The organism is Flavobacterium lindanitolerans, from assembly GCF_002846575.1.
GTDB lineage: Bacteria > Bacteroidota > Bacteroidia > Flavobacteriales > Flavobacteriaceae > Flavobacterium > Flavobacterium lindanitolerans.
This window is the reverse complement of the sequence record NZ_PJND01000007.1, coordinates 1,268,773-1,384,115: the sequence shown is the minus strand read 5'-3', so window position 1 is coordinate 1,384,115 and position 115,343 is coordinate 1,268,773. Positions and strand designations below refer to the sequence as shown.

Annotated in this window: 98 protein-coding genes and 6 tRNA genes (2 of these 104 only partly in view); 38 read left to right on the top strand and 66 right to left on the bottom strand. The window is 38.2% G+C overall.

Annotated elements, in window-relative coordinates; genetic code table 11:
* From rpoB to B0G92_RS06005, 19 genes are all read right to left on the bottom strand, one after another.
* On the bottom strand, positions 1–2,869 hold the 5' portion of the coding sequence (gene rpoB / locus B0G92_RS06095; protein ID WP_056069315.1) for a DNA-directed RNA polymerase subunit beta. The gene continues 944 nt to the left of window position 1, outside the view; 2,869 of the gene's 3,813 nt are visible here — the first part of the coding sequence; the start codon lies at positions 2,867–2,869; its stop codon lies off the left edge, out of view.
* A 266-nt stretch (positions 2,870–3,135) separates the two neighbouring features.
* On the bottom strand, positions 3,136–3,507 hold the full coding sequence (gene rplL / locus B0G92_RS06090; protein ID WP_056069312.1) for a 50S ribosomal protein L7/L12: 372 nt from the start codon (positions 3,505–3,507) through the stop codon (positions 3,136–3,138).
* Positions 3,508–3,559: 52 nt separating this feature from the next.
* Entirely contained in the window at positions 3,560–4,060 is a 501-nt protein-coding gene (rplJ, locus tag B0G92_RS06085) for a 50S ribosomal protein L10 (RefSeq protein ID WP_056069310.1), read from the bottom strand.
* 22 nt (positions 4,061–4,082) lie between these two features.
* Positions 4,083–4,772 (bottom strand): 50S ribosomal protein L1, encoded by a 690-nt coding sequence (gene rplA / locus B0G92_RS06080; RefSeq protein ID WP_056069306.1) that lies wholly within the window; start codon positions 4,770–4,772, stop codon positions 4,083–4,085.
* A gap of 8 nt (positions 4,773–4,780) precedes the next feature.
* A complete protein-coding gene (rplK, locus tag B0G92_RS06075) occupies positions 4,781–5,221 on the bottom strand; it encodes a 50S ribosomal protein L11 (protein ID WP_056069304.1) in 441 nt (146 codons plus the stop codon).
* Between the two features lie 68 nt (positions 5,222–5,289).
* Complete coding sequence (gene nusG / locus B0G92_RS06070) at positions 5,290–5,841, bottom strand: transcription termination/antitermination protein NusG (protein ID WP_056069301.1); 552 nt, start codon at positions 5,839–5,841, stop codon at positions 5,290–5,292.
* Between the two features lie 9 nt (positions 5,842–5,850).
* Positions 5,851–6,048 (bottom strand): preprotein translocase subunit SecE, encoded by a 198-nt coding sequence (gene secE, locus B0G92_RS06065; RefSeq protein WP_056069298.1) that lies wholly within the window; start codon positions 6,046–6,048, stop codon positions 5,851–5,853.
* Positions 6,049–6,063: 15 nt separating this feature from the next.
* Positions 6,064–6,134, bottom strand: a tRNA-Trp gene (locus B0G92_RS06060).
* Between the two features lie 60 nt (positions 6,135–6,194).
* Entirely contained in the window at positions 6,195–7,388 is a 1,194-nt protein-coding gene (tuf, locus tag B0G92_RS06055; protein WP_056069295.1) for an elongation factor Tu, read from the bottom strand.
* A gap of 54 nt (positions 7,389–7,442) precedes the next feature.
* A tRNA-Thr gene (locus B0G92_RS06050) sits at positions 7,443–7,514 on the bottom strand.
* Between the two features lie 86 nt (positions 7,515–7,600).
* Positions 7,601–7,681: transfer RNA gene (locus B0G92_RS06045), tRNA-Tyr, on the bottom strand.
* Between the two features lie 34 nt (positions 7,682–7,715).
* Positions 7,716–7,789 (bottom strand) — tRNA-Thr (locus B0G92_RS06040).
* A gap of 91 nt (positions 7,790–7,880) precedes the next feature.
* A complete protein-coding gene (hpf, locus tag B0G92_RS06035; protein ID WP_056069292.1) occupies positions 7,881–8,183 on the bottom strand; it encodes a ribosome hibernation-promoting factor, HPF/YfiA family in 303 nt (100 codons plus the stop codon).
* A gap of 35 nt (positions 8,184–8,218) precedes the next feature.
* On the bottom strand, positions 8,219–9,115 hold the full coding sequence (locus B0G92_RS06030) for a tyrosine-type recombinase/integrase (RefSeq protein WP_101471440.1): 897 nt from the start codon (positions 9,113–9,115) through the stop codon (positions 8,219–8,221).
* Positions 9,116–9,184: 69 nt separating this feature from the next.
* Entirely contained in the window at positions 9,185–9,379 is a 195-nt protein-coding gene (gene rpsU, locus B0G92_RS06025) for a 30S ribosomal protein S21 (protein ID WP_056071364.1), read from the bottom strand.
* A gap of 74 nt (positions 9,380–9,453) precedes the next feature.
* Entirely contained in the window at positions 9,454–10,623 is a 1,170-nt protein-coding gene (locus B0G92_RS06020) for an acyl-CoA dehydrogenase family protein (protein ID WP_056069287.1), read from the bottom strand.
* 33 nt (positions 10,624–10,656) lie between these two features.
* Positions 10,657–11,526 (bottom strand): ComEA family DNA-binding protein, encoded by an 870-nt coding sequence (locus tag B0G92_RS06015; protein WP_101471439.1) that lies wholly within the window; start codon positions 11,524–11,526, stop codon positions 10,657–10,659.
* A gap of 50 nt (positions 11,527–11,576) precedes the next feature.
* Positions 11,577–11,804, bottom strand: coding sequence for a hypothetical protein (locus tag B0G92_RS06010; RefSeq protein ID WP_056071361.1), 228 nt, complete (start codon positions 11,802–11,804; stop codon positions 11,577–11,579).
* A 53-nt stretch (positions 11,805–11,857) separates the two neighbouring features.
* Complete coding sequence (locus tag B0G92_RS06005) at positions 11,858–13,126, bottom strand: DUF2851 family protein (RefSeq protein ID WP_101471438.1); 1,269 nt, start codon at positions 13,124–13,126, stop codon at positions 11,858–11,860.
* Positions 13,127–13,240: 114 nt separating this feature from the next.
* On the opposite strand from B0G92_RS06005, the gene B0G92_RS06000 reads away from it, so the two are divergent.
* Positions 13,241–14,911: a GLPGLI family protein gene (locus B0G92_RS06000; RefSeq protein WP_101471437.1), complete on the top strand. Its 1,671-nt coding sequence runs from the start codon at positions 13,241–13,243 to the stop codon at positions 14,909–14,911.
* Positions 14,912–14,973: 62 nt separating this feature from the next.
* Here B0G92_RS06000 and B0G92_RS05995 read toward each other — a convergent pair whose 3' ends face one another.
* The 6 genes from B0G92_RS05995 to B0G92_RS05970 form a co-directional block, all read right to left on the bottom strand.
* On the bottom strand, positions 14,974–16,335 hold the full coding sequence (locus B0G92_RS05995) for a pyridoxal-phosphate dependent enzyme (protein WP_056069274.1): 1,362 nt from the start codon (positions 16,333–16,335) through the stop codon (positions 14,974–14,976).
* Between the two features lie 103 nt (positions 16,336–16,438).
* Complete coding sequence (locus tag B0G92_RS05990) at positions 16,439–18,409, bottom strand: putative porin (RefSeq protein WP_101471436.1); 1,971 nt, start codon at positions 18,407–18,409, stop codon at positions 16,439–16,441.
* A gap of 95 nt (positions 18,410–18,504) precedes the next feature.
* The gene (locus B0G92_RS05985; RefSeq protein ID WP_180326404.1) at positions 18,505–20,199 is read right to left on the bottom strand and encodes a S8 family serine peptidase; all 1,695 of its coding nucleotides are present in this window, start codon (positions 20,197–20,199) and stop codon (positions 18,505–18,507) included.
* Positions 20,200–20,548: 349 nt separating this feature from the next.
* Complete coding sequence (locus B0G92_RS05980) at positions 20,549–21,346, bottom strand: hypothetical protein (RefSeq protein WP_101471434.1); 798 nt, start codon at positions 21,344–21,346, stop codon at positions 20,549–20,551.
* Positions 21,347–21,355: 9 nt separating this feature from the next.
* Positions 21,356–22,846, bottom strand: coding sequence for a RagB/SusD family nutrient uptake outer membrane protein (locus B0G92_RS05975; protein ID WP_101471433.1), 1,491 nt, complete (start codon positions 22,844–22,846; stop codon positions 21,356–21,358).
* Between the two features lie 12 nt (positions 22,847–22,858).
* On the bottom strand, positions 22,859–25,903 hold the full coding sequence (locus B0G92_RS05970; protein WP_101471432.1) for a SusC/RagA family TonB-linked outer membrane protein: 3,045 nt from the start codon (positions 25,901–25,903) through the stop codon (positions 22,859–22,861).
* Between the two features lie 200 nt (positions 25,904–26,103).
* Between B0G92_RS05970 and B0G92_RS05965 the strand changes: the two genes are divergently transcribed.
* Complete coding sequence (locus B0G92_RS05965; RefSeq protein ID WP_101471431.1) at positions 26,104–26,703, top strand: ribonuclease HII; 600 nt, start codon at positions 26,104–26,106, stop codon at positions 26,701–26,703.
* On the opposite strand, the gene lipB is transcribed toward B0G92_RS05965, so the two are convergent.
* A complete protein-coding gene (lipB, locus tag B0G92_RS05960) occupies positions 26,700–27,419 on the bottom strand; it encodes a lipoyl(octanoyl) transferase LipB (protein WP_101471430.1) in 720 nt (239 codons plus the stop codon). The genes B0G92_RS05965 and lipB overlap by 4 nt on opposite strands.
* Positions 27,420–27,661: 242 nt before the next feature.
* Here lipB and B0G92_RS05955 point away from each other — a divergent pair, with 242 nt between their 5' ends.
* The 5 genes from B0G92_RS05955 to B0G92_RS05935 all read left to right on the top strand — a co-directional run bounded on the left by B0G92_RS05955 (position 27,662) and on the right by B0G92_RS05935 (position 31,745).
* Positions 27,662–28,414: a GEVED domain-containing protein gene (locus B0G92_RS05955; RefSeq protein ID WP_101471429.1), complete on the top strand. Its 753-nt coding sequence runs from the start codon at positions 27,662–27,664 to the stop codon at positions 28,412–28,414.
* A 128-nt stretch (positions 28,415–28,542) separates the two neighbouring features.
* Positions 28,543–30,246, top strand: a complete 1,704-nt coding sequence (gene lysS, locus B0G92_RS05950; RefSeq protein WP_101471428.1) for a lysine--tRNA ligase — start codon at positions 28,543–28,545, stop codon at positions 30,244–30,246.
* Between the two features lie 195 nt (positions 30,247–30,441).
* Positions 30,442–30,771 carry a hypothetical protein gene (locus B0G92_RS05945; RefSeq protein WP_101471427.1) on the top strand — a complete coding sequence of 110 codons (330 nt, stop codon included), beginning with the start codon at positions 30,442–30,444 and terminating at the stop codon, positions 30,769–30,771.
* A 151-nt stretch (positions 30,772–30,922) separates the two neighbouring features.
* Positions 30,923–31,342, top strand: coding sequence for a hypothetical protein (locus tag B0G92_RS05940; protein WP_101471426.1), 420 nt, complete (start codon positions 30,923–30,925; stop codon positions 31,340–31,342).
* Positions 31,343–31,424: 82 nt separating this feature from the next.
* Entirely contained in the window at positions 31,425–31,745 is a 321-nt protein-coding gene (locus B0G92_RS05935; protein ID WP_101471425.1) for a hypothetical protein, read from the top strand.
* Positions 31,746–31,796: 51 nt separating this feature from the next.
* Here B0G92_RS05935 and hemL read toward each other — a convergent pair whose 3' ends face one another.
* From hemL to B0G92_RS05915, 4 genes are read right to left on the bottom strand one after another with little or no spacing between them, the layout of a single operon-like run.
* Positions 31,797–33,083 carry a glutamate-1-semialdehyde 2,1-aminomutase gene (hemL, locus tag B0G92_RS05930; RefSeq protein ID WP_101471424.1) on the bottom strand — a complete coding sequence of 429 codons (1,287 nt, stop codon included), beginning with the start codon at positions 33,081–33,083 and terminating at the stop codon, positions 31,797–31,799.
* 55 nt (positions 33,084–33,138) lie between these two features.
* Positions 33,139–34,014 (bottom strand): glucosaminidase domain-containing protein, encoded by an 876-nt coding sequence (locus B0G92_RS05925; protein WP_101471423.1) that lies wholly within the window; start codon positions 34,012–34,014, stop codon positions 33,139–33,141.
* Entirely contained in the window at positions 34,007–34,909 is a 903-nt protein-coding gene (locus B0G92_RS05920) for a 1-aminocyclopropane-1-carboxylate deaminase/D-cysteine desulfhydrase (protein ID WP_101471422.1), read from the bottom strand. The genes B0G92_RS05925 and B0G92_RS05920 overlap by 8 nt, the downstream gene beginning before the upstream one ends.
* 22 nt (positions 34,910–34,931) lie before the next feature.
* On the bottom strand, positions 34,932–35,258 hold the full coding sequence (locus B0G92_RS05915) for a hypothetical protein (RefSeq protein WP_101471421.1): 327 nt from the start codon (positions 35,256–35,258) through the stop codon (positions 34,932–34,934).
* 28 nt (positions 35,259–35,286) lie between these two features.
* On the opposite strand from B0G92_RS05915, the gene B0G92_RS16650 reads away from it, so the two are divergent.
* The 5 genes from B0G92_RS16650 to B0G92_RS05900 all read left to right on the top strand — a co-directional run bounded on the left by B0G92_RS16650 (position 35,287) and on the right by B0G92_RS05900 (position 40,195).
* Positions 35,287–35,463, top strand: a complete 177-nt coding sequence (locus B0G92_RS16650; protein WP_162239682.1) for a C1orf53 family protein — start codon at positions 35,287–35,289, stop codon at positions 35,461–35,463.
* Positions 35,464–35,546: 83 nt separating this feature from the next.
* Positions 35,547–37,529: a urocanate hydratase gene (locus tag B0G92_RS05910; RefSeq protein ID WP_101471420.1), complete on the top strand. Its 1,983-nt coding sequence runs from the start codon at positions 35,547–35,549 to the stop codon at positions 37,527–37,529.
* A gap of 18 nt (positions 37,530–37,547) precedes the next feature.
* On the top strand, positions 37,548–37,715 hold the full coding sequence (locus B0G92_RS16645; RefSeq protein WP_180326403.1) for a hypothetical protein: 168 nt from the start codon (positions 37,548–37,550) through the stop codon (positions 37,713–37,715).
* Between the two features lie 32 nt (positions 37,716–37,747).
* Positions 37,748–38,284, top strand: coding sequence for a DUF4136 domain-containing protein (locus B0G92_RS05905; protein ID WP_101471419.1), 537 nt, complete (start codon positions 37,748–37,750; stop codon positions 38,282–38,284).
* Positions 38,285–38,437: 153 nt separating this feature from the next.
* A complete protein-coding gene (locus B0G92_RS05900; RefSeq protein ID WP_056071358.1) occupies positions 38,438–40,195 on the top strand; it encodes an aromatic amino acid hydroxylase in 1,758 nt (585 codons plus the stop codon).
* Positions 40,196–40,222: 27 nt separating this feature from the next.
* Here the strand turns inward: B0G92_RS05900 and B0G92_RS05895 are convergent, their stop codons facing one another.
* The 9 genes from B0G92_RS05895 to B0G92_RS05855 all read right to left on the bottom strand — a co-directional run bounded on the left by B0G92_RS05895 (position 40,223) and on the right by B0G92_RS05855 (position 48,310).
* On the bottom strand, positions 40,223–40,834 hold the full coding sequence (locus B0G92_RS05895) for a DUF4230 domain-containing protein (RefSeq protein WP_101471418.1): 612 nt from the start codon (positions 40,832–40,834) through the stop codon (positions 40,223–40,225).
* Between the two features lie 53 nt (positions 40,835–40,887).
* Positions 40,888–41,535: a response regulator gene (locus tag B0G92_RS05890; RefSeq protein WP_056069212.1), complete on the bottom strand. Its 648-nt coding sequence runs from the start codon at positions 41,533–41,535 to the stop codon at positions 40,888–40,890.
* 12 nt (positions 41,536–41,547) lie between these two features.
* Positions 41,548–43,488, bottom strand: a complete 1,941-nt coding sequence (locus B0G92_RS05885) for a tetratricopeptide repeat-containing sensor histidine kinase (protein WP_180326402.1) — start codon at positions 43,486–43,488, stop codon at positions 41,548–41,550.
* A gap of 230 nt (positions 43,489–43,718) precedes the next feature.
* Positions 43,719–44,222 carry a hypothetical protein gene (locus tag B0G92_RS05880; protein WP_101471416.1) on the bottom strand — a complete coding sequence of 168 codons (504 nt, stop codon included), beginning with the start codon at positions 44,220–44,222 and terminating at the stop codon, positions 43,719–43,721.
* 60 nt (positions 44,223–44,282) lie between these two features.
* Complete coding sequence (locus tag B0G92_RS05875) at positions 44,283–44,762, bottom strand: hypothetical protein (protein WP_101471415.1); 480 nt, start codon at positions 44,760–44,762, stop codon at positions 44,283–44,285.
* Positions 44,763–44,866: 104 nt separating this feature from the next.
* Entirely contained in the window at positions 44,867–45,814 is a 948-nt protein-coding gene (locus B0G92_RS05870; protein WP_101471414.1) for a GSCFA domain-containing protein, read from the bottom strand.
* Between the two features lie 152 nt (positions 45,815–45,966).
* Entirely contained in the window at positions 45,967–46,968 is a 1,002-nt protein-coding gene (locus B0G92_RS05865) for an MvdC/MvdD family ATP grasp protein (RefSeq protein WP_101471413.1), read from the bottom strand.
* A 38-nt stretch (positions 46,969–47,006) separates the two neighbouring features.
* The gene (locus tag B0G92_RS05860; RefSeq protein WP_101471412.1) at positions 47,007–47,981 is read right to left on the bottom strand and encodes an MvdC/MvdD family ATP grasp protein; all 975 of its coding nucleotides are present in this window, start codon (positions 47,979–47,981) and stop codon (positions 47,007–47,009) included.
* Positions 47,982–48,082: 101 nt separating this feature from the next.
* Entirely contained in the window at positions 48,083–48,310 is a 228-nt protein-coding gene (locus tag B0G92_RS05855; RefSeq protein ID WP_082482215.1) for a microviridin/marinostatin family tricyclic proteinase inhibitor, read from the bottom strand.
* Between the two features lie 369 nt (positions 48,311–48,679).
* Between B0G92_RS05855 and B0G92_RS05850 the strand changes: the two genes are divergently transcribed.
* The gene (locus B0G92_RS05850; protein WP_101471411.1) at positions 48,680–49,102 is read left to right on the top strand and encodes an SRPBCC family protein; all 423 of its coding nucleotides are present in this window, start codon (positions 48,680–48,682) and stop codon (positions 49,100–49,102) included.
* 28 nt (positions 49,103–49,130) lie between these two features.
* On the top strand, positions 49,131–49,547 hold the full coding sequence (locus tag B0G92_RS05845; protein WP_101471410.1) for a VOC family protein: 417 nt from the start codon (positions 49,131–49,133) through the stop codon (positions 49,545–49,547).
* A gap of 65 nt (positions 49,548–49,612) precedes the next feature.
* Here the strand turns inward: B0G92_RS05845 and alaS are convergent, their stop codons facing one another.
* On the bottom strand, positions 49,613–52,249 hold the full coding sequence (gene alaS, locus B0G92_RS05840) for an alanine--tRNA ligase (protein ID WP_101471409.1): 2,637 nt from the start codon (positions 52,247–52,249) through the stop codon (positions 49,613–49,615).
* Positions 52,250–52,445: 196 nt separating this feature from the next.
* On the opposite strand from alaS, the gene B0G92_RS05835 reads away from it, so the two are divergent.
* From B0G92_RS05835 to B0G92_RS05815, 5 genes are read left to right on the top strand one after another with little or no spacing between them, the layout of a single operon-like run.
* Entirely contained in the window at positions 52,446–53,423 is a 978-nt protein-coding gene (locus tag B0G92_RS05835; protein WP_101471408.1) for a M23 family metallopeptidase, read from the top strand.
* Entirely contained in the window at positions 53,423–53,755 is a 333-nt protein-coding gene (locus tag B0G92_RS05830; RefSeq protein WP_101471407.1) for a MerR family transcriptional regulator, read from the top strand. Before B0G92_RS05835 ends, B0G92_RS05830 begins: the two co-directional genes overlap by 1 nt.
* A gap of 55 nt (positions 53,756–53,810) precedes the next feature.
* Positions 53,811–54,398, top strand: a complete 588-nt coding sequence (locus B0G92_RS05825) for a LemA family protein (protein ID WP_101471406.1) — start codon at positions 53,811–53,813, stop codon at positions 54,396–54,398.
* A gap of 12 nt (positions 54,399–54,410) precedes the next feature.
* Positions 54,411–54,848 (top strand): TPM domain-containing protein, encoded by a 438-nt coding sequence (locus tag B0G92_RS05820; RefSeq protein WP_101471405.1) that lies wholly within the window; start codon positions 54,411–54,413, stop codon positions 54,846–54,848.
* Complete coding sequence (locus B0G92_RS05815; protein WP_101471404.1) at positions 54,849–55,643, top strand: TPM domain-containing protein; 795 nt, start codon at positions 54,849–54,851, stop codon at positions 55,641–55,643.
* A gap of 130 nt (positions 55,644–55,773) precedes the next feature.
* On the opposite strand, the gene B0G92_RS05810 is transcribed toward B0G92_RS05815, so the two are convergent.
* The 3 genes from B0G92_RS05810 to der form a co-directional block, all read right to left on the bottom strand.
* The gene (locus B0G92_RS05810) at positions 55,774–57,225 is read right to left on the bottom strand and encodes a glycoside hydrolase family 30 protein (protein WP_101471403.1); all 1,452 of its coding nucleotides are present in this window, start codon (positions 57,223–57,225) and stop codon (positions 55,774–55,776) included.
* A gap of 65 nt (positions 57,226–57,290) precedes the next feature.
* The gene (locus B0G92_RS05805) at positions 57,291–60,080 is read right to left on the bottom strand and encodes an outer membrane beta-barrel protein (RefSeq protein WP_101471402.1); all 2,790 of its coding nucleotides are present in this window, start codon (positions 60,078–60,080) and stop codon (positions 57,291–57,293) included.
* A gap of 207 nt (positions 60,081–60,287) precedes the next feature.
* Entirely contained in the window at positions 60,288–61,598 is a 1,311-nt protein-coding gene (der, locus tag B0G92_RS05800) for a ribosome biogenesis GTPase Der (RefSeq protein ID WP_101471401.1), read from the bottom strand.
* Between the two features lie 162 nt (positions 61,599–61,760).
* Here der and B0G92_RS05795 point away from each other — a divergent pair, with 162 nt between their 5' ends.
* Complete coding sequence (locus B0G92_RS05795) at positions 61,761–62,255, top strand: hypothetical protein (protein WP_101471400.1); 495 nt, start codon at positions 61,761–61,763, stop codon at positions 62,253–62,255.
* Here B0G92_RS05795 and era read toward each other — a convergent pair whose 3' ends face one another.
* The gene (gene era / locus B0G92_RS05790) at positions 62,256–63,140 is read right to left on the bottom strand and encodes a GTPase Era (protein ID WP_101471399.1); all 885 of its coding nucleotides are present in this window, start codon (positions 63,138–63,140) and stop codon (positions 62,256–62,258) included.
* A 117-nt stretch (positions 63,141–63,257) separates the two neighbouring features.
* Between era and B0G92_RS05785 the strand changes: the two genes are divergently transcribed.
* Both B0G92_RS05785 and B0G92_RS05780 read left to right on the top strand, forming a co-directional pair.
* A tRNA-Met gene (locus B0G92_RS05785) sits at positions 63,258–63,330 on the top strand.
* 55 nt (positions 63,331–63,385) lie between these two features.
* A tRNA-Met gene (locus B0G92_RS05780) sits at positions 63,386–63,458 on the top strand.
* A gap of 163 nt (positions 63,459–63,621) precedes the next feature.
* Here the strand turns inward: B0G92_RS05780 and B0G92_RS05775 are convergent.
* Both B0G92_RS05775 and B0G92_RS05770 read right to left on the bottom strand, forming a co-directional pair.
* Positions 63,622–64,812 carry a CynX/NimT family MFS transporter gene (locus B0G92_RS05775; RefSeq protein WP_101471398.1) on the bottom strand — a complete coding sequence of 397 codons (1,191 nt, stop codon included), beginning with the start codon at positions 64,810–64,812 and terminating at the stop codon, positions 63,622–63,624.
* Between the two features lie 18 nt (positions 64,813–64,830).
* The gene (locus tag B0G92_RS05770) at positions 64,831–65,976 is read right to left on the bottom strand and encodes an Atu1372/SO_1960 family protein (protein ID WP_101471397.1); all 1,146 of its coding nucleotides are present in this window, start codon (positions 65,974–65,976) and stop codon (positions 64,831–64,833) included.
* Between the two features lie 68 nt (positions 65,977–66,044).
* On the opposite strand from B0G92_RS05770, the gene B0G92_RS05765 reads away from it, so the two are divergent.
* A complete protein-coding gene (locus B0G92_RS05765; protein ID WP_101471396.1) occupies positions 66,045–66,845 on the top strand; it encodes a helix-turn-helix domain-containing protein in 801 nt (266 codons plus the stop codon).
* A 202-nt stretch (positions 66,846–67,047) separates the two neighbouring features.
* Here the strand turns inward: B0G92_RS05765 and B0G92_RS05760 are convergent, their stop codons facing one another.
* The 5 genes from B0G92_RS05760 to B0G92_RS05740 all read right to left on the bottom strand — a co-directional run bounded on the left by B0G92_RS05760 (position 67,048) and on the right by B0G92_RS05740 (position 71,536).
* Positions 67,048–67,674: a Type 1 glutamine amidotransferase-like domain-containing protein gene (locus B0G92_RS05760; protein WP_101471395.1), complete on the bottom strand. Its 627-nt coding sequence runs from the start codon at positions 67,672–67,674 to the stop codon at positions 67,048–67,050.
* Positions 67,675–67,778: 104 nt separating this feature from the next.
* Positions 67,779–67,994: a heavy-metal-associated domain-containing protein gene (locus B0G92_RS05755; protein WP_056069138.1), complete on the bottom strand. Its 216-nt coding sequence runs from the start codon at positions 67,992–67,994 to the stop codon at positions 67,779–67,781.
* Between the two features lie 24 nt (positions 67,995–68,018).
* Positions 68,019–68,267, bottom strand: a complete 249-nt coding sequence (locus B0G92_RS05750; RefSeq protein ID WP_101471394.1) for a heavy-metal-associated domain-containing protein — start codon at positions 68,265–68,267, stop codon at positions 68,019–68,021.
* Positions 68,268–68,355: 88 nt separating this feature from the next.
* Positions 68,356–70,773 carry a heavy metal translocating P-type ATPase gene (locus B0G92_RS05745; RefSeq protein ID WP_101471393.1) on the bottom strand — a complete coding sequence of 806 codons (2,418 nt, stop codon included), beginning with the start codon at positions 70,771–70,773 and terminating at the stop codon, positions 68,356–68,358.
* Between the two features lie 199 nt (positions 70,774–70,972).
* Positions 70,973–71,536 carry a helix-turn-helix domain-containing protein gene (locus B0G92_RS05740; protein WP_101471392.1) on the bottom strand — a complete coding sequence of 188 codons (564 nt, stop codon included), beginning with the start codon at positions 71,534–71,536 and terminating at the stop codon, positions 70,973–70,975.
* A gap of 497 nt (positions 71,537–72,033) precedes the next feature.
* Between B0G92_RS05740 and B0G92_RS05735 the strand changes: the two genes are divergently transcribed.
* Entirely contained in the window at positions 72,034–75,153 is a 3,120-nt protein-coding gene (locus B0G92_RS05735; protein WP_101471391.1) for a T9SS type A sorting domain-containing protein, read from the top strand.
* An 80-nt stretch (positions 75,154–75,233) separates the two neighbouring features.
* Here B0G92_RS05735 and B0G92_RS05730 read toward each other — a convergent pair whose 3' ends face one another.
* The 7 genes from B0G92_RS05730 to B0G92_RS05705 form a co-directional block, all read right to left on the bottom strand.
* On the bottom strand, positions 75,234–77,129 hold the full coding sequence (locus B0G92_RS05730; RefSeq protein WP_101471390.1) for a heavy metal translocating P-type ATPase: 1,896 nt from the start codon (positions 77,127–77,129) through the stop codon (positions 75,234–75,236).
* Positions 77,130–77,145: 16 nt separating this feature from the next.
* Positions 77,146–78,411 (bottom strand): efflux RND transporter periplasmic adaptor subunit, encoded by a 1,266-nt coding sequence (locus tag B0G92_RS05725; protein WP_101471389.1) that lies wholly within the window; start codon positions 78,409–78,411, stop codon positions 77,146–77,148.
* Between the two features lie 7 nt (positions 78,412–78,418).
* Positions 78,419–82,765, bottom strand: a complete 4,347-nt coding sequence (locus B0G92_RS05720) for a CusA/CzcA family heavy metal efflux RND transporter (protein WP_101471388.1) — start codon at positions 82,763–82,765, stop codon at positions 78,419–78,421.
* Between the two features lie 95 nt (positions 82,766–82,860).
* On the bottom strand, positions 82,861–83,187 hold the full coding sequence (locus tag B0G92_RS16595; RefSeq protein WP_143394996.1) for a DUF6660 family protein: 327 nt from the start codon (positions 83,185–83,187) through the stop codon (positions 82,861–82,863).
* 105 nt (positions 83,188–83,292) lie between these two features.
* Positions 83,293–83,676: a VOC family protein gene (locus B0G92_RS05715; RefSeq protein WP_101472039.1), complete on the bottom strand. Its 384-nt coding sequence runs from the start codon at positions 83,674–83,676 to the stop codon at positions 83,293–83,295.
* Between the two features lie 74 nt (positions 83,677–83,750).
* Positions 83,751–84,683 (bottom strand): alpha/beta hydrolase, encoded by a 933-nt coding sequence (locus B0G92_RS05710; protein WP_101471387.1) that lies wholly within the window; start codon positions 84,681–84,683, stop codon positions 83,751–83,753.
* 42 nt (positions 84,684–84,725) lie between these two features.
* A complete protein-coding gene (locus B0G92_RS05705) occupies positions 84,726–86,039 on the bottom strand; it encodes an alpha/beta fold hydrolase (protein WP_101471386.1) in 1,314 nt (437 codons plus the stop codon).
* A gap of 143 nt (positions 86,040–86,182) precedes the next feature.
* On the opposite strand from B0G92_RS05705, the gene B0G92_RS05700 reads away from it, so the two are divergent.
* From B0G92_RS05700 to B0G92_RS05690, 3 genes are all read left to right on the top strand, one after another.
* Positions 86,183–86,986, top strand: a complete 804-nt coding sequence (locus B0G92_RS05700) for an alpha/beta fold hydrolase (RefSeq protein WP_245867718.1) — start codon at positions 86,183–86,185, stop codon at positions 86,984–86,986.
* 2 nt (positions 86,987–86,988) lie between these two features.
* On the top strand, positions 86,989–87,423 hold the full coding sequence (locus tag B0G92_RS05695) for a hypothetical protein (protein WP_101471384.1): 435 nt from the start codon (positions 86,989–86,991) through the stop codon (positions 87,421–87,423).
* A gap of 207 nt (positions 87,424–87,630) precedes the next feature.
* Positions 87,631–88,077: a KTSC domain-containing protein gene (locus B0G92_RS05690; protein WP_056068432.1), complete on the top strand. Its 447-nt coding sequence runs from the start codon at positions 87,631–87,633 to the stop codon at positions 88,075–88,077.
* A 63-nt stretch (positions 88,078–88,140) separates the two neighbouring features.
* Here the strand turns inward: B0G92_RS05690 and B0G92_RS05685 are convergent, their stop codons facing one another.
* Complete coding sequence (locus tag B0G92_RS05685; protein WP_101471383.1) at positions 88,141–89,097, bottom strand: NAD-dependent epimerase/dehydratase family protein; 957 nt, start codon at positions 89,095–89,097, stop codon at positions 88,141–88,143.
* A gap of 146 nt (positions 89,098–89,243) precedes the next feature.
* Between B0G92_RS05685 and B0G92_RS05680 the strand changes: the two genes are divergently transcribed.
* From B0G92_RS05680 to B0G92_RS05670, 3 genes are read left to right on the top strand one after another with little or no spacing between them, the layout of a single operon-like run.
* Positions 89,244–89,957, top strand: coding sequence for a glycosyltransferase (locus B0G92_RS05680; RefSeq protein WP_101471382.1), 714 nt, complete (start codon positions 89,244–89,246; stop codon positions 89,955–89,957).
* Positions 89,954–90,589: a lipid-A-disaccharide synthase N-terminal domain-containing protein gene (locus B0G92_RS05675; RefSeq protein ID WP_101471381.1), complete on the top strand. Its 636-nt coding sequence runs from the start codon at positions 89,954–89,956 to the stop codon at positions 90,587–90,589. The genes B0G92_RS05680 and B0G92_RS05675 overlap by 4 nt, the downstream gene beginning before the upstream one ends.
* Complete coding sequence (locus B0G92_RS05670; protein WP_245867715.1) at positions 90,567–92,189, top strand: ArnT family glycosyltransferase; 1,623 nt, start codon at positions 90,567–90,569, stop codon at positions 92,187–92,189. The genes B0G92_RS05675 and B0G92_RS05670 overlap by 23 nt, the downstream gene beginning before the upstream one ends.
* Here the strand turns inward: B0G92_RS05670 and B0G92_RS05665 are convergent.
* From B0G92_RS05665 to B0G92_RS05650, 4 genes are read right to left on the bottom strand one after another with little or no spacing between them, the layout of a single operon-like run.
* Positions 92,171–93,571, bottom strand: coding sequence for a sensor histidine kinase (locus B0G92_RS05665; RefSeq protein ID WP_245867713.1), 1,401 nt, complete (start codon positions 93,569–93,571; stop codon positions 92,171–92,173). The two genes, B0G92_RS05670 and B0G92_RS05665, sit on opposite strands and share 19 nt — an antisense overlap.
* A 6-nt stretch (positions 93,572–93,577) precedes the next feature.
* A complete protein-coding gene (locus tag B0G92_RS05660) occupies positions 93,578–94,243 on the bottom strand; it encodes a response regulator transcription factor (RefSeq protein ID WP_101471379.1) in 666 nt (221 codons plus the stop codon).
* A gap of 27 nt (positions 94,244–94,270) precedes the next feature.
* Positions 94,271–95,152 (bottom strand): diacylglycerol/lipid kinase family protein, encoded by an 882-nt coding sequence (locus B0G92_RS05655; protein ID WP_101471378.1) that lies wholly within the window; start codon positions 95,150–95,152, stop codon positions 94,271–94,273.
* Positions 95,149–97,134: an LTA synthase family protein gene (locus B0G92_RS05650; RefSeq protein ID WP_101471377.1), complete on the bottom strand. Its 1,986-nt coding sequence runs from the start codon at positions 97,132–97,134 to the stop codon at positions 95,149–95,151. The genes B0G92_RS05655 and B0G92_RS05650 overlap by 4 nt, the downstream gene beginning before the upstream one ends.
* Before the next feature lie 135 nt (positions 97,135–97,269).
* On the opposite strand from B0G92_RS05650, the gene B0G92_RS05645 reads away from it, so the two are divergent.
* Positions 97,270–98,142 (top strand): hypothetical protein, encoded by an 873-nt coding sequence (locus tag B0G92_RS05645; protein ID WP_101471376.1) that lies wholly within the window; start codon positions 97,270–97,272, stop codon positions 98,140–98,142.
* On the opposite strand, the gene B0G92_RS05640 is transcribed toward B0G92_RS05645, so the two are convergent.
* Positions 98,125–101,790 (bottom strand): metallophosphoesterase, encoded by a 3,666-nt coding sequence (locus B0G92_RS05640; protein WP_245867711.1) that lies wholly within the window; start codon positions 101,788–101,790, stop codon positions 98,125–98,127. The genes B0G92_RS05645 and B0G92_RS05640 overlap by 18 nt on opposite strands.
* Before the next feature lie 97 nt (positions 101,791–101,887).
* On the opposite strand from B0G92_RS05640, the gene B0G92_RS05635 reads away from it, so the two are divergent.
* A complete protein-coding gene (locus tag B0G92_RS05635) occupies positions 101,888–103,072 on the top strand; it encodes a Pycsar system effector family protein (RefSeq protein WP_101471374.1) in 1,185 nt (394 codons plus the stop codon).
* Here B0G92_RS05635 and B0G92_RS05630 read toward each other — a convergent pair.
* Complete coding sequence (locus tag B0G92_RS05630) at positions 103,069–105,441, bottom strand: GAF domain-containing protein (protein ID WP_101471373.1); 2,373 nt, start codon at positions 105,439–105,441, stop codon at positions 103,069–103,071. The two genes, B0G92_RS05635 and B0G92_RS05630, sit on opposite strands and share 4 nt — an antisense overlap.
* A gap of 411 nt (positions 105,442–105,852) precedes the next feature.
* Between B0G92_RS05630 and B0G92_RS05625 the strand changes: the two genes are divergently transcribed.
* From B0G92_RS05625 to B0G92_RS05605, 5 genes are all read left to right on the top strand, one after another.
* Positions 105,853–106,914, top strand: a complete 1,062-nt coding sequence (locus B0G92_RS05625) for an efflux RND transporter periplasmic adaptor subunit (protein WP_056068409.1) — start codon at positions 105,853–105,855, stop codon at positions 106,912–106,914.
* Positions 106,915–106,920: 6 nt separating this feature from the next.
* Positions 106,921–110,010 (top strand): efflux RND transporter permease subunit, encoded by a 3,090-nt coding sequence (locus B0G92_RS05620; RefSeq protein WP_101471372.1) that lies wholly within the window; start codon positions 106,921–106,923, stop codon positions 110,008–110,010.
* Positions 109,997–111,331, top strand: coding sequence for a TolC family protein (locus B0G92_RS05615; RefSeq protein WP_371417438.1), 1,335 nt, complete (start codon positions 109,997–109,999; stop codon positions 111,329–111,331). Before B0G92_RS05620 ends, B0G92_RS05615 begins: the two co-directional genes overlap by 14 nt.
* A gap of 80 nt (positions 111,332–111,411) precedes the next feature.
* Entirely contained in the window at positions 111,412–111,894 is a 483-nt protein-coding gene (locus B0G92_RS05610; RefSeq protein ID WP_056068405.1) for a DUF1761 domain-containing protein, read from the top strand.
* 64 nt (positions 111,895–111,958) lie between these two features.
* Complete coding sequence (locus tag B0G92_RS05605; RefSeq protein WP_101471371.1) at positions 111,959–113,107, top strand: 8-amino-7-oxononanoate synthase; 1,149 nt, start codon at positions 111,959–111,961, stop codon at positions 113,105–113,107.
* Between the two features lie 338 nt (positions 113,108–113,445).
* Here B0G92_RS05605 and B0G92_RS05600 read toward each other — a convergent pair whose 3' ends face one another.
* The gene (locus tag B0G92_RS05600; RefSeq protein ID WP_101471370.1) at positions 113,446–114,321 is read right to left on the bottom strand and encodes a diacylglycerol/lipid kinase family protein; all 876 of its coding nucleotides are present in this window, start codon (positions 114,319–114,321) and stop codon (positions 113,446–113,448) included.
* 61 nt (positions 114,322–114,382) lie between these two features.
* On the opposite strand from B0G92_RS05600, the gene B0G92_RS05595 reads away from it, so the two are divergent.
* Positions 114,383–115,343, top strand: the 5' portion of a protein-coding gene (locus B0G92_RS05595; protein WP_101471369.1) for an App1 family protein phosphatidate phosphatase. The gene runs 29 nt beyond the window's last position; the window shows 961 of its 990 coding nt (coding positions 1–961); its start codon is at positions 114,383–114,385; its stop codon lies off the right edge, out of view.

Sequence of the window (115,343 nt, the reverse complement as noted above, 5' to 3'; positions counted from 1 at the left end):
CTTCACCCAAATCATTCATAACTCCTTGCGAAGTTTTTCCGTTTACGATATTGAAAAGTTTGTCAACAAGCTTGTCTTTTAATTCAACAAATTTGGTTTCAAATTCCATTTCAAGAGCAGCCAAATCATCTTTGTCTTTACCTCTCTTACGTTTATCTTTTACCGCTCTCGCGAATAATTTTTTATCAAGAACCACACCGTGTAATGAAGGAGAAGCTTTCAATGAAGCATCTTTTACATCACCAGCCTTATCACCAAAGATTGCTCTTAAAAGTTTTTCTTCCGGTGTTGGGTCTGATTCTCCTTTTGGAGTGATTTTTCCAATCAGGATGTCGCCAGGTTTTACTTCGGCTCCAATTCTGATCATACCATTTTCATCTAAATCTTTGGTAGCTTCTTCAGAAACGTTTGGAATATCGTTCGTTAATTCTTCGTTACCCAGTTTAGTATCTCTAACCTCCAATGAATAATCATCGATATGGATAGAGGTGAAAATGTCATCACGAACCACTTTTTCAGAGATTACGATTGCATCCTCGAAGTTGTACCCTTTCCAAGGCATGAACGCTACTTTAAGGTTTCTACCTAAAGCAAGTTCACCATTTTGAGTTGCATAACCTTCTGAAAGCACCTGTCCTTTAACAACTCTGTCCCCTTTTCTTACGATAGGCTTCAGGTTGATTGAAGTACTCTGGTTGGTTTTTCTGAATTTGATCAAATTATAAGTTTTTTCATCCGGGTCAAAACTTACCATTCTTTCTTCATCAGTTCTGTCATATTTAATAGTGATGATATTAGCATCAACATATTCTACTGTTCCGTCACCTTCTGCATTAATCAAAACTCTGGAATCAGACGCTACCTGTCTTTCAAGACCTGTACCCACGATTGGAGCTTCCGGTCTTAATAAAGGAACCGCCTGACGCATCATGTTTGATCCCATCAACGCACGGTTCGCATCATCATGCTCCAGGAAAGGAATCAAAGATGCAGAAATCGAAGCAATCTGGTTAGGCGCAACGTCTGTATAGTGAACAACATTTGGTTCTACAACCGGGAAATCACCTTCTTCACGCGCAATTACCTTATCGGCAGTAATCTGTCCATCATCATTCATTTCAATGTTGGCCTGAGCAATCATCTTACCTTCTTCTTCCTCAGCACTCAAATAAACCGGTTCAGAAACCAAATCTACTTTTCCATCAGTCACCTTACGGTAAGGAGTTTCGATGAATCCCATTCCGTTTACTTTTGCGTAAACCCCAAGAGAAGAAATCAAACCGATGTTTGGTCCTTCCGGTGTTTCAATCGGACATAAACGTCCGTAGTGCGTATAGTGAACGTCACGAACCTCGAAACCTGCTCTTTCTCTCGAAAGACCACCAGGTCCAAGGGCAGACAATCTTCTTTTGTGTGTAATCTCTGCCAATGGGTTTGTTTGGTCCATGAACTGAGATAACTGGTTTGTTCCAAAGAAAGAGTTGATAACTGATGATAATGTTTTGGCATTGATCAAGTCAATTGGTGTAAACACCTCGTTATCTCTAACGTTCATTCTCTCACGAATGGTTCTGGCCATACGAGCCAAACCAACACCGAATTGAGCTGAAAGCTGCTCGCCTACAGTTCTAACACGACGGTTTGACAAGTGATCGATATCATCAATCTCTGCTTTAGAGTTGATCAACTCGATCAGGTATTTAACGATAGTGATGATATCTTCTTTGGTCAAAACCTGTTTGTCCATAGGGATATCAAGATCTAATTTTTTGTTCATTCTGTAACGACCTACTTCACCTAAGTTGTAACGTTGGTCTGAGAAGAACAATTTATCAATAATGCCACGAGCTGTTTCTTCATCAGGCGGTTCTGCATTACGCAACTGACGGTAGATGTGCTCAACAGCTTCTTTTTCAGAGTTTGTAGGGTCTTTTTGCAAAGTGTTGTGGATGATAGCATAATCTCCCTGATTTGCATCTTCCTTATGCAATAAGATTGTTTTTACGTTGGCATCAATGATTTCTTCAACATTATCTTTATCGATAACTGTATCACGATCAAGGATGATTTCGTTACGCTCAATAGATACAACTTCTCCTGTATCCTCATCTACGAAATCTTCATGCCACGTATTCAAAACACGTGCAGCCAATCTTCGGCCAATGTATTTTTTAAGTCCTGTTTTTGATACCTTGATTTCTTCTGCAAGGTCAAAAATTTCAAGAATGTCTTTATCTCTTTCGAAACCAATCGCTCTGAACAGAGTTGTAACTGGTAATTTTTTCTTTCTATCGATATAAGCATACATTACGCTGTTGATATCGGTAGCAAATTCTATCCAGGAACCTTTAAAAGGAATTACTCTGGCAGAATATAATTTGGTTCCATTTGCGTGAAACGATTGTCCAAAGAAAACACCTGGTGATCTGTGTAATTGGGAAACAACAACACGTTCAGCACCATTGATAACAAATGTACCACTTGGCGTCATATAAGGAATTGTTCCAAGATATACATCCTGTACAATAGTTTCAAAATCTTCGTGCTCTGGATCTGTACAATATAGCTTTAGCCTGGCTTTTAAAGGAACGCTATAAGTAAGTCCTCTTTCTATACATTCTTGAATGGTATAACGTGGTGGATCAACAAAGTAATCTAGGAATTCCAATACAAATTGATTTCTTGTATCTGTGATTGGAAAGTTCTCCATGAAGGTATTGTAAAGCCCTTCGTTGCCTCTTTCGTCAGATTTAGTTTCCAGTTGGAAAAAATCCTTAAAAGATTTTACCTGAATATCCAGGAAATCCGGATACTGAGGAATATTTTTTGTCGAGGCAAAATTCAATCTTTCAGTCTGATTTGTTATCATCAATGGACAAAATTTTGATTAAAAAAAAGTAGTTTTTTGTGTAAAACACTGTTTAATTATACTTTTCTTTTTGTAATCAATACATCTTGAAAAATAAAACAGGGTAATCCGGTTTGATTTTTTGTCTTCGTATTGATCAAAAACTTTTTCGTATTTTAAACTATTATTATAATAAAACTTGATATAATTTTATTATACGAAAAATGGTTTAGGCCATTGGACGTCTCTGTCCAAGGCCTAAACCTAGTTATTGTAACTTAGTAAGCTTATTTAAGCTCAACTACAGCTCCAGCTTCTTCTAAAGATTTTTTAAGACCTTCAGCCTCGTCTTTAGAAACACCTTCTTTAACGTTTGCAGGAGCAGCGTCAACTAAGTCTTTAGCTTCTTTAAGACCTAAACCTGTAAGTTCTTTTACAGCTTTAACAACAGCTAATTTAGAAGCACCAGCATCTTTCAATACTACAGTGAATTCTGTTTGCTCTTCAGCAGCTGCACCAGCATCACCACCACCAGAAACTACAACAGCAGCTGCAGCTGGTTCGATACCGTACTCTTCTTTTAATATTGTTGCTAAATCGTTAACTTCTTTTACAGTCAAGTTAACTAATTGTTCTGCGAATTGTTTCAAATCTGCCATTTTTTCTATCGTTTAAATGATTTTTTAAATATAATTTATTTGTGCGTACTGATTAAGACTCAGCTCCTTCTTCGCTAGCGAATTGGTTCTTAAGAGCAGAAATAACTCTTTGAGCCGGAGACTGAAGTAATCCGATGATTTCTCCGATAACTTCTTCCTTAGATTTAAGTGAAGCAAGAGAATCTAAAAGGTTATCTCCAATGTAAATTTCATTGTTGATGAATGCCCCTTTAAAAACTGGCTTATCAGATTTTTTACGGAATTCTTTAATGATTTTTGCAGGAGCATTAGCTACGTCTGCAATGAATATAGAAGTGTTTCCTTTCAAAACTCCTGGTAGTTCACCGTAGTTGTTTTCAGAAGCTTCCATAGCTTTTTCAAGCAATGTGTTCTTAACAACTTCCAGTTTGATACCCGCTTTGAAGCAAGCTCTTCTTAAACTTGAAGTAGTTTCTGCATTTAGTCCAGAAATATCTGCTACATAAACAATATTTGTACCAGCTAACTGTGCAGTTAAATCTCCAATCGCGATTGATTTTTCTTCTCTAGTCATACTAAAAATTTTTAACTACCAATTATACCGCTTTAGGATCTAAAGCAATAGCAGGACTCATTGTTGCTGAGATGTGGATACTCTTAATGTAAGTACCTTTCGCTGCAGTTGGTTTCATTTTGATTAATGTTTGAATAATTTCATGCGCATTTTCTGAGATTTGCTCAGCACCGAAAGAAACTCTTCCGATTCCTGCATGAACGATACCAGTCTTGTCAACTTTAAAGTCGATTTTACCTGATTTTACTTCCTGAACTGCTTTTGCAACATCCATAGTAACTGTTCCTGTCTTAGGGTTTGGCATAAGACCTCTTGGCCCTAAGATTCTTCCTAATGGTCCCAGTTTACCCATTACAGCCGGCATAGTGATGATTACATCAACATCTGTCCAACCATCTTTGATTTTTTGCAAATAGTCGTCTAAACCTACGTGGTCTGCACCAGCAGCTTTAGCTTCAGCTTCTTTATCTGGAGTAACCAATGCCAAAACTCTAACATCTTTTCCAGTTCCGTGAGGCAATGTTACTACACCTCTAACCATTTGATTTGCTTTTCTTGGATCTACACCCAATTTAACAGCGATATCAACAGACTCATCAAATTTTGCAGAAGCAACTGTCTTGATTAATGCAGAAGCATCTTTCAAAGAATACAGCTTGTTTTTCTCAATTTTTGATGCAGCTTCTTTTTGTTTTTTTGTCAATTTTGCCATGTCTTTTCTTAATTAGAAGGAGCGTCTCCCGTTACAGTTATACCCATAGATCTAGCTGTTCCAGCAATCATGCTCATAGCAGACTCAATTGTGAACGCGTTCAAATCAGCCATCTTGTCCTCAGCGATAGCTCTAATCTGATCCATAGTAACTTTCGCTACTTTTTTACGATTAGGCTCTCCAGAACCAGACTTCAATTTTGCAGCCTCTAATAGTTGAATAGCAGCAGGTGGTGTTTTTACAACGAAGTCGAAAGACTTATCTTTGTAAACAGTAATTTGTACTGGTAACACTTTGCCAGGCTTATCTTGTGTTCTAGCATTAAATTGCTTACAGAACTCCATGATGTTAACCCCAGCAGCACCCAGAGCAGGTCCAACCGGTGGCGATGGATTCGCGGCACCTCCCTTAACTTGTAGTTTAACTACTTTACTAATCTCTTTAGCCATTGTTTAAAAAATTTAACGCATCATCTTGGAAGCGATAGATGCGGTTTTTACTATATGTGTAACAAAAATTATACTTTTTCAACTTGCATAAAACTCAATTCTAATGGCGTCTTTCTACCGAAAATTTTCACCATTACCTCAAGCTTACGCTTTTCTTCATTGATTTTCTCAACAGTTCCGTTGAAACCATTGAAAGGACCATCAACAACCTTAATTGTTTCTCCAACAGTAAAAGGAATAGCATGATTGTCTGTCTTAACAGCCAACTCATCTACTTTTCCTAACATCCTGTTTACCTCAGATTGTCTTAAAGGCACAGGGTCACCCCCTTTAACTTCCCCTAAGAAACCAATAACACTAGTAATAGACTTGATAATATGAGGTATTTCGCCAACAAGATTAGCCTCAATCATTACATAACCAGGAAAATAGACTTTGTCTTTGCTGATTTTTTTCCCATCTCTTACCTGCACTACTTTTTCAGTAGGTACAAGCACCTGAGAAATATAATCAGCCATTCCCAATCTGTTGATTTCAGTTTCGATATAAGCTTTGACTTTGTTTTCCTGTCCGCTTACCGCTCTGACCACATACCATTTTTTCACATTATTATCCGCCATCTCAAAAAATTAACCTTTTATCAAATTAAAGAAACCAGCTAATGCTTTTGCGAAAACAACGTCTACTCCCCATGTTGCCAAGGCGAATATTACAGAGAAAACAGCAACTACAATTGTCAAGCGCTGTACTTCTGCCCATTCCGGCCAAGTAACATTATTTTTTAATTCACCGAAAGCTTCGGTTATGTAATTAACAACTTTTGTCATTGTAATTTATTTTTGCACGGGCGGAGGGATTCGAACCCCCATCAACGGTTTTGGAGACCGCTATTCTACCCTTGAACTACGCCCGTTTATTAAAAACCAGCAGAGCAACCCAGAGGCTCTCTGCTGGCTATTTATTTAATAGATAATTAGTCTAAAATTTCAGTTACCTGACCAGCACCAACTGTTCTACCACCCTCACGGATAGCGAAACGTAAACCTACGTTCATTGCAATTGGGCTCAACAAGCTAACTTCGATAGTCAAGTTATCACCTGGCATTACCATCTCTACACCTGCTGGTAAAGCAATAACTCCTGTTACGTCAGTTGTACGTACGTAGAACTGTGGACGGTAGTTATTGTGGAATGGCGTGTGACGACCACCTTCTTCTTTTTTCAAGATATAAACCTCAGCTTTAAATTTAGCGTGTGGCTTAACTGATCCTGGCTTAATAATAACCATACCTCTTTTGATATCAGCTTTATCAATACCTCTCAACAACAAACCTACGTTATCTCCAGCTTCACCTCTGTCAAGGATTTTACGGAACATCTCAACTCCAGTAATTGTAGAAGTCAATTTGTCAGCTCCCATACCGATGATTTCAACAGCATCTCCTGTGTTTGCAACTCCAGTTTCAATACGACCTGTAGCAACAGTTCCACGACCTGTAATTGTAAATACGTCTTCAACTGGCATCAAGAATGGCTTAGCAACGTCACGAACTGGCTCTTCAATCCAGTTGTCAACAGCTTCCATCAATTCCATAATTTTAGGAACCCATGTAGCATCTCCGTTCAATCCACCCAAAGCAGAACCTTGGATAACTGGACCATTATCTCCATCATATTCGTAGAAAGACAACAAGTCTCTGATTTCCATTTCAACTAGCTCTAACAACTCAGCATCATCAACCATATCCACTTTGTTCATGAATACAACGATTCTAGGAATACCTACCTGGCGACCTAAAAGGATGTGCTCACGAGTTTGCGGCATTGGTCCGTCAGTAGCAGCTACAACCAAGATAGCACCGTCCATCTGAGCAGCACCAGTAACCATGTTCTTTACGTAATCCGCGTGACCTGGACAGTCAACGTGTGCGTAGTGACGGTTAGCAGTTTCGTACTCAACGTGTGATGTATTGATCGTAATACCTCTTTCTTTTTCTTCAGGAGCATTATCAATCTGATCGAAAGATTTTGCAGCTGTTTTAGAAAAACCAGCTTCTGCCATTACTTTAGTAATTGCAGCAGTCAATGTAGTTTTTCCGTGATCTACGTGTCCAATTGTACCTATATTTAAGTGCGGTTTGGAACGGTTAAAATTCTCCTTTGCCATTTTACTTAATTTTAATCTTAGTTATATATTAGTGTTCAAATTCTTACTTACTTGAGCCAATGACGGGATTTGAACCCGTGACCTCTTCCTTACCAAGGAAGCACTCTACCCCTGAGCTACACCGGCAGGGAATCCCGATTAGGATTTTCTGATTTAAGGTTTTTGATTTAAGACACAAATCTTAAATCCTAACCCACAAATCATTTTTTTTGTGGGGAGAGCAGGATTCGAACCTGCGAAGGTTTCCCAACGGATTTACAGTCCGTCCTCGTTGGCCGCTTGAGTATCTCCCCTAACCATTTTGTTTTCAATCTAATAAAAGAACTGAGCCGATAGAGGGACTCGAACCCACGACCTGCTGATTACAAATCAGCTGCTCTAGCCAGCTGAGCTACACCGGCAAACTCAATAAAAAAAGTCCGCTATTTCTAACGGACTGCAAATGTATATCATTTTGTTTCTTAATCAAAATATTTTTGAAAAAAAATTATATTATATATGTGTTCTTATCTTTTCTTTTCGTTTCACCAACAACCTCTCTAAAGCTTCAGACGAAAGTTCTACTCCTTCCTCAAATGTTTTACATTGTTTTTTGACAATAAACTCATCTCCGGGAACATGGATTTTTATCTCCACTATCTTATTTTCCTTATCACTCGTTTTTTCCACCTTCAAAAAAACATCTGACGAAACCACTCTGTCATAGTACTTTTCTAACTTATCCAATCTGGCCTGAATGAATGCTACAAGCTTTCCGTCAACATTAAAGTTAACTGCATGAACGTTTACCTTCATAATAATAAAATTTTACATGGTTGAACATTTTTGAATTATTTCTGATTCCGGGGATGCGCATCTCCGTAAACCTTTTTCAGCTCAGCCAAGCTGCTGTGGGTATATATTTGAGTGGATGCCAAACTGGAATGTCCTAATAATTCTTTTACTGAGTTTAAATCTGCCCCGTTATTCAGCATATGAGTCGCAAAGGTATGTCGCAAGACATGCGGACTCTTTTTTACTTTCTCCGAGACATTACTAAAGTACATATTTATTAGTCGATAAACAAGCGAATCGCTTAATTTAACTCCTTTTAACGTAAGAAAGAAAAACTCCCCGTCTTTAATCTCTTCCAGACCAGCCCTTTCAGACAAATACAAGCGTATTTGCTCCTGTATCACGGGTAACATCGGAAGAATCCTCTCTTTATTTCTTTTCCCCAAAACCTTCAGAACACCTTTCGACAAATCTACGTTGGCTACCTTAAGCCCAATCAGTTCCGCCCGACGTATTCCTGTCGTATAAAACAAATCTATAATAAGCTTGTCGCGAATTCCTTCAAAACCTTCCGGATAGACAATATAATTCAACACATTATCTAATTCTTTTTCAGAGAAAGGGATTTGTAGTTTTTTTGGCGTTTTTAACGCCTTGTGTTTCAGCAACGGACTTACCTGAATCCGCTTTATTTTCAAAAGGAATTTATAAAATGATTTCAGGGAAGAAATTTTCCTGTTAACCGACGTATTTGAGATACCGGCATCGACCAGGGAAACAATCCAGCTTCGGATCTGACTGTAATTCACATCCTCCAGACTGTCCTGATCAAAATCCTGTTTTAAAAAAGCCTCAAAATCAGACAAATCATTACTGTAGGCCGTAACCGTATGAAGGGAATATTTTTTCTCTTTTTGAAGATAATCCTTAAATGATCCTTTATTGTCAAGCATAAAAAAACCGTTAGCATCAAAGGTATTAAACTTTCATGACTAACGGTTTTATCTTGAAGAAAATTAATATTAATTTTCTAATTGATCTCTAAGGCTTTGGATGTAACCAGCTTTTTGGATTTGAGCTCTTCTGACAACAGACGGCTTTATGAAAGCCTGACGTGCTCTTAATTGACGAACTGTTCCAGTTTTATCAAATTTTCTCTTATAGCGCTTTAATGCTCTATCGATATTTTCTCCGTCTTTAATTGGTATAATTAACATAAGTATGACACCTCCTCTCATTAAGGCTGCAAACTTATAAAATAATTATGAATTAAGAATTATAAATTGGAAATTTATTTTACCGCCGGTTTATAATTCTGCTTGTCGATTATTATTTTCGATAAAATTTCTTTTAAAATTTCTGAGGTTCCTCCACCAATCGGACCTAAACGACTATCTCTTAATAAACGCGCCAGAGGATATTCTTCCATATATCCATAACCTCCTAACATTTGCAAACAGCTATAGATTGTTTCATCAGCCACTTTAGTAGATTTCAATTTAGCCATCGAGGCCTCTTTCACCACATATTCTTTTTGGTTTAGCCTGGCAACTGTGGCATAGTTAAATATTTTGCAGTGTTCCACATCTGTCGCATGTTCAACAATGGTGTGTCTTAATGCCTGAAATTTGTCTATCGTTTTTCCAAACGCCTCACGTTCCGACATATATCCTATAGTGTATTCAATGGCATATTCAGCTCTCGCATGCGCATTTATTGCCATAATCAATCGTTCGAGTGCAAAATGCTGCATAATATAAGGAAAACCTTTTCCTTCTTCTCCCATAAGATTCTCTTCGGGAATTTCAACATTATCAAATGCAATTTCGGCAGTATCTGAAGCTCTCCATCCTAATTTATCCAGTTTTGTAGTGGCTATTCCTTTCAGATTCGAATCCACCAAAAACATACTTATACCCTTATTGCCCAATTCCGGACTTGTTTTGGCTGCTACTACATAATAATCTGCATAGACACCGTTTGTGATAAAAGTTTTTGAGCCATTAATAACATATTTATTACCCTGCTTAACTGCTGTTGTACGCATTCCGGCAACATCACTTCCTCCAAAAGGCTCTGTAATACACAATGCCCCTATTTTATCTCCTGAAATACTCGTAGCTAAATAATCCTGTTTGATTCTCTCGTCGCCTTCTGCATTTAAGTGTGTCATTGCCAAATAAGCATGAGCCCACATTGCTGCTGCAAAGCCAGAAGATTTAATTTTTTGAAGCTCCTCTAAAAAGACCACAGTATAAAATAAATCCAAATTCATCCCTCCGTAAGCTTCAGGATAATTGATTCCGAAGAAACCCATTTCGCCAAATTTTTTCCAAATAAAACGCTCTATTGTTCCTGTTTTTTCCCATTTTTCAATATGCGGGACCACTTCTTTTTGTAAAAAATCTTGTAGGCTCTTTCTAAATAATTCGTGTTCTTCGGTAAAGTATGTTGAATTCATATATATAATTAAGGGTATTTTTATATCATTTTTTTAGAATTCCAAATATAAAGCAATTATTTTTATTTTTTCAACAGGAAAACCTTTAACTTTTGTTAAATCCTCAATAGTTAAAACCCCATTATTCATGCTTCTGTAAGTGACTATTTCCTTACTAACCGGATATCTAAAATACGGGAATTGAGACAGTTCTTTTACAGATGCATCATTTATTTTTATTTTTTTAATTTCCGTCAGTGATCCAACATAAAATTGCACATTTAGCTTTTCAATAACTTCCGGCGATAATCCCCATATGTCACTCATCTGCTCCATGCTGACAAAACCTCCCAGCAAATCTTTTTGCTTCAAAATCCGTTCAGACAAACCCGGTCCGATTCCATATATTTTCATCAGGTCTTCCTGGGTCGCTTTATTGATATCGATAAGTGCTATTTTCTCTTTCTTAAACGCAGGCTGTTTTTCTTGTGAAAAATCATTCTTCTTATTTTTAACCCAATCCGGAAATTTGAAATACGGAGAAATGACATTTAACAATGAATCGGAAATTTTTGTGACTGTCTGAAATTCTTGTGCAGAATTTACATATTTATTTGCCTTTCTGAATTCCAGAAGCCTGTCTATTTCAATGGTAGACATCCCTAATTTATAGCCTTTATAATCTGTAATGAAATTAGGGTTAAAAGGATACATTTCCGGTTTACTGCTTGTCTTTGCAATTTTCAGGGAATCAATTTCTGCTTGAAGAGAAAGCCACTCTTGTTTTTCAACAGAGACGTCTTCCTTAATTGTCACATCAATAAAATAAGCCGTTAACTGTATTATCAGTATAATCATGAGTAGTACAAAAATACCCATGCGTTGTTTGGAATCAAACCTGAAGAAAGATTTGTTTATTGGCATATATAAGAAATTGGTTGGCGTAGAAAAAAGAAATGGTGTAAATAAAGAATTTACAAATCAAAAACGGAACTCCGTTTTGTATAGACAAGGTCTTTTAACCTGACCAGAAAGGCAAGTGTGAGATAAACCCCAAACCAGAGACCTACAGTAAAAAAGGAAATATAGATAAAAAACAATCGGACACTGGAAGCCCTCATCCCGAGCCTGTCTGCCAAACGGGACGATACTTCAAAGCCGTGCTTTTCAAAAAAGTGCCTGATGTTTGTTATAAACGACATATGATTGGAAAGTTCAAAAGTAAGCATTTTCCATTTTTTTAATACTACTATTTTCAGTTTTTCATGAGTTCGAGCCCGATTCCACATTCCAAGCAGCGTTTCTTGTTACAATATTCATTTTTGAGCTGTAATAAGGCCTGCGTTTCATAGGCATTGTTCGCAACAATCCCAAAATCGCGGAACTTATCGATAATTATGTTTTTCTCTGCCGGAATTTCAGAAAGCAATTGTACAATCTCCTCAGAAATATCATCACCTACATAAGCAGCGTAAGCAAATTTTAGCGGCACAACAGTATTAATCAATAATAAATCAATAAAAGCATTCGTAAGCTTTTTTTCTTTTCTGCGGCTTTGTTTGTCAAACTGATAATGGTCACTCCAATAGTCCGAAGCAGACACATCAAATATTTTATAAAACTCTGCAAGCGACTTGCTTTCTATTATTTTCGAAAATAAATTTGGTTTTGAATGATACAGATTGGCCAATTGTGAAAGTCTGATCGTTGGAAAATTACTTGGGCGAAGTCTAAAAAACTGCACGGGGTCTACATATATTCTTTTCAAAATATGCTTATTTCTTAAATAATCCCATCGTCCTTTCAAATCCTGAAAATAAACATCTTCATTTTCATTATAAAGTAATCCGACTCTCCCATAAAATAAGGCTTCCAAATTTTTAACCTCAAAACTTTCCTTTCTGATTTTTTGGAAAGGAATAGAAAGCGCCATCTTTAAAAAGGTTTCTCCATTACTGTTTAATCCGAAATTTTTCGCCAAAAGGCAAAACAACAAAGCTTCCCAATCATTTAAGGTCTCTGAAAATGTATTCCATATCAATCGTGATTTTTTTTCAAGCCTTTCAAAAAACAGCCGTTCTTTCCAATTGTCCAGCACAAAACCATCAACCAGAGTAATTTGTTTTTCACAATAGATCCAGGTCTTGTCCATCATTAATGTCTGGTAATTCTCCAGCATTTTTCCAGAAACAAATTTACTCAGTTCCAAAACGGCTAGCTCCGTATTGTCTTTTCTGAAAACCTCCATATCATGTTCCCAAACAACATGAAGAATTACATTATCATAATTAGGATCAGTTTCATGGTTATGCAAATACCAGTCTGATGACTTGCGATGTATTTCAACATTTCCGGCCCATTTTTGGGCACCTATAACAATCTGGGCATTAAAAAAATCTGGCCCGGCTTTCTGAAGATAGAGCCCTGAACTGATAATAGTGAGTTTTTCACCCTGAGTAGTGTATAATTGGGCAAGATCAAACTTTTTGAACTGCCAGAGAAAATGCAGAAAATCTTCTTTCATCTGTATGGATCTTAAAATTATTATTAGGCGTGTATTACTCAAAAGATTAACTAATGTAGCAAATATTATTTAACAAACAAATCTATCTTTGCGATACTAACTATTATATGAACCATGAAACACTACTTCTTAATCATTTTTGCTTTTTTTACGATTGCTTCTACGGCTCAAAAAAACAACAAGGCCTATAAAATAACCTATTCCAGAACTTCAAACGGAAAAACAATCGAAGGCCAGGATCCTGTTTTGGTATTTTCGGATGCCAATGAATCTATCATTACTTCTGAAAACAATATTACCGGCAAAGCCGAATATCCTTTTGAAGAGACTTTTATTTCCAAAAATTCTAATGTCATTCAACTTGCACGTCTTTCTGCCTCAAGAAAAATTTTTACTGTTGACAGCTTGTCTCTGGCAAAACAAACCTTTGAAATTGGAAATGAAACCCGCACTATTTTAGGATATAAATGTAAAAAGGCAAAGACGATTATCAACTCAAATACTATTGAGCTGTGGTTTACGAATGATCTTAATATTAAAGGTGCGCCAAGCATTTTAGGACAGAAATTAGGTTTGGTACTCGAAATGAACCGTAATAACAATTACATTATTACTGCAACAAAAATTGAAAAAATCAAATCGATACCAACCAGCTTACTTACATTAAAAAGTAACTTTTCAGCTATTGACGCTTTAACCTATCGCGACCTACTGTGGAAAAGCCGATTTATTACCATTCCGGTTTTTGAAAACGAAGTCATTAATTTTTCCGATGCATCAAAATCAAACGACAGTATTCTCCGATTTGCGAACGGGACGATTATTCTGAAAAAAATAAAGTTTCCTGAAATCAAATCGGGCAGCCAGGTATTTGTTGACCTGAAAGAACAATCCAACGGAGATGCGTATGACAGGACTGGAACCGTTTTCGCCATCCCTTCCAAAGAAAAATTTTCTTTTATGGAAGGACTGAAAAATGGAGCCAAGACACTTCCTGTCTATGAGAACGGAAATGGAAAACAATATCAGGGCGTAATAAAAACAGGCGAGTTTTCGCCACTATTAGAATTAATGCGATTCTTTACTCCTTTTGGCATCAAACAGTATGGACACATACAGCTAAAAGACAAGACCTGGCACGAAAGTGTACCTTATCGTCAGGATATTTCAGAACTGTATTCTGCCTTGAGCAATCAGGAAGTTTATATAGGAACTTTTATTGGAAATTATGATAAAGGCGGGCATAAGATAAGCCTTAACATTACAATTCATGGAGAAGAGAAACAATCTCCTAAAGACAGCTTTGTATTGCCGCTTTTCAACACGACCAACATCATGGAGATGGCCGGCCAGGAATATGCAACAATGTTCAATAATGAAAAAGGACTGGTTGTAGATTTCGTTTTGGAAAAAGATGTAAAAAATGCCAAACTCCGTTATATTACAACCGGACATGGGGGATGGGAAAATGGAGATGAGTTTGTTCCAAAGAAAAACACAATTCTTTTGGATGGAAAAGAAGCATTCGGGTTTATTCCCTGGCGAATGGATTGCGGTTCTTATCGTCTTTTTAATCCGGCTTCAGGCAATTTCAACAACGGATTATCTTCGTCCGACTATAGCCGTTCCAACTGGTGTCCCGGAACAGTAACCAACCCTATGCTAATCGAATTAGGCGACCTAAAAGCAGGAAAACATACTATTCAGATAAAAATTCCTCAAGGTCCTAATGAAGGCGGCGGTTTTAGTTCCTGGAATGTTTCAGGAATCTTAATTGGTGATTAATCCATTTTTTTCAATAAAAAAAGCCTAACAAATATGTTAGGCTTTTTTTATTGTCTGAACTATTATTTTATAGAACCAATAATATCGTATTTGGTAATAATATGATGTTTCCCGTTACCCAAATCAACCAGCACAGCCTGATTGTCTTTGCTGAACAATTTAGAAACTTCTTCTATTGAAGTTCCCGATTTCACAATCGGATAAGGCTTGCCCATAACTTCCTTAATTGGTTTATCGGCTACATTTTTATCTGAAACATAGCTTTGGAATAAATCCGTTTCATCAACCGATCCTACAAAACCATTGATATCGATTACAGGAATTTGTGAAATTTTATATTTGCGCATTCTTTCAATGGCATGAGAAACTAATTCTTCTGTACGAACTACCACCAATGGTTTATCTATATGATCTTTGATTACGTCTTCCGCTTTTGTAATTTCTTCATCAAGGAATCCTCTTTCACGCATCCAGTCGTCATTAAACATTTTACCCACATAACGGCTTCCTGAATCATGGAAAAGAACCACAACGACATCCTCCGGCTTGAAATGCTCTTTTAACTGCAACACACCTTTTATAGCTGAACCGGCTGAATTACCAACGAAAATCCCTTCTTCCAAGGCAATTTTTCTTGTATAAACTGCTGCATCTTTATCGGTTACTTTTGTAAAACCATCTATTAGTGAGAAATCAACATTCTTTGGAAGGATGTCCTCACCTATACCTTCTGTGATATAGGAGTAAATTTCATTTTCATCAAAAATTCCGGTTTCATGGTATTTTTTAAATACAGAACCATAAGTATCAACACCCCAAATTTTAATATTAGGATTTTTTTCTTTCAGGAATTTTGCGACTCCGGAAATAGTTCCACCTGTCCCTACACCCACAACAAAATGCGTGATTTTTCCATCCGTCTGTTCCCAGATTTCCGGACCGGTTTGCTCATAGTGAGCTAAAGAGTTAGACGGATTGTCATATTGGTTGACATACCATGAGTTTGGCGTTTCTTCAGCCAGTCTTTTGGAAACTGAATAATAAGAACGTGGGTCGGTTGGTTCAACATCTGTCGGACATACCACAACCCGTGCTCCAACTGCACGAAGAATATCCATTTTTTCTTTGGATTGCTTGTCAGAAATTACGCAAATCAGCTTATATCCTTTTACAATAGCACCTAAAGCCAAACCCATCCCTGTATTACCGGAGGTACCTTCAATAATAGTCCCACCTGGTTTTAGTCGTCCGTCAGCTTCGGCGTCTTCAATCATCTTTACCGCCATTCTATCCTTAACCGAATTGCCGGGATTGAAGGTTTCTACTTTTGCCAAAACCAAAGCATCGACCTCTTTAGTGACTTTGTTTAGTTTTACTAAGGGCGTATTCCCTATAGTTTCTAATATATTATTTGCGTATTTCATGTATAATTCGTGATTTTTTTAAGCTACAAAGATAGGAACTACAAAATTAATTACGAATTATGAAGTATAAATTATACGTCTTCTGAGTTGCGATATAAAAATCTTAAGAGAAGAAATTCCAAACCAATCCGAAACGCACGATAAAATCACGGTATGGATAATTAGGCGCCGAATAATAATTTTTATCCATAAAACCCGAATTGAAATGCTCTGCTTTCAGATAGACTCTTGTATTGCGAATCTTAGCATTTACAAAAAAGTCAAACGTTGGAAAACCTCCTATTTCTCTTTTGGTTTGGATATAGAAGTCACCTATAACCGGATTGTAATCATTTGCATAATATTTCGAGAAATAGCTGAATGTTACACCTGTCTGTAAAAACATTGCTTTCTTGAAAACATGGGTAGAATAATAAAGCGTATTTCTTGTAACCAATTGTGGAACATTTATAATGTCATCGTCCTGGGCTACTTTTTGGTAAAGGACAGTATTGTCAAGCGCCCATTTTCTGAACTTAAATTCTTTAGACACTTTCAGCGACAAATAATTAATTGCTTTGGAGTATTGTGCCGGTTTAATTGTTAATGTGTCCTGAGAGGTACTTTCATTAAAAAAGTACAAATGATTTTTCAAGTTTGACACCTGCAAGGATGCATTTGCCCATTGCGTATTTGCATTTACGTTCAGGCTATTTATCTTTTCATTTTCAAAATTATTAGCCCAATTATAATCTATATAGCTACTTTGAAAAAGATTATATATATGATCCGGAACCTTACTCAGATTCTGGTATTGGAAATGTATATTGTTTTTCTCATCAAATTTGTAGGACAGGTTCGCATCAAGCGTAGACATTTTCTGATCGGAAATTGAGCTTGAAAATAAAAACCTTCCATTCCAATTGTTTTTTTGATAAGTATATTGCCCGCCGACCACATTAAATTCATCGGATAACAGATTTCCAATGGTATATGTTGGGCTTTCTATAATTATACGGTTATAGAAATAATTGTATCTGAAATCTTCTATAAAAAACTGGAACTGTCCTAATGTACTGTTTTCATAAGTCGCCCCAACTTTATTATACATCCTGTTATAACGGGTTTTGTCATTTATGTTACTTGATCTGTAGGAACTTCCAAATCTGGACATTCTGATTGTTCCTTGTGCCGGTGTAGTGATTGAGGTAACGATTGTTGGTTGTGTATATTCAAAAAACTTATTCTCGTAATTGAACTGGTGGTCTACATAAAGGTTGTTGGTACTTTTATTGGCGTTGATTCTAAAATGATGGTCTACAAAATAACGATTCCCTTTAAGGATTGAAGTAGCATCTAAAAAATACACATCCAGCCTTGCCCTGTTGTCAAATTCACTATCACCACCTTCAAAGTCTTCCAGATTTACAATACCTCCATTTTCTCCATTGGTGAGATCCTGGCCTGTAAAGTGTGCTTTTAAAAAATATCTTTCATTTGAGGTATTATAACTGGTCATAAACTTGAAATTCCCGTTACTTGAAAGTTGATTCACATATTTTCCAAGCGAACGCAAACCTCTGTATCCAATTGAAAAGTTTAACCTTTCAGACGTATTCAGGGTAATAAAAGCATCTATCATCTGGCCTTGTTCCATAACAGTTTTAAAATAAAGGTCTGTCATTGGCGTAGCAACATTATAGTATTTTATATCGTCTACTTCAAGATAATTAAAATGTTTTCCTGCGAATCCAAATCCCGGATAGGCTGTCGTTTTGTTATAGCCATAATCAAGCGTATTAAAAGTCTGTCCTTCGTTGGCAAAAGGGAGTAGCCCAAAATTATCCTTCCGTAGATAATTGAATTTATACTCTTTCTGTATGGTTAAGGAAGTATCAACATAGGTAGTATCATGCTGCAGAGTGATAATCTTGTACATATCAATTGTAGCAATAGTGTCATTTTTGGCAGGTTCTGTTAATTGAACCTTTTTTTCTTTGCCAGCAGCAATATTCCCTTTTGTTTGTGGGTCTTTTGTTTGCGCAAAGACAAAAAGTGGTAATAAAAATAGCGCTACATAAAAAAACTTTGCCATTCAGATACAATTTGAGCAAAGATACTTTTTTTAAGCAAAATAAAAACATAAAAAAAACCCGCTTTAAAAGCGGGTTTTGTATATACTTCAAGGATTTATTGCTTGATGAATTTTTTGGTAACTGTTTTATCTTCACTTACAAATTTTGCAAAGTAAACTCCTGATTGAAGTCTTGAAACATCAATAGAGTTTGATGACAAATCTTTACTTGAAATAACCTGTTTTCCTGTCACATCATAAATTGAAACATCAGACAAAACAATTGAATTTGTAACAGCAAAATTCAAACTGTTAGCTACAGGGTTTGGATAAATTGATATTGCGTCATCAATTTTAACCACTTCATTTGTACTCAACACTTGAGGGCCAGAAACAATTAATGAAAAGTTTTGCGAACCTCCTGTTAATGTACCTTTGTGAGTTACTACGATATTGTATGTTCCACCAGGATTGTCAACCTGTACTTTTTCATAGTTATCTCTGAAGTTATCCTGAGTTCTTGATGGTTCAGCAGATACGTTAGCCGGATCAAGCGTCCATGGAAAATAAGTAGTATTATCTGTTTTTACCACTCTTACATCCAGGTCATTTACAAGGGCTAAAGTTGGCAAATCAACAGTACCACTGTTAGCATTCCCTGCTCTGTCGGTCCACGAAATGGAAACCTGTAATGGCTCGGTACCATTTACTGTTATCGATTTAGTATATGTTTCACCATTAGTTAAAGTCAATTCATCTATTATAGTAGCACCTGTATTTTTACCTGTGATAACATTCGCCGCTCTTTCTGCATTCAATAACCCCCAACCATATTCATAATCTGGACCATCATAGAAACCCGCTTCATCAGCCGTATGCAATAGCAATCCCTTTAGGGTTGCTGCCTTCATAAAATTGTTATAAATATTATGGTAATGCTGTTGCATCAATAATGCCGCCCCTGCCACTGCCGGTGAAGCCATTGAAGTACCACTTTTAAGCCCAGAAGCAGTATCTGAAGCAACAAGCGTCGATCTAACCCCAACACCTTTAGCTACTATTTCAGGTTTTATTCTACCATCATCAGTAGGCCCCCAGCTACTAAAAGCAGACATTACAACGCTGTCTGGACCAGTATAATTGGTTACCTGATTCACAGCTCCTACAGTCAAGAAATTTTTCCCTGTTTGCATACCTCGTATCAGGTCATAACCAAATTTTTCATTTAATTGTGGCCCTACTAAAGGATCATTAACGTCATTTCTATCATTACCCGCAGCCGTAACGGCAAGATAATAAGGCGCACTAAAAGCAATTAAATCAAATTGTCTGGCTCTGTTATCATAAGCTCCAAATACCCATCTGGCATTTTGTCCTATCCAATAAGAATGGTTTGAAACCAACATTCCCACCGCAGCCTGGGTTGCCATTTCATTATAATCATTATTCCAATCGTAACTATCGGCTGAAGCATCAAAAGCAATACCTTTCAAATTTGCAGTAAGCCCTTGAGCAACAATCGTCCCTGTAACGTGTGTAGCATGATCATCAAGAGCAGCACCGTCTAATATATTTACTTTGTTGTTGGGAAATTCGACATGCGTTGTTCTCGCTCCACCTCCATCCCAAACATAGGCTTTCATTCCCTGACCCTGTACATTAAGACCTAACGAACCTCCAGAATACAATCTATTGGTACGAATAGTTGCAGAAGATCCTGCATTAGATGTTTCATAGTAAAGTACTTCTTTACCGTCTAAAACATCATATATCTCTTTCTTGGAAAACTCATCCTTTACCACCCTAGACATTTTAGGATTTTTCAGTAAAAACTCATTAATTCGTTGTTGACGCTGAAGAAATTCGGCTTGAAATTGATTTTTCAGAACCATTAGCTCTGAGACATTCGTATTCTCTATAACGCTCTTCAATTCCTCCTTGGACTGAGAAAAAATAGTACCGGAACAAAGAACACCTAGAAAAATATAAAAGTGTTTCATAATAAATTAATTTAGTAAGATAACAAAAATAAATAAAAAAAGCTAATATATAGCTTTAAATATAAAATCTTACTGAAATCAAAAACAGATTATAAAAAAAAGGCAGTTATGAATCGATTCATAACTGCCTTCTGATAGGAACAATATTTTAAATTTCAAATTATTGTTTCACAAAAACTTCTAACTGATCAGGGTAACCTACACCAGCACCGTTAATATAGAAACTAATCCAAAGTGAAATTTTGTTTGTACAAGGATCAATTTTTGAAACATTTGCAGGAGCTGTAGACATTCTTGCATAAATCCAACCTTGATATGTACCGTCATTGTAGTAAACATTTGTATTTTGCGGAGCAAAAGTAACATTGTTGTTAGCATCATAGCTAATAACAAAATTAGCATTTTCAAAATAATCTAGAATTTCTAGAGTGTTTGCCGCAGTACCCGCAATAACATCATTAGTCGAAGGACCTTCCAACCACCATGAGTTAATATTAAACGGACCAACGAAATCATTTATTACAAGTGGACAAACTTCATAAACGTTAAGAGTTATCTTCTCAGTATCTGTAGATTCTTTAGCAGAAAGACCTGACACCTGGATAACCAATTTTTTAATGGCAAAATCTACTAAGTCATTATCAGTACCTGTAATAGTAGCTATACCTTCATATGAATTTGCAGGAATAGTCAAAGTTGCAGGAACACTGTAAGTAAGCGGATTAGCATTTGTCTCTTCAGCCACAACTGTTAAGTTATAAGTTCTGGCAACATTAGATTTGTTACTGGCAACAAATTTAATATCAACTGAAGTACTAGAATTTACCGGTATCGGTAAGTTATAGGCAGCTTTTTCAAAAGCTACATACGTCAAATTCTCATTGTACGTAACTCCATCTGGATCTGAGCAACTTACGAAAGATGCAACAGAAATCAATAGGATAAAAAGTTTTTTCATAACAATAAATTAATAATTAGGATTCTGAACAATTGTAGGATTTGCAGATACTTCTGTCGTAGGGATTGGCATAGTAAATCTGTAATCACCCGCTGGCAAAGAAGTAGGAGCATTAAATGTGAAAGCATCATCTGCTAATCTATCAACACCAACATTAATTTCACCACCTATACGTTTCAAATCAAGATATCTGTGACCTTCAAAAGCAAATTCTTTTCTTCTTTCCAACAAAATGTCAGTTAAAGCAGCATTTAAACTAGCATAAGTAGGTAGTGGATTAGCACCTGAAATTCTGTTTGCTCTCAATTGCTGAACTTCTGTAGCAGCACCAAGAAGATCTGTATTTCTAGCTTTACACTCAGCAATGATTAATTTCAATTCAGAAGATCTGAACAATTTAACATCATTAATTCTTGGACCATCTGAACTACCAACATATTTACGGATTGGGAAAACAGCATTAATTTCTTCCGGTGATCCTGCTACGATGTTACCATAGATAACAGTTCTTCTGATATCTGTAGAAGTAAATGTGTTATATAACTGTCTGGATGCAAACAAAAACGGATCGATTGGACCAGTAGTACTAAAGTTAAAATAGAACAAACCTGGGATACTGTTATTGTTAATTACTCTAGATAATTTAAAGATACTTTCACCCGGGCTGGCATCTGTATACATTGCCTGGTAACCTGCTCTAGGAGTTAATGGAGTTCCTGCCAATAAAGTTGTAGCTAAACTTTGAGCTGTTGGATAATCACCTTCCAACAATGCAAGTCTACATCTGATAAAATCAACAGCAACAGGTCTTAAATAAATAACTGAATTATATGTAGCTATATCAGACGGAACAGCCGTTTCACCTGGTCTAAGCGCAAGAGCACCATTCAATAAAGCTTTAGCATCTGTTAAATCCTGTTTGATAAAATCAGTGATTTCAGCAACAGTATTTCTTGGGAAAACATCAAAAGTAGATGCTGGTACAAAATCCATTTTAATCACAGATAATCCAGAAGCATTTTTGTAATCAACAGTAAAATACTGAAATAAATCAAAGTGACACAAAGCCCTCATTGCCAATAAATTACCTTTAATATGATCAGCAGATCTTTTTTCTGCAGTAGTAAAATTTGGATACAATCTGTCATATGCTCTTAAAACTCTATTCACTCTGTTAATAGTAGCATATCTGTTAGACCACATTACAGTAGGCAAATCCGAGTTAGGTTGCATAAGGAAATTATACTCTTCAGATCCTTGTCCATTATTACTCGAACCTCTTCTCATGTTGTCTGTAAACAAGTCATTGAAAACAAGGGCATCACCTCCCCCGTCTGGTCCATAGGCAGCATAAACTCCATTCAAACCAGATCTTAAATGCCCGATAGTAACGTAAGCATCTTCTTCTAACAATTCATTATCTTGAGCGATATCATACGCATCTGAGCACGAAAAAAGCATCAAGAAAAAAATTGGTAATAATAATATCGATTTTTTCATATTCTTTTTTTTTTAAAAATTAATTGATGTTCCAAAAGTAAAGATTTTTGGAGTAGGATACTGACCTCTATCAGTAGATCTAAAGTTAGATTCAGGATCCCAACCTCTCCAAGAAGAGAAAGTAACAATATTCTCAGCCTGAATGAAGAAACCAAGACCTTTCAAGAATGTTCTGCTCAATTGGTCAGAAGTAAAGTTATAGCTAAGTTTAATGTTTCTCAATCTTAGGTAAGAAGCATCTTCTAGGTATCTATCTGTACTGTTGATATAGTCAATTTCATTATATCCTTGACCAACTCTTGGGATAGAAGTGATATCACCAGGATTTTGCCAAGCATTCAACATAGTAGTAGATCTGTTTCCTCCGTTGTTCAATGAACCAGGTGTTCCAGTTTCCAAAGTAGCTAAATCCAAGTTGTTTCTGTAGATATCAGCAACAAAACTCCATTGTGTATACAGGTTAAATCCTTTGTAAGTAATACTTGTATTGAAACCTCCTTGCCAAACTGGATATTGAGATTTTCCGGTAAATACTCTGTTAGCATCTGTAATTGTTTCTGTCAAACCACCATCAGCAGTTCTGAACAAAGGATTACCATTAGCCGGGTTAACACCTGCATATCTCACTACGTAGAAAGAACCGATTGGCTCACCTGTACCCAATGCTGTTGAACCTCCACCAAATACCAATCCATTTGTAGAAGCTGGCAATTCTTTAATTTTATTCTTGTTATAAGATCCATTACCTCCAACAGAGATATCCCAATCTTGGTTTTTGAAGATATTATAGTTCAATGTTAACTCGATACCTTTATTTTCCAAGCTTCCAGTGTTAGTACTGATACTAGAAGTTCCTTGTACTGGAGAAATTGGAGAACTTTGATAAAGTTTAGTAGTTTCTTTCTTATAAACATCTAAGCTACCGTTTAATTTATTTTGCCATATTCCGAAATCCAAACCAACGTTTGTTTGAGCAATTTCTTCCCACTGTACATTTGGATTCGCTAATTGTGTAAGAACTGTCGATGTAGTTCCGTTATAACCTGTACCGGCTCCAAAAAGCGTACGAGTTAAACTCAACACACTGTATTGTGCGTTATCAACTCTTTGGTTACCAGAAGTACCATAAGAACCTCTCAACTTCAACATATTAAATGCCGAACCTTCCATAAAACTTTCCTGATCGATATTCCATCTACCTGCAACAGACCAGAAAGTACCCCATTTGTTATCATTTGCAAATCTGAAAGAAGCATCTCTTCTTACATTCACGCTAAGACCATATTTTTCAGCATAGTCATAATCAGCTTGCCCAAAATAAGAGAATAAACCTTCCTGAACTTTAAAAGAACCAATTGTTGGGATATATGGAGGCAATGTTTGCCAAGATTCAATAGTAGTTCCAGGAACAAAAGCCGATCCAGTTCCAGTCAATCTAGGATCCAAACCTCTCTTCTGGAAGTTAAATCCATTGTAGTGAGCTTTGTAGTATTCTGTATATAAACCTACATTTAACGAGTGTTTGTCATTAAATACTTTATTATATTTCAAATAAGTAGTACTGTTAAATCTAAAATCTCTTGAAGTTGACTCATCATGAATACCACCGAATTGAGCACGGGCATCAACTTGGAAAGGCCCTAGTAAACTTAACGGATCTAAAATTTCTAAGTTATTAAAAGTTGAGTAATCAACCCCTAAGTTAATACCTGCAGTAAAATTGTCAGTTATTTTGTAATCTGCATTAAAATTAGCTAAGATTTTAAGCTCATCTTCAACATCCGTATTCATCCTAGAAGCATCCAATAATACTAAAGGAGCATTAGTTGGTGAAAGTGCAGCCACATCATTATACGGTAATTTTGTTGTTGAATCAACATAAGGTAAACCTCTGATAGCAGCCGTAAAAGGAGCAAAGAATGTTGCGTTAGAACCAGCACCATCTATACCTGTACTTCTAGAGAAGTTAACATTGATGTTTGAAGCATAAGTAAACTTTTCGTTATCTGATTTTCCGTTGAAGTTATTTCTAAAGTTAAATCTTTTAAAGTTTGTATTGATGAAGATACCATCTTGATCCATAAAACCGATAGATGTAAAGTTTCTTGAGTTTTTAGAACCCGAAGAAAATGAAATATCATGTTGTTGAGTAACACCAGTCCTGAAGAATACATCTCTCCAATTTGTATTAACCAAAGCAGCCTCAGCAATTTCAGCATCAGTCAAAGTACTTCCTAAACCGTCATTATATTTTTTCTGGAACTCTAAAATTTGTCTAGAGTTCATCACATCAATATTAAACTTTTGAAGCTCAGTAATACCATACTGTCCACGATATTTAACCTCTAAACTTTGCCCAAATTTAGCACTCTTAGTATTAATTACAATAACACCATTAGCACCTCTGTTACCATAAATAGAAGTAGCAGCCGCATCTTTTAAAACCGCAATCGATGCAATATCATTTTGGTTTATAGATCTGAATCCATCTTCATCAACAGGCATACCGTCAACAATAAACAATGGCTCTATGTTACCATTGATCGACCCAACACCTCTAAGAAGGATAGTACTATCAGCTCCAGGCTGACCACTACCAGTACCAATATTCAAACCAGCAACCATACCTTGAAGGTTTTGAATTACCGAAGCATTTGATCTTTCTTCGACTTCATCAATACTTACAAAGTTTACTGCCGCCAAACTTTTAGGTCTTTTGGTACTTGTATATCCAGTAACAATTACTTCATTAAGCATCTCGTCACCTTCTTGCATAGCCATATTTACTACGCTTGAAGCCCCAATAGTTGCCGTTGAAGTTTTATAACCTACGAAACTAAACTGCAAAACCTCACCCTGACTTGCTGAGATGGAATATTTACCATCAAAATCAGTCTGTGTTCCACGAGCTGTTCCTTTAACTACAACATTAACACCTGGCAATGGCAAGCCCTGACCATCGGTAATTGTACCAGAAATAGTTTTCTCCTGTGCGAAGGAAAACTGCATTGAAAACGCTAGTAAAAGCGCAAAAATCCATTTGAACTTAGATCTCATATTTAAATTTATTTGAGTTAGTTATCTTGCAAACTTCTTAATAATTTCTTAAATAAACAAATATTACTTCGGAATAATATTTTTATTAACGCTAAAGAAGCCTAATATTTCAGATTTATGCAGATATCCTTCATATTAGATACACAAAATTCAAAAGGTTGCGTCATTTTTTATATTTTTGCTAAAATTCCGAAATGTTAATGTTACTTAATAGTTACTCCAATTTAAACTTTGAATGCGGAACAGACGAGGCGGGACGCGGCTGTCTTGCCGGACCTGTAACTGCCGCCGCATTAATTCTGCCCGAAGATTTTCTTAATGAATTATTAAATGATTCCAAGCAATTGTCAGAAAAAAACAGAGATTTCCTGAGACCTGTTATTGAAGAAAATGCCCTATGTTATTCCGTTACCCATATTGAGCCGGGAATTATTGATGAGATAAATATCCTGAACGCCTCAATCCATGCCATGCAGGAATGCATAAAAAAGCTGAATCCCATACCTAATTATATTATAGTAGACGGCAATCGTTTCAAACCCGTAGCCAACATACCGCATAGCTGCATCATCAAAGGCGATAGTAAATATCTGAGTATCGCCGCCGCTTCTATTTTAGCAAAAACATACCGGGATGAGTACATGAATCAGATTCACGAAGAATTTCCAATGTATAATTGGAAACAAAACAAGGGCTATCCGACCAAAGAACATAGGGAAGCGATAAAGAAATACGGCACGACCAAATACCACAGGATGTCGTTCCGCTTATTGCCTGAGCAGTTAGAAATTGAATTTTAAACCATCGCAGCCTTAAAAGTAACAAACTGCGATTCGAAGAGTTCCGTGAAGTGTTTTTTTATTTTTTCTTTCACCTCTTCCATATCTATTTCTTCCTTGCCAAGCTCTACATTTAAAGACGTTACCGATTTGCCCCGGATGCCACACGGAATGATATTATCAAAATACCCCAGGTCAGCATTTACGTTAAAAGCAAAACCATGCATCGTGACCCAGCGGGAAGCACGCACTCCTAAAGCACATATTTTCCTTGCAAAAGGCGTTCCTACACCCAACCAGACACCGGTTTCCCCTTCACTCCGGGTTGCAGTAAGCCCATAATCTGCCAAAACACGAATAAAAACCTCTTCCAGAAAACGGAGGTACTTGTGAATATCTGTAAAAAAGTTTTCCAAATCTAAAATCGGGTAACCTACAATTTGACCAGGCCCATGGTAGGTAATGTCACCCCCCCTATTTATTTTATAAAAAGTAGCGCCTTTGCCCTCCAATTCTTTTTCACTCAAAAGGAGGTTATTAAAATCACCACTTTTCCCTAGTGTATACACATGCGGATGTTCCACAAAAAGAAAGTAATTTGGAGTCTGCAACCCCAACTCCTCTCTCCTGTTTCTTATTTTCAAATCAAGAATATCTTTAAAAAGGCTTTCCTGATACTCCCAGGTATCTTTATAGTCTTTCCGGCCCAAATCCAGAAGCTGAATCTCTTTATTCATAATTCAAAATTTAATTAGCACAAAGATACTAACTTAAACACCACGATTTACACAACCCGAAACACACACAAACTGAATAATAAAATCATTAAAAATTAACTATTTACATATATTAAATTAATTTTATTTAAATTTAAATTTATACATTAATAAAAAACAACCTATTAAACCGCATTATTATGAATTGGAAAACTACTTTTAAAAATCAAAAAAAACAATTTGCCTGCATTAGATTTCACAACATGAAATTTATTTTCGGCATTATTTTTTGTTCATTAGGATTTCAGGCACATTCCCAATACTGCCAGCCAGTATTAGACTGTACCGATGACGATTTAATCCTAAATGTTTCAATAGGAACATTGACCAATGCCAGCACATGTGGCAGTAACGGATATAGTAATTTTACAGCACTAGCAGCCCCTAACCTTAACATGGGATCCTCTTACCCTATTTCAGTGACCGTAGGAGACGGATGGTCTAACGAATCTGTAAGCGTATGGATTGATTATAACGGAAACAATTCTTTTGAAGCTTCCGAATTCACATACATTGGTACGGGAAGCGGCAGCGTTGTAACCGGAAACATCACAATCCCAACAACTACTACCGTCGGAAATAAAAGAATGAGAGTTCGTGTAGCGGCAGTTGGCGCAGCAGCAGCTACAGATGACCAGGCTTGTGATGAAGATTCCGAATATGGAGAAACAGAAGATTACACTGTCAATATCCAGCCTGCCTTAGGAATTGATGAAGTAAAAAACCAGAACAAACTGGTTGTATCAAACTCAAACAGCCTTTTAAACATCAACAGCTCCAATAGCTTAATAGACAGTGTTGAACTTTATGACCTTACCGGTAAACTAATTTACCATAAGACCAACATTAACAACAACACTTCCAGTTTGGACAACTCCTTCTTTGGCAATCAAATTTTAGTACTAAAAATATTGACTTCAGACCAGGTTATGCATATCAAAAAAATAGCCAACTAAACAGGCTGAAATTCTACCTTTAAAAAGGCTGCGCATTTAAATGGCAGCCTTTTTTTCATCTTTTCATTTTTTTGATTTTCTGACATACCAACTTTTAATTATCTTTGCACCCTTAAAATTAACACTATATGCAACTTTCAGAACAAGAAATCATCAGAAGAGAAAAGTTGGGCAGACTGAGAGAACTCGGCATCAACCCATATCCGGCTAATTTGTTTCCAGTGACACACACTTCGAAACAGGTCAAGGACACTTTTGAAGAAGGAAAGAAGGTGATTGTTGCAGGTCGTGTGATGAGTACACGAATTCAGGGAAAAGCTTCATTCGCATCCTTACAGGACAGCGAAGGACGCATTCAGATTTATGTAAATCGTGATGAATTATGCCCCGGCGAAGACAAAACGCTCTATAACGAAGTTTTTAAAAAATTAGTTGACTTAGGCGATTTTATAGGCGTTGAAGGAACCTTGTTCACCACACAGGTAGGCGAAAAATCAATCCTTGTGACCAATTTTTCCTTATTGAGCAAAACACTTCGTCCATTGCCATTACCAAAAATCGACGCTGAAGGCAACCTTCACGATGGTTTTACAGATCCGGAATTGCGCTACCGTCAGCGTTATGTTGACCTGGTTGTAAATCCGCAAGTAAAAGAAGTTTTCGTAAAAAGAACAAAACTGTTCAACGCCATGCGTAACTTTTTCAATACGGCAGGATACATGGAAGTAGAAACTCCCATTTTACAATCTATACCGGGAGGTGCCGCAGCAAGACCATTCATCACGCATCATAATTCTTTAGACATTCCTTTATACATGAGAATAGCTAATGAATTGTATTTAAAAAGATTAATTGTAGGCGGTTTTGACGGCGTATATGAATTTTCTAAAAACTTCAGAAACGAAGGAATGGACAGAACTCACAATCCTGAGTTTACCGCCATGGAAATTTATGTAGCCTACAAAGACTACAATTGGATGATGGAATTCACAGAAAATCTTCTGGAGCATTGCGCAGTAGCGGTAAACGGAACTCCTGAAGCAACATTTGGCGAACACAAAGTAAGCTTCAAAGCCCCATATGCGCGTGTAACGATGACCGATGCCATTAAAAAATATACAGGATTTGATATTTCCGGAAAATCAGAAAAAGAAATTTTTGAAGCCGCACGTTCTATGGGAATTGCAGTTGACGAAACTATGGGTAAAGGAAAATTAATTGATGAAATTTTTGGCGAAAAATGCGAAGGAAACTTTATCCAACCAACTTTCATTACCGATTACCCAAAAGAAATGAGCCCACTTTGCAAAGAACATCGCGACAATCCGGAACTTACGGAACGTTTTGAACTGATGGTCTGCGGAAAAGAAGTGGCGAATGCTTATTCCGAATTGAACGACCCTATCGATCAAAGAGAGCGATTCGAAGCACAATTGAAATTGTCTGAACGAGGTGACGATGAAGCCACACAGTTTATCGACTATGATTTCCTTAGAGCTTTAGAATACGGAATGCCTCCTACATCAGGATTAGGAATAGGAATGGACAGATTGATAATGTTCCTAACCAACAATGCTTCTATCCAAGAAGTACTATTCTTTCCACAGATGCGTCCTGAGAAAAAAACTGTAGAAGTTGAGCTTACAGCAGAAGAAAAAGGGATTATTGAAATCCTGAAAACTAATGAAAATGCCATGCCTTTAAACCTGTTAAAAGTCAAAGCAGATTTGAGTGGCAAAAAATGGGATGCTTCTATGAAATCGCTGGCAAAACATGCTTTAACAAAAGTATCTATTGAGGGTGAAGACAAAATAGTCCACTACATCGGATAATATGGCTTGACACAATATTCAAAAAGACTGTTCCCTTGGACAGTCTTTTTTTTTATTACCAGAATCGTAATAACTTTGAAAAGCAGCAAAACCTGTTAAAAAATTACATAACCATCAATTTTACAATTATATTTCTTTGATTTTATTTTTAAATGATTTAGATTTGGTTTCTTAAACCTAATCAAATCAGCTATTATGAAAAAAATACTTGCTATTCTTGCATTTTTCCTTGCATTCTCAATTGGAGCAAGTGCTCAAGAATCTCAAAAAGACGCTTATGCATCTGCCCAAGCGGATTTTGCTGCACTAAACGCAGTAATACCTATATCTAAGAAAATAGAAAAAGACATCAAGGAAACGCTTTATGATAAACATAAATTTTTAATCTCACGAACTGATGTGACCGCAGAACAAAAAGCTCAGCTTTCTACAGAAATTGAGACAAAATTAGCTGAGATATTATCTCCTGAACAATTCAGAAAGTTAAAAGCAAACCAACAACTCTTTAAAAAATTAACTCAATAATTTTTTTAGAATTATATACAAAAAAACCGCCCTATGGCGGTTTTTTTTTATTTTAAATACTAAATAAATACAAAAAATACAACTGGAGATTAAACCTTTCTTTCCTACTTCGGTCTTATTATCAAACTAAAAATTTAAAAAAGAAAAGATTATGAAAAAAATGTTTGTATTTGCAGTATTGATGATAGGAATGGCATCATTTGCACAAGAAAAACCAGTTGTCAAAAAAATGGACAGAGCTAAAATGGAAAGGCTAACACCGGAACAGCGTAATGAAAAGCACTTAAAAGAACTGACTACAGATCTTGGACTAAACGAATCTCAACAAAAACAAATGGCGACACTTCTTTCTGAGCAGTCAGCAAAAAGGGAAGCAAAAAAGGCGGAAAGAGAAAAAATAATGCAGGCAAAACGCACGGAAAGAAATGAAGAAATGAAAGCTTTCGACACTAAAGTTAAAGCTATTTTAACTCCGGACCAATCTAAAAAATGGGACGAAATGAAAGCTGAAAAACGTGAAAAGGCAAAAGAAAAATTTCAGGAAAGAAGAAAAAGAGCTGAAAAAAAGTAAGTAAATATTGAATATTTTTTGAAATTATCGTATTTTGGCTTCAAATTTGATATACTATTATCAAAACAAATTCATTTTAATCATGAAAAAATTTATTGCTATTCTATCGGTATTTTTTGCATTCACGATTGCTTCATTTGCCCAGACAAGTCCTGCTGATCTTGCAAAAAAAGATGTTGCTTCCTTATCCGAAACAGTAACATTAAGCGAGCAGAATAAAGCGACTTTTCTGGAACTTTTCAAAAAGAAACATGAAGCGCTATCGAAGCCAGGACTTACTGATGACAAGAAAAAAGTAATTTACAAATCGATTGATGCTAAATTGAGAGGTACTTTAAGTGCGGAACAGATGGCAAAAATCGACAGCAATCCTGAATTATTAAAACAACTGACTCAGAATTAATCTTCTGAGATTCAATAAAAAAAGGCTTTCCAATTGGAAAGCCTTTTGTATTTAGAATTGCTTCGATACTTTGTCGACAGCATTTATTGTAAAATCTAAATCTTCATAAGTCAGTGCATCTGTAATGAACCAGGTTTCATAAGCCGATGGCGCTATATAAATTCCTTCCTGTAGCAGTCCATGGAAGAATTTCTTAAAATATTCATTATCGCCTTTTGAAGCCGATTGCAAATCCGTCACCGGATTTTCATCAAAATGTACCGAAATCATTGAACCTACCCGGTTAATTGTATAAGCAATGTCATTAGCAGTTAATTTTTCTCTTATCCCTTTTTCCAGATAAGCTGTTTTTTCATCCAATCTTTTAAAAATATCGGCATCGGCATTCAAAGCTTTCAGCATTTCAAGACCTGCTGCCATTGCCAAAGGATTTCCAGACAAAGTTCCTGCCTGATATACAGGCCCGACAGGCGCCAGATAATTCATAATTTCATTTCTTGCAGCAAATGCTCCAACCGGAAGTCCACCGCCTATAACCTTCCCAAAAGTAATAATGTCTGCTTTGATACCAAAAAACTCTTGCGCTCCTCCTTTCGCAAGGCGAAACCCTGTCATTACTTCATCAAAAATCAACAGCGCACCATTTTCATCACAAAGACTTCTTAAAGCCTTTAAAAAGCCCTCATTTGGAGGAATACAACCCATATTTCCTGCTACAGGTTCAATAATTATAGCTGCAATTTCATTTTTATTAGCATTGAACAAATCAGCCACATTTTGAATATCGTTGTATCTGGCCAACAAAGTATCTTTTGCCGTTCCTTGTGTTACTCCGGGACTGTTTGGCGCTCCAAAAGTAATGGCTCCGCTACCGGCCTGGATTAAAAATGAATCGGAATGTCCGTGATAACAACCAGAGAATTTGATAATCTTATCTCTCTTTGTATAACCTCTTGCCAAACGTATGGCACTCATACAGGCCTCTGTTCCAGAATTTACAAACCGGATTTTATCAATATTCGGAACCATAGAAACTGCTAATTCCGCAATTTCTGTTTCCAAAGCAGTAGGCATACCAAAAGAAGTTCCCAACTTTGCCCTTTCAATTACAGCATTGACAACCGGATCATAGGCATGTCCTAAAATCATTGGCCCCCAGGAATTAATATAATCCACTAGTCTGTTTCCGTCTTCATCATACAGATAAGCTCCTTTAGCAGATTTTACAAAAATTGGTGTGCCACCAACAGCTTTAAACGCACGAACCGGAGAATTGACTCCTCCGGGAATTACTTTTTCAGCCTGAGCAAAAAGCTGGCTGCTTCTTTGATATAACATACTTTTAATTAACAACCCTGGCAGGATTTGGAACCCTGTCGAGGTTAAGATTAAATTATTTTACTTTTATAAATTGTCCAATCGAAATGGCATTGTCAGAAAGATTATTCAATCTTTTCAAATCGTCAACAGTAGTATTGAATTTTTTTGAAATCGAATATAAGGTATCTCCTTTTGTCACTTCATAAAAACCTTCCGTATTGCCCGGCCTCGTATTCACGGCTACCGGTTGACTTTTCTGGATAGGCGTAAACTCTACACCTAAAACCTCAGCATCATATTGATGCAAATTGTATCGTTCAATATAGCTGATTAACTTATCCGGATATTTTGGGTCTGTTGCATATCCCGCAGCTTTTAATCCTTTTGCCCAGCCCTGATAATCTCCTTTTTCTAACTTAAAAAGGCTGGCATAACGACTCCTTCCTGTCAAAAACTCTGCATGGTCCCTATACGATTCAGCCGGGTCATTATATTTCCTGAAACATTCCTGTTCGGCATCATCATCATGACGGACACTTTCTCCGGTCCATCCTGTATGGCATTTGATTCCGAAATGGTTGTTTGCTGTTTTGCTCAAAGTTCCGGAACCAGCGCCCGATTCCAAAATTCCTTGCGCCAGAATAATACTTGCAGGTATTCCATACTGTTTCATGTTTCCTTTTGCAATGTCTTTGTATTGCAAAACATAACTGTTTACCACATCGCTATATACGATTGTCTTTGAAGTTGATTCGATAACTTCTGTAGTACGACCTGAGCCAGCACCGGATTTGGTAGTTGATACTGTTTTTCCAGTGTGAGTTTTTCTTGCTGCTACCTCTCTTTTCGGCTTATAAGCCGCTTTTTTTGTCGTAGCTACCTTTGACTTTGAAGAACCGCAACTAGCCAGCGTTGCAATTGTCAATAGAAAGAAGATTTTTTTAAACATTGATATTTATTTTGGGTAATTGTTTATTCTCTAATACCGTGTTCATGCCCTGGATGCCTTGCAATCCGCCTGTGTGGATTATCAAGATTTTCGACTTGTCGGGAAAATAATTTTTCTCAATCAAATCGGCAACACCAAAGACAAGCTTTCCAGTATAAACGGGGTCTAACGGAACATTATTATCCTGATAAAAATTATTTATAAATTCAATCAGTTCTAAATTCACTTTTCCATAACCGCCGAAATGATAGTCAGCAATCAGCTCCCAATTTTCATTTGAGGCAAATTTACGAATTTCTTTTTTTAGGAAATCCCCTTTTAGCGCCGGAAATCCCAAAACTTTCTGATGCGGCAATGCCGAATTAATAATTCCCGAAATCGTGCCTCCCGTTCCCACTGCACAACAGATATAATCAAATTGCGCATCGTCAGCGGTCAGTATTTCTTCACAGCCTTTAACCGCTAACTCATTTGTTCCGCCTTCCGGAATAAGATAAAAATTACCAAACCTGCGTCTTAATTCCTCCTCAAATTCCGGACTTTGCTTATCCGAATATTGCGCCCTTGAAATGAACTCAAATTGCATGCCGTTTTCCTGAGCAAATTTCAGGGTTGGGTTGTCTTCGATTTTCTCTCTCAATTCATCACCTCTGATTACCCCAATGGTTTTAAAATTATTTTCTTTTCCTGCAAAGGCAACAGCTGCGATATGGTTCGAAAAAGCACCACCAAAAGTCAACAACACAGAATATCCATCTTCTTTAGCTTTTAGCAGGTTATATTTGAGCTTTCTATATTTATTTCCGGAAACAAACGGATGAATAAGGTCTTCCCTTTTTATGAAAACATCAACCTTGTTCGTCTTAAGAATCAATTGATTTTTTATTTCGACCATATAACATTTAGATTTAGGGGATTTATAAATACTTTCTAAAACCCCATACTTTCCTGTTTTTTATATAATCCAAATTAAATTCATTGAAATAGGCTTCTCTCTCAAAACTAATATTTCTGTAAGCCAAGTTCTTGTTTTTATATTGAATCAGCCTTAATCCATACTCTATGAAATACCATAGAAAAAAAGGAATGATTAAAAATTCCAGCTGTTGGCGGATATGAATCTTTTCATGATTGACCAATACCCTATTTTGCCTGTCTAAAGGATTTTTAAGAATGACAAACGGGAACAATGTTATGCCACGATAACCTTTAGGAATTAAATATCTGGAAACGATTAGAAACATTCATTATAAAGTTTATAAATTTGTATTTATGAATGAGCAAAATAATGAAAATAAATTAAAAGAAGGCGAAGATTTTTATTATACGCCCGAAGGTTACAAGTGCTTTACAGAAAAACACCATTTAAAAAGGGGTTACTGTTGCAAGAGCGGATGCCGGCACTGTCCTTACGGGTTCGATAAAAAAACAGGGCTGAATAAAAAATAGGTAACCTTATTATCCTGCGAAAAAACGAATTAGAATCATATATACTAACGGGCCAAAAGACAGCCCTGAAATTAACAACTAAAATGACTTTCCAAGAACAAATACAACAAGGCATTCCATCGGTTTTGCCGCAACCAAAGCCATACGAAACCGATATAAATCATGCGCCAAAAAGAAAAGAAATTCTTTCTGCTGAGGAAAAAAAATTAGCTGTCCGCAATGCCTTGCGTTATTTTGATGCGAAACATCATGAGGTTTTGGCCAAAGAATTCAGAGATGAATTGGAGACCTATGGCCGAATTTACATGTATCGTTTACGCCCGGACTACAGAATGTATGCCCGGCCGATTTCAGAATATCCGGGAAAATCAGAACAGGCAAAGGCGATTATGCTCATGATTCAAAACAACCTGGATTATGCTGTGGCGCAACATCCGCATGAATTAATTACGTATGGTGGTAATGGTGCCGTTTTTCAAAACTGGGCACAATACCTGCTAACTATGAAATACCTTTCTGAGATGACCGACGAGCAGACTTTGGTTATGTATTCCGGCCATCCGATGGGATTATTTCCATCTCACAAAGAAGCACCAAGGGTTGTTATTACTAACGGAATGGTTATTCCTAATTATTCCAAACCGGATGATTGGGAAAAATTCAATGCCCTTGGAGTTTCACAATACGGACAAATGACGGCAGGAAGTTATATGTATATTGGACCGCAAGGTATTGTTCACGGAACAACAATTACTGTTTTAAACGGATTCCGAAAAATAAAAAAATCACCTGGCGGACACCTTTTTGTCACTTCAGGATTAGGCGGAATGTCCGGAGCACAGCCAAAAGCCGGAAATATTGCGGGTTGTGTTACGGTTTGCGCAGAAGTCAATCCAAAAATCACACACATACGCCATTCACAGGGATGGATAAATGAAATCATAGAAAATATTGACGAATTGGTTCCGAGAGTAAAAAAAGCTCTGGAAAATAAAGAAGTAGTTTCTATTGCCTATTTAGGAAATGTTGTTGATGTCTGGGAGCGATTTGACCAGGAAAACCTGCATATCGATTTAGGTTCAGACCAGACTTCATTACATAATCCATGGGCTGGCGGCTACTATCCTACCGGATATACTTTTGATGAATCGAATGAACTGATGGCCAATGACCCTGAAAAATTCAAAGCCGAAGTACAGAAAACATTACGCCGACATGCAGCCGCCATCAACAAACATACAGCCAAAGGAACTTATTTCTTTGACTACGGAAATGCTTTCCTTTTGGAAGCTTCGCGTGCAGGTGCAGATGTAATGGCCGAAAACGGTATTGATTTCAAATATCCGAGCTATGTACAGGATATTATGGGTCCAATGTGCTTTGATTACGGATTTGGACCTTTCCGTTGGGTTTGTACCTCAGGAAAACCTGAAGATTTGCAAAAAACTGATGAAATAGCTTCAAAAATATTGGAAGAAATGTCCAAAACAGCTCCGGTTGAAATCCAGCAGCAAATGCAGGATAATATCCAATGGATTAAAGGCGCTCAGGAAAACAAACTGGTCGTGGGTTCACAAGCCAGAATTCTTTATGCTGATGCCGAAGGAAGAATCAGGATTGCCGAAGCTTTTAACCAGGCAATTGCCAAAGGAGAAATTGGCTATGTGGTATTAGGCCGCGACCACCACGATGTTTCCGGAACAGATTCGCCTTACAGAGAAACTTCCAACATTTATGACGGTTCCCGATTTACTGCAGATATGGCTATCCATAATGTCATTGGCGATAGTTTCAGAGGCGCAACCTGGGTTTCTATCCATAATGGCGGTGGCGTTGGCTGGGGCGAGGTTATTAACGGTGGCTTTGGTATGGTTCTTGATGGTTCAAAGGAAGCTTCCAGACGCCTGGAATCCATGCTTTTCTGGGATGTAAATAATGGGATTTCCAGAAGAAGCTGGGCCAGAAATGACGGTGCCATTTTTGCTATAAAAAGGGCAATGGAAGCACAACCGTTATTAAAGGTTACGCTTCCAAATAAGGTAGACGAAAGCCTTTTGGATTTTTAAAATTTTCATTAAGCAATCATGAAAACGCTAAACAGTATTTCATTAATGTTTATGAGCCTTGGGTTCTTTATTCTCGGGATGCTTTTTGAAAATGTACGATTAAAAATCGTTGTCCTGACAGCCGCTGCAATTTTAAGCATTGCTGCTGCAATAAAAAGTTTTCAAGAAAAGAAAAAGAACAAATAACTCATTCTCAATAAAATATTAAACAAATTGCTATGAAAACAATTAAATTATTACCCCTGCTCTTTCTTTTTGCGCTGGCATCCTGCTCATCGGTACATGTTGCTACGGATTATGACAAAAATGTTGATTTTGCCAACTACAAATCATTTGCCTTTTTCAAATCAGGCATTGATAAAGTTGAAATTTCTGACCTTGATAAAAGAAGAATACTGAACGCAATTGATGCAGAACTAACTGCCAAAGGAATAACAAAAAGCGAAAATCCGGACCTTCTGGTTAATATTTTTACCAAGTCAAGACAGCAGGTTGATGTTAACCAATTCAATGCCGGATGGGGCTATGGTTGGGGATGGGGCTGGAACCCATGGATGTGGGGCGGCAGGTCTACTACCGTTTCTACTACAACAGAAGGAACCCTATATATAGACCTGATTGATGCCCGAAAAAAAGAACTGATTTGGCAAGGTGAAGGCGTAGGCGTACTGACGCAGAACATCAACAAAAAAGATGAGCGCATCAAGGAATTTGTCAAAAAAATCCTGGAGAAATATCCTCCCGGAAAGAAATAATAATACGATTTAAAAACCGCAATTTCTTGCGGTTTTTTTATAGCCTGGTTTTCGATTATTCACAACAACAGGTGTTCGACTATTTTTTAAATTTTTTAAGACATGTTTCTGCTAAAGATTTGTAATTTTACAAAAACTACAACGTTTGAAAACATGAATGCACCTTTTGAAAGCAACCCATTAATTGACAGACTTCCTGAACATTTAAAGCAATTTATAAAACCGCAGGATTATGAAGACTATACACCTATCAATCAGGCTGTATGGCGCTATGTAATGCGTAAAAATGTGGATTATCTTTCAAAAGTAGCACACAATTCATATTTGGACGGATTGAAAAAAACAGGTTTGGAAATAGAAAACATTCCAAATATGTATGGTATGAACCGCATCCTTAAAGAAATAGGATGGGCGGCTGTAGCTGTTGACGGATTTATCCCGCCAAATGCTTTTATGGAATTCCAGGCCTACAATGTTTTGGTAATTGCTTCCGACATCCGACAATTGGAACATATTGAATATACGCCTGCTCCGGATATTATCCACGAAGGTGCCGGCCATGCTCCCATTATTGCTAATCCGGAATATGCCGAATACCTGAGAAGGTTTGGCGAAATTGGCTGCAAGGCTATCTCATCTTCCAGAGATTATGAAATGTATGAAGCCATCCGACTGCTTTCTATCCTAAAAGAGGCAGAAGGAACACCGCAGGACGAAATCGACGCTATTGAAAAAAAGGTGGACGAACTTCAAAACGATATGGGTGAATTGTCTGAAATGGCACTTATCCGAAACCTGCATTGGTGGACAGTAGAATATGGATTGATAGGCGACATCAATAATCCGAAAATTTACGGTGCCGGATTACTTTCTTCAATTGGAGAAAGCACCTGGTGTATGACCGATAATGTAAAAAAGATTCCTTATGATATTACGGCGGCTTTCCAAAGTTTTGATATTACAAAACCGCAGCCGCAACTTTTTGTTACTCCGGATTTCGCACACCTGAGTCAGGTTTTGGAAGAATTTGCCAACACTATGGCCCTACGAACCGGAGGACTTTCAGGTGTTCAAAAATTAATACAGTCAAAAGCTTTAGGCACGATTGAATTAAGTACAGGAATACAGATTTCAGGCGTATTTACCAACGTTATTGAAAGTGAAGGGAAACCTGTTTATGTACAAACCACGGGAGAAACTGCCCTATCTTACAGAGAAAAAGAACTGGTTGGACATTCTACATCCTATCATTCAGAAGGCTTTGGCAGCCCAATTGGCAAACTCAAAGGAATCAATCTGGCTATTGAGGACATGAGTCCGAGAGATTTAAAAGCATACGGTATTTATGAAGGAGAACGTGTTACGCTCGAATTCCAGGGTGATATTACCGTTACGGGAGAAATTATTACCGGCACAAGAAATATTCAGGGAAAAATTATTCTGATTAGTTTTAAAGATTGTACAGTAACCCATAACGACACCGTTCTTTTCCAACCGGAATGGGGAATATATGATATGGCTGTAGGCAAAAAAGTAATTTCCGCTTTTTCCGGACCAGCCGATGTCAGAAGTTTTAACCTGGTTAACCATGTGCCTTCAAGCAAAACTATAAAGGCCAAAAAAAGTACGGAAAGAGAAGAGCTGGAAAGCCTTTACCTGAACGTCAGAAATATGCGTGAAGGGAAGACACCGTTTATGACTATTGAAAAAACCTTTGAAATACTAAAAGAAAACCATCCTAAGGATTGGCTTTTGGCAGTAGAAATTGCCGAATTACTCGACAAGAACCATCAAACCGATTTCTTACAGGAAGTGCTTATTTATCTCGAAAAACTAAAACAAACCCGTCCTGAAATAGCACATTTAATTTCCGGTGGTTTGGAATTAATTTTTGAGAACGAAAGCGTTTAATCTATAAAAAAACAGGGAATTGATTGGCTAAAGCAACACTTTGTCAATCGATTCTTCATTTACAGTCTGCCCGTCATAGCGTAGGGTCCATCCCATTGAATTGGTCGTAATCAATATTTTGGAAAGCTCGCTAATCAGCCTGTTCTGGGCATTTGTTTTCAAAGATGATTTTTCTATTTTTTTGGCCAGATTGGCCTTTACAGACTTATTGATTTTATTGTAGTCATCGCCTGTAAAAGGATTCATACGGCTCTGATTAATATCATAAAACTTGATATCAGGATTTATTTTTATTTCTTCTTTAGGAATGTATTTGATTGTTATCGTTTTGTTTTTCTCGTCAATATCATATTTCATTTGTCTCAGGTCATAAGACACAGTCACATCTGCATTTACAATAACCAATGCCTTCTTCTCAAAAGAAATCAGGTCCATTAAATATTTTTCCTGGTCTTTATAGGTAAGCACTTCGGCAAAATGTCCTTCTGTAACAATCAACTTACCTACATTCACAATTCGTTCCTGAATAAGATTGGTGTCATATTCTATTGTGGAACGGTCATCTTTTTTGAATTCACAAAAACGAAAGGCTAAAATAACGGCTACTACTATTCCGGCTATGATGAGGATTCTTCGCATTTCTTTTTTCTATAAAGTTACAGAATTTTAATAATGTCCTGCAAAGATTTTGTCTATATCAACTTGTTGTTTTTGGCTTTTTCAATGGCTTCAATCTTGTTGTGCACCTGAAGCTTGCCATAAATATTTTCGATATGTTTTCTCACCGTGCCTGGTGAAAGAATAAGATTGTCTGCTATTACATTATAATTCAAACCTTTGCTAAGCTGTTCTAAAACTTCTATTTCTCGGGACGTGAGCTTGACTTCTTCAACGCATTTTCGTTCAAATTCTATCGGATTCCGAAGCAGTTTTAATGTTTTTAGGGCAATTGAAGGATTCATTGCCGCACCACCATTCATGGTTTCCAAAATGCCCTGACACAAATCTTTTGGATTTACTTCTTTCAGCAAATAACCGTCTGCGCCAACCTTAATGGCATTAAAAATGTTTTCATCATTATCAAAAACAGTCAGCATGATAATTTTGATATGCGGATATTTGCTTTTCACACGTTCTGTTGCTTCTATACCGTCCATTTCAGGCATTTCTATATCCATCAATATCAAATCAATATTGTGGTTGGCTTCGAGTTTTTCAAGCAACTCTTTCCCGTTAAGTGCCGTGAACCGGCATTGTAATTCGGTAAAAAAAGACAATTTCTCCAGAATGGTTTTCTGCAAAAAGTAATTATCGTCTGCTATAGCTATCTTGATGGACATGGTTTTGTTCGATTAGGCGTTGTTGGGAAGAAACAGTTTCATGGCTGTTCCCTCACCCGGTTTAGAATTAAGTTCAATTTCACCTCCAATTTCTTTGGCTCGTTTTCGGATATTATTGAGTCCGTTTCCTTCCTTATTCAGCCCGGGACTGAATCCTTTGCCGTTGTCTGTTACTTCTATGACCAGATTATCTTCATCTCCATCAATGGTTACTGCTATTTTTCCAGCTCCGGAATGTTTTATGGAATTGTTTATTGTTTCCTGAATAATCCTGTAAATATTCATTCCTTCTACAGATGTAAATGTCCTTTTACACAAACCGGCATCAGAATAAACAAATTGGAAATCAATTCCTATAGAAGAGATTTTGGCATTATCAATAAAGTTTGATATTCTTGATTTTAAATCTTCAAAGTTTATCTGGTTCATATTCATCGCCCAAATTGTATCCCGAAGTTCGTAAATAGTTTCTTTGGTAAATTCGCTGATTCCCGCCAATCGGTTTTGCAGCCTTTCGTCTTCAATCTGAAAGCCATATTTGAGATTGTCTATTGACGAAATAATAAAGGTCAGCTGTGCACCAATAGTATCGTGCAGGTCTCTTGAAATCCGAAGCCTTTGCTCCTGTAATTTATTTTGGGTTTCGATTTTTAAAAGTGCATCTTTAAGTTCATTTTCTTTTTGAAGCTGTATGTTTTTTAGTTTCTGCCTGTTGAAAAACTGCCAACCTATTAAAACGGAAAGCAACAACAGAAAAACAACCGCCAGAATCATGAGGTTTTTACGTTCAATTTTTAACTCATTCTCTGCAATTCTCGCTCTTTGTATCAGGATTTCCCTTTCCTTTTTTTCCGTTTCATACTGAGTTTCCAACTCAAAAACGGCTTTGGTTTTTTCTTCTTCAAAAAGAGCGTCCCTGCCTTTGGAATAGGCACTTGACAGTTCGTAAGCTTTTAGATAGTTTCCAATACCCGCATAAGCATTGGCGAGATTTTTTAAAGCATTGACTTCCAGAGGAAATAATTTTGCCTTTTTTATATAGCCCAAAGCTTCTTCAGAAATGCGAATACTTTCCTTAAATTTTGATTGCTTGTTCAAACTTCTGGAATAGGCATTCGAAATATTCCCTATTTCATAATCATTTTTAAATTTTTTATGCAGGTTTATGGCCTGCAAATAAAACACTTCTGACTTATCATATTCTTTCAGGCTATCGTAAGCAATTGCAATATTAGAAACCGGATAGGCCACATACCTATCATAACCCAATTTTTGATAGCCTTCTTTTGCCAGTTCCGAATAGCGTATTGATTCTCTGAACTTTTTAAAATCAATCAAAACAGAACCTATATTTCCTGAGGTAGCCGCAAAACCAAATTCTGATTTGTTTCGGGCATAGATGGCGTTAGCTTTTTTATAATAGTCTAACGATTTTTCGTATTCTTTTTGGGTTTTATAAACGATTCCGATGTTTACATAGGTCATCGCTATTTTCTCACTGTCTTTTTTCCTTTCATATATTTTCAGGGCTTTGAAATAGTTTTCCAATGCTTCCTGAAATTTTCCCTGCTGGTCCAAACAAATCCCGATATTGTTGAAAGTGTCTGCCATTCCAATCCGGTCTTTCAATTTGATACGAATATCGAGGGCTTTTTTATGGTAAAAAAGTGCCGAATCCAGTTTGCTTCGAACTTCAAAATTTAAGGCAATACTGTTATAGCTAACCGAAATAAGACTGTCGTTTTTGATTTCCTGTGAAGTTCTTAACGCTTCCCGGGCATACAAAAGTGAATTTTCGGGATTGGAACTTGACAATTCATCCGAAAGCAGAATCAGCGATTTCGCTTTGGAAACACTGCTTTTAGAATAAATCTGCTTTTTTAAACTGTTAATTTTTGTCCTATTGGCTTGACTGAAACCGGAAATAGCTCCAAACAGAAGGAAAACTGCCAAAATAAATTTAGTTTTTAAGTGCATAGTCTCAAGATATAACAGACAAAAACGATTTGGGCTCTTTAAAAATACAAAAAATCTTGCCTCATTAAAAAAGTCCTTTCCAGGCGCACAAAACTATTTTCCCACTGCGGCCTGAAAAGGACAAGTCAACAACTTTTATTGTTGTGTTAGACTGTGAATGCGGATTACTTTACAAGTCCGTATTTCCACTCTTAAATTCAAGACTTTTATTGAGCCGTCTGGATTTTAGCTTTGAATGTTCCTTCTGTAATCTCCACACTTTCTGTAGAATTTGAGACATTCTCTGGCGCAGTCGCTGAAAATGTTCCTTTTACGTAAGTATCTGTCACTTCCGTAATTTCTACCAAACCATCACCTCTAACCGAAGTAAAAGTCTTGAACTGGCCTAATGTAGCTCCTGCTTTAAGATAATTAATATATCCCGCCATCAGGTTATTGTTACCTGAAGTATAGCTTCCAACTCCGTTATAATTCATAACCTGAATCTGAATTGAGTTTCCACCATTATCGCTGCTTTGGATAACCAGAATGTTGTTTGTAATGACCGCCATCGGGTCAAAATAATTGGAATTGGAATAGTTGGCTCCATTCACTTTTGCTGTTAGCGAAAATCCTCCTGAATTTGATCCTCCACCGCTATCATCGCTACTGCATGAAAATAAGATTGTGGCCAAAAGACACATTGCTCCTAATGTTTTTAATGTTTTCATAGTTAAAAGTTTTAAGTTAGTTATTAAAATTTGTTTGATTTTAAAGGGATGCTATAGCTTTTATTTTATAATCTTCTTGGTGTCTTTTTGAAGTGAAAGTGTCAAGGCCGAAACATACATCTTAAAAGCGCTAACCATTGACTGCGGACTAAATCCTCTTTCTGTCCAGAAATAGGCGATGTAGTTAATTGAATTGTTTTTTTCGATATAATAGCTCTTTACCAGAATGATGTCTGTATTTAGCATATTCATCAATTCCAGGGCATCTTTTGGAGAAGTGCCGGCCACTAAAGAATAAGAACTGCTAAAACAAACATATCTTTTTGAAGGGTCGATATCAATAAAGACATCATACGTATCCTGCACCTTAATAAAGCCATCCTGAGTTTCCAGAACCTTGATATACGCATTTTCAAATGTTTGTTTTAAAAGTGCCGGAGTCAGATTTTCTGCCGGAACTAAATTTTGGGAGAAGGCTGTCGTTCCGAGAAAGAAAAAGAAAACGATAGCCATTTTTGAAAGTAAAGTTGTTGGTTTCATAATAAATTATTTTTTTAGGTTTAACATTCCAAAATTCCCTTTATTCCAAACAAAAAAAAATACGGCATCTGCCGTATTCTTATAAAAATGAACCTATTACTATCTCAAAACTCCATAAATGGATACTTCGATTTCAAAACCAATATCTTATTCTGAAGGTTTTCTAAAAACTTTTGGTGCTGTTCTGATTGCGGATTAAATGACCTGTGGTTCAGTCCTTTCTGAATACTGTCTATTTCCGGCATTATTGAAGAAGCATCTTCCGATATCCAGGTTTCTGCAAACCGTTTCCAGATGTAATCTATCGCCAATGAACCGGGATGAATCATGTCTTCTGCATAAAAGCGGTAATCGCGTAATTCATCCATCATAATTTCATAGCTTGGAAAATAAGAGGTGCTTTCTGTAGCATGGACTACCTCTTGAAGGCTCGAAATTAGATTGGCTTTGCTCCATTGGTTTTCCACAAAACCATCTTTGATGTGACGCACAGGAGAAACTGTAAAAATCAATTTCGTTTTCGGATTGAAAGTCAAAATGGTTCCGATAATTTCTAAAAGGCTTTCTTTAATCTGTACTACAGAAAGTAATTCTTTTTTAAACGCCGCCTGAGGCACTTTATGGCAATTTGCCACGATGGCATCCGTTTCAATTTTCCGATAAACCCAGGAGGTTCCTAAAGTGATTATAACATGCGAACTTTCCAGTAAAGCATTGTGAAAATTCCCTATACCAGAATTAAGGTTCTCCAAAAACGTTGTCTTGTCTGCAAGGCTCAACTCAGAATGTACGTCAAATGAATGCCATCTTTCGTTATGATAAAAAACATCTTTTTCTGAGAACAGTTCCTGTCGGACCGCTTTGTGTATTATTTTCTGTAACGCCAACGGATGAAATAAGATTCCGAAAGGATTGGTCGTATTCTGAAATTTAAAATAATCCAGCTTGTTTCCCATGTTTTCGGCAAAGCAGGAACCCAATGAAACAACTTTCGAAGCATAATCGATTGAATGAGAGCTTTTGGGTATTGGTACAGGCGTAGTGAATTGCATTTGTTAGAATTTTAGTTGCAAAGATAGGGAACTGGTGGATAGTTAATAGTGGATAGTTGATAGTGGATAGTGGGTAGTGGATAATGGATAGTGGATAATGGATAGTGGGAGTTTAAAAAAAGACCGGCCTTGATAAGGCCGGGATTAAGTTTTTAGAATACCGGGATGTAACGTCTGGGTGCTTCGTCAGACAAAACTTTGGCAATCTGGTTTGAAATTGCACCATCAATAAGTCGGTCGAGCCAGAAAAATTCTCCTGCCGAATTAATTTCAAGGAAATAATGTTCGTTTTCAGGAGTAACAATAATATCTACCGCACCATAGTTAATCTGGTAGATATCCATCATTTTCAATAATTTTTGTTTTATGGGTTCCGGCAAATTATAAGGTTCCCACTGGTCCAGCAGTTCAACACCTTCACGACGCCAATCAATTTTAGCGTTGTCCAGTTTTTGGGAATCAACCGCAAAGGAAAAAACAGCATCACCCACAATGGTTATTCGTAACTCTTTCTGTTTTTCCAGTTTTTCCTGGAACTGCATCGGGCAATATTGCAAGCTGTCAATCGCATCCAGATTGTCTTCGTTTATGACATTGGTAAATACAACATGTTCCACTCCTCCTCTGTCAATGGCAAAAGAGCTTTGCATTTTTGTAATTGCTCCTTTGGGATGTGAGAGTACAAATTTTTTAGCTTCGTCCGGATTGTTCGTTATGCAGGTTTCCGGAATTTTCAATCCGAGTGAAGAAGCAATTTTCATCTGTTCTTCTTTGCTGTCCAATCTTCTGTATTGGCTGAATTTGCCTATTTGGAAGCAATTCATACTTTCCAGCATTCCAAAAAGCGTGGTTCTTATTTCTCCGTGCGCTGAAGACAAATATTCCCCTTCCAAGACGCTGCTCAAACCGCTTCCCAGATTATGGCTACGTCTGTACCACAATGCTGCAATGTCATGCAAAGACTCCCTTTCACCGTTGTGGTCGAGATAGACTTTCCATTGCCCGTCTTCAAAACAACTTGTCAATCCGTAGTGCAACGGATATAAATCGACATTAAAACGTATGGCCCGGGCATTATATTTTTTTAGCTGTTGCGTAACAGTCTCTATAGATTCGTTATCGTGAGTATGTGTAATTATCAGTACTTTTTTCATAGAATTTTGGGAGTTTAATTGATTAGGGAAAGGAACCGCTACTCTAACCTCGCGACTAATTTTTCGGCTATGGTTTCCCCAATAGGATAGCTTAAATCTCTTTGCAGCATTCCCCATTCACCCTGAGGATTTACCTCCAGAAAAATATAGCGCCCGTCCTGATGGCGAATCATGTCAATAGCGCCAAAAAAGAGTCCTATCTGTTGCATCATTTTTGTAAGCGAAGTTGCAACCGGGTCTGGAAGTTTATAAGGTTCCCATTTAAAATAAATATCGGTTGCAATACGCCAGTCTGTTTTGCCACGTTCTGACTGTCCGGCATTTATTTTTCCGGCAAAAAATTCGCCATCAACATAAATTATGCGGAGTTCATAGGCCTTCGGAATCATTTCCTGAAAAATCATGGGACAGTAAATCAGGGTAGCAAGGCCGGCCAGATTAGGTTCTGTTATCTGTGTAGTAGGGAAAAAAGGTGTATTGCCCAACATACTTCGGGAAAGTGTACCATGAAGCTTGGCTATCATCTCTTTGTTGCATTCCTCATAGAAAAACGCTTTTACCTGTTCCTGATTGTTTGTAAAAAGACTTTTGGGTGTCTCAATGCCATTTTGTGCGGCAACAGATAATTGTCCGAACTTGTTATTGCTTATTTCATGGTCTTTTGCCATTGGATTAAACCAGGGAACATCACGTAGCGATTCAAAAAAGATATTTTGCATGGTGTAATATTCCTGAAGATAGATTTCTTTAAAATCATCATCGAGTTCGTCAGGAGCTTCTGCCTGCCAAAGTTTTCGGTACCAAACAGCTTCCACTGCATTGGCATCAATGACACGGTCATCAATTTGGATTTGGACAGTATTCTTATTATCGGAAAGCGAATAATCAAAAGATAGTTTGGACGAAAAAAGGTCACTATTCATTCTATAGGCCTCCTTCCCCAGTTCTTTCAGCCTTTTCATCACTATATCTATCGTATAGAGATCATTGCTGTGCGTCAGACAAAGTATCATTAATTAGGAATATTTAAATAAAAAAGCCCAAGCATATCCCTCTTGAGCAAAAAAAAAGCAACAGTATTTCCAGATAGAAACACTGTTGCTTTCATCAAATCTTAAAGCTCGACTCCTTCTTCGTCACTATCAGACGGATATTTCATCGTCTGATAAAGATCTTTGACTCTGCTTGTGATTACCTGGCCTGGGCCATCTTCACCATCTGATGGGAATTTCATAGTTACTGCATCAGTTCCACCATTAATTTGTTCCATTTCCTTTTCAGGAACCTGGCTTTCCAAAAAGTTGGCAAAGAAAGGTTTTTTCAATTTTTTGTCATTTTCCATGATAATAAATTTGGGATTAATACTATGTTTTTCTTTTTCAGTCCTAAGATAGGAAAATAACCCAAACAATCTCAATTTATAGCACTGAAAATCAAAATTTTAACATCGTTAGTTCGCGTTTAGCGAACAAAAAACAGGTAAGAAATCGCTCACATGTCCTTATTTGACTGGCTTTGGCAGAAAAATCTTTTTAGGAATCAGATCTGTGTCTGCAATATTTTTCCTGAAATTATTTTCTTTATTGAAACCGATATGACAGCTGTCCTGTTTCGCCCTCAACATTGTCTAATTTACAACCTCTCATTTCCATAGCTTCAATTTACCTTTGTAAAAGGCAAAAACAAAATCAATCATTTAAAAAAACAAACAATGAACAATTCAAATCAAACAATTACCGTAGAAACTACCGTAAAAGCTCCTATTTCCAAAGTATGGCAAAGCTTTACAGAACCGCAACACACCATGAACTGGAGTTTTGCATCTGAAGATTGGCACGCTCCTGAAGCAGAAAACGATTTGAGAATCGGAGGAAAATTCAGAACAAAGATGGCGGCTAAAGACGGCAGTATGGCATTTGATTTCGAAGGCGAATACACCCAGGTCGAGAACTATAAAAAAATAGAATATGTAATGGGTGATGGTCGCCGGGTAAGTGTTAGTTTCGAAGATTCCGGTGATACCGTAAAAGTAACGGAAACTTTCGACCCTGAAAATACGCACCCTATCGAATTCCAAAAAGCAGGATGGCAAGCCATCATGGATAATTTCAAAAAATATACAGAGACACTGTAAATCATTACACAACTAAAAAACAACAGTTATGGCAAAAGAATTTTGGATAAATCTTCCGGCAAAAGACCTTGGCAAAACCAGGGCTTTCTTTAAAGCGATTGACTTTAGGGAAAATTTACAATTTAGCGAAAACCCTACAATGGCTTCGTTTTTTGTGGGAGACAAGAATGTAGTGGTTAATTTCTTTCCTGAGGCGCTTTTTAAGAGCTTTAGCGGCAACGAAATTGCAGACACGGCAAAAGGTACCGAAACCCTGTTTTCAATCGACGCACAATCTCCTAATGAGGTTGACGAACTGGCTAACAAAGCCGTGGCTGCCGGAGCAGTACTTTATGCCCAACCGGGTGAAAAAGACGGTTGGATGTATGGTTGCGGATTCAGTGACCCGGATGGCCACCGCTGGAACGTTCTTTTTATGGATTTCAGCAAAATGCCACAACAATAATAATTCCTCTTAAAAACAAAAAACCACAACAGTACTGTTGTGGTTTTTTATGCATTTTAAATCTGTTACTTTATAAAATCTTTTGCTTTTTCAAGCGCTTCTCTGATTCCGTCTGCATTTTTTCCTCCTGCTGTTGCAAAGAAAGGCTGACCACCACCGCCACCTTGGATATATTTTCCAAGTTCACGAACAACTTGTCCGGCATTCAGGTTTCTTTCTGCTACCAATTCTTTAGAAATATAGCATGTCAGCATTGGCTTTCCTTCTTCGGCTGTAGCCAGAACCAGGAAAAGATTCGTACCAAGGCTACCCAATTCATAAGCCAGATCTTTCGCCCCTTCCGGATTCAGGTCGACTTGTTTAGCTAAAAATTTCAGGCCATTGATTTCCTCGATTTCAGAAACCAATTCGCCTTTTAGATTTTTTGCTTTTTCTTTCAGCAAAGCCTCCACCTGTTTTTTCAATTTGGCATTTTCCTCCTGTAAAGAAACAACCGCTTTTAATGAATCCTGTGGATTTTTCAAAGCTTCTTTTATTTCTTTCAAAGCATTTTCCTGAGAAGCAAAAAACTCTTTTGCACCTTCATTTGTGATGGCTTCAATACGTCGTATTCCGGCAGCCACCGCTCCTTCACTTACAATTTTAAAATACCAGATGTCTGCCGTATTGCCAACGTGGATTCCTCCGCAAAGTTCAATGCTGTCGCCAAATTTTATAGCACGTACCGTATCGCCGTATTTTTCTCCGAATAATGCCATAGCACCTTCTTCGATTGCCTGTTTGAACGGAATATTTCTTCTTTCAATCAACGGAAGCTGTTCCTGGATTTTTGCATTTACAAAAGTTTCTACTTCCTTCAATTCTTCGTCGGTTACTTTTGCAAAATGAGAAAAGTCAAAACGAAGATGGTTAGGCGCTACCAACGAACCTTTTTGCTCTACGTGTGTTCCTAAAACATGTCTCAGGGCCTGGTGCAACAAGTGCGTAGCCGAGTGATTGCTTGCCGATTCGCTTCGCAGTTTGGTATTGACCAATGCCATGAATTTTCCTTGCGGATTTTCAGGCAATTCTTTTGCAAAATGCAATATCAGGTTGTTTTCTTTTTTGGTATCGATAATCTCGATGGCCTGGTTTGGCGTGAACAATGTTCCTTTGTCACCTACCTGACCTCCACCTTCCGGATAAAATGGTGTAGCATCTAAAACAATCTGGTACAGCTTACCGTCTTTTTTAGAATCTACTTTTCTATATCGTGTTATTCTTACTTCTTTTTCTACCTCATCATATCCTACAAAAGTTTCAATGTTTCCTTCCACCAAAACAGTCCAGTCGTCTGTTGAAGTTTCTGATGCGGCACGGGAACGGTCTTTCTGCTTTTGCAGTTCGGCATCAAATTCTTTTTCGTTATAGGACATGCCTTTTTCTTTCAGAATCAATGCAGTCAAATCTTTAGGGAAACCAAAAGTGTCATACAGTTCAAAAGCTTTTGCTCCCGAAACCTCATTCCCTTTTGTTTCTTTGACAACATTTTCAAGCAGCTGCAACCCCTGGTCCAGTGTTCGCAAGAAAGAAGCTTCTTCTTCCTTGATTACATTGGTAACCAGATTTTGCTGTGTTTTGATTTCCGGAAAAAACTCTCCCATCTGGTTTGCCAAAACAGCAACCAATTTATAAATAAACGGTTCTTTCGTATTCAGGAAAGTAAATCCGTAACGGATAGCGCGACGCAAAATCCTTCTGATAACGTAACCTGCACCCGTATTAGATGGTAATTGACCATCAGCAATAGCAAAAGCTACCGCACGAACGTGGTCTACAACAACACGAATCGCAATATTGGTTTTGTTTTGTTCTTCGCTTATATCTTTAACCTCGTTTGAAGTATATTTTTTTCCGGTGATGGATTCAACTTCGCGAATGAGCGGTGTAAATACATCTGTGTCATAATTGGACTGTACGCCTTGCAAAGCCATGCACAAGCGCTCAAATCCCATACCGGTATCCACATGCTTAGCCGGTAGTTTTTCAAGAGAACCATCAGCCTTACGGTTGAATTCCATAAAAACGTTATTCCAGATTTCTACAACCTGCGGATGGTCGTTATTGACCAGGCTCTTTCCAGAAACCTGTGCCTTTTCTTCTTCACTGCGCAAATCGACATGGATTTCTGAACACGGCCCGCATGGTCCCTGTTCTCCCATTTCCCAGAAATTGTCTTTTTTATTTCCAAGTATAATACGGTCTTCATCGACCAACGTTTTCCAGATGTCCCAGGCTTCCTGGTCAAACGGTACATTTTCAGCCGGATTGCCTTCAAAAACAGAAACGTACAGGTTTTCTTTTGGAATTTTGTAGACTTCTGTCAGCAGTTGCCAGGCCCAATTAATCGCTTCTTTTTTGAAATAATCACCAAAACTCCAGTTCCCCAACATTTCAAACATGGTGTGGTGGTAGGTGTCAAAACCTACATCTTCCAAATCGTTATGTTTACCGGAAACGCGAAGGCATTTTTGGGTATCGGCAATTCTTTTACTTTTTGGCGTGGCGTTACCCAAAAAATATTCCTTGAACTGCGCCATCCCAGAATTATTAAACATCAAGGTTGGGTCGTCTTTTAAAACGATAGGCGCTGAAGGCACAATTAAATGCCCGCGTTCTTCAAAAAATTGTAAAAATTGCTTTCTGATATCCTGTGATTTCATCTGAAATATTAGTTTATGGTCTTGGAGTAAATTTCTTTATTCTAAAAATAATAAGACGAACCTATGAAACATTTTTTAAATTTGTTCGTATAACATTTATACAATTGAAAATAATAATCAATTGTTGTTATCAGTAAACTTTTAAAACTAATTAGTTTACCGCTAATAAAGCTGCAAAAATAGCATATTTTAAAATATGAAGAAGGTAAAATATTATTACGATACCGAAAATTTAGCTTACCGGAAAATCAAACCCAAAAAAGGACAAAAACTAGGCGTAATCGCCTTATTTTTATTGGCTTCGGCATTGTTCGGATTTTTATGCTTCGTGATATTAATCAATACACCGTTCTTTGAAACTCCCAAGGACAGACTTCAGGCCCGTGAGATTGAAAACATGAAAATCAATTATGCTATCCTGAACAAAAAAATGGACCAGATTGATGAAGTTCTGGAAAACGTTGCGGAACGTGACAATAATTTGTATCGTGTTTACTTCAACTCCTCACCTATTCCTGAAGAACAGCGAAAGGCAGGTTTTGGCGGCGTGAACCGATACAAGGCACTGGAAGGCTATAACAATTCCGAACTGGTTGTCAGTACGACAAAACGCGTGGATATTATATCCAAAGAATTGGTTATCCAATCCAAATCTTTAGACGAAATCCTAAAGCTGGCAAAAGAAAAAGAAAAACTACTGACAGCAATTCCTGCCATTCAGCCAGTCAAAAATGAGCAATTGAAGCAGATGGCATCCGGATTCGGTTACCGTAGTGACCCGTTTACCAAAATCAGGAAATTCCACGCAGGAATGGACTTTTCTGCCAAAACCGGAACTCCGGTTTATGCAACCGGTGACGGTGTAGTAGAACGGGCAGACAACACGGCATCCGGTTATGGAAACCATATCGTAATTCGGCACGGATTTGGATATGAAACATTGTATGGGCATTTAAGCAAATATAAAGTAAGAGCCGGGCAAAGAGTAAAACGGGGTGATGTGATTGGCTATGTAGGAAGTACAGGGCGTTCCGAGGCACCACACCTGCATTATGAAGTCCATAAAAACGGAGAAGTCGTAAACCCATTGAATTATTATTACGGAAATATTTCGGCAGCAGAGTTTGCGGCCATATCAAAATTAGCTAACCAGGAAAACCAATCTTTAGATTAATGCATTTAGACTTATCGCCGGATAAAAGATATTACAGCATTGGCGAACTAGCCAAAGCTTTTGACGTGAATGCTTCGCTCATCCGATTTTGGGACAAGGAATTCGATATCCTGAAACCTAAAAAGAATGCGAAAGGCAACCGTATGTTTACGCCCGAAGACGTAAAAAATCTCCAGTTAATTTATCATCTGGTCAAAGAACGAGGCTTTACCCTTGAAGGTGCCAAAACGCATTTAAAGGAAGGCCAGAAAAAGACTTTGGATAAATTTGAAATCATCAGCAAGCTGGAAACCATAAAAGCCCAGCTGACCAATATTAAAAACGAATTATAGCGTTATAATTAAAAATAGAAAACAAATAAATAATAAACCTAAAAACAAAAGCAAAATGAGAAAATGGTTAATACCTCTGGGAATTATTGTTGTATTGGTAGTAATTATCGGATTCTGGGTTGTCGGAATTAAAAATACGGCATTGAAACACAATCAGGCTGTTTCAAAAGAATGGGGAAATGTTGAGACTACTTACCAAAGAAGAAATGACCTTATTGGCAATTTGGTCAATACCGTAAAAGGAGCTGCCGATTTCGAAAAAGGAACCCTGACTGCAGTTGTGGAAGCCCGTGCAAAAGCAACTTCTATGACAATTGACCCAAGTAATGTTACTCCGGAACAAATGGCACAATTCCAACAGGCACAATCTAATGTATCTTCCAGCCTTTCCAGATTATTGGTTTCTGTTGAAGCTTATCCGCAATTGAAAGCAAATGAAAACTTCCTGAAACTGCAAGATGAATTGGCCAGTACAGAAAACCAAATCCTTACAGCGAGAACGCGTTTCAATGAGCAGGTTCAGATTTACAACGGTTATGTGCTTAGCTTCCCGAACAGTTTATTCCTGGGAGGTTCCTATCCTGAAAAACCATATTTTAAATCAGTTGAAGGCGCTGAAAAACCTGTAGAAGTAAAATTCTAAAAACACGAATCAATGTCAAAAGTTGAAGATTTCCTTACTCGGGAAGAAGAAAACGAAATCGTGCAGGCTATTTCGCAGGCAGAAAGAAACACTTCGGGAGAGATAAGGGTGCACATTGAAGACCATACTGAAAAACCTCCGCTCGAAAGAGCCCAGGAGGTTTTTAATTTTTTGGGTATGCAAAACACCAGTATGCGCAACGGCGTACTGTTTTATGTAGGTGTTTCAGACCATACTTTTGCAATTATTGGAGATGAGGGCATCCATAAAATGGTTGAGGAGGATTTCTGGGATTGCACAAAAGATACCGTCATTTCTCATTTCAAAGAAAAGAAATACAAAGACGGGCTTGTTTCCGGAATCTTAAGAGCCGGAGAACGACTGAAACAATATTTCCCTTTTGAGAAAGATGACACGAATGAATTATCTAACGAAATATCTAAAGGATAAATGAAATTTTCCCCTATAAAAAATACGTTCCTGTTATCCTTTTTTTTACTGTTGCTGGTACAAACCGGATATGCTCAATTTGATATTCCGAAAAAACCAAGCTTTCAGACCAGCGTTTATGATTATGCCAACATTCTTGGTGCTGATAAAGCAAAGCTGGAAGAAAAACTGATTCGTTATTCTGATTCTACCTCTACGCAAATTGTAGTGGTTACTGTTCCTACCATAAATGGCGAAGACATTGGGCTTTTAGCTCCAAAATGGGGCCATGCCTGGGGCGTAGGTCAGGAAAAAGAAGACAACGGTGTTTTTATCTTATTGGCTGTAAAAGAAAGAAAAATATGGATAGCTCCCGGTTATGGCGTTGAAGACAGACTAACGGCAGGAATCAACGGAGAACTTATACGGAACATAATAATACCTGAATTTAAAGCAGGCAATTATTACCAGGGCCTGGATAAAGGTGCTGATGCCATTTTTGATGTATTGAAAGGAAAATACAAAGGAACCCGAAAAGGCTCTAACGGAGGAGAATCAAACTCTGGCGGCCTGGTCGTTTTCATCATTATTTTTATCGTTATTCTTTTTATTCTTTCCAAAAACAAGAATAACAGAAATGGAGGGAATCGTGGTGGCGGTTTAGACCTTTCTGACATCATTATCCTAAGTAGTCTTGGGCGCGGAGGCGGTGGCTTTGGAGGCTCTTCCGGAGGCGGATTTGGCGGAGGCGGAGGCTTTGGAGGTGGTTTCGGCGGCGGCGGCTTTAGTGGCGGCGGTGCCGGAGGAAGCTGGTAAAAATAGAACAATAAAAAAGACTGCTTAAAGCAGTCTTTTCTTTTTATAAATATTTGCAGTCAAACTTAGCGTCTTTGTGTCTTTGCGTGCAACTATTTCTCGCAAAGACACAAAGGCGCTAAGCACGATTTTAGTAGACTAAAGTCTGAATCGCATGCGCAGGAATTGTGACTTCCGATTCTGAATCACCTACAAACAGCTTGTATTTTATTTCACCATCCGATTGGTTCATCACTACAGTTACCATTTCTCCGTTTGTATTCAGGAATGTTGTGCTTAGCAATTGGCTTCTGCTGGCTGCCGTGCTTATTCTTTTGGCTTCCGGACGGATAAACTTTGAAAAATGCCCTATGTAATAATACGATGGCGTGTAAATTAACTTACCTGCCGTTAAATCTCCGTGAATTGGGGCGAAACAGAAGTTAGACACATGGTTTGGCCCGCCTTTTTCATCAAGGAGAATGTTCCAATCTGTCCAGGCAACGGTTCCGTTATTGAAATCGTTAATCATGTTGATTCCGTAACGTTCCGCATTAGCCCAAAACTGATAACGTGCCGGATTAAATGCTTCAATACAGCCTTCTGTAAACATCAGTTTTTTATCAGGAAAAGAATCGGCTACTAATTTTACATTATCAAACATCGGTTTTCCGCCATTCCAGGTTTCATACCAATGGAAACCCATTCCCCATGCATATTTTGAAGCTTCCGGGTCAGAATAAATTGTATTGGCACGTTGCACCATCAGGTCTCTGTTATGGTCCCAAACTACTATTTTTTTGTTTTCCAGCCCGTTCTTTTGCATAGTAGGACCTAAGTATTTTTTCAGGAAATCTCTTTCCTCTTCGGCCGTAAAAATACAGGACTCCCATGTTTGGGTTGCCATTGGTTCGTTTTGTACCGTGATTCCCCAAATCGGAATACCTTCTTTTTCATAGGCCTGGATGAATTTCACATAATAATTGGCCCATGATTGGTAAAATTCAGGAGCTAATTTTCCACCTTTCAACATCGTTTTGGTATCTTTCATGAATGCCGGAGGGCTCCACGGGCTTGCATACAAAGTCATTTCTTTGCCAGCCGTTTTCATTGCATCTTTGATAAGCGGGATTCTGTATTTTTTGTCGTGGTCGATTGAAAAGGATTTTAGGTCTTTATCATTTTCATTGACATAGGTATAGCTCGCACTACTAAAATCAGAGCTATGGATGGTGGTGCGGATTAAAGAATAGCCTATTCCTTTTTCCCTGCTGTAATACGCATCCAGAAATTCTTTTTGCTGTTGTTTTGAAAGTTTGGCAAAAACTTCGGCACTTGCATCCGTAATGGCTCCACCTATTCCCATGAAGGTTTGGAATTGCTTATCCGGGTTTACGAAAACCGAAACTTCGTTTTCCAAAGGTTGTTTTGCCGGCCTGAACTCAGAACCCGAAGTTGGGCTGAGTCTTAAACTGGTATTCTCTGCTGTGGTGAATACCTTGATTTTTTTTCCGCTTGCTACAAATGGCTTGTTTTTAGAATCCTGAGCGAATCCGGTAAAACAAGCCATTACTAACAATGCGCTTACTACATTTTTTTTCATTGAATATTTAATTTGGTCTGCTAATTTACCAAATAGAATATTAAATCTTCTTAAAATGAGTGTCCTTAAAAGCTAAAACTATTTCCTTCTTTTTTCTTTCCGCCAAATTTTTCAATCTTATATGTGAGTGAAAACATAGCATATCTTTTCAATACCGTGTTCTGGATATCTTCAATAGATTCCGGATTGATGTATCTTACGGCGCTCTGGTTTTGGTTCAGCACGTCATATACCTTGACTTTAAGTAACAGTTTATCTTCCATAAAATTATACCCTAAACTTGTATTCAAAAGGTAGAAATCCTTTTTATAGCCGTCAGAAATATTAGAATTGTAAGTATATCCAAAATCGTTTCCGAAAACAAAATGCTTTGGCCAATGGCTTGTTGTCTGTATTTTAAAATTATGCGTAAAATTAGACGAACTACTCACTGAATAATTTTCATAGTTAGTCTTATTCCATGTATAAGTATAAGATGGTTCTATGGTTAGCAGTTCTCCGTAGTCCCATGCTATTCTGACTTGAGGACTCAAACCCAACCCTCTTGCTTCATATAAGGCATTATTGGTCAATCCTTTATTTAGGTTATAGTTGGCATTTGCTCCTATATCAAATCTAAAAGTATGCTGTTCCCTTTTTATAGACTTGCTCCAGCTTGCTCCGCCATAGCTATTATAGGTATCGTTGATGTTTTGATAATCAGCTCTGTTGATTAAGTCAACCGGATTAAAAACTCTTGAAAAAACAATCTGCTGTTCGTAATAATTAAACCCTGCATATAAGTAAAACCCGGACTTAGAGGCATAATCATAATTATTATAGTTCAGGTGAAGGCTATGGTTTTTTGTAGGATTCAGGTCCGGATTTCCAGAAATCTGAAATAAAGGATTGGTCAGGTCAACCACAGGAAGTATTTGTGCTGCTGTTGGCAATTGCACATCGAAATTATAATACATATAAAACGATTTTGACTTTGAGAGCCTGTAATTAAACCAGGCATTTGCTGACGGGTATACATAATTTTTATCCACATGAGTGGTAGTACCGTCATACTGCGAGGTATTTTCCATACGGATAACTTTTGTACCCAGAGTCATGCCTCCTGAATACTTGCTTTTTCTCACATTAAAGGAAGCCCCAGGATTAAATGTCCTTGTTTTTGACATGAGACCATACGAGAGCAGGTTATTGAATTCCGAATACTGTCCTGACGATGCATTTTGATTGAATGTTGATTTAGTATTGTCATAATCTTTCCATTCATATGATCCTCTGATTGTTATACTCAACGAATCGGTTATGGGTTCTGAATATCCAATTCGTGTATAATATGTATTGTCTTTTTCATCATCATACACTCTTTGGCGACGAATATCTTCTGTCCTGTCCGGGTCCTGGAAGAAATAGGTTTCAGAGTTTGTTATATTGTCTTTATCGTTACTCTTATTTGTGTTATTAAAAGTGAAACCAAAATTTCTTCCTTTTCTCTTGAATTTTTTATGTAGATATAACTCATTTCCAAAAGTGGAGGAAGCATTATTTGATTTTGATGAATTGGTACTTTCGTTTACCAATCCTAAATCATTTGTAGAGGACTGTTCTGAAAAGTTTTTCGACTCCGAATTGTTTTTTACCAAACTTGGACGAACCGATAATGTCAACGACGGGTTAATCTTATATTCAAGTTCCAGATTAAAATTATGCCCATCGCTTGTTCTTCTTGTCGTACCTGACGATTCCGTGATAAAAGAACTGTTGGTCCCGTTCTCAGATGTCAGGAAGTTTTCAGTACGGCTACGCGTATCATTGTCCGTTTTGGAATTGGTATAAAAATAACTTCCGTTAGGCTCCAGCTTTTTAAACCATTCGTCTGCAAAGTTAAGTCCAATCATACTCGACTGTGTAATACCTTCATTTCCGCCAAAGTTCATGCCGTCTATGCCAAAAGAACCATTACTGTTACTATAAAAATTCCGTCCTCCACCCATGGCATCGAAAATCTCATCCATAGAAAACCCTACAGAATTGATATTGTTGGATGAGGCGAGAATACTTATTTTTTGCTTGTCCTTAAAATAATTTACCAGACCGCTGGATTCGTACCGCTTGTCTGTGCCATATCCTCCTGTAAATTTCCCAAACAATCCTTTATTCTTATCTTCCTGTATGGTGATATTAATACTTTTATTATCGGAACTTGCCGCATCGCCAGAGAGTTTTTCTTCTTTTGTTTTTGTATCTGAAACCTGAATCTTATCTACAATTTCAGAAGGCAGGTTCTTTATGGCTACCTTCCCATCTTTCCCGAAAAATGATTTCCCATTGACAAGAATCTCATTGACTTCCTTTCCGTTTACCTTTATCTTTCCGTCTTTGTCTATTTCAACACCTGGCAATTGCTTCAGTAACGCCTCAACGTTAGAATCAGGACGCACTTTAAAAGAAGAAGCATTGAATTCGAGCGTATCATTTTTGATTCGGATAGGCGGTGCTTCGCTTACAATCTCTACTTCTCCTAAAGTTGTAACTGCATCCGAAATAAAAATTTCTCCCATATCAATATCAGATGTCAGTTTAGGAAATTCTTTTTCCCAGGTCTGATATCCCAATGAAGCTACTTTTACAATGAATGGCTGGTTTAATTTCTTAACCGAAATGGAAAAGTTTCCGTTTTTATTCGAAATGGTGTAGTCAATGACGGTTGAATCTTTTGCTGCTGTAATGTAGATGGTAGCTGATTCCAGAGGCAGATTTACCTCTTTACTGATTGCTTTTCCTTTAATGGTAAATGAATTTTGTCCAAACGCTGCGCACGATAAAAGGACGAAGAGAACTGGGAGGATGGTTCTTAGCATTAAAATGTACTTTTAGTTATAGTTTGTAAGAAAATAAAAACTGCGAATTACAACTTTTATTATGGAAAGAAATAATTTCTTACATAATTTTTAACAAATCATCAAAAAAACTAAAAAACACAGCTATATCAAAAAAAATGTTTATGGTATGGTGTTAATAAAAAAAGGGATTGCAAAATGCAATCCCTTTTTTTATCATATGAAATATTATTTTTCTCTGATGTAAATATCAATCGGCACTCCGGAAAAATCCCAGTTTTCACGGATTTTGTTTTCGAGAAAACGCTTATACGGTTCTTTTACATACTGTGGCAAGTTGGCAAAAAATACAAACTGTGGCGTTGGTGTTGGCAACTGCATGCAGAATTTGATTTTCACATATTTCCCTTTTAAAGCCGGTGGCGGATAGTTTTCGATAATCTTGAGCATGTGGTCGTTAAATTTCGACGTAGCAATTCGCTGCTTTCTGTTCTCGAATACTTTTACCGTTTCTTCCAAAGCCTTTAGCAAACGCTGCTTGGTTAAGGCCGAAGTAAAAATGATTGGCACGTCAGTAAAAGGCATCAATTCCTTGCGGATTTTAGCTTCGTATTCTTTGGTTGTCATAGTATCTTTTTCGACCAAATCCCATTTGTTAACCAGAATAACGATTCCTTTTCTGTTTTTTTCTGCCAACCAGAAAATATTCTGGTCCTGACCTTCAAAGCCTCTGGTTGCATCAATTATAAGAATACATACGTCTGAATGCTCTATAGCACGAACCGAACGCATGACAGAATAAAACTCAAGGTCTTCTTTTACTTTTGCCTTACGACGTATTCCAGCCGTATCGACAAGGTTAAATTCAAAACCAAAACGGTCGAATTTGGTATCAATAGCATCACGAGTAGTTCCCGCAATATCGGTTACAATATATCTTTCTTTTCCAATCAGTGCATTGATAAAACTGGATTTACCCGCATTTGGACGTCCTACCACTGCAAAACGAGGCAATTCCAATTCTTCTTTTGTAGGTTCCGGCTTTTCCGGGAAAGCTTCAATCAGGGCATCAAGCAACTCCCCTGTTCCACTTCCGGAAATACTGGCAAATGTGTAGTAATCTCCCAAGCCTAAGTTATAGAACTCGACCGCGTCTTTTTCACGCATGGCATTGTCAACCTTATTCACCGCCAATAAAACCGGCTTGGTGACTTTACGCAATAATTTTGCAACGGCTTCGTCCATTGGAGTGATGCCCTCTTCTACGTCAACGACAAAGATGATAACATCAGCTTCATCAATAGCCAGTTCTACCTGTTTTCTGATTTCGCCTTCAAAAACGTCATCTGAACCACGAACGTAACCACCGGTATCAATTACCGAAAATTCCTTTCCATTCCATTCACTTTTGCCGTAATTCCTGTCACGGGTTACACCCGAAACTGAATCTACGATAGCTTCTCTTCTTTGAATCAACCTATTAAAAAGTGTTGACTTTCCTACATTTGGCCTTCCAACAATGGCAACGATATTGTTCATACTGTTTTTAAAATATTTTGCAAAGGTACGGTTTTTGTTTCAAGTAAAAAGCGGAAAGTTCAGGCCTTATCGTTTCGTGCCATTTCTAACCTTAAATCTTTAACGACAATTTAGCATTTTTAGCAAAATAAAAATAATCGTTTTGCTGTTATAGGAATTATTATGGAACTTGATAAAAACATACAACTTCGTCCCAAATTCGAGCAGTTTTCGCCTAAGACAATTGGCGAGATAAAGTCTACGTATGAAAAAATTAAAACTTTTGCATCGGAAGATTTTAAGTTTCGAAATGCCGGAAACCACATCTGGCTAGGGGTTGGAATGTTCCGAAGAGAGTTCTGGTCGCCTTCGCTACACATTGAACTGGATTCTTATGAAGACGGCAGAACTTATGTGAAAGGAATTTTTGGCCCTGACCCGATTTTATGGTTTATTTTTCTGGCAATGCATTTTATTGTAGGCGGACTGTTTATCGTTTTCGGAATAATTGCCTATTCCAAATGGACGCTTTCACAACCTAACAGTTTTGACCTGTTTATGATGTCTGTTCTTTCTATTATCTGGCTGCTATTGTATTTTGTAGCGCGAATTAACAGAAAGAAAGGAGCTGCCCAAATGCGCGAACTCTTTTCATTAGCCCACAGGATTATTGCCTGATTATTTGTTGTTATAGCCGAATCTTCTTAATTGGTAAGCATTGCTTCTCCAATCTTTGTTCACTTTTACAAATAGTTCGATATGGATTTGCTTTCCGAAGAATTTCTCCAGGTCTTCACGTGACTGAACGCCCACTTTTTTTAGCGCCAATCCTTTGTGACCGATGATGATTCCTTTTTGGGTGTCGCGTTCTACCATGATAACAGAACGGATACGGATGATGTCTTCATCTTCTAAAAACTCTTCCGTTTCGATTTCTACAGAATAAGGAATTTCTTTTTCGTAGTTTATCAGAATTTTTTCACGGATAATCTCATTGACAAAAAAACGTTCCGGTTTGTCTGTCAAGGCATCTTTAGGATAAAATGGCGGCGATTCCGGTAAAAGTTCTATGATTCTGGCAAATACTTCTTTTACGTTGAAATTTTCCAGGGCAGAAATCGGATACAGTTCAGCATTCGGAACTTTTTCTTTCCAAAGTGCCATCTGCTCTTCCAATTGTTCCTGGTTTGATTTGTCTATTTTGTTTAAAAGCAGCAATACGGGAATCTTGGCATGAATAATCTTATTGAAAAAGGCTTCATCTTTCAGTTCTTTTTCTCCCACCTCAACCATATAGATTAATACGTCTGCATCTTCAAAAGCCGATTTAACGAAATCCATCATGGACGATTGCAGTTCATAGGCAGGTTTGATGATTCCCGGTGTATCTGAAAGCACGACCTGAAAATCTTCCCCATTCACAATTCCCAAAATCCTATGACGTGTAGTTTGCGCTTTTGATGTAATGATTGACAGGCGCTCGCCTACAAATGCATTCATCAATGTAGATTTACCTACGTTCGGATTTCCAATAATATTTACAAAACCTGCTTTATGTGACATCTCAAAAATAATTTATGTTGCAAAGGTAGTCATATCACCCCAATACAGGAAATAAAACATTTTTCAGAAAAAAGCTTGTTATTTAAGATAATCGTTGTAAATTTGCACCCGAAACATCGCGGGATAGAGCAGTAGGTAGCTCGTCGGGCTCATAACCCGAAGGTCACTGGTTCGAGTCCAGTTCCCGCTACTAAGATTTATTGGGCTTCCAATAAGAAAGACATACTGAGAATACAAACGCACATCGCGGGATAGAGCAGTAGGTAGCTCGTCGGGCTCATAACCCGAAGGTCACTGGTTCGAGTCCAGTTCCCGCTACTAAGACAGGCAAAGTGATTTAATCATTTTGCCTGTTTTTATTTTTAACAAGTTCAATATATTGCGTTTTACAATTTTGCGTCTTTGCGTCTTTGCGTGAAAATAATTGCTCGCAAAGACGCAGAGGCGCAAAGAGTTTTGAAAGAAATCTTTTCGCACACTATCAATGCTCCTCAACAAATCTCGGTTTTGCAGCGTTTCTTCCAAAAAAGACCATGATAACAATCATCAGCATCAAGAAGTAAAACGAACTTTTCCAGGACGTATCCCAATCGTGTAACATTCCAAAAACAGGCGGACCGAAAGCTGCAATTAAATAACCTACCGATTGTGCTTTTCCGGAAACTTTAATAGTACCAGCCATCGTTTTGCTTTTGAGCGAGAAAAACAGGATGGACAGGCTGAAAGCCCAACCGCTTGCTATTCCGACAAGGACTGCCGCTAAATAAACGTATTGCGTTTTGAATAAAGCCAATAGACTTATTCCCGAAAACATTAAAATTCCGACACCAAAAATCATCCATTTCTGGTCTTTCATTTTAGTCGCAATAACAGGACTGAGAAACATGACGGGCAGCATTGATAATTGAGCCACCAAAAGCACCAATCCTGTTTCTTCTTTCTGCATTCCATAATCAACCAGCACTATTGGCAACAGAGCCACTAAACAGTAATACACTAAAGACTGAATTCCCATAAAAACACTGATGTTCCAGGCCTGTTTGGAGCGGAATATATTGAATTCACTTTTGGTTGTTTGTGCTGCCGGTTTCTTTACAGACGCTCTTTTACCTGAAAAGGCTTCTGCTCCAACTGCAAAAAGCGCCAGCAACGTCCAGATTATCCAAATACCCAAAGAACCCTTCCATCCTAAATTGGTCCATTTTCCAATAGCAATACTAAAACCCGACGCAAAAGCCGCCATCAAATTCATTGCTGCCGAAAACACACCTGTCATAATACCAATTTTTTCGGGAAACCGATTTTTTATATAGGCGGGTGTTGTGACATTACCAATACAAATTCCCAAACCAATGAGAAATGAACCGATGTATAGCATAGGCACGTTTCCATAAACCCGAAAATACAATCCCATAATCAGGAAAATAAGCGAATAAATTATGCTGTAATGGATATTGGCTTTGACCGCAACTTTGCTTACCAATACTGAACAACTGGCAAATACAATCAACGGGATGGATGTTAGCAGACTTCCCTGCAGATTGTCCAGATGCAATAGGGCTATTATTTCACTTAATACCGGACTGACAGCAGTAATAGGTGAACGCAGACCGCCGCCAATCAGTATAATTACTATTACGCTAAGCAGTGACAAACTAATCTTATTTTTCATTTTAATCGTAACTTGTATTTATTCAACTTCAAAAATGGCCTGGATTGAAACCGAAGAACCTACAGGTAGTGAACTGGCTCCTGATGTGTTTCGCGTATGTTTGCCTTTTTCACCAAATATTTCAACCGTTAGGTTTGAAGCCGGATTCATAAGTTCTGCATGTTTGGTATAGGTATCTGGTGTGTTGAATGTACCTATGAGCTGTACGCATTTTTTTACGCGGTTTAAATCTCCGCCAACGGCCTCTTTCAGTATGGCCAAAACATTCAGCATGGTTACTGTAGTCGCTTCTTTTACCTGTTCTTCTGTAACATCCACTCCTACTTTACCGGGATTGACAATTTTGCCATCTTTCAGGGCTACTTGATTGATAAATATCAGATTTCCGGAATGTGCATAGAGCTCATAGTTTCCTACCGGTTTAGGAAGTGACGGTAGTACAATATTTTTGTCCTTTAAGACATGATTGACATCTTTTTCCGCAACCCCAACTTTGTTTACGCTTTTGGTGTTTTCATCACTTCTAAGAGCAAAAGCTACTTTCGCAAAGTTTTTCCCTTGTACTTCTGCCAGATAACGTTCGCTTTTGGATGGTCTTTCAACTGAGTTTAACGAGGCCAGGCTTGTGGTTCCTAAAACAGAGTTTCCCTGTGGAATGTTTTTATCGATATTTTCATAACCGCTAATGCCGTTAGGCACCAGAACCATTCCATGAACAGCCAGACTGTTCCAAAAAGACTGTAAAGCCAGTTCCTTTCCTGCTCCGCTTCCTGCCGACATAAAAACCGTAGCCGGTTTGCCCTCTAAAGCATGACTTGACCATAAACCGATTGTTTTTGACAAAAACTCGCTCATTCCGGTACTGATATTACCAAAATAAACCGGAGAACCAAAAGCAATACCATCATAATTGGCCAATTCTTCAACCGTAGCTACGGGAATATTTTTTAGTTTGGGATTTTCAGACGCCTTTACCTGTTTGATAATTGCCTGAATATTTTGTCCGCTTTCAATTCCTTTGGCTATTTCTTTTGCCAGTTCGTAGGTTCCGCCATTATCAGAATAAATGAGAACCAAAACCTTTGCTTTCTGTTCTTGTGCCATAGCTGTATTTATTATAAATAGTACTAAAATCCCTATCAGGAAAGAATATGTTTTTTTCATTTTTCTTGTCTATTAAGTTTGATAACAAAATTAGCATTGGCATTTTTATTAAATTTGCCATAAAGTATATGCAAAACGACAATATAAAATGTGGGCAGATTGAAAAAAGCAGAGGCCAATATGTAGATAACATATTGACCGATGCCTATGTGTGGTATGAAAAAAACTGGCGGCACGATGAATATGACCATGCCCATCAACGTTATCAGCTAACGTATGTTGAAGACGGTTATCAGTATTTTCACATCGGACAGAAAACCTATCTTGCTCCTCAAAACCATGTTATCTGGATTCCATCGGCTAAAGAACATCGCACTACTTCCGATGCCAAAACGGTGAATTTGATGATTGTCTTATTTAAATCAGTGCCAGAGCATGAGTTCTTCCAGAATGTCCATGTTTTTGCAGCACCGTCGATTTTAAAAGAAATGCTTTTGTATGCCGAAAAATGGAATCAGTTGCCGAATGAAGATGAGGAACAAACACTTTTTCTGAAAGCGATGCTGAACAGCCTGCCCCATTTTTGTAATGAGAATGAGTTTTTGCAGATTCCGGTTCCTGCCGATAACCGCTTGTTGCCTGTCTGCAATTATATCAATACCCATTTTAAATACAATTTTGACATTGACACATTAGCATCCATTGCGAACATGTCCGTGCGTAGCCTGCAACGTATCTTTAAGCAGGAAACTGGCATCACCATGCAAAAATACATGCAGTTAATCCGCATTTTGAAAAGCATAGAATTAATTGATACCAAACAATATACGTTAAGCCAGATTGCTGTTATGGTGGGTTATAAAAGTTTACCCGCTTTTACTTCTTCGTATTACGCCATAATGAAAACAAAACCCAGACTAAAAAAGTAATATTTAAACTTAGCATCTCGGAACCTATTCTTATTCCAGCCACAGATTTAAAGAATTACACAGATTTAAAAGTTTCTCAATGATTTCTAATATATAAATCCTGCGGCTCTGCGCCTTTGCGAGCAAATTATTTCACACAAAGGCGCAGAGCCGCAAAGCAAGAAAAGGAATTCGTTTTTGCTATAAAGTTTCAGACAGTCAATTACTCTTTTATAATGATAACTTCTCCATCTCTCAAAGCTTTGAACAGCCATTTATTTTCGATACATTTTTCAACTTCCTTTGAAATGGCTGCCGATTCAAAATGGTCCGATTTGTAGTGTGGCAAAATACCATAATTAAAATAACCCAGGCCTTCGTAAATAGGTTCCTTAATTTGCTTATAAGGAAATTGGGTCGGGTCATCTACTTCTTCAATATATTTCAATGAGTCGCATAAGACACATATTCCGGCACTGTAACCTCCATATAAAAAATCGGTACGCTGGCGTAGTTTACCGAAAATCGTGTCAAATCCGCTTAAACGCATGGCCTGTCGCAAAATAAAAGTATTGCCACCTGACACCCAAACTCCGTCAAGTCCGGCGAGCTTTTCATCTAAAGCCTCTTTCCTGTTAAAATAGTCTTTTAAATCTAAATGTTCGCTTTTAAATCCTAAGCTTTGCAGAAAAGCCATATCATTTTCCAAATCTGCCTTTTTCCTTGCTTCATCGGCACCATGCCAATCTGTAGCATTGGTAATATGTCCGATTTTTGCTCCAGGTTGCAATAACTCACAAAGTTTATCCGATTCATTTCCAAACTGGAATGAGGACAAATATAAATTCATAATCGTTTTTTATGGTAATTCTATTTCATCTGTAAATTTATAAAAAAACAAGGCCGCATTTTCATGAATAGAAAATACGGCCTTATCACCATTAACAATTAAATTTATACCGGTTCTGCTTTAAAACCTGTTTTTTTGATAATGTCAAGCACCTCTTCTTTGGTAATTCCTTCTGTTTTTACAGTTAGGATTTTGTCTTTATTGTTAGTGTCGACATTCCATTCGTTAACCCCTTCGGCTTTGTCCAAGTGAGGTTTTACAGAAGCAACGCAGCCCCCGCAATTAATATTGGTTTTGAATTGAAATTCTCTATTTTCCATTTTTTTGATTATTATTAATTAGAATTAATTATTGCAACATCCTGTAGCGCAATCAGAATCATTATTGCTACTTTCTGACAAAACACTGTAACCTGCTTTTTCAATAGCTTTTACTACTTCATTTTTTGTATTATCAGATGCAATGGAAACGGCTATTTTACCTGCTTCCACGTTTTGAATCTGAACGCCATCAATTTCTTTTACCGCATTGTTCACCCTTGCCTGGCAGTGTGCGCTTTGCATATCGGGTATATTAATTATCATCTGTTTCATTTTAATTAATTTTTATAGTACAAAGTTGGCTATTCTTTTACAGGCAACTATTGCGTAATTTTCTTTTTGATTTGTGAGATTTACTGATTTACTTTTTCCATTTCAATCGCAAGCTGTTTGTTACCACGCTCACACTACTCAATGCCATGGCCGCACCTGCAATCATCGGATTCAACAAGAAGCCATTAATTGGATAAAGTATTCCGGCCGCAATCGGGATTCCGATAAGGTTGTAGATAAACGCCCAGAACAGATTTTGTTTGATGGTAGCCACTGTCTGTTTTGAAAGTCTTATGGCTTGTGGTATTTTGGTAAGGTCTGATGAGATGATAGTCATTTTGGCCACATCCATGGCAATATCGCTTCCCTTGCCCATCGCTATACTTACATCTGCCGTTGCAAGAGCCGTACTGTCATTAATACCATCGCCTACCATTGCTACAACTTTACCCTGCTGTTGCAGCTCTTTTATGAAATCTGCCTTATGCTGCGGCATTACTTCAGCTTTATAATGCCCAATTCCTGTCTGCTCGGCAATGGCTTTTGCCGTAGCTTCGTTGTCGCCCGTAAGCATATACAGTTCGATTCCCATTTCCTGTATTTCTTTTATGGCTTCGACTGATGTTTCTTTGATTTTATCTGAAATTGCGATAACAGACAGCGCTTGCTTGCTATCTGAGAACCAGATAACGGTTTTAGACTGGCTGCCCCATTCATCGGCTTGCTTTTGCAATGGTGCTGCAATAACGATATTGTTTTCTGCCAAAAGTTTTTTATTGCCTACAAAATAGGTTTCATTATTATAATTGGCTTTTGCACCTTTACCTGTAATACTGTCGAATAAAGTCAAGGCTACTGTTGAAACGTCTTCCAAATGTTTTACTACAGCTTCCGCCAACGGGTGTTCGGATTGTTTTTCTATGCTTAGTAAAATTGTTTTGGCCGTGTCATCATTATTTAGCCACTGGATTCCTGTGACCTGTGGTCTGCCCTCGGTAATAGTTCCCGTTTTATCCAATACGATAGCGGTTACTTTTTTTGCCAATTCCAGACTTTCGGCATCTTTAATCAGAATACCATTTTCTGCTCCTTTGCCTACTCCAACCATAATTGCTGTTGGAGTGGCAAGTCCGAGCGCACAAGGACAAGCAATAACCAAAACCGTGACTGCCGCCAATAATCCCTGAACCCAGCCATTATCACCGCCAAGAATCAACCATAAGACAAAAGTTAGTATGGCAATCCCAATAACGACAGGAACAAAGATTCCGGCAATTTTGTCTACCAGTTTCTGTACCGGAGCTTTACTTCCTTGCGCATCCTGTACCATTTTGATGATTTGGGCAAGCATTGTTTCTTTACCAACTTTTACGGCTTCAAAGCGGAAACTTCCTTTTTGATTGATAGTACCGGCAAATACTTTTTCGTTTTCTTTTTTCAGTACCGGAACCGGTTCACCGCTCAACATACTTTCATCTACATAGGAACTGCCTGAAACGACCATACCGTCTACGGCTATTTTTTCACCCGGTTTTACGAGGATAACATCTCCTGCATTTACCTCTTCAATGGCAATTTGTTTTTCAGTTCCGTCCGGCTGTATAATGATTACTGTCTTTGGCTGCAATCCCATCAGTTTTTTTATGGCTGTGGAAGTGTTGCCTTTGGCTTTTTCTTCCAAGAGTTTTCCCAACAGGATAAACGCAATAATAACGGCTGCGGCCTCGAAATAGACATGGGCATGCAATCCTCTCTGGTGCCAGAAATCTTCAAACAACATATTGAAAACACTAAAAAGATAGGCGATACCGGTACTTAATGCTACCAATGTGTCCATATTGGCAGAACGGTGTTTGGCCTGTTTCCACGCATTGATAAAAAAGTCTTTACCCAGCCATAGTACTACCGGAGTTGAGAAAAGCCACATAATCTGGTTGGCATAGGGAATGTCCATAAAAAACATTCCAATAACTACTACCGGAAGCGATAATATAATAGCCCAGGTGGTTTTATTTTTCAGCTTTTGGAATTTTTGGGCGTGCAGTGCTTCTAAGGTTTCCTGCTGTTTGGTTTCGTTTTCTATCAACAGGTCATAGCCAATTGATTGTACTGCTTTTTGCAATTTTGACGCATCTGTCATATTAGGCAGGTATTCTACCGTTAGATTGCCTGTTGCGAAGTTTACGGAGGCACTCACTACGCCTTCCTGAAATGTTACAATGCTTTCTGCGCTGCTGGCACAGGAAGCACAAGTCATTCCCAATACTGGAAATGTATGCTTTACGGTTGTAACGCCATAGCCCAATTCCTTGATTGCCTTTACGGCCTCACCGACTACCTGGTTATTGCCAACCGTAATAGCCGCCCTGCGATTGTTTAGTTCTACCTTATGGGTTTCTATACCTTTTACCTGGGCTAATCCTTTTTCAACTATTAATGCACAATGTTCGCTTTCAACATCTTCTAAAGGAAGATAGATGATTTCTTTATTGCTATTTGTTGCCATATTTCGTTTGCTTTAATTTACAATACAAAATTGGGTATAATTTCAACGGAGGCTATTGTGGAATTTTGGAATTGATTTGTAAGATTTAGGGAAGAAGTCTTTTATAGTTATTCTTGCTTTTTCTTTAAAATCTTTGCGGACCTGCATCTTTGCGTGAAAATATTGCTCGCAAAGACGCAGGGCCGCAAAGCATATATTTTTAGACTTTATCCAAAGGTTTTCTTTTCTCCTCCCGGATTTGCTTGAAATGGCTTGGCGTGAGTCCGGTTACTTTTTTGAATTGGTTGCTTAGATAGGCAACACTTGAATAATTCATCCGAAACGCAATTTCGCTTAAAGACAATTCATCATATACCAACAGTTCTTTTACTTTTTCTATCTTCTGGGCGATAAAATATTTTTCAATTGTGGTGCCTTCAACTTCGGAAAACAGATTGGACAGGTAATTATAATCGTGGTTCAGCTTACTGCTTAGCACATCGGAAAGGTTTGTTTTAGCCCCGTTTTCCTGATGGTGGACAAGTTCAATGATTGTGTTTTTTATTTTTTCAATAATTCTGCTCTTTTTATCGTCAATCACCTCAAAACCCAGCGGTGAAAAAGCCTCTTCCAGTTTAATTCTTTGTTCAGCCGAAATTTCCTTCCCCAATACTACTTCACCCAGCTTAATACTTTTTACGTCTAAACCCAATTTATCCAATTCATTTTGCACTACCATAATACAGCGGTTGCAAACCATATTTTTAATAAAAAGTGTGTCCATAGTATTTTTTTACATTACAAATCTCAATAACAAATTTACAACTTAAGTTAGACTACACCATTTTTATATTATAATATTCCTGACAACTCCAACCCGTATCTTTTTAAGACTACCTTTTGTTATTTTATGCAGATACTTTCTCAATGTCCTGGTTATTTACGATTTGTAAAATTTAGGGTAACCAAAACGAAACTCACAAATTGAGATTAATCGCTGTTATTTTGTTCACAAAGCCAGTCCCCGCCTCGAATTGTTTGATTTTCGCCAAATAAATGTAAGTAAAAAATAATAAAAATCTTACTTTCATTTGTTATCAATTTGTAATATAAAATACTGCATTTCAAATAGTTAATAACCATTTTTTAATAAATCCTTATCCTAAAAATCCGTTCTTAAAAAATTAATAAAATTAAATTTGGATTGATAAAGCGATAAACCCTGCAGGTATATTTTATCCTTTAAAACACTATTTCCTTCCAATCTTAAATTTTACAATTATGTTTAAAAAACGATTTTTTGCTGCTTTAGTATTTGCAAGTATATCGGGACTTTCCTTTGGAAAACCTTCTTCTCCGGTTAGCACATCTAAAACAAATGTATCTACAGCTTTTAACGCTGCACTATTAGCCAACCCTATTGAGGGAACCGGCCTTTTTGAAAACCCTTACCGTACTTTGGCGCTGAACCTTTTCGACTGTGCCGGAGGTTCGGAAACATTCTCAAACATTGGAACTGCTGCCAGCGCTTATGCTACAAGAACCTGGACTGGTGACAATGGTGTAGCCTGGTCTGCAACAGATGCGAGAACTGACCAGGAGCTTACAGGAAAAGCTATTGCTTTACGAACGAGCACCTTGAAAAACACCAGCACTATTGCTAATGGTGTTGGAACCCTTAGCTTTAAATATAAAAGAGTATTCTCCGGAAATTCTACTCTGAAACTATTCGTAAATGGTGTTCAGTATGGTGGTGATATTGCTGTTACTTCTGAAACGGCTGCTACTTTTTCTTATGCTGTAAATGTATCAGGAAATGCAGTTATCGAAATCAGAAACAGCGGTAACAGAACCATTGTTGATGATTTGACATGGAACTGCTATTCTGCCGTTGCTGCTCCTGAAATTCAATTAGCTGATGCTTCAGGCGCAAACCACGAGTGTGGTAATTTTTCAATTGATTTTGGTTCGCGTGCTGTAAACCAATATCATGATGCTGTTTTTACGGTTAAGAACCCGGGAACTGCTGCTTTGAATGTTTCTGCTTTGACATTGAGCAATACAACAGATTTCACAATCATTTCTCCTTCTGTCCCTTTTACGGTTGCTCCGTCAGGTTCAGGATTGGTTTTGGTTCGTTTCCAGGGCACAACAGCCGGAATCAAAAATTCTACATTGACTATTGCAAGTGATGATGCTGACGAGGCTTCTTGTATTGTTAACTTAACGGGAACTGCTCTTCAGGAATGTGCTGCTCCGGTTATTACCGGTGCTGACGTTGCTGTGTCAAACATTGCTCATTCTTCTGCTGATGTTGTTGTAACAAACGCTACTGCTGATGCTTATCTTGCTGTTATATCAACATCAGGTACTTTGTCTGCTGCTCCAGCAAACACAACAAACTATAATGTTGGCGATAGCTTAGGTGGTGGAACTGTTGCTTACAAAGGAACTAACGCTACTTTCTCTCTTTCCGGATTAACAGAAAGTACATCATACCATATTTTTGTATTCCCTTATAATAATGCTAACTGTACTGGTGGTCCATTATATTATACAGAAACTTCAATTGATGAAGCATTTACAACTCCGGTTGCGCCATGTATTGGTGGAAATGAGACCTTCTCTAACTTAGGTACTGCTTCCAGTACGTATACAACAAGAACATGGACAGGTGAAAACGGTGTAACGTGGTCTGCTACTGATTCAAGAAACGACCAGGATTTGACCGGTGATGCTATCGCATTGAGAACCGGAATCCTTAAAAACACGGCTCCTGTTGCCGGAGGTATCGGAACATTGACTTTCAATTACAAAAGAGTATTCAGCGGCGATTCAACACTAAAAGTATTCGTAAACGGAGTACAATATGGTGGCGACATTACTGTTTCATCAGACACTACTACTGCATTTTCTCAGGCTATTGATGTTGCCGGACCGGTATCTATCGAAATCAGAAACAGCGGTAACAGAACTGTTATCGATGATTTGTCATGGAATTGCTATACTGCACCAAACGGGCCTGAATTGCAACTTTCTGACAGTGACCTGATTTTAAAAGAGTGTGGTAATTTCACCATTGATTTTGGAGCTGTGCTTCCAAATACAAACAAAAATATCATTTTTACTGTTGAGAATTTAGGTAATCAGGATTTAGAAGTAAGCGCTATTACATTAAGCGATGCTGTTAATTATACTATAGTTTCACCGGCAGCACCTTTCACAGTAGTTCCTTTAAGTGCTATTGAAGTTGAAGTACAATTCAACGGTGCAACTCTTGGAAACAAGCCTGCAACTCTTACTGTGGTAAACAATGATGCCAATGAAGGTTCTTGCCAGATTGAGCTTAAAGCCAGCGTTCAGGAAAACTGTGTTGCTCCTACAGGAACAGCGGTAATTACAAGTTCTAATATAACAGATACTTCTGCTTCAGTTGCTGTTTCTGGTGTTACAGCTTCAGGATATCTTGCTGTTATTACCACTGGTAGTGGTGTGGTAAATGCTCCGGTTAACGGAACTGTTTATCAGGCAAATGATATTTTAGGCGATGGTAAAGTAGTTTATGCCGGTACGAATACAACTTTTAACGTTACAGGTCTTACTGCCAACACGAACTATTCTATCGTAATTTATCCTTACAATGCCGAGTGTATTGGAAGCCCTTTCTATGCTTCACTTCCTGCTTATGATGAAATCCTGACTACTGGTGCTCCATGTGTTGGAGGTACAGAAACTTTCTCTAACTTAGGAAGCAGCTCAAGTACTTATGCCAACAGAACCTGGACAGGAAACAACAGCATTACCTGGTCTGCTACTGATGCAAGAACGGATCAGGATTTGAATGGAGATGCTATTGCCCTAAGAACAGGTACTTTGACTAACACGGCTCCTATTACTACAGGTATTGGTACTTTGACTTTTAACTACCAAAGAGTTTTTACGGGTGATTCTGTTTTGAAAGTATTCGTAAACGGAGTACAATACGGAGGTGATATTGCTGTTACATCAACTGCTACTACTGTTTATTCTCAAGCTATAAACGTATCCGGAAACGCTACTATCGAAATCAGAAACAGTGTGAACAGAACAATAATTGACGATGTGGCCTGGACTTGCTACAGTGCTTCTCCAAGAGCGGCTGCAACTAACAACAAAAAAAGCACTACTGCTTTGGATAGCGAAATAAAATTATATCCAAATCCAAACAACGGTCAGTTCCAATTGGATTTTGCCGGTGAAAATGCTGACATTACTGTATTTGATTCATTAGGAAAAAACATCCTTTCTAAAAAAGTAGCTTCTCAGGAGGTAATTGATTTAGGAAACGCACAAAAAGGAATTTACATCATCCAAATCAAATCCGGGAACTCTACAGTTTCTAAAAAAGTTGCTATCAAATAAGATTGCCTTATAAGGCTTGTTGAGCCAGCAACCGCATAAAAAGAGAAACCATCAATTGTTATTGATGGTTTCTTCATTTATTAAATTTTCATTCTTTGTATCCTGACGGCATTGAGAATAGCCAGAAGCGCGACTCCTACATCAGCAAATACCGCTTCCCATAAAGTAGCCAAACCCCCGGCACCCAAAATAAGCACGAATACTTTGACGCCAAATGCAAGACTGATATTCTGCATAACAATCCTTCGGGTTACTTTTCCTATTTTTATGGAGGCAGGAATTTTGCCCGGTTGGTCGTTTTGGATTACTACATCGGCTGTTTCTATTGTGGCATCGCTTCCCAAACCTCCCATCGCCATTCCGGCATCGGCAAGGGCAACTACAGGAGCATCGTTCACGCCATCGCCAACAAACACGATGGTCTTGCCCTGATTTTTTAGTTCCTGAACTTTTTCTACCTTATTTTCCGGAAGTAAATTCCCAAAAGCAGTATCGATGCCCAATTCTTTTGCGACCTTGTCTACAATACTCTGTTTATCGCCACTAAGCATTACTGTTTGTACATTTAATGCGTGCAGGCTTGAAATCGCCTCTTTGGCATCTTCTTTCAGTTCGTCAGCAATTACAAAATAACCTGCATAAACCTCATCAACGGCCACAGCCACAATCGTCTCCACTTTGGTTTCAATTGCCTTGTCATAATCTACATTAAACTTTTTAAGCAACTTAAGATTTCCGGCCAGTACTTTTTTGCCCTCTACAATTCCTTCTAATCCATGTCCGGCAATTTCTTCTACCTCAGAAACGGCTGCATTCTTATAGCTTCCGCCAGAGTATCTGACAATTGCATTGGCAATTGGATGCGTGGATTTGCTTTCCAAAGCGGCTGTCAGAAGCAATAATTCTTTTTGGTCTATAGCCGAAACCACTTCCTGCACTTCAAATATACCTTTGGTTAGTGTACCGGTTTTATCCATCACCACAACGTCTGTTTTTGTCATCACGTCCAGATAATTGCTGCCTTTAAAAAGAATACCATTACGCGAAGCCAGCCCTATTCCTCCAAAATAGCCTAATGGAATGGATATTACTAAAGCACAAGGACAGGAAATTACCAGAAAAACCAGCCCGCGATAGAGCCAATCACTAAATACATAATTTTCTACGAATAGATAGGGCAAGGAAACTATGGCAATGGCAAGAAACACTACAATTGGCGTATAAATTTTTGCAAATCGGGAGATAAAAAGTTGTGTTTTTGACTTTCGCGCCGTAGCTTCCTGCACCATCTCAAGAATTCTGGACAGTTTACTGTCTCTGAACAATGCGGTAACTTTAACGTCTATTAAGGTTTGGAGATTAATCATTCCGGCTAAGACTGCTTCTCCTTTTATTTTAGTATCGGGTTTGCTTTCACCCGTAAGTGCTGCTGTGTTGAATGAAGCCGTTTCCGAAATCAGTTGGCCGTCCAATGCCACTTTTTCACCCGGTTTCATCTGGATAATTTCGCCTATGGTTACTTCCGAAGGATTCACGACAACGGGCTCTCCGTTTCGGATTACGGTTACGGTATCAGGACGTATGTCAAGCAATGCTTTGATACTGCGCTGTGCTCTTTGGACTGCTGCATCCTGAAACAATTCTCCTACGGCGTAAAACAACATGACAGCTACACCTTCAGAGTATTCTCCTATAAAAAATGCTCCGATGGTGGCAATAGACATCAGGAAAAATTCAGAAAAGATATTTCCATTCCTGATTTCTTTAAGGGCCTGGTAATTGACTTTTAATCCTACCAAAAGATAGGCGACAATATACCATATCAAATCTACGGGATATTTAAAAAATTCCATTTCTGTTTGCTCGAACCCGATTCCGAGAATTAAAAGCAGAAAGCTACCTATAACGGGCAAGTAAGCTTTCCATTGGTTGTCGTGGCTGTGCGAATGTCCTATTTCGCTATGATCGTGCGCCATACATCTTTGTTTTTAATTAATGTTGGTGTCCTCCACCGCCTTCAGTTTTCAGCAGATGGCTTTGGATATAATAAGCTCCTTTTAAGACAATCTTTGCGTTGGCATCGATTTTTTGGAGCACAGAAACCTGAACATATCCCAATTGAGAAGTTCCTGTTTTTACTTCTATTCGTTGAAAATGATACATTTTACCGGCTTCCTCATGTTTGTGTCCGTCTTCATGTGAATGGCCTTCTTCTGAATCATGTGCTTCTTCCTCATGTCCTTCTTCAAGGATAAAGATAAATTCCCTTCCTTCGGCCTTGACAATAGCATCAAGCGGCAATGCCTGAACATCTCTTGCGCCAACATCAATCAGGGCATTGACATACATTCCGGGAATCAGTGTCTGGCTTTTATTAATAATATCTGCATGAACTGCTACTGATTTGGTTTCATTCTCAAAAGCTTTTCCAACGTTAAAGACTTTTCCTTTTATTTCGGTATTGTCCTGATTAGTGAGTACAAACCGGATGTTTTGCCCCGGTTTTACTTTCTGCAAATCCTTTTCATATACCAAAAGGTCGACATGCAATTGTGAATTGTCGACAATGCTCAATAGCGGCTTGCCAACTTCGGCATTGCTGCCAATCTTGATATTTATTTCGGTAATATAACCCGAAATTGGCGCCACAACCGGCATAATGGAACCTGAATTGGTGCCTGCGCTCAAATTAAGCAGATTTAACTGTTGTTTCAGGGAACTCAACCTTGCCTTTTCTGTTTCAAAATCGGCCTTTGTTTTCTGGAAGACTTTTTTGGAATTGACATTTTCTTCGCTCAATGTTTTCTGCCTTTCATATTCCAAAGTCAGAAATTCCAGATTGCTTTTTGAAGTCTGATAGGCTTCCTGCAATTTAGCAAATTCCGGGCTTTCTATTGTTGCCAGCACCTGACCTTTTTTCACCGCCTGTCCTTCTATCACATTTATGGACTTAACGATTCCTGTAAGGTGTACCGAAACATCTGCCTGATTTTGCGGTGGCAGTTTGGTATAGCCATTGGCATTTACGACCTCGCTCAAATTCTTCATTGCAAAAGTTCCAAGCTCAACTCCTGCGGCTTTATATTGCGCTTCGTTCAACTCTACTTCTTTAGCTGTAGCTACTTCTTTTGGCTCTTTTTCAGTTTTCTCTCCATCATGATTATGGCCGTCATTTTCGGTATGTCGAAGTGAAAAATAAAGAATCAAAGCAATAGCAATTGCCGCAAGGCTTCCGTATACTATGTTTTTTCTGTTCATGTTATTATTATTGATTCGCCAAAAACTGCAAGTTGATTACAGTCTGGTTAAAGTTATTTACTGCATTGATATAATTCGTTCTGATTTCCAAAGCGGTTTCCAATCCCTGTACATATTCTACATAAGAGATATCGCCATTCAGGTAGGCCTTTTCTGCATTTTTGCTAATCAGGTCTGCATTTGGAAGTGCCGTGCCTTTATAGAAATCCATCAGCGACTGGAAGGTATTCAACTGTTGCAACTGCTGCTCATGCTGGTTGATGAGCTGCATTTCCATATAGGCCGCATTTTTTTGCTGTGCTTCAATATTTGTTTTTGCGGCCTGGATTTTTGAAACACTGCTTCCTGCAAAAATCGGAAGCGAGATTCCAACTGTAAATCCCTGAAATCGTGGCGTCCCGTCATAAGAAACTGTTTCTCCGTTTACTTCCTGATTTCCTTTGAAGGATTGGATAAAATAGCCCGCAGTAATGTCAGGCATCATTGTGGCTTTTTCAACTTTTCTTCCGGCTTCGGCAACGGCTACTTGCTGTTTTGCCAGCTTGTAATTTGAATTTTGTCTGACAAGTGCACTATCCAAAACCGTTAATGATGGTAATGCTACAAATGATGTATCGCTTGCGGTGAATTCTTCCTTACTGTTGAGAAAAGTCCTGATTTTAGATTTTTCAACCTGAATCATCGCCTCATTCTGCTTGATTTTTTGTTCTAACTCCTGCTGTTTAGCCAGAGCCGTAGTTTTTTCAAGCGAATTGGTTTCTCCTGTATCAAAGCGAAGCGAGGCCGAACGGACAAATTTTTGCATTAGCTTATTCTGTCTGGATAGCATTTTGTTGAGTTCGGAATAATATAGCATTGCATTCCAGGACTGCCGGATATTAAACACTACTTCCTGTTTTGTAACGCCTGCTTTTAGCTGACTTAAATTACTGTTTTCAAGCAATAGTTTTCTTCTGGCTCCATATTGAAAAGGGCTAAAACTTTGGGAAACACTGAAATTTTTATCCTGGGCATTGGTATTTAACTGGCCAAATGTTCCTGTAATTTCTGTTTTGGGAAGGTCAAATGCCGTGCCTCTCAATTGCGACTGCATCTTACTTTCCAGCTCTGAAGACTGTATCAGCGTATTGTTTTTCAAGCCCAATTCGATAGCCTGTTTCAAGCCTAAATTTTTAGGAACTTCCTGAGCATTGGCAGTACCTGAAAAAAGCGCCAGGACAAGAATTGAAACTATTGCAGTATTTTTGCTTTTGGTAAAACCTTTTTCAAAATAATAATACAGGATTGGAAGCACAATTAGCGTCAGAATAGTCGCTGTCAATAATCCACCAATTACAACGGTTGCCAAAGGTTTCTGAACTTCTGCTCCTGCACTACTGCTGATTGCCATTGGCAAAAAGCCCAATGATGCTACTGAAGCTGTAAGGACAACCGGTCTTAATCTCACTTTTGTCCCTTCTTTGATACGTTCATGAATATCGTTCATTCCTTCTTTTTTTAATTGATTGAAATAGGCAATCAGTACAATTCCGTTTAATACGGCAACCCCAAATAATGCGATGAATCCGACTCCGGCGGAAATACTGAAAGGCATGCCCCGAATCCAAAGAGCAAATACTCCTCCAATGGCAGACAGCGGAATTGCTGTAAAGATTAACAGCGACTGTTTGACAGATTTAAAGGTAAAGTACAACAAGATGAAAATCAGTCCCAGCGCTATCGGAACGGCAACCATCAAACGCTTGTTGGCGTCAATCAGGTTTTCGAACTGACCGCCATAGGTTGTATAATATCCGTCCGGAAGTTTTAATTGCTTGTCTAATTTTGCCTGAATCTCTTCAACTACCCGTTTCACATCCTTGCCTCTTACGTTAAAGCCTACCACGATTCTTCGTCTTCCGTCTTCACGGCTAATCTGCATTGGCCCGTCTTCATATTGAATATCGGCCACCTGTTCTAACGGAATCTGATTTCCGGATGGCAACGTAATAAACAAAGATTTCAAATTGGAAATATCCTGTCTGCTATCTGCTTCCAGTCTAACGACCAGGTCGAATCTTTTTTCTTTTTCGTAAATTAATCCGGCAGCCTCGCCTGCAAAACCAATACGGATAACTCTGTTCAGGTCGCCTATATTTAATCCGTAAAGCGCCAGTTTGTCTTTGTTGTAACGTACGGTAATCTGAGGCAATCCCGCCACACGCTCCAGTTTGGCATCCGAAACGCCTTCTACGCCCTGAATGAGCTGTAAGACTTCGTCTCCTTTGCTGACCAGCATATCGATATCATCACCAAAAATCTTGATGGCTACATCGCTTCGAACACCGGTCATCAATTCGTTGAAACGCATTTGAATTGGCTGTGAAAATTCGGTAGTCGCGCCCGGAATTTCCTGTAATGCTTCTTCCATCTTTTCCATAAGTTCTTCTTTGGTTTTGGCCGAAGTCCATTCTTTCTTATCCTTTAGCAGGATAATCATATCGCCGGCTTCAATAGGCATCGGGTCAGTTGGTATTTCTGCACTTCCTATTTTTGTCACTATCATTTTGACTTCCGGAAATTTGTCCTTCAATATTTTTTCGGCCTTTGTAGTCGCTTCAATTTCTTGTGACAGCGAACTACCGGAAGCAATGATAAGGTGTGTTGCAATATCTCCTTCATCCAACGTAGGGATAAACTCTCCTCCTAAAGAACTGAACAGGAACAATGCAAATGCAAACAAACCGACAGCCGAAATAATAACGGCTCTTTTGGCCTGCAATGCTTTTTGAAGCAACGGACTGTAAAACCTATTGATGGCTTCGATAATCCTGTCGCTTATATTTTTGGTATGTCCTGTCTGCTTTTTTAATACCAATGCGCTCATCATAGGCACATAGGTCAATGACAGGATAAAAGCCCCTAAAATGGCGAAAGAAACGGTCTGCGCCATAGGGCCGAACATTTTTCCTTCAATGCCCACCAAAGCCAGAATAGGAAGGTAAACAATAAGGATAATAATTTCTCCAAACGCGGCACTGCTCCTGATTTTTACAGAAGCCTGGTAGACTTCTTCATCCATTTGCGCGGCGGTCAGGCTCTGCCGTTTCCGCACCTGTAATCTGTGGATTATGGCTTCTACTATAATGACGGCCCCGTCGACTATTATTCCAAAGTCGATTGCCCCGAGGCTCATCAGGTTACCACTAACCCCAAAAAGGCGCATCATAGTAATGGCAAAAAGCAATGCCAATGGAATTACGGAAGCAACAACCAATCCGGCACGCCAGTTTCCAAGCAATAATACGAGTATAAAAATTACGATAAGTGCCCCCTCAATCAGGTTGGTCTGTACGGTATTTATAGCTTTGTCGACCAATTTTGTACGGTCCATAAATGGTTCGATGGTAACGCCTTCAGGGAGCGATTTTTTAATCTGTTCCATCTTTTCCTTTACTCTTTTTACAACCTCGCCACTGTTTTCGCCTTTAAGCATCATGACCATACCGCTAACTTCTTCGCCTTTACCGTCTTTGGTTACGGCTCCATAGCGAATACTGCTACCAATCTGCACTTTGGCAATATCGCGAATGAGAATAGGAATTCCATTCTGATTTTTGACCACAATCTTACTGATGTCTTCAATATTGTTAACCATACCAATTCCCCTGATAAAATAGGCATATGGTTTTTTGTCAATATAAGCTCCACCCGTATTTTCATTATTGGATTCCAAAGCCGTAAAAATTTCCGGAATGGTCACTCCCATACTTTTCAGCTTGTCCGGCTGTACGGCAATCTCATATTGCTTGAGATAACCTCCCAGGGTATTGACTTCTGCAACTCCAGGCGTTCCCAGAAGTTGCTGCTTGATAATCCAATCCTGAATCGTACGCAGGTCAGTAGCATTGTATTTGTCTTCATAGCCCTTTTCAGGAAATACTACATATTGATATATTTCTCCCAATCCTGTACTGACCGGCGCCATTTCCGGCGTACCTACGTTTTTGGGAATCATGCTTTCCGCTTCTTTTATGCGCTCGGAAATTTGCGCACGTGCCCAGTAGATATCTGCATTTTCTTCAAAAACGACAGTAACCACACTGAGACCGAACCGGCTAATGGAACGCAATTCTACAATTTTGGGAATAGGCTTTACGGCTTGTTCAATCGGATAGGTTATAAATTGTTCTACATCCTGTGTTGACAGGGTTGGTGAACTGGTAATAATCTGAACCTGGTTATTGGTAATATCCGGCAAGGCATCAATCGGAAGCTTGTAAAGCGAATAACTTCCTACGATTATGAGTGCCAGTGTAAACAGCCCGATAATAAATTTATTATGGATGCTGAAATGTATAATCTTATCTAACATAGATTATGAATTAGTATAAATGTTGATTTTTTCCGCAGCACGGATTTATTTGCGGAAAGCCCGCGAGAAATCAGCCGATTCACATCGGCACAACATTATACTAATTGAGGTGGTTGCCAAATCGACCCGAAGAAACTGGATACGGCAGGCTTATAAAAACTTGGTGTTTTTGTGTATGAATTTTCAAAATGCGGCACCATGTCAAAAACAATAGCCGAATGTATTATTATGGGAGTAGTACAACAGGCACAGATACAGAAAGGAGTACAAAAATCGTCATGGTGCTGCTCGTTCTGAACCTGAGAAGTTTGTGTAGAAAAAACCGTTTGTGTTTGTGCATGTACATCATTACAAGGCATAATCATCAGTACCAGCAGGTAGACTGATAAAAAGGAAGTAAAAATGCGCCTTGTTAATTTCATGTTGTAAATGTAGAAAAAAAAATTATTGACAATCAAATCAATAGTAAAAATACTTTGCTTACTCCCAAAATGATGCCAATCTCCTTAGCTTATCTTAAGATTTGCTTAAGACTCCAATGCCTCCAAAAGACCAATACGGTTTCCTTCACTATCTTGAAATTCTGCCACAAAACCCCATTCGCCATTTGATGTTTTAGGAAACAGAATTGTACCCCCGTTATTAATTACCCGTTTAAGGGTTTCATCTATTTTTTTACTCTTCAGATAAATAAGTGTTCCGTCTTTTGTGGGTTTATAGATTTCTCCTTTGGCCAATGCTCCCGATATGCCCGAAGCATTTTCATCCAGAGGGAAAAGTGCCATTTCATTATCATGTATGCTGGCTTTTTCAAATTTAAAACCAAAAACGGAAGTATAAAACTGTTCTGCTCTTTCCAGATTAGTTACAGGAATTTCAAAATAAACACCCGGATTAAAAAGTTTTGACATAGTAAATATTTCTGCTATTCTTTGCATACGAATTTACTAAAAAAAGCATCCGGCATATTATATGGTAACTTCTTTTATCCTTTGTTTCCCAACAGCCAACCAATCAGTCCTTCGCTATCTACAATGCTCCAGGAATGCGGGTGTCTTTTATTGTCAGGTTTTCTGTATCCTTTGTTTTCCGTCAATATAAGTTCTGCCTGACGATTGCCCAGCCTTCTTAATTCATTGACCATAGCTGAGCCATCCAAAACATTCATTGCAGAAAAATCAGCATTTCTATTTTCTATCCACCAGTTTACATCCGGCTCCGAATACAATCGAATCGGGATATTAACCAGGCTTTTGATGGCTTTTTGCTCCGTGTCTGAATAGGAATATGGTGAAATGGCATGATAGCTTTTCAATGCATCAACAGGCTTACCTCCCATCACTTGCTCAATTCTTCCAACCATGTAAACATTCTCCTGATTGGGCTGAGAACCTGCCGAAAGCCTAAGGTCGCGCTGAGCGGAATTGTAAAACCTTTCAAAATCAAGTGGCGGGTCAATTGCAAAAATTGCTGCCGGCTTGTTTTTAAAATTTCCAGACAACGCTATTTCTGCATATTTTACCGCGGCACTTCCTCCTATTGAAAAACCTCCGATGTAAAACTGACGGGCAGCAAGATTAAATTTTTTGGATGCATCTTCAATAATTGCTGTTAATGATTTCTGACTACTATTATCAACTCCAAACGACATTACACCACCTGTTAATGTGGGAATAATAGTGAGTATCCCTTTTTCAGCACAACGCAAAGGCAGGTCTGTTTGCTGCATTACTCTTTCTGCCGTTTCGCCAAAGCCGGGAATCAGAACCAGATAACCCACTACAGGACTTTTGTCCGGTAGAATTGCCGTATAGCATTCATGCGAAGGGTCATTTTTATCCAGAAATACCTTTTCTGTTTTTTGACCGTATGATTTTAAAAAGCAGCAAAATGCTGCTATGAGAAGTTTATTTTTCATGTTTCAATATATGACTTTGAAAGATATTTTGACAGTATTTCGTTAGTGCTCTTTTAAAAAATCCAGTACCACCTGATTAAACACTTTAGGGTTATCTGCTACAACTTCATGAGTCTGACCTTTTAATATGGAAACTTTAGCTCCCGGAATACTGGCACCAATCAACCGGGTATGGTTTTCTAATATGAGGTCGTGTTCTCCTGCAACAACGAGGGTCTTTGCCTTGATTGCACCTAAGCTTTCCGGCTGAATATTGGGTTCCTGAAGTAACATTTCCAATAGTCGGATTGTCACTATCTCTGCGTTTTTTTGGTCTTTTAGTTGTTTTATATCCTTTGCAATCGTTTTCAGCATTTTTTTATCGATTGCGTTGTCTGAAGGATTCAGATTCGCCCCCATTGTGACCAGTTTCTTTACATAGTCCGGATATTTACTCGCCAATAATAATCCTGTATTGCCTCCATCACTCCAACCTACCACATTCACCTGTTTTAAGCCAAGCGAATCCAGAAGCGTTTTCATGTCATCGGCAAAAAGGTCATATGAAAAATGCTCTGTTTGCATATCAATGCTTTTTCCCTGTCCGCGCGTATCGACAGCAATAACCTTATAGTTTCTGGCAAATTCCTCAATCTGCCCTGCAAAACTGCTTATGGAACCGCCGTTGCCATGAAGCAAAAGCAAGGGTTCTCCTTCTCCATAGGTTTCGTAATAAATTTTTACATCCTTACTGTTTATATATTTTCCTGTGGCTGAATTATTCCCGTAAAAAAACCTTTTGTCAATCGTTCCTCCTTCGGCATGTATGCGCAGCGACTGTCCCCGTCCTTCCTGATTCACCAAAGAAACGGACAATCCTTCCTTTTTTACTGATTCTCCATTTTTAAATCCTTTGAGCGGATTCCCGGCCGATAATTTTTCAAAATCTCCTCCTTCAACGGGCACATCTACCCAATTTTCTCCTTCTTTTATTTCAAACTTCATATTGTCATAATAGAAATCTCCATTACCATAGGTTGCCAAAGTAAACCACAACTTATACGCTTCCGAATCAATAGTTCCCGTAATGGTATAGCTTTTCCATGTTTGGGAATCCTTAGGGGCAAAAAATGTCTTACGGGTATTTTCCAAAAATTCCCAATCTTGTTTTTTGGTCTGCAAAACCATAACCGTACCACCGCTTATATCGTCTGACGGTTCATTCTTTATATCAATGCTCAATCGGTATTGTTTGCCTGTATATTTCTTTACAGGAAGAAGTTTCACCAAAGCCGTATTGGTTGTAGTATATTTCAACTGGGAATAGGCACATTGCTGGACTATTAAAAAGGCCAGATAAAAGATAGTCTTTATCATAGGTTAAACCAATTAATTCCAACAAAATTAAAACAGCAACCTGTTCAAAAATTGTAAAAATGGAAAAGCCGGAAAACTGATTTTGTTTTCTTTCATGCTATTTATGCTCTGGCATATGAACATCACTCCAATATTTTATATTTTTGAAAAAGTCTAAAAAAGACAGCCAAAACCTTATGACACAGAACAACGGCAGATGGATTCCCATCAACGGGAAAAAACTTTATATAGAATTTCAAACAACCTACGAAAACCGCCCGACACTTGTTTTCCTTCACGACTCTTTAGGCTGTACAAGCCTATGGCGCGATTTCCCACAAAAGCTGGTCGAAGCAATACAGTGCAACGTTTTGGTATATGACCGCTTAGGCTACGGAAAATCTGACCCTATGCCTACTCATGAAAGACCCATAAATTATCTGGAAGCGGAAGCTCATTCTTTGGACAGCCTGCTTAACGCCTTAGCAATTGACAATGCTATTTTGTTTGGCCATAGCGATGGTGGTTCGATTGCTCTGATTACCGCCAGCCGATATGGAAAAAAAATCAAAGCTGTAATCTGTGAAGCAGCCCATATTTTTGTGGAGGAAGTAACGCTCAAAGGCATCCGGGAAGCCATGGAAATCTACCAAAGTACTGACCTTCCGGAACGACTGCAAAAATATCATGGCGACAAGGTTGAAACACTTTTTAAAGCATGGACAGAAACCTGGACTCGTGCTGATTTCAGAAGTTGGAATATTGAGCATTTTTTACCTGCCATTAGCTGTCCGCTTTTATTCATTCAGGGTGAAGCAGATGAATACGGCACGATGGAACAAGCTGAAAAAACAGTCAGCCAGGTAAATGGTACTGCTTCTGTTTTTAGTATTCCTGGAATTGGACATACTCCACATAAGGAAGCTCCTGATGTAACGATTGAAGCTGTAAAGAGTTTTATTAATTGAAAATGAAAAAATTATATCTATTCGGATTTATCTTATTACTTTTTATTATTTCTTGTTCTACAAATAAAAAAACAGGTAAGACAACAACCTTAAAATTTAGTAGCGGTTCATATACGATAAAACTACCAAGCCAAGCCTTTGAACAAAAAATTATACGAATTGGTTTATCAGAAATGGAGTATCAATATATTTTTAGAGACTCATCAAAAATTTTCTGTACTGATCAAGTCTCCAGCTCCCCATTAATTCATCCATTGCTGACTTTTAAGGATTATATTTCTTTTACAGATAATGACACATTATCATTGTCTTTTCTAGAAGATGATAAATATTACTGCGTTCGTAAAATTGGTGATATTTTTATTGGATATTCAGGAATTAAAAAAGAAAATAAACAAGCATACGACAACACAATAAACACTTTAAAAAAAAGATAAATATAAAGTAGGCAATAAATCAAATTAGGGTAATTTAGATACAACAGTAATTATCGTTGGAAATTCTAAAAGATTAATTATATGATTAATGTAGTATAAGATATGCCTACCTTCCAATCGCCATTACAAATTAATACTGAACACCTTAGGATTTTACATTCTAATTTAACTACTTTTGCAGCCGATAAAAAAGGAAGTACTATTACTATGAAAAGAATTGTTGAGCACAGAAAGCTTTTGGGAGTTGACAAGACCGTAACGCTAAAAGAATTAAAAACCATCTACAGAAATACTATGAAGGATTCGCATCCGGATAAGTTTGTAGATGATGAAGCCGGAAGATTGGAAGCAGAGGAAAAGAGCAAATCGGTTATTGAAGCCTATCACTTTTTGGTAAGTATCAATCCGGAAACCCAGGAGCGTTACCGTGAGGAATATGAGGAAACTACTTCCAAGTCTAATATCCATGATTTTTATTATGAGAAGCAGATTTTGGTAATCCAGCATTTGGATGGGAATTCATACGAATATATTGGCGTACCAAGAAACACGTATATCAAAATGGTTAATGCAGAATCGCCAAGCCGTTTTGCCAGAAGACATATTTACGGCAGCTTTATTTACAGAAAAGCAGGCGTTATGGCAGAAGATTAATCTCCATACTACAATAAAAAAGCTCTTGAAATCAAGGGCTTTTTTATTTCGATTTAATTATACCTATGGTGTTTCTTCACAGGCAAAATAGGTGGTATACCACTCTACCTGCGCCCTTAGCCCGTCTTCGAAAGAAGTTGCGGGATTATAGCCTAGCAGTTTTCTTGCCTTACCAATTACGGCATGTGTACGAATCTGGTCACCGGGACGTGGTGCCACGGATTCAATCCTTATTTTTTTTCCAGTAATTTTTTCTATAGCATCAATGCCTTGCTGCGTGGTATGTTCTTCCTCAGTACCAATATTGATAATCTGACTGTCTACCTGAGACTCTTTTCCTATGACACTGACAATACCATCAATAATATCCTGAACATAGGTAAAACTTCTCAAATGCGAACCGCTGCCTTCATACAGCGGAAATACTTCTCCGGAAAAAGCAGCTGCTATAAGTTTGCTATACAATTTTTCAGGTCTTTCTCTCGGTCCATATACAGAATAAAGCCGCAAAGAACAGGCCTTAATTTTATGTTCCCTGCTTGCCGCCAAAACCAGTTCTTCCGCTGCCAGTTTTGTAACGCCATAAAAAGAAACGGGTTCCGGTACTTTTTCTTCATCAAAAGAAGCCTGTAATCCATAGATAGAAGATGTAGCTATATTCACAAAAAGTTTCAGGTTTTTACAACGCAGTGCAAAATCAATCACATTTTTAGTTGCGACAAAATTATTGGAAAGATAATCTTCAAAAGTACAATCGGTTGAAATGCCCGGCTGCGCTGCCAGATGGAAAATGTAGTCAAAGTCCGGTGTCCTATCAGCTAATGCGTTACTATCCCTAAGGTCTAAGGTATGCACGACTATACCTTTGTCTTGAAGTATTCCCGCATTCAGCTCTTTCAGTTCGGGAGCATAATAGCTTGAAAAATTATCAAAACCTATCGTTTCATGACCCAGACCTTGCAATCTTTCGGCCAAATGTGATCCGATGAAGCCTGCGGCTCCTGTAACGAGCATTCGCATGATTTGGATATTTTTTTTGTTTCTATAAATTTAAGAAACCCTTTGCTAAATGTTTTCCTTCTTAGATTAACTTTAAGGAAAATTTATGTTAAGCCGACTTCTATTTCATTGATTTTGAAGTAAATTTGAGAGAAAAAACCACTAAAATGGACTTTGAGCTTACAATTATAATCCCTGTTTATAATGAAGAGGACAACCTCTTAAGGGTACAACAGGAACTGTCCGGTTTTATGCTACACGCCAAAAAAAAAGCAAAAGTACTTTTCGTTAATGACGGTTCTAAAGACACTAGTCAAAAAATCATAGAAGAGATTTGTAGTAATACGGATGCTTTTGAATTTATTTCTTTTGATAAAAATTATGGCCTTAGTGCAGCCATAAAGGCCGGATTTGATACGGCCAATACTTCCTGGGTAGGTTATATTGATGCCGACCTGCAAACTGACCCTATGGATTTCAATATTCTTTTGGAATATGCAGACAGTTATGAACTGGTAACCGGTGTGCGTGCTAACCGCAAAGATTCTTTTGTCAAAAATCTTTCGTCTAAAATTGCTAATGGAATACGTCGTGCATTTACACATGATGGTATGGACGATACGGGTTGTCCTCTAAAAATTATCCGTACGGATGTAGCCAAAAAAATCCCCATGTTCAACGGCCTGCATCGCTTCCTGCCAGCTATGGTATTACTACAAAATGGCAGAATCAGGCAAGTGCCCGTCAAACATTTCCCCAGAATAGCCGGTGTATCCAAATTTCATCTTTGGAACAGATTAATAGGTCCCTTACAAGATTGCTTTGCCTATTTGTGGATGAAGAAAAAATACCTCAACTACACTATAAACCGTAAAGGATGAATTCGTGGCTGATATATGCTATTGGGTTTACGGCACAGATTCTTTTTTCGAGCCGACTGGTTCTCCAATGGATTATTTCCGAAAAACACAAACGCATCCTCACCCCTATATTGTTCTGGCAAATTAGCCTCTTGGCCGCTTTCCTGCTATTTGTTTACGGTTATTTGAGAGATGATTTTTCAATTATGCTCGGACAGGCTATTACCTATTATATCTATATCCGGAACCTTCAGCTTCAGGGAGAATGGAAAAAGCTGCACAAGGCTTTCCGCATCTTTATCCTACTTTTTCCTGTCCTGCTAATTGGTTATGGATACAATAATAATTCCTATGACCTTGACCGACTATTAAAAAATGAAAACATTCCGATTTGGCTGTTATGGCTTGGAATCATTTCCCAAATACTTTTTACGTTCCGGTTTGTCTATCAATGGCTCTATTCCGAAAAACGAAGAGAATCGTCTTTGCCTTTGGGTTTCTGGACGATTAGTTTTTTTGGCTCATTACTGATTCTCACTTATGCCGTTATTCGAAAAGACCCGGTTCTTTTTGCAGGGCATTTCTTAGGCATTATTATTTATTCCAGAAGTATTCTAATTATCCTGAAAAATGAAAAAACTGCTGCATCATAAATATCCGCTCCTTTTATTGGCTGTTAGCCTGACATTATTGCTTCCACATCTTGACATTATTTATGTCAATATTATGGAGGCCCGAAATTTTATTACGGCCCGGGAAATGGTTTCTAATGACAACTGGCTGCTTACCACAATCAATAATCTGCCGCGTTATGAAAAACCGCCTTTACCTACATGGCTGACAGCTCTGGCAGGAATCTTATTCGGATTTGACAGTCTTTTGGGTTTACGGCTGCCTGTAGTGTTTGCGACAGTATTTCTGGTATTGATGTCATATAAATTCTCCAAAAATCTGGGACTAAACCAAAAACAGAGTTTTCATAACGGCCTGCTTCTTATTACTTCTTTTTATATCTTTTTTGGAGGCAGGGATAACCAATGGGATATGTATACGCATAGCTTTATGATGGCTTCACTTTATTTTTTATGGAAGCTATTGCAGGAAGACTCCGCAAAAGCCAAAAATGCAATACTATCCGGATTATTCTTCGGCTTGTCTTTTCTTAGCAAAGGACCTATTTCGTTATATGCACTATTTCTTCCTTTTCTTATTGCCTATGGATTTACGTATGGATTTAAATTAAGAAGCCGATGGCATTATGGTATTTTGGTATTGGCATTAGGTACAGCCATAGGACTTTCATGGCCCTTGTATGTACGGTTTGCCGACCCTGAATCATTTTTAGAAACAACCACAAGAGAAGCATCACGTTGGGCGAGCTACAACACACGTCCGTTTTTCTATTACTGGAGCTTTTTTACACAAAGTGGCATCTGGACCATCCCAAGTCTTATTGCCCTGCTCTATCCTTACATGAAAACCCGTGTTACCAATCTAAAGGCTTACCGATTTACTCTATTCTGGACATTGGCATCCGTAATATTATTATCGCTTATTCCTGAAAAAAAATCAAGATACCTGCTTCCGGTACTGATTCCAATGGCTTTGAATACCGGATTTTATATAGAGTATCTTTTTGAAAAATTTAAAACGCTGGCTAAAAATGAGAAACGGATGGCTTATTTTGCTTTCGGTCTGATTGGAATCATAGCTGTAGCATTGCCTTTTGTATTACCTTTTGTATTAAAAACCTTGGACGGATTCGGGTTATGGTATGTTTTGGCAGCCATTGCTTCTCTGGTTTGCGGTATTATCATCATACGGTCACTGCTAAAAAACAATTTTGGCAAAGTCTTTTACAGCATTATCGCTTTCCAAATTTGCATTATAGTTTTTGGCCTGCCGTTGATTGGCGCATTTTTAGGAAATCCGGATTATTATTCGCCTCAAAAACTTCATGCTGTCAAAGCGAAAGAGCGTATTAAGATTTATGACCTGCAAAATTATTGTCCTGAAATGATTTGGGAATATGGAGAGCCGATTCCTTTAATAATAAACAATGGTAAAATTAAAATTCCAAAGGAAAATCGGTTTGGATTGCTCGTCAACATAGATGATACCACCAGGCTTCGGGAAACTTTTAAGGACTATAAAATTGAAAAAATGCTCACCGTTGACATGAATCCGGTTCCAAAATCAAAAAAGAGCCATAAAAAACGATTAGAACGTGATTTTTATATTGTTTCACGATAATCTACCGCATCAAACAGCACTGTGGCTGTTGTACCTTTACCCAAATCACTTTGGATATTTAACTCCGCATTGAGCAGAATGCACAATCTCTTTACAATAGACAAGCCAAGTCCCGTACCTTTAATGGCCTGACGCTGACTTTCGGCACGGAAAAATTCGTTGTAAATTTTTTGGAGGTCTTCCGGAGCAATTCCAACACCGCTGTCGGCAATCAGACAGGCTATTTTTCCCTCTGATTCGTGAAGCGTAATGACAATCCTGCCTTTTTCTTTGGTATATTTTACAGCATTTGAAATCAGGTTTTCAATGATAACCGATACTAAATAAGCATCGGAGCGTATTTTATAATGGTCGCTGAATTCAAAACTCAAAGCAATGTTCTTAGCAGCAATTCTTGAGGAATAGCGTTCCAAAACCTGAAGTATGATTTCATCCAATTCAATATTTTCTATCTGCACCGCCGCTTTCTGGTTTTCGAATCGGGCCAACAGCAATAATTGGTCTGCCAAATCATTCAGGCGATTTACTTCACTGATGCAGTATTGTATTTTTTCTTCATATTCTGAACTATTTCGCGGTTTTCTTATCAGTACTTCCAGAGTTCCCTGTATGACAGCCAAAGGTGTTCGCAATTCATGGGAAGCATCAGAAGTAAATTTACGTTCCCGCACAACCGCGTCCTCTATACGATCGAGTAATTGGTTTATGGAAGTTGCCAATTCAAAAAGTTCGTCTTTGTTTTTAGGAAGCTCAATTCTTTGACCCAGATTGTTATTTGTAATCTTGCTGGCCGTATTGATAATATCTACCGCAGGCCTGATACTTTTACCTGCAATAAAGCGTGTAATAAAAAACAAGGCCATCAATACGGCAAAGAAGGCAATAAGAAGCACATTACTTAAATTATCCAGAAGCCTGAGTTCCTGCTCCATCGACATGGCTATAATAACATAGCCTACTGTGTGTCCATGGCTCATCAAGGGTGCCTGCATCTGTCTTATAGGAATATCAGCCAGAAAAGTATCAACCGTATAAGGTTCTTCTTCACCAAACTTTAACGTCAGGGCCTCATCTTTGAGGTTTCTGGATTTTTCATAAAAGCGGCCCTTGCTGTCAAAAATCTGCACAAATACAGGATTGACATTAATTTCATTGTGCTCGCTTTCCTCCCATTCACTAGGCTCAACAAGCATGAGGTGATTAACTGGCTGGCTTTCTACAAATTCCTGATGGTAATGGATTTCTGTTTCGAGATCGTGATTGATGTCATAATTGACTGAAAGCCGAACTACAGAATAGACTATTCCAAAAACAACGGCAATGAGCGCTGCCGCACTGATAAGGTTGTATACAGCTATTCTGTTTCTGAAAGACAACGACATAATTGGCTAGATTTCATTTGCAATATAGCCAATTCCACGCACAGTTTTGATATAGTCTTCTTCTTTTCGCAATCCAAGTTTTTTCCGTATGGAATTGATAAAAACATCTATAACTCCCGATTCATAATCAAAATGTATGTTCCACACTTCTTTGATAATCTGGCTTCTGCTACATACGGTGCCTTTATTTTTGATGAGGTATTCTAAAAGTGAAAATTCTTTCTGTGTGAGGTAGACTTCTTCATTATGGATAAAAACCTGATGTTTTTCTTTATCCAAATGGATAGGCCCTAACACATAACTATTTTCTGCAACAGCAGAACGAAACTGCACTTTTATACGCTCCAGAAGTTCTTCAAAACTGAATGGCTTTTTAATATAATCATTGGCGCCTGCCTTAAGTCCTTCAATAGTTTCCTGTACGGTATCTTTGGCTGTCAGAAATAATATGGGTGCTGTCCTGCCGGTTTTGCGGAATGATTTGCAAACTTCTATTCCTGATAATTTGGGAAGCATCCAATCCAATAACAATAAGTCAAAAGGTTGTGAAAGGGCAAGTCGCAGTGCTTTTTCGCCATCAGAGGCCACAGTCACCGTATAATTTTCTTCTTCAAGCCCTTGCTTGAGGAAGTTTGAAATACCAATTTCATCTTCAGCTACCAGGATATTCATATGCTACAGTTTGATAAAAGTCAATCATTATGCTACCAATACGTTAAGGGATTTCGGCAAAATATCTACCTGTACCTTATTGGTTTCCAACCTGTGATATTCGCCATCGATTTGTACATCAGTAAAAATTCTGTCCGGCAATTCGGCGCTTAAACTTTGAATCATGGCGTGTTCTGCTTTTTTGAATTTTTCACATTGTTTGGCTACGACCAATCCGCCAAAAAACATCTTTTCCAAAAAACCGATGCGTGGCACATACAACATGTCCAAATAGCCGTCAGAAAGACTGGCTTTTGGCGTAAGGCTCATATTATAACCCATTTCATTGGAATTCGAAATAAAAAGCAAAAACGGGTCAACAAAATGTTCTTTACCATTATACCGCAATATTGCTTTTTGCGGCTTGTACTGTGAACTTGCTTTAAGAGAAGCATTCACATATGCCGAAAGTGTTCGTTTTTTTGTGCTCTCGTATTTCTTGATAATCATGGCATCAATGCCAAGTCCCATATTACTGAAAAAGCAATGCTGGTTTACCCTTCCGGAATCAATCGCGACTGATTTTTGTTTCTTTATGATTTCGATAGCCTGCGTTATATTTTTCGGAATGTCAAGATTTGAAGCCAGGCCATTTCCGGAACCTACAGGAATAATTCCAAGTTTTATATTGGTATTGACCAACTGAGAAGCTATTTCGCTGATTGTGCCATCACCACCACAGGCTACAATAATATCAGGTTTCTGACTTATTGCCTTTTTTGTTAAGTCTATTGCATGTTTTTTATAGTTGGAATAGTCTATTTCAAGCCTAAAATCGGTTTCCGGAAAATAATGTCCCAGAAATTCTTTAGTGATGCTGTGTTTTCCTTTCCCGGAAATGGGATTAACTATAAAATGAATGTATGTCATTCTTTAAGCAATTTGTTTGTAAATAAATAATCGGCGGCCTGATAACCCGCAATGGTTTCTTCCAAAAACTTTTTATCCATTGGAATAGGCTTAAGTTCATTGGTTTCTTTGTTCCAATCATAAAAAGCCTGTTTTTTCTGGTCGGATAAAATCATGGCTTTTTCCTTCTTCATATATACCAGCTTTCTGTAGGTTCCCACATAAGCCCGTTCTGTATATTCCCTATCATAAACATTTTTCCCAAAAAAATTAGAACGGTAATTCCAATGTAGTTTTGAAAACAAGGTCGGAAACAAGTCAATCTGCGAACATTGCTGCTGAATTTTTTCCGGTGTTTGGCCCGGCAAATTATAAATAAAAGCCGGAATATGATAATTTGCGACATCAATTTCATCTTTTCCTGCACTACTGGCGCAATGGTCAGCTATAATTACAAAAACGGTATTCTTAAACCATGGCTTACTTTTTGCCTTTTCCAGCATCTGCCCTAATGCAAAATCTGCATACTTCACAGCACCATCCCTATTCGTCCCGGAGGGAATATCGATTTTGTTCACCGGATAGGTATATGGCCTATGGTTGGAAGTGGTCATGACAAAATTGAAGAACGGTTTTTGGGTGGCATAATGTTCATCTGCGACTTTCAGCATTTTGTCATAAATATTTTCATCACAGATTCCCCATGCATTTTCAAAAGTCACTTCGTTATCATCAATGTTATATCGCCGGGTTTTGATTTTATCACTCAATACACTTCCTCTGCCGCGGTCGTAAATAGTAAAACCATTTCCGCCAAAATAACTGTTCATATTATCAAAATAGCCATCGCCACCATAAAAGAAGCTGTTTTGATAGCCTTTAGCTTTAAAAACATTAGAAACCGTATAAAGTCCCTGATTATCGGGACGCTTTACAATACTCTGTCCGGGAGTAGGCGGTATGCAAAGTGTTACAGCTTCCATTCCGCGCACTGTTCGGGTTCCGGTAGCATAAAGATTGCTAAAGAAAATGCTTTCCTGTGCCAGTTTATCCATATAGGGCGTAATGCCTTTTTCATTGCCGAATTCTTTCATAAAACTGCCGCTCATACTTTCCATCAGTATAAAAACCACATTCGGTTTTGCTCCAGAAGGCTGCACGTCTGTTATATCTCTTCGGATAGTGGTGTCCTCCTTTAAAAAACGGCTATCTGATTGTTTGACCTGCTCTCTGGCAATTTCAAAAGCTTTTTTCGCATCAATAGAAGTATAGAACCGCGTATATTCCATCTGGTTATTGCGAAACTCTGCAAAAAATGAATAGATTCCAGCTTTGGAAATCTCATTATTATAACGGTTGGACGACCATTCTGCCTGAGTATTTTTTATAAATCCAATATAAAATATTAACAGTACAGCAGTAACAGCAAATACCGAAAGTTTTTCTTTTATAGTGGTCTTTGCTGCAAATGTCCAGGCAAAAATGCCTTTCTTTTGAAACAAAAAGACAATCAAAAAGGTAATCAGTGCCACTCCCGAAATGAGATAGGGCAACGGATAGGATTCCTGTATGTTGCTGACAACTTCGTGCGTATAAATAAGGTAATCGACAGCAATAAAATTAAAACGGGTACGGAATTCTTCCCAGAAGGTAATTTCTGCAAAAAAAACAAATACCAACAACAGCACCGTCAATGAAAAGAAAAAACAAATAAGAAATCTGTCCAATCGGGAACCAACATAACGATTTGGAAACAGTAACAGATAAAGGATTCCCGGCAAGGCTACAAAACCAACCACACCTATGTCAAAAAACATTCCGGTTGCCAATGTCCTTATTACCGCTATTGGACTCCAGGATACTTCATTCATCTGCCAAAGCATAAATACAATGCGGAGCAGTAATGACAACAGCAGAAATCCTTTAAAAAAATTCCACAATAGCGAAAATCGTGATGAGGAAAATGCCAATCTAAACTTTGGCTTAGGGGCCTCCATATTCATAGTGTTTGTTTTGCAAAGTTAACGGCGAACAGAATATTAAATTGGAGTGTTAAGTCAGTATTAAGCAAATCTTAAGAATAGGCAATTTATGTTTCTTATCCTCGTTTTCTTATATTTACGTATTAAAATCTGCTTATGAAATCACTTACCTTTCTTCCTGTTTTTTCAATCTTATTTTCCTGTTCGGGAACATCGCAGGAAATACCTGCCAATACGAAGAAACTACCTTTAAAAGAAGCTTCCGCCGTAGCCGTTTCAAAAGTTTCCAATCTGATTTGGGTAGCCGAAGACAGTGGTAATAAAAACAATATCTACGGACTTACTCCAGAAGGAAAAATTGCGCATGCCGTAACGCTTGAAAATGCAAAAAATGTAGATTGGGAAGATTTGACTGCTGATGAGGAAGGCAATTTGTATGTAGGTGATTTTGGCAATAATGACAATATCCGTAAAGACCTCTGCATTTACAAAATTAATGCAGGAGACCTGAAAAATGAGACGGCAGTTTCGCCTTCTAAAGTGGAATTTTACTATCCTGAACAAAGTCAGTTCCCCCCTAAGAAATCGGAGCTTTTTTATGATGCCGAATCTTTTTTTATCTACAAAGGGAACTTTTACATTTTCACCAAAAACAGAAGCAAAGGATTTGACGGCACGGTCATGCTCTATAAAGTGCCCAACCAAACCGGCCGTCACAAAGCCCAATTGTTAGGCAAATTTAAAGCCTGCAACAACTATCATAAATGTGCCATTACAAGTGCCGACATTAGCCCTGATGGCAAGAAAGTTGCATTGCTTAGCTCCAGTAAAGTATGGATACTTTCTGATTTTAAGGGTGATAATTTCCTCAACGGAAAGACCGAAATGTTTGAACTCAATGACGTGACACAAAAAGAAGGCATTTGTTTTAAAGACAATGAGACCTTACTTATTGTAGACGAAAAAAGTAAAAAAACAGGCGGTAATCTTTATGAAATCAAGTTGTCTGACTTAAAATCCAAATCCTAATCCTGCCGAAACCCTAAGGCCATCTGCTGAATTAAAAAGTGACAGTTTACCTGTAACCAGATTTACGCCATTAATCCAAATACCGCCGCCGTATGCCTGATGCCATTTGTCTGACTCTTCATTAGGCACCCATACACGGCCATAGTCAAAACCTCCAAATACACCATAACGCAGCGGTGCAACGCCATTATCTATTTTCCCGAGATTCCAGCGAAGGTCAGTACTTTGGTAGAACGACTGCTTGCCTGAAAAACGTTGGTTCCTGAAACCACGCAGGTCAGTATCGCCACCCACAGTAGCCGCCTGATAGAATTCAAAATCATCATCAAACAAGGCTTTTCCTTTTAAAAGCGTAGCCAGTACCCAGTTGCCACTCGTCGAAATTTTATAGGTAAATCCTAACGAGCCTTCTGCATAGGGAAATTTCCTGTCTGTTTCGTTAATATTTATAGTATATCCTCCCAACAGTGAGAAAACCATCCCTAAGGTAGCGTTTGATGGATTGTCATAGTTTTCAAAAGTATATTTTGCACTGAGGTCGACAAAGTTTTTGTAATCAAAAACATCCGGATTTAGAACTCCAGGCTGACTTACAAATCTTCCGGCAGTTCTGTCTACACTTATTCTTTCAAAGCTTGCCTGTACAATTGCCGAACCTCCCATTTCGCCTGTCCATTGCAAAGATGGCGTAGCTTTCAGCCTTCTTATCTTGACACGGTTATAGTCCATATCGATATCATCATCCGGATTTTCCGTCTCGTTTCCAACACCAAAATAATTAACACTAAAATTAGGGCTTGTATAAAGCGCATCAATTACAAAATTCCATTTCCCTATCTGATGCGGAAAAACGCCTTTATAGAACAATTCATAACCGCTGGTGGCGAAATAATAATTCCCACCAACAACATGTCTTTGAGAATATGGGAATCTGTTGAATCCATTTACTGTATAATTGACTCTGGCTCCTATTTTGACACCATCATCCGGGTTGAATCCGAGTAGCGGATAGCCGGCCATTACATTATATTTTGGCTTTTCGTAGTCGTAGGTATTAATCAGATATGAATCCGAAAGCATTTTTTCTCCTTTTCCGGTGTTGACAACCGTATTATCTTTGGTTGAAGAATCATAGATTCTTATTTTACGGCTACTCTCCACATCATAAGTGTCATGGTCTTGTCCTCCAAGCAGTCGTATCTTGAGTTTTCTCCTGCCTTCGCCTTTTACTTCAAAAATATCATCATCATCCAGACCATATACCCATAATTCTCTGGTTTCCGGAGAATGATAGGTTTTCTGACGGATTAATTCTTCTCTGTCCTTCTTGATACGATATACCTCAACCTTGGTTACATCTCCATCTCTTGTAATTACAAACCGGTCTTTTTTATCGGTACCGACAATAAGCACTGTCTTTTGTAATACTTTATAATATTGGTGTGCATATTTTTCCAGATGTTTCTTTCTGGCTTTCAGGTCAGATTTTATTTTTTCTATAGAAGCATCCTTAACCTCCTTTGGCAATTTTTCAAAAGCCTTGTCAATTTCAGCATTGGAAAGATTGTCTGTAATGTATTTTGCCTGTTGGCTCCACACTTTTTCATCAGATTTTGTAATAAATGCCAAATCCAGAGCATAGGCTTCGCGGTTGAACCATTTTACATTATCGAGCTTGTCATCAAATGACCTCATATGACGCAAAGCCGGAAAGTTCATCAAAATAGACAATAATGTACCATCGTATCTGGAAAATGCCTGGTCTCTGTCGCGCGGTATTGGTCGATAAATTACTTTGCCGTTTTCTTTATATTCGCCCCATCTCCATTGGTCTGCATGCCTGTCCCAATCGCCAATCAGCATATCGAATATTCTTGCCCTGATATAGCTTGGCTCATCAACTTCATATTTTTCATCAGCCCTGATATTTGCCAGGACGTCATCTGTGCTGATAATTTTATCTGGTTTTCCGAAACTCTTTAAATCCTTGAATGCACTCATAGGGCGTTCCTCAATCATATACAACTCATCACCGTATTCTTCATTGAATAATGCCAGCCTGTTTTGCTTTGGCACATAAAACAGTTTGGGATTGGAATGGCTTATACCTACTCTGTCTGCCAGTTCAGAAACAATAAATGGCGTGTATGGATGGGCAGTAGTATAAAAATCCATGATAAAATCTTCTGCATATGTATCGCGGAAATCTTTTTCTACCGACTGGTCTTTAAAAGCAACCGACTGCAGGAATCGGGTAGCACTTTTCTTTAAGGCTCTCATGACATATTCCTTACCGTCTTTATCTACCAATCGGAGTGATTTTGACTGGTGACCTCCGCCGGAAATCGTAGGAGTCAAACCACCATACAAGGTGTCAAGGCTTACGCTTTGGGCTTTTATTGGTGTGCTGTAAATCTTTCTGTAATGTTTTCCCCAAAGAAAGCGATAGGCACCTCCTTTAGTGGTCATTTTTGTAGTATAAACCGAGGTATCTTTAGAGGTCGGGAAATTGTTTGGGTATTCTCTCAAATTTGGTTTTGGCCTTGGGAAAGTCGGTTGCTGTTTATACAAAAGCCCTTCTTTGCCTTTAGAATCAGCTCCGTAATAGGACACTTTTGAAGCGCCATTTCCTAATACTTCCAATACCGCATAACCATTATGTCCGAAGGAAAAATCGTTCTCATTGATTGCTCTTGCCGCTTCTTCTTTTGAGCCCGCTCCACTGATAATCTGTTTGATATTATCCTTGTCGATATATTGTAAATTATGGTCATGTCCTGAAACCACCACCACATTATTTCGATTCTGTATGAGTGTCTTGACTCTTTTGACAAAAGCATTGTACTTTTTATTTTGCAGGTCTTGCGGACTGATACCGGAAGTTTTACGCAATAAGTTGATAATTGTACCAATTACCGGCATTGGTATTTTTTTCTCTATCGGGAAAAGGTGTTTTTTCAAAGAAAATTCTCCACCATGTGTTCCATTACTCATCAGAGGGTGATGGATAGCCAGGATTGTTGTTTTTTTCTGATTATCGTTCAGCCTGCTTTCCAGTTCGTCAAAAAACTGTTCTCTTGACTTAATATCACAATCGGTATTGATGGTAGGATGTTTGTCCCAATCTTCCAGATACCATTGGCTGTCGATTACAATCAATGCCACATTATCATTGATATTCAAGTGGTCTATTCCGCAATTTTTTCTGGGAAGGAATGATTTTTTTTCTTTAAGATATTCATTAACCAGCCTTTCCTGTTCTTTCAATCCTTCTACACCGTTATACCAATCGTGATTTCCCGGAATGAATATCGTTTTCCCTTTAAAATTCTTAGACAAGGCAAGTTGTATGTTTAGTTTTTCTTCGGCCGTTTTTCTGTCCGGACTGTCTTTTGGCGGCATGCCCAACGGATAAATATTATCCCCTAAAAAAAGTAAAGTACTGTTTGTATCTGCTTTCTTCAGCCTTTCTTCAAACAGCTTAAGAATTTGCTTTGCTTTGAGTTCATCAGCATTGCCCGCATCTCCTACCAGATAGAAAGTATGTGAAACTGTTTTCGGATTATCAAAATTATCTTTTATCGTAACAGGCTCCTTGCTTCCAAACTGGGAATGATTTGTAGCACAGGATTGTAAAAAAATTATCAAGCAGATATACTTGAAAGGGGTTATATTTCGTTTACGTGTTACATTAAGCCAAAATAATTTCATAATTTGGTAGTGGATTTAATTCAATTTATTTGATATGAATATTCTTCAAAAAGCTGAAAATTTTATATTTCAATTATTCAAAGATAACTTATCTTCCGATTATATTTACCATAATTTTAATCATACTTTAAGGGTTGTCGACAGCGTACGCCAATTGATAAAAGGAGAAAAAGTTTCTGAAGAAGATGCTGAAATTCTTGAAATTGCGGCCTGGTTTCACGATGCAGGATATATCAATGGAGGTGAAAGACATGAAGAAAAAGGGGCACAGATTGCCGAAGACTTCCTAAAGGAAAACGGATTTCCTGACGACAAAATTTCCAAAGTTAAGGCACTCATAATAGCAACTGAAATCAGACGCACTCCGGAAAATCATTTGGAAATGATTATCCGCGATGCTGACTGCTCCCATTTCGGGCATAAAGAATACTCCAATTTTGCGGAACTGTTGCGTCAGGAATGGAAAATTGTTGCCCATAAGGAATTTTCCAATTTAGAATGGGCTAAAGAAAACAGGACTGTTTTCCTGAAATACCATCGTTTTTATACTGATTTCGCGAAGGCAAACTGGCAACCTCAAAAAGACCTTAATCTTTCTGAATTGCAGGATAAGATTACGGATTGGGAAAAAGGAAAAAAGGAAAAGCCAAAAGACACCCTGAATAAAAAAAAGCTGGAACGATTAGAAACTCCTGAAAGGGGAATCGACACCATGTTTCGCGTGACACTGAACAACCACACCAAACTTAGCCAGATTGCAGACAGTAAAGCCAATATTCTTCTTTCTGTCAACGCCATCATCATTTCGATTGCCTTGTCTACCTTAATTCCTAAACTGGACAGCCCGACAAATGCGCATTTGATTGTTCCAACTTTCGTCATGCTGATGTTTAGTGTAATTTCTATCATTTTCGCCATACTTTCCACACGTCCAAAAGTAACAAGCGGACTTTTTACACGAAAAGATATTGAAGAAAAAAAGGTCAATCTGTTGTTCTTTGGAAATTTCCACAAAATGCCTCTTGATGAATATCAGTGGGCAATGAATGTGCTCATGAAAGACCGCGAATATCTTTACAACTCCATGATTAAGGACCTTTATTATCTGGGATTGGTATTGAACCGAAAATACAAACTGCTCCGCATTACATATACCGTATTTATGTTTGGAATCATCACCTCCGTAATTGCCTTTGTATGGGCATTCAAGACGGTCTAATTCTTAACCGATAGCTCTTTTACCAAATCCTGATAGGTATAGCCGTTTTCTGAATCTTCAGGCTGGCTGTACAGAATTTCTACACGCAACGCTTTTAGTCCGGTAACACCCTGCAGGTCTTCTACCTCAAAAGTTTCAATAGCACCCAGCTTGTTTTTGTGCTGTAGGAGGCTGATATATCTTCTGTACTCCACTTCTTCCTGATGTTGTGAATAGACAATCGTAATCTTGCCTTTTTGAGTAATCCTTTCGTCTGTTCCCTTTATGTTCGATTTGTCGATTCTTTTTTTCACGACTTCATAACGGGCATTATAGGTGCCGTCAACATCAAAACGTTTTTCGTCCATTCTGAACCGTATCGAGATTGGCGTACTGAAAACAAGTATCAGTGAGGTCACATCCAAATCATATGGAAGCGAAGGACGCATATGGTAATATTCGTTTTCCATCTCACACAATACCTGAAGTTGCCATAAGCGCAAGTTGCTTAAATAAACATGGCTAAATGAAAGCTGCGGTGCAATAGAAGCACCAATATAAAGGTTATGCTCCACTCCATCCGTCTTAAACCGTTCGTAATAGTGCGGGAAAAAAGACTGAGCTTCTTCTTGTTTTTTATCAAGTAAAAAAGCCATTTTTTTATTGATAAGCGAAAGCGTCTGGTCAAAATCTTTACGCGCATCATAGACCATCATTATTTTAGGGTCCAACGATTTAAAATAGGTATCTACTTTTGCCCGAACAACTTCATTGGAGTCCTTAAAATGATGTAACATAGGATGCACTTCGTTGAGCACATAACTCTGAATAAGGGACTCCGTGTCGGCTTTCAAAGTTTCTTTGAGTTGTTTTTCCAAATCTTCCAGCTCAAAAATATTCTGGTAAATTACCGGAAGCTTCAGATTGTCACTTACAAAACGAAGTAATCTGAGAAGCCGTTCAATCTGGACTGTAAGGTCTTTTTCTATAGCTTCGTTTCGCGCTACAGAAGAGCCTTTGATATCAATTTGTCCGTATAGCGGATATACTTCTTTAAAAACAATCTCTTTAAAAGGCAAATCCCTGGCATTTTTATCAGTCGTATGCAAGGAAGCTTCTTCTCTGAATTTCCAGTAAACACTCGGGTGGATAGCCGTATATTCTTTTTGGATTATGGCATCAATTTGATTTTGCATGTCTGAAAAATACCGGTCTATAGTATCTACCAGAAAAGGCATAACCAAATCCAACTTGTTGGCATTGACACTATTCAGCTGTTTTGGCTCTGACGACACCAATTCAACGATTCCAAGAAATTTTTCATCTTTGATAACCGGTGCAAAAATACAGCTTTGCACATTCTGAGAAAGCAGGTGCTCTGCAAATCCTTTTTCTTCCGGGTTGGCAATCAGAAATTCTTTTACATCTGAAATGATAAAATACTTTTTCTGTCCTACCAGGGTTTCCAGCGAACATTCGCCTAAAGCATTACGGCACTCTTCCTCCATACCTGTCAATAAAAAGCTATGCATTTCTTCTTCAAAATCAGCCTTTTTTAATCGGGTACCATCACTGCTAAAGGCAGCAAAACCGGTTCTTAAATCGGGTATTTTATAGATAGACCTGAAGATAGTTTCGATTGTCTCCCTTTTTAAATCGTTTCCTTTATCATTACTTAAAAGGTTACTTTTCAGATTAGAAATGGCGCTTTCAACCGAATTATCGTAAAGCGTCATAATCCCGAAACCTTTAAGTATCCAGCTACCCGGCGGAAATTTTTCTTTCCAAAGCGCCAGGTCATCATAATTGTCAATCAACAAATTGATATCTTCCTGAGTAAGCGCAATTGATTTTTCAGTAGGAAATACTTCCAGAAAATCCGCATTATAGAGAATCCGATAATGTTTTATAATTCCTTCAGCATTTGGAATGTCATAAAAAATGGGAGTACTGAAATCAATTTTACTACCATAATAGTAGTTCAGGATAATCAGACAGTTCATGACATAAAACTGATGCTCGTCAAAGTCCCTGATTATGATTTCAAAATCTTCACCAGCTTCACTTATAATCTTGTTAAGCCTTTCTGTAGTATTAAAAATATAATTGTCAAACGGAATCGTTACCGCCTTAATTTCGTTATGCGTCAAAGCCGTTGGAAACAGGTCTGACAAAAGATATTTGATACGCAGGTAGTGCTTTTCAATCTGCTGATACGATTCAATACCATCTCTTAGCTCCGGATAAGGTTCAATTTCCTTTAAAAGTCCCTTTGCATAAGCGGCACGATAATCTACATCTGAACCTGCTATTTCTTCCAAAACCTCAATCACTTTCGCAAAAGAAATCTTGACTTTAAAAGGACTGAGATTATCGTGAATATGGTTCATATTTTGAAGATTCAAATTGTAGGCAAATTTACGAAAATAAAAGATTCGCAAATCCAAAAGAAAACAAAAAAGCCATCAGATAAACTGACGGCTTTTTCAAATAAAAATCTAAAAACTAAATACTATTTATTTTGAAAAACAGTAAAACTGCTTTTTTGGTTTTCTTTTTAAATTTATTACTAAAGCTAATATAGAAAAACAATTTACGGAAAAAAAACAAAATCGATAAAACGCATATTTATTTAACGTTCGACATTAAACCTTTCTGCTCTTCCCGGGTCTTACTTTAAGTTTATTTGAAAAATGTTAAAGTATAGTAAAGAAAGTCATTCGTTTAAATAATAAAATTTAGTTTTGTTCGATGCCTAAATCTGGCTTTTCTTAACTTAAAATTATAATTACCCTGTTCACATGAAAATAAAACATCTAGTTTACGCAATTCTACTTCTTGGTATTGGCGGTATGATTGCCTATCGGATTATTAATAATAAGAAATCAGAATCAGAAAACGGAAAAGGACAGGGAAATAAAAAACCATCAACAGTTAGCGGCGTTGTAGTAAAACCTCAAAATTTTGCCGATGTACTTTCACTTTCCGGCTCGATTGAAGCTAACGAACAGATTGATGTACGCAGTGAAGTTTCCGGAATTGTTGAAAGCATCAACTTCAATGAAGGTACAATGGTATCAAAAGGGCAGGTGCTTTTTAAAGTAAACGATATCGAATTAAGAGCCCAACTGGCACAAGCCAAAACAGCACAGGGATTGGCTTCCGAAAACGAAAGAAGGGCAAAACTGCTTTTGCAAAAAGAAGCGATTAGCCAGGAAGAATATGATATTGCCAGTGCCGATTTCAAATCTGCCAAAGCACAATCACAACTCATTAGTGCCCAAATTGCAAAAACTACGGTACGTGCTCCTTTTTCCGGAAAAATAGGACTTCGCTCGATTTCCGAAGGAACTTACGTGACGCCAACTACCATGATTGCAAAACTGGTAAACACCAGCCGATTGAAAATTACTTTTTCAATTCCTGAAAAATACGCTTCTCAAATGAAAGTTAACGGTGAGTTTACATTTACGACTGCAGGTTCGCCGGAAAAATTCAAAGCCAAGATTTATGCCATCGAACCGGAAATTGAAGTAGCAACACGAACACTCAGACTAAGAGCTATTGCCGAAAACCCTGAAGGCAAGCTCTACCCCGGAACCTTTGCAAACGTCATACTTCCATTAGACAATATTCCGGATGCCTTACTGGTTCCTACGCAGGCACTGATCCCTATCCAGAACGGAAAGAAACTGTTTATATCCCAAAACGGGAAAGCGAAAGAAATAATCGTTAAAACAGGAGCGCGAACAGATAAAGACATCCTGATTACTTCAGGTATCAAAGCAGGAGACACCGTATTGACTACAGGAGTGATGACACTAAAAGACGGAATGCCTGTCAAAGTCCAAATAAAAAACTAAACCCAAATGAGTTTATCTACCACGAGTATAAAAAGACCGGTTCTGACGATTGTCTTGAATCTCATGCTGATTCTTTTTGGAATTATTGGCTATACTTATCTGGGCGTACGTGAATTTCCCTCTATCGATCCGGCACAAATTTCCGTAAGAACGAGCTATACCGGAGCAAATGCCGATATTATCGAATCTCAGATTACCGAGCCTTTGGAAAAGGCCATCAATTCGATAGACGGTATCCGAAATATTACCTCCTCAAGTAATCAGGGAAGCAGCAACATTACGATCGAGTTCAACCTGGATAAAAATTTAGAAGAAGCCGCCAATGATGTGCGCGACAAAGTATCACAGGCCGTAAGAAGTCTTCCGCAGGATATTGATGCTCCTCCGGTAGTTTCAAAAGCCGATGCCGATTCCGAACCTATTATCACGATGACCGTACAGAGTGACAATAAGAATGTTCTGGAACTTTCGGATTATGCGGATAATGTCATCGCGCAGCGTCTGCAAACTATTCCGGGTGTCAGCAGCGTACAAATCTGGGGACAGCGAAAATACGCGATGCGCTTATGGATGGATCCGATCAAAATGGCCTCTTATGGCGTAACTGTTTCCGACGTAAGGTCAGCCCTGGCGAGCCAGAATGTAGAATTGCCATCCGGAAAATTGACCGGAGCCAATACAGAACTGACTGTCAAAACCGTAGGAAACCTTTCCACGGAAGAAGAATTCAATAACATTATCATCCTGGCACAAGGCGAAAAAATAGTCCGCTTTAGCGACATTGGTAATGCCGCTCTTGAAGCCGAAAACCTGGAAACCAAATTAAGCGATTCCGGACAGGAAATGGTCGGGATGGCAATTATTCCGCAACCCGGAACCAACTATCTGGACATTGCAAAAGCCTTTTACATTCAATACGACCAGCTAAAAAGAGACCTCCCTAAAGATTTCAAGTTAAACATAGCCATTGACAATACCGTATTTGTAAAAAAAGCAGTTGTAGAAGTAGCAGAAACTTTATTAGTAGCCATTGTACTGGTAGTACTGATTATTTACCTGTTTTTCAGAAACTGGGCCATCGCATTCCGTCCGCTGATTGATATTCCGGTTTCCCTGATTGCTACTTTTTTCATTATGTGGCTTTTCGGATTTTCCGTAAATGTACTTACGCTTCTGGCAATCGTACTCGCTACGGGTCTGGTCGTGGATGACGGTATCGTAGTTACTGAAAATATTTTCAAGAAAGTCGAAGAAGGAATGACACCCATTGAAGCGGCTATCAAAGGATCCAATGAGATTTTCTTTGCCGTTATCTCCATTTCGATTACCCTTGCCGCTGTATTCCTACCCGTAATATTCCTTGAAGGTTTCGTAGGAAGGCTCTTCCGGGAATTTGGTGTGGTGATTGGTGCGGCCGTTTTAATTTCTGCTTTTGTATCCCTGACCCTGACTCCAATGCTGAATGCCTATCTTATGAAAGGCGGTGAACAGAAAAGGTCTAAATTCTATGAATGGAGTGAGCCTTACTTTTTAAAAATGAACTCGGGTTATGCCGATGCGCTGGGTCGATTCATGAAGCGTAAATGGTTGAGCTTCCCTATCCTTATTATTTGTATCGGATTGATTGCTTTATTTTTCAGCACGCTGCAAAAAGAAACAGCTCCTTATGATGACAGAAGTTTTATTGGTGTAAACGTAACGGCACCAGAAGGAGCATCGTATGATTATATGGACCGTTTTATGACCGAACTGTCAGACTTAATCAACGATTCAATCCCTGAGAAAAAAGTGAGTTTGATTATTACTTCCCCGGGATTTGGTTCTGCATCAGTAAACAGCGGACGTGCCAGGATTGCTTTGGTAGAACCTGGCGAAAGAGAACGTTCGCAAAAAGAAATTGCAGAAGATCTTACCAAATGGACAAAAAAATATGCCGAGGCTAAGGTTTCCGTATCAGAACAGCCTACTATTTCCGTAAACCGACGTGGTGGACTTCCGATACAATATATTATTCAGGCGCAGAACTTTGAAAAACTAAGGGAAAAGATTCCTCAATTTATGGATGAGGCCGCACAGGACCCTACTTTTTCGATTACCGATGTCAACCTGAAATTCAACAAGCCTGAAATTTATGTGACTATCGACAGGGAAAAGGCACAGAGTCTTGGCGTTTCCGTAATTGATATTGCCCAAACATTACAGCTTTCTTTGAGCGGACAACGTTTTGGCTATTACATGATGAATGGCAAACAATATCAGGTTATGGGACAATTCGACAAAAAAGACCGCGAAGCGCCTATCGACCTTACTTCTATTTTCGTAAAAAATGCAGCAGGAGAGCTAATTCAATTGGACAACCTTGTTACTATTGAAGAAGAAAGCAGCCCGCCGCAATTGTACCATAACAACCGTTATATGTCTGCTACGGTTTCTGCCGGGCTTGCTCCCGGAAAAAGTATCAGCGACGGTATCGATGCGATGGAACGCATCAAAGAAAAAGTCCTTGATGAAACTTTTACAACCGACCTTGGAGGTGAATCCCGTGATTTCGTAGAAAGTAATTCCAATACTGCTTTTGCCTTTGGGTTGGCATTATTGCTTATTTACCTGATTTTGGCAGCGCAGTTTGAAAGTTTTATTGACCCGTTTATCATCATCCTGACAGTTCCGATGGCAGTTGCAGGAGCCTTATTCTCGCTTTGGCTGTTTGGCCAGACCTGGAACATTTTCAGCCAGATTGGAACCATTATGCTTATTGGACTGGTGACGAAGAATGGAATCCTGATTGTAGAATTTGCCAACCAACTCCGGGAACAGGGCAAACACAAAATGGAAGCCATTATGGAAGCCGCAGAATCGCGTCTGCGTCCTATTCTGATGACCAGTTTGGCCATTGCTTTAGGAGCGCTTCCAATCGCATTGTCTTTGGGAGCAGCCTCAACCAGCCGTATTGGTATGGGAGTTGTTATTGTGGGCGGAACCTTATTCTCGTTGATACTGACATTATTTGTAATTCCTGCTATCTATTTTATGTGGTCCAGAGAAAAGAAACACAGGCCAGAATTTGACAACATAAAAGAATATGAAAAAGAATAATCGCATGACTTCTAAACTATTTTTTCAGATTGTTTTCTTTTTTGCCATTTCACTGGCAGCAAGAGCCCAAGAAATCTTAACGGTCGAAGATGCGGTAAAGATTGCGTTGGAAAACAATTACGAAATAAAAATTGCCAGCAATGAGCTAAAAATCGACCAGCAGAATGTTAGCCTTGCCAATGCAGGCGTATTACCACAGCTGAATGCCAATGTAACAGACAACAACAGCATCCAGAATACCACACAAACACAATCCGACGGTTCAGAGCGCAAACTTAACAACGCCAGAAATATGAACCTTAATTATGGGGTTGCCTTAAACTGGACTATTTTTGACGGTATGGGGATGTTTGCGCGTTATGACCGGTTGAAAGAATTAGAAAAATTAGGCGATGCTGAGCTCAAGCTTGCCATCTTTACAAAGGTTTCTGATGTTATCACGACTTACTATGACCTTGTACAGCAGCAGCAGCAACTGAAAGCGCTTGATACGGCAATTGTAATTTCCAACCTGAGAGTCACTACAGCCGACAATCGTTATAAAATTGGAAAAGCCTCGAAATTAGAAGTATTGAACGCACAGGTTGACCTCAATACGGATACTACTGCCCTGCTCCGACAAAAAGAACTGTATGCCAATACTAAAATTTTCCTGAACGAAATTTTAGGCAGGGATGTAAAAACAGAATTTGTTGTTGCCGACGAAATCGCCATTGATGGAACACTTTTGCTTCCGGAACTGATGGCATTGGCAGAAAAACAAAATCCGCAATTGCAGGCACAGATTATCAATAAACGGATTAGCGAATTACAGCTCAAACAAGTCAAGGCAAGCCGTTATCCTACTGTAAACATTACATCGGGTTATAATTTTTCACGTACGGAAGCTTCACTTGGCTTTATCACCCAGTCTTCAGGACAAGGATTTACGTATGGCTTTAATGCTTCCATGAATATTTTTAATGGAGGACTTCAAAACAGAAACGAAAAGGCGGCCAAACTTCAGGTAGAAAATTCCAAGATTGTTATCGAGCAGCAATTACAAACTTTACGTTCGCAGTTGTCGTCTGCTTACCAGACCTACCTGACCAATCTGGAACTGACCAAGCTTGAAGCCAAAAACGAAGAAATTGCGAAAGAAAATCTTGATATTACTTTGGCAAAGTTTAAAATCGGAACGATTGCACCTTTGGAATTCCGTGAAGCACAACTTAATTATGTTAATGCAAAAGTCCGAAACAGCAATGCACAATATGCCGCTAAAGTATCCGAAATTAACCTAAAAGAATTGGCAGGAAATTTATCACTTTCTCAAAATTAAGCCTTTCAATTAAACTATTCTCAGTTTAATGTTAATTCATTTACTTATCTTTGAATAACAAACACTTAAACAAATCAATCATGGAAGTAAATTTTTTAGCATTGCTCGTTGCGGCATTATCGACGCTGGTTGTCGGTTTTATATGGTATAACCCAAAAGTTTTCGGAACCGCCTGGATGAACTCGGCCGGACTTACGGAAGAAAAATTAAAAGGTGCCAACATGGCTAAAATTTTTGGTCTTAGCATTGTATTTGCCTTTTTAATGGCTTTTATTTTGCAATTTCTCGTCATACATCAATGGGGAGCTTTAGCGGCAACCGGCGGAGACCCTGACCAGGCTGGCCCTGCTTATCAGGCATTCATGGCAGAACACGGAACCAAATTCCGAACATTTAAACACGGCGCTTTGCACGGTTTTATGACCGGACTATTTTTTACATTTCCACTAATTGCCATCAACGCGATGTTTGAAAGAAAAAGCTGGAAATTTATCTTTATCAATTCCGGCTATTGGATCGTGAACCTGACTATCATGGGCGGAATTATTTGTGCCTGGATGTAAACATATAGTATTCTAAAGTCTCGTCCTGATTACTATCAGGACAAGATTTATTATTTTTTAGCAATTGGAAACTACTTTAAGCTTCAAGCTTTTTACTGCAACTTCCGAGCTTCCCGAAAATTGGGACAGCCTTACAACTGCTAACATCTTTCTTTCAAAATCCTATTTAAAAATACTCGAAACGGCTGCTCCGGATAATATGTCCTGCCATTTTATTGGTCTCTTTCGGGAAGAAAAGCTGGTTGGGATTGCGCTATCCCAATTTTTAGATCTGAGTAGGGTAAATTCTTACGGTGAAAGAGACAATTGCGCAAAAACTTCTATACGAAAATTTATATTCAAGAATTTTAGCTCTAAAGTTCTGATTATAGGTAACAACATGCTTACAGGCCAGAATGCTTATGAATTTGATTCCGGCCTGCCTTATTCTGATGGTTTGGTATTGTTGAAAAAGGCAGCAATCGAAATTGAAAAAAAATTACGGAAGAAAGGAACCAATACCCATATCACAGTATTCAAAGATTTTAAAAAAGAAGACCTCCATTACTTCAGGCTACGTGAATTTGATGAGTTTTATCAGTTCAGTACACAACCAAATATGGTCTTTACTATTCGGGATAACTGGAAAAATGAGGCTGATTATATAAACGCCCTAAATAAAAAGTACCGTGACCAGTACAAAAGGGCACGAAAAAAATCAGAAGGCCTGACCAAAAATAAACTTTCTTTGGAAGAGATTCAAAAACAGGAAAAAACGATTTATGATTTGTATTATTGTGTGGCTAAAAATGCTCCGTTTAATACTTTTTACCTTCCTGAAAATCATTTCTCCAGCTTCAAGATGCATCTTAAGGATAACTTTCTGTTTTATGGGTATTTTGAAGGCGAAAAAATGATTGGTTTTAACACCCTTATTAAAAATGGCGGCGCTGTAGACACTTATTTTTTAGGCTATGATGACAACTGCCAAAAGGAAAAGATGCTCTATCTCAACATGCTTTATGACATGATTTGCTATTCTATAAATAAGGGATTCCGGCAGATTATTTTTGCGCGGACAGCATTGGAAATTAAAAGTTCTGTGGGTGCTGTTCCTGAAAAAATGTATGGGTTTATCAAACACCACAATTCTTTTATCAATCTTTTTATCTCCCGTATTTTTGGCTATTTAGAACCTGAACTGGCCTGGAAAGAACGAAATCCTTTTAAATAGTTATGGGAAAGTTGATAACCCAATAAAAATACAATCTTGCACCTCAGAACTTTAGTGCATTTTATTTTTGGAACGCGGATTTTTCACGGATTTAAATAATTACGCGGATTTAAGAAGCATTAAAATCAGCGCCTTAGAACCTTAGTGCATTTTATTTTTTGGAACACGGATTTTCATGGATTAAATAATTACGCGGATTTAAGAAGCCTTAAACTTAGTGCCTTAGAACCTTAGCGCCTTTTATTTTTTGAAACGCGGATTTTCACGGATTTAAATAATTACGCGGATTTAAGAAGCCTAAAACTTAGCACCTTAGAACCTTAATATCTTAGCCTCTCTCAAGGAACCGCCACCCGCATCTGATTAGGAAGAATTTCTACCTCTAAACGGGTCACTTCATCACAATATTCGCCATCTATTTGAAAACTTACCGGTGAATTCGTTGTGACAACTGCCTTATCTGTGGATATGATTTCAACGTCATCATTTTCAACAGGCATATTTCCAGACAGTATTTTACTGAAAACGATCAGGTCAAGGTTTTTGAGAATTACTATTTCAAATTTGCCATCGTTCATCACGCCATTCGGATTAATCGCAACACCGGTACCATATTTTTGGGAATTGGCCACAACTACCATTCTGGCTTCTGTTTCGATACGTCCGAGATGTGTTTCTATAACGGCATGAAAAGGAGGCTTGAGTCCGGCAAGCGTATTAAAAGCCTGTAAAGCATATCCCAATTTGCCACGGATACTGCTGTTTTCATAATTCTTTATCAGTTCAGCGTTAATACCTATGTCGCTCAGATGGAGACTTTTTTTCCCGTTGATGGAAATCATATCCATTTCCATATAATTGTTATTGAACGCAATTTCCAGATTCTCTTCCAGACTATCCGGAAGGTTGAGGTCTACAGAAAGTCCGTTAGCAGAACCTGCAGGCAGTATTCCCAAAATTACATCATGATTTTCTACAGCTTCTGCCACCATCTTAATAGTGCCATCACCGCCAGCAATTATTATTCTTTCCGCCTTATTTTTCTCCTGAAGTTTTTGGATTTCAGACTCATCGTTTTTTCCCGTTGTTTCATAAACAACCAAATGTATGTCCTGTTTAGCTGCATATTCTTTTGCTTCACCAATAATTTCTGCCTTATCAATATCACCGGATATCGGGTTAACTACCAGAATATAATTCTTTTGCGTGCTCATGGCTTGTGTATGCTATATTTTTTTGTAATTTGTTATATCGTAATATAAATATAAAACATTTATGAAGCCAATCCTAAAGTTATATCGAGGTTATGCAAATGATCAGGAATTAATTGTGATGGGGCATATTTTCAGACCAACTACTAAAGAAGATTACGATTTTCAAAAGAAAAATTTCAAGAATGCCAAATCGGTGATCCGCATGTTCCGAATCAAAACGCAAAAAAATGCTTCGATTTATCTGGAACACCAGGGCATGAAAATCCACACGAAAAGCCTGGATGATGGCTATTTCAAATTTTGCATCCCGTTGTCAAGGGATCTGGCTTATGGCTGGAACGAATATAAAGTCAGCACTTACCATAATAGTAAAGAAATTTCGAGCAAAGGCAGCTATATACGCCCTCATGAGGGCAACTGGGGATTCATATCGGATATTGATGATACCTTTTTGGTTTCCCATACCCGAAATCCTTTCAAAAAACTGTACATACTTCTTTTCAGGAACGTCAATGACCGAAAAATATTTGAAGATGTTGTACCCCATTATCAGGCTTTGAGTTCTGCCGGCAGAAACAGTGATGCGGAGAAAAATGCTTTTTTTTATGTTTCCAGCAGCGAATGGAACCTCTACAGATTCATTACCCAATTCACGGAACTACACGGTCTCCCTAAAGCTGTATTGCTTTTAAAAGACATCAAAACCAGCCTTACTGATTTTTTTCTTACCGGCAGGGGCAATCACGACCACAAATTCGAAAAAATCAAGCATATTCTGGAATTTTATCCCCATCTGAAATATGTATTGTTGGGAGACGATTCGCAACATGACCCGTTTTTATATGAAGATATCTGCAAGATTTTTCCGGTTACTGTCAAAGCGGTCTACATCAGGCAAACAGGCAAAAATAAAAAGAGCAAAGCCATTGAAGCTATGGCAAATATGGAAAGTATGGGAGTTGACACCTGTTATTTCAGGAACAGCAAGGAGGCGATTGAGCATTCAGAACGAATTGGTATTA

Excerpts from the sequence above, each read along its gene's own strand:
- rplL (WP_056069312.1), bottom strand. The coding sequence starts at position 3,507 with ATGGCAGATTTGAAACAATTCGCAGAACAATTAGTTAACTTGACTGTA.
- rplJ (WP_056069310.1), bottom strand. The coding sequence starts at position 4,060 with ATGACTAGAGAAGAAAAATCAATCGCGATTGGAGATTTAACTGCACAG.
- rplA (WP_056069306.1), bottom strand. The coding sequence starts at position 4,772 with ATGGCAAAATTGACAAAAAAACAAAAAGAAGCTGCATCAAAAATTGAG.
- rplK (WP_056069304.1), bottom strand. The coding sequence starts at position 5,221 with ATGGCTAAAGAGATTAGTAAAGTAGTTAAACTACAAGTTAAGGGAGGT.
- nusG (WP_056069301.1), bottom strand. The coding sequence starts at position 5,841 with ATGGCGGATAATAATGTGAAAAAATGGTATGTGGTCAGAGCGGTAAGC.
- secE (WP_056069298.1), bottom strand. The coding sequence starts at position 6,048 with ATGACAAAAGTTGTTAATTACATAACCGAAGCTTTCGGTGAATTAAAA.
- tuf (WP_056069295.1), bottom strand. The coding sequence starts at position 7,388 with ATGGCAAAGGAGAATTTTAACCGTTCCAAACCGCACTTAAATATAGGT.
- hpf (WP_056069292.1), bottom strand. The coding sequence starts at position 8,183 with ATGAAGGTAAACGTTCATGCAGTTAACTTTAATGTTGACGGAAAGCTT.
- B0G92_RS06030 (WP_101471440.1), bottom strand. The coding sequence starts at position 9,115 with ATGCTTGACAATAAAGGATCATTTAAGGATTATCTTCAAAAAGAGAAA.
- rpsU (WP_056071364.1), bottom strand. The coding sequence starts at position 9,379 with ATGTTAATTATACCAATTAAAGACGGAGAAAATATCGATAGAGCATTA.
- B0G92_RS06020 (WP_056069287.1), bottom strand. The coding sequence starts at position 10,623 with ATGAATTCAACATACTTTACCGAAGAACACGAATTATTTAGAAAGAGC.
- B0G92_RS06015 (WP_101471439.1), bottom strand. The coding sequence starts at position 11,526 with ATGCCAATAAACAAATCTTTCTTCAGGTTTGATTCCAAACAACGCATG.
- B0G92_RS06010 (WP_056071361.1), bottom strand. The coding sequence starts at position 11,804 with ATGTCGTTTATAACAAACATCAGGCACTTTTTTGAAAAGCACGGCTTT.
- B0G92_RS06005 (WP_101471438.1), bottom strand. The coding sequence starts at position 13,126 with ATGAAAGAAGATTTTCTGCATTTTCTCTGGCAGTTCAAAAAGTTTGAT.
- B0G92_RS06000 (WP_101471437.1), top strand. The coding sequence starts at position 13,241 with ATGAAACACTACTTCTTAATCATTTTTGCTTTTTTTACGATTGCTTCT.
- B0G92_RS05995 (WP_056069274.1), bottom strand. The coding sequence starts at position 16,335 with ATGAAATACGCAAATAATATATTAGAAACTATAGGGAATACGCCCTTA.
- B0G92_RS05990 (WP_101471436.1), bottom strand. The coding sequence starts at position 18,409 with ATGGCAAAGTTTTTTTATGTAGCGCTATTTTTATTACCACTTTTTGTC.
- B0G92_RS05985 (WP_180326404.1), bottom strand. The coding sequence starts at position 20,199 with ATGTCTAGGGTGGTAAAGGATGAGTTTTCCAAGAAAGAGATATATGAT.
- B0G92_RS05980 (WP_101471434.1), bottom strand. The coding sequence starts at position 21,346 with ATGAAAAAACTTTTTATCCTATTGATTTCTGTTGCATCTTTCGTAAGT.
- B0G92_RS05975 (WP_101471433.1), bottom strand. The coding sequence starts at position 22,846 with ATGAAAAAATCGATATTATTATTACCAATTTTTTTCTTGATGCTTTTT.
- B0G92_RS05970 (WP_101471432.1), bottom strand. The coding sequence starts at position 25,903 with ATGAGATCTAAGTTCAAATGGATTTTTGCGCTTTTACTAGCGTTTTCA.
- B0G92_RS05965 (WP_101471431.1), top strand. The coding sequence starts at position 26,104 with ATGTTACTTAATAGTTACTCCAATTTAAACTTTGAATGCGGAACAGAC.
- lipB (WP_101471430.1), bottom strand. The coding sequence starts at position 27,419 with ATGAATAAAGAGATTCAGCTTCTGGATTTGGGCCGGAAAGACTATAAA.
- B0G92_RS05955 (WP_101471429.1), top strand. The coding sequence starts at position 27,662 with ATGAAATTTATTTTCGGCATTATTTTTTGTTCATTAGGATTTCAGGCA.
- lysS (WP_101471428.1), top strand. The coding sequence starts at position 28,543 with ATGCAACTTTCAGAACAAGAAATCATCAGAAGAGAAAAGTTGGGCAGA.
- B0G92_RS05945 (WP_101471427.1), top strand. The coding sequence starts at position 30,442 with ATGAAAAAAATACTTGCTATTCTTGCATTTTTCCTTGCATTCTCAATT.
- B0G92_RS05940 (WP_101471426.1), top strand. The coding sequence starts at position 30,923 with ATGAAAAAAATGTTTGTATTTGCAGTATTGATGATAGGAATGGCATCA.
- B0G92_RS05935 (WP_101471425.1), top strand. The coding sequence starts at position 31,425 with ATGAAAAAATTTATTGCTATTCTATCGGTATTTTTTGCATTCACGATT.
- hemL (WP_101471424.1), bottom strand. The coding sequence starts at position 33,083 with ATGTTATATCAAAGAAGCAGCCAGCTTTTTGCTCAGGCTGAAAAAGTA.
- B0G92_RS05925 (WP_101471423.1), bottom strand. The coding sequence starts at position 34,014 with ATGTTTAAAAAAATCTTCTTTCTATTGACAATTGCAACGCTGGCTAGT.
- B0G92_RS05920 (WP_101471422.1), bottom strand. The coding sequence starts at position 34,909 with ATGGTCGAAATAAAAAATCAATTGATTCTTAAGACGAACAAGGTTGAT.
- B0G92_RS05915 (WP_101471421.1), bottom strand. The coding sequence starts at position 35,258 with ATGTTTCTAATCGTTTCCAGATATTTAATTCCTAAAGGTTATCGTGGC.
- B0G92_RS16650 (WP_162239682.1), top strand. The coding sequence starts at position 35,287 with ATGAATGAGCAAAATAATGAAAATAAATTAAAAGAAGGCGAAGATTTT.
- B0G92_RS05910 (WP_101471420.1), top strand. The coding sequence starts at position 35,547 with ATGACTTTCCAAGAACAAATACAACAAGGCATTCCATCGGTTTTGCCG.
- B0G92_RS16645 (WP_180326403.1), top strand. The coding sequence starts at position 37,548 with ATGAAAACGCTAAACAGTATTTCATTAATGTTTATGAGCCTTGGGTTC.
- B0G92_RS05905 (WP_101471419.1), top strand. The coding sequence starts at position 37,748 with ATGAAAACAATTAAATTATTACCCCTGCTCTTTCTTTTTGCGCTGGCA.
- B0G92_RS05900 (WP_056071358.1), top strand. The coding sequence starts at position 38,438 with ATGAATGCACCTTTTGAAAGCAACCCATTAATTGACAGACTTCCTGAA.
- B0G92_RS05895 (WP_101471418.1), bottom strand. The coding sequence starts at position 40,834 with ATGCGAAGAATCCTCATCATAGCCGGAATAGTAGTAGCCGTTATTTTA.
- B0G92_RS05890 (WP_056069212.1), bottom strand. The coding sequence starts at position 41,535 with ATGTCCATCAAGATAGCTATAGCAGACGATAATTACTTTTTGCAGAAA.
- B0G92_RS05880 (WP_101471416.1), bottom strand. The coding sequence starts at position 44,222 with ATGAAAACATTAAAAACATTAGGAGCAATGTGTCTTTTGGCCACAATC.
- B0G92_RS05875 (WP_101471415.1), bottom strand. The coding sequence starts at position 44,762 with ATGAAACCAACAACTTTACTTTCAAAAATGGCTATCGTTTTCTTTTTC.
- B0G92_RS05870 (WP_101471414.1), bottom strand. The coding sequence starts at position 45,814 with ATGCAATTCACTACGCCTGTACCAATACCCAAAAGCTCTCATTCAATC.
- B0G92_RS05865 (WP_101471413.1), bottom strand. The coding sequence starts at position 46,968 with ATGAAAAAAGTACTGATAATTACACATACTCACGATAACGAATCTATA.
- B0G92_RS05860 (WP_101471412.1), bottom strand. The coding sequence starts at position 47,981 with ATGATACTTTGTCTGACGCACAGCAATGATCTCTATACGATAGATATA.
- B0G92_RS05855 (WP_082482215.1), bottom strand. The coding sequence starts at position 48,310 with ATGGAAAATGACAAAAAATTGAAAAAACCTTTCTTTGCCAACTTTTTG.
- B0G92_RS05850 (WP_101471411.1), top strand. The coding sequence starts at position 48,680 with ATGAACAATTCAAATCAAACAATTACCGTAGAAACTACCGTAAAAGCT.
- B0G92_RS05845 (WP_101471410.1), top strand. The coding sequence starts at position 49,131 with ATGGCAAAAGAATTTTGGATAAATCTTCCGGCAAAAGACCTTGGCAAA.
- alaS (WP_101471409.1), bottom strand. The coding sequence starts at position 52,249 with ATGAAATCACAGGATATCAGAAAGCAATTTTTACAATTTTTTGAAGAA.
- B0G92_RS05835 (WP_101471408.1), top strand. The coding sequence starts at position 52,446 with ATGAAGAAGGTAAAATATTATTACGATACCGAAAATTTAGCTTACCGG.
- B0G92_RS05830 (WP_101471407.1), top strand. The coding sequence starts at position 53,423 with ATGCATTTAGACTTATCGCCGGATAAAAGATATTACAGCATTGGCGAA.
- B0G92_RS05825 (WP_101471406.1), top strand. The coding sequence starts at position 53,811 with ATGAGAAAATGGTTAATACCTCTGGGAATTATTGTTGTATTGGTAGTA.
- B0G92_RS05820 (WP_101471405.1), top strand. The coding sequence starts at position 54,411 with ATGTCAAAAGTTGAAGATTTCCTTACTCGGGAAGAAGAAAACGAAATC.
- B0G92_RS05815 (WP_101471404.1), top strand. The coding sequence starts at position 54,849 with ATGAAATTTTCCCCTATAAAAAATACGTTCCTGTTATCCTTTTTTTTA.
- B0G92_RS05810 (WP_101471403.1), bottom strand. The coding sequence starts at position 57,225 with ATGAAAAAAAATGTAGTAAGCGCATTGTTAGTAATGGCTTGTTTTACC.
- B0G92_RS05805 (WP_101471402.1), bottom strand. The coding sequence starts at position 60,080 with ATGCTAAGAACCATCCTCCCAGTTCTCTTCGTCCTTTTATCGTGCGCA.
- der (WP_101471401.1), bottom strand. The coding sequence starts at position 61,598 with ATGAACAATATCGTTGCCATTGTTGGAAGGCCAAATGTAGGAAAGTCA.
- B0G92_RS05795 (WP_101471400.1), top strand. The coding sequence starts at position 61,761 with ATGGAACTTGATAAAAACATACAACTTCGTCCCAAATTCGAGCAGTTT.
- era (WP_101471399.1), bottom strand. The coding sequence starts at position 63,140 with ATGTCACATAAAGCAGGTTTTGTAAATATTATTGGAAATCCGAACGTA.
- B0G92_RS05775 (WP_101471398.1), bottom strand. The coding sequence starts at position 64,812 with ATGAAAAATAAGATTAGTTTGTCACTGCTTAGCGTAATAGTAATTATA.
- B0G92_RS05770 (WP_101471397.1), bottom strand. The coding sequence starts at position 65,976 with ATGAAAAAAACATATTCTTTCCTGATAGGGATTTTAGTACTATTTATA.
- B0G92_RS05765 (WP_101471396.1), top strand. The coding sequence starts at position 66,045 with ATGCAAAACGACAATATAAAATGTGGGCAGATTGAAAAAAGCAGAGGC.
- B0G92_RS05760 (WP_101471395.1), bottom strand. The coding sequence starts at position 67,674 with ATGAATTTATATTTGTCCTCATTCCAGTTTGGAAATGAATCGGATAAA.
- B0G92_RS05755 (WP_056069138.1), bottom strand. The coding sequence starts at position 67,994 with ATGGAAAATAGAGAATTTCAATTCAAAACCAATATTAATTGCGGGGGC.
- B0G92_RS05750 (WP_101471394.1), bottom strand. The coding sequence starts at position 68,267 with ATGAAACAGATGATAATTAATATACCCGATATGCAAAGCGCACACTGC.
- B0G92_RS05745 (WP_101471393.1), bottom strand. The coding sequence starts at position 70,773 with ATGGCAACAAATAGCAATAAAGAAATCATCTATCTTCCTTTAGAAGAT.
- B0G92_RS05740 (WP_101471392.1), bottom strand. The coding sequence starts at position 71,536 with ATGGACACACTTTTTATTAAAAATATGGTTTGCAACCGCTGTATTATG.
- B0G92_RS05735 (WP_101471391.1), top strand. The coding sequence starts at position 72,034 with ATGTTTAAAAAACGATTTTTTGCTGCTTTAGTATTTGCAAGTATATCG.
- B0G92_RS05730 (WP_101471390.1), bottom strand. The coding sequence starts at position 77,129 with ATGGCGCACGATCATAGCGAAATAGGACATTCGCACAGCCACGACAAC.
- B0G92_RS05725 (WP_101471389.1), bottom strand. The coding sequence starts at position 78,411 with ATGAACAGAAAAAACATAGTATACGGAAGCCTTGCGGCAATTGCTATT.
- B0G92_RS05720 (WP_101471388.1), bottom strand. The coding sequence starts at position 82,765 with ATGTTAGATAAGATTATACATTTCAGCATCCATAATAAATTTATTATC.
- B0G92_RS16595 (WP_143394996.1), bottom strand. The coding sequence starts at position 83,187 with ATGAAATTAACAAGGCGCATTTTTACTTCCTTTTTATCAGTCTACCTG.
- B0G92_RS05715 (WP_101472039.1), bottom strand. The coding sequence starts at position 83,676 with ATGTCAAAACTTTTTAATCCGGGTGTTTATTTTGAAATTCCTGTAACT.
- B0G92_RS05710 (WP_101471387.1), bottom strand. The coding sequence starts at position 84,683 with ATGAAAAATAAACTTCTCATAGCAGCATTTTGCTGCTTTTTAAAATCA.
- B0G92_RS05705 (WP_101471386.1), bottom strand. The coding sequence starts at position 86,039 with ATGATAAAGACTATCTTTTATCTGGCCTTTTTAATAGTCCAGCAATGT.
- B0G92_RS05695 (WP_101471384.1), top strand. The coding sequence starts at position 86,989 with ATGAAAAAATTATATCTATTCGGATTTATCTTATTACTTTTTATTATT.
- B0G92_RS05690 (WP_056068432.1), top strand. The coding sequence starts at position 87,631 with ATGAAAAGAATTGTTGAGCACAGAAAGCTTTTGGGAGTTGACAAGACC.
- B0G92_RS05685 (WP_101471383.1), bottom strand. The coding sequence starts at position 89,097 with ATGCGAATGCTCGTTACAGGAGCCGCAGGCTTCATCGGATCACATTTG.
- B0G92_RS05680 (WP_101471382.1), top strand. The coding sequence starts at position 89,244 with ATGGACTTTGAGCTTACAATTATAATCCCTGTTTATAATGAAGAGGAC.
- B0G92_RS05675 (WP_101471381.1), top strand. The coding sequence starts at position 89,954 with ATGAATTCGTGGCTGATATATGCTATTGGGTTTACGGCACAGATTCTT.
- B0G92_RS05670 (WP_245867715.1), top strand. The coding sequence starts at position 90,567 with ATGAAAAAACTGCTGCATCATAAATATCCGCTCCTTTTATTGGCTGTT.
- B0G92_RS05665 (WP_245867713.1), bottom strand. The coding sequence starts at position 93,571 with ATGTCGTTGTCTTTCAGAAACAGAATAGCTGTATACAACCTTATCAGT.
- B0G92_RS05660 (WP_101471379.1), bottom strand. The coding sequence starts at position 94,243 with ATGAATATCCTGGTAGCTGAAGATGAAATTGGTATTTCAAACTTCCTC.
- B0G92_RS05655 (WP_101471378.1), bottom strand. The coding sequence starts at position 95,152 with ATGACATACATTCATTTTATAGTTAATCCCATTTCCGGGAAAGGAAAA.
- B0G92_RS05650 (WP_101471377.1), bottom strand. The coding sequence starts at position 97,134 with ATGAATATGGAGGCCCCTAAGCCAAAGTTTAGATTGGCATTTTCCTCA.
- B0G92_RS05645 (WP_101471376.1), top strand. The coding sequence starts at position 97,270 with ATGAAATCACTTACCTTTCTTCCTGTTTTTTCAATCTTATTTTCCTGT.
- B0G92_RS05635 (WP_101471374.1), top strand. The coding sequence starts at position 101,888 with ATGAATATTCTTCAAAAAGCTGAAAATTTTATATTTCAATTATTCAAA.
- B0G92_RS05630 (WP_101471373.1), bottom strand. The coding sequence starts at position 105,441 with ATGAACCATATTCACGATAATCTCAGTCCTTTTAAAGTCAAGATTTCT.
- B0G92_RS05625 (WP_056068409.1), top strand. The coding sequence starts at position 105,853 with ATGAAAATAAAACATCTAGTTTACGCAATTCTACTTCTTGGTATTGGC.
- B0G92_RS05620 (WP_101471372.1), top strand. The coding sequence starts at position 106,921 with ATGAGTTTATCTACCACGAGTATAAAAAGACCGGTTCTGACGATTGTC.
- B0G92_RS05615 (WP_371417438.1), top strand. The coding sequence starts at position 109,997 with ATGAAAAAGAATAATCGCATGACTTCTAAACTATTTTTTCAGATTGTT.
- B0G92_RS05610 (WP_056068405.1), top strand. The coding sequence starts at position 111,412 with ATGGAAGTAAATTTTTTAGCATTGCTCGTTGCGGCATTATCGACGCTG.
- B0G92_RS05600 (WP_101471370.1), bottom strand. The coding sequence starts at position 114,321 with ATGAGCACGCAAAAGAATTATATTCTGGTAGTTAACCCGATATCCGGT.